The sequence below is a fragment of the Acidipropionibacterium thoenii DSM 20276 genome (genome assembly GCF_000423445.1).
Lineage (GTDB): Bacteria > Actinomycetota > Actinomycetes > Propionibacteriales > Propionibacteriaceae > Acidipropionibacterium > Acidipropionibacterium thoenii.
On record NZ_AUHZ01000010.1, the window covers coordinates 1 to 115343 of the forward strand.

83 protein-coding genes, 1 tRNA gene and 6 pseudogenes (1 of these 90 running past the window's edge) are annotated in these 115343 nt (G+C 68.4%); 45 read left to right on the top strand and 45 right to left on the bottom strand.

Annotated elements, in window-relative coordinates; translation table 11 throughout:
* A partial coding sequence (locus G554_RS0104195; protein ID WP_027586934.1) for an integrase core domain-containing protein occupies positions 1-279 on the top strand: 279 nt, incomplete at its 5' end.
* A 108-nt stretch (positions 280-387) separates the two neighbouring features.
* A pseudogene (locus tag G554_RS18635) lies at positions 388-762 on the top strand (recombinase family protein); the annotation flags it as partial.
* A gap of 604 nt (positions 763-1366) precedes the next feature.
* Here G554_RS18635 and G554_RS0104210 read toward each other — a convergent pair.
* The 3 genes and pseudogenes from G554_RS0104210 to G554_RS14580 all read right to left on the bottom strand — a co-directional run.
* A tRNA-Ala gene (locus tag G554_RS0104210) sits at positions 1367-1439 on the bottom strand.
* 119 nt (positions 1440-1558) lie between these two features.
* Positions 1559-2809 (bottom strand): M16 family metallopeptidase, encoded by a 1251-nt coding sequence (locus G554_RS0104215; RefSeq protein WP_027586936.1) that lies wholly within the window; start codon positions 2807-2809, stop codon positions 1559-1561.
* Positions 2810-3177: 368 nt separating this feature from the next.
* Positions 3178-4356, bottom strand: a pseudogene (locus tag G554_RS14580) (M16 family metallopeptidase); the annotation flags it as partial.
* Between the two features lie 316 nt (positions 4357-4672).
* On the opposite strand from G554_RS14580, the gene G554_RS0104225 reads away from it, so the two are divergent.
* The 5 genes from G554_RS0104225 to G554_RS14595 all read left to right on the top strand — a co-directional run bounded on the left by G554_RS0104225 (position 4673) and on the right by G554_RS14595 (position 11785).
* Positions 4673-5092, top strand: coding sequence for a DUF5318 family protein (locus tag G554_RS0104225; RefSeq protein ID WP_027586937.1), 420 nt, complete (start codon positions 4673-4675; stop codon positions 5090-5092).
* On the top strand, positions 5085-7451 hold the full coding sequence (locus G554_RS14585; protein ID WP_084648303.1) for a transglycosylase domain-containing protein: 2367 nt from the start codon (positions 5085-5087) through the stop codon (positions 7449-7451). Before G554_RS0104225 ends, G554_RS14585 begins: the two co-directional genes overlap by 8 nt.
* Positions 7452-7547: 96 nt before the next feature.
* Positions 7548-9026: a hypothetical protein gene (locus G554_RS14590; protein ID WP_051232406.1), complete on the top strand. Its 1479-nt coding sequence runs from the start codon at positions 7548-7550 to the stop codon at positions 9024-9026.
* Positions 9027-9085: 59 nt separating this feature from the next.
* Positions 9086-10231, top strand: a complete 1146-nt coding sequence (locus G554_RS0104240) for a mannosyltransferase family protein (protein WP_051232408.1) — start codon at positions 9086-9088, stop codon at positions 10229-10231.
* A 96-nt stretch (positions 10232-10327) separates the two neighbouring features.
* Positions 10328-11785 carry an O-antigen ligase family protein gene (locus G554_RS14595; protein ID WP_161626461.1) on the top strand — a complete coding sequence of 486 codons (1458 nt, stop codon included), beginning with the start codon at positions 10328-10330 and terminating at the stop codon, positions 11783-11785.
* Here G554_RS14595 and G554_RS0104250 read toward each other — a convergent pair.
* A complete protein-coding gene (locus G554_RS0104250) occupies positions 11734-13005 on the bottom strand; it encodes a glycosyltransferase (RefSeq protein WP_036924596.1) in 1272 nt (423 codons plus the stop codon). The genes G554_RS14595 and G554_RS0104250 overlap by 52 nt on opposite strands.
* A gap of 205 nt (positions 13006-13210) precedes the next feature.
* Between G554_RS0104250 and G554_RS0104255 the strand changes: the two genes are divergently transcribed.
* The gene (locus tag G554_RS0104255) at positions 13211-14377 is read left to right on the top strand and encodes a glycosyltransferase (RefSeq protein ID WP_027586940.1); all 1167 of its coding nucleotides are present in this window, start codon (positions 13211-13213) and stop codon (positions 14375-14377) included.
* 180 nt (positions 14378-14557) lie between these two features.
* Positions 14558-15820: an O-antigen ligase family protein gene (locus tag G554_RS14600; RefSeq protein WP_245569942.1), complete on the top strand. Its 1263-nt coding sequence runs from the start codon at positions 14558-14560 to the stop codon at positions 15818-15820.
* Here the strand turns inward: G554_RS14600 and G554_RS17555 are convergent.
* The gene (locus tag G554_RS17555; protein WP_154654169.1) at positions 15725-16450 is read right to left on the bottom strand and encodes a YveK family protein; all 726 of its coding nucleotides are present in this window, start codon (positions 16448-16450) and stop codon (positions 15725-15727) included. The two genes, G554_RS14600 and G554_RS17555, sit on opposite strands and share 96 nt — an antisense overlap.
* A 370-nt stretch (positions 16451-16820) precedes the next feature.
* On the opposite strand from G554_RS17555, the gene G554_RS0104265 reads away from it, so the two are divergent.
* The 4 genes from G554_RS0104265 (at position 16821) to G554_RS0104280 (ending at position 21282) form a co-directional block, all read left to right on the top strand.
* On the top strand, positions 16821-17432 hold the full coding sequence (locus tag G554_RS0104265; RefSeq protein WP_027586941.1) for an acyltransferase: 612 nt from the start codon (positions 16821-16823) through the stop codon (positions 17430-17432).
* A gap of 145 nt (positions 17433-17577) precedes the next feature.
* Complete coding sequence (locus G554_RS0104270; protein WP_027586942.1) at positions 17578-18690, top strand: DegT/DnrJ/EryC1/StrS family aminotransferase; 1113 nt, start codon at positions 17578-17580, stop codon at positions 18688-18690.
* Between the two features lies 1 nt (position 18691).
* Entirely contained in the window at positions 18692-19684 is a 993-nt protein-coding gene (locus G554_RS0104275; protein WP_027586943.1) for a Gfo/Idh/MocA family protein, read from the top strand.
* A gap of 176 nt (positions 19685-19860) precedes the next feature.
* On the top strand, positions 19861-21282 hold the full coding sequence (locus G554_RS0104280) for an O-antigen ligase family protein (protein WP_027586944.1): 1422 nt from the start codon (positions 19861-19863) through the stop codon (positions 21280-21282).
* 159 nt (positions 21283-21441) lie between these two features.
* Here G554_RS0104280 and G554_RS0104285 read toward each other — a convergent pair whose 3' ends face one another.
* Positions 21442-21699: an HPr family phosphocarrier protein gene (locus G554_RS0104285; protein WP_027586945.1), complete on the bottom strand. Its 258-nt coding sequence runs from the start codon at positions 21697-21699 to the stop codon at positions 21442-21444.
* Positions 21700-22019: 320 nt separating this feature from the next.
* Here G554_RS0104285 and G554_RS0104290 point away from each other — a divergent pair, with 320 nt between their 5' ends.
* The 10 genes from G554_RS0104290 (at position 22020) to G554_RS0104335 (ending at position 32923) form a co-directional block, all read left to right on the top strand.
* A complete protein-coding gene (locus G554_RS0104290; RefSeq protein WP_051232414.1) occupies positions 22020-22802 on the top strand; it encodes an amino acid ABC transporter ATP-binding protein in 783 nt (260 codons plus the stop codon).
* A gap of 109 nt (positions 22803-22911) precedes the next feature.
* Positions 22912-23760 (top strand): glutamate ABC transporter substrate-binding protein, encoded by an 849-nt coding sequence (locus G554_RS0104295; protein ID WP_027586947.1) that lies wholly within the window; start codon positions 22912-22914, stop codon positions 23758-23760.
* A 105-nt stretch (positions 23761-23865) separates the two neighbouring features.
* Positions 23866-24549 (top strand): amino acid ABC transporter permease, encoded by a 684-nt coding sequence (locus G554_RS0104300; protein WP_027586948.1) that lies wholly within the window; start codon positions 23866-23868, stop codon positions 24547-24549.
* The gene (locus G554_RS14605) at positions 24546-25496 is read left to right on the top strand and encodes an amino acid ABC transporter permease (RefSeq protein WP_051232416.1); all 951 of its coding nucleotides are present in this window, start codon (positions 24546-24548) and stop codon (positions 25494-25496) included. The genes G554_RS0104300 and G554_RS14605 overlap by 4 nt, the downstream gene beginning before the upstream one ends.
* 30 nt (positions 25497-25526) lie before the next feature.
* Entirely contained in the window at positions 25527-26669 is a 1143-nt protein-coding gene (locus G554_RS14610) for a 1-phosphofructokinase family hexose kinase (RefSeq protein ID WP_051232418.1), read from the top strand.
* A 115-nt stretch (positions 26670-26784) separates the two neighbouring features.
* Positions 26785-28083 (top strand): nucleotide sugar dehydrogenase, encoded by a 1299-nt coding sequence (locus G554_RS0104315; protein WP_027586949.1) that lies wholly within the window; start codon positions 26785-26787, stop codon positions 28081-28083.
* 21 nt (positions 28084-28104) lie between these two features.
* Complete coding sequence (locus tag G554_RS14615) at positions 28105-29430, top strand: O-antigen ligase family protein (RefSeq protein WP_051232420.1); 1326 nt, start codon at positions 28105-28107, stop codon at positions 29428-29430.
* A gap of 58 nt (positions 29431-29488) precedes the next feature.
* On the top strand, positions 29489-30598 hold the full coding sequence (locus G554_RS17120; protein WP_084648305.1) for a glycosyltransferase: 1110 nt from the start codon (positions 29489-29491) through the stop codon (positions 30596-30598).
* A gap of 123 nt (positions 30599-30721) precedes the next feature.
* The gene (gene wecB, locus G554_RS0104330) at positions 30722-31795 is read left to right on the top strand and encodes a non-hydrolyzing UDP-N-acetylglucosamine 2-epimerase (protein WP_027586951.1); all 1074 of its coding nucleotides are present in this window, start codon (positions 30722-30724) and stop codon (positions 31793-31795) included.
* Between the two features lie 9 nt (positions 31796-31804).
* Entirely contained in the window at positions 31805-32923 is a 1119-nt protein-coding gene (locus G554_RS0104335; RefSeq protein ID WP_425393336.1) for a glycosyltransferase, read from the top strand.
* 123 nt (positions 32924-33046) lie between these two features.
* Here the strand turns inward: G554_RS0104335 and G554_RS0104340 are convergent, their stop codons facing one another.
* The 3 genes from G554_RS0104340 to G554_RS14620 all read right to left on the bottom strand — a co-directional run bounded on the left by G554_RS0104340 (position 33047) and on the right by G554_RS14620 (position 36268).
* The gene (locus G554_RS0104340) at positions 33047-34117 is read right to left on the bottom strand and encodes an FG-GAP repeat domain-containing protein (RefSeq protein WP_154654170.1); all 1071 of its coding nucleotides are present in this window, start codon (positions 34115-34117) and stop codon (positions 33047-33049) included.
* 248 nt (positions 34118-34365) lie between these two features.
* Complete coding sequence (locus G554_RS0104345) at positions 34366-35847, bottom strand: hypothetical protein (RefSeq protein WP_036924568.1); 1482 nt, start codon at positions 35845-35847, stop codon at positions 34366-34368.
* Between the two features lie 166 nt (positions 35848-36013).
* A complete protein-coding gene (locus tag G554_RS14620) occupies positions 36014-36268 on the bottom strand; it encodes a hypothetical protein (RefSeq protein WP_051232422.1) in 255 nt (84 codons plus the stop codon).
* An 83-nt stretch (positions 36269-36351) separates the two neighbouring features.
* Here G554_RS14620 and G554_RS0104355 point away from each other — a divergent pair, with 83 nt between their 5' ends.
* Positions 36352-37185, top strand: coding sequence for a sulfurtransferase (locus G554_RS0104355; protein WP_027586955.1), 834 nt, complete (start codon positions 36352-36354; stop codon positions 37183-37185).
* A 158-nt stretch (positions 37186-37343) separates the two neighbouring features.
* On the opposite strand, the gene G554_RS0104360 is transcribed toward G554_RS0104355, so the two are convergent.
* Complete coding sequence (locus G554_RS0104360; RefSeq protein WP_027586956.1) at positions 37344-38723, bottom strand: FAD-dependent oxidoreductase; 1380 nt, start codon at positions 38721-38723, stop codon at positions 37344-37346.
* A gap of 349 nt (positions 38724-39072) precedes the next feature.
* On the opposite strand from G554_RS0104360, the gene G554_RS0104365 reads away from it, so the two are divergent.
* The 3 genes from G554_RS0104365 (at position 39073) to G554_RS0104375 (ending at position 43880) form a co-directional block, all read left to right on the top strand.
* A complete protein-coding gene (locus G554_RS0104365) occupies positions 39073-39687 on the top strand; it encodes an NUDIX hydrolase (RefSeq protein WP_036924571.1) in 615 nt (204 codons plus the stop codon).
* A 109-nt stretch (positions 39688-39796) separates the two neighbouring features.
* Positions 39797-42631: an ATP-dependent RNA helicase gene (locus G554_RS0104370; protein ID WP_084648306.1), complete on the top strand. Its 2835-nt coding sequence runs from the start codon at positions 39797-39799 to the stop codon at positions 42629-42631.
* A gap of 73 nt (positions 42632-42704) precedes the next feature.
* Positions 42705-43880, top strand: coding sequence for a glycosyltransferase family 4 protein (locus G554_RS0104375; RefSeq protein ID WP_027586959.1), 1176 nt, complete (start codon positions 42705-42707; stop codon positions 43878-43880).
* A 585-nt stretch (positions 43881-44465) separates the two neighbouring features.
* On the opposite strand, the pseudogene G554_RS18575 reads toward G554_RS0104375, so the two are convergent.
* Positions 44466-44906, bottom strand: a pseudogene (locus G554_RS18575) (DNA-3-methyladenine glycosylase); the annotation flags it as partial.
* Positions 44907-45017: 111 nt separating this feature from the next.
* Between G554_RS18575 and thpR the strand changes: the two are divergent.
* Positions 45018-45611: an RNA 2',3'-cyclic phosphodiesterase gene (gene thpR / locus G554_RS16635; protein ID WP_161626462.1), complete on the top strand. Its 594-nt coding sequence runs from the start codon at positions 45018-45020 to the stop codon at positions 45609-45611.
* On the opposite strand, the gene G554_RS0104390 is transcribed toward thpR, so the two are convergent.
* Together G554_RS0104390 and G554_RS0104395 are read right to left on the bottom strand one after the other, a co-directional pair.
* On the bottom strand, positions 45590-45919 hold the full coding sequence (locus G554_RS0104390) for a hypothetical protein (RefSeq protein ID WP_036924574.1): 330 nt from the start codon (positions 45917-45919) through the stop codon (positions 45590-45592). The genes thpR and G554_RS0104390 overlap by 22 nt on opposite strands.
* 92 nt (positions 45920-46011) lie before the next feature.
* Positions 46012-47019: a zinc-binding alcohol dehydrogenase family protein gene (locus G554_RS0104395; protein WP_027586962.1), complete on the bottom strand. Its 1008-nt coding sequence runs from the start codon at positions 47017-47019 to the stop codon at positions 46012-46014.
* Positions 47020-47202: 183 nt separating this feature from the next.
* On the opposite strand from G554_RS0104395, the pseudogene trxB reads away from it, so the two are divergent.
* Both trxB and trxA read left to right on the top strand, forming a co-directional pair.
* Positions 47203-48120: pseudogene (trxB, locus tag G554_RS14630) on the top strand (thioredoxin-disulfide reductase); the annotation flags it as partial.
* A gap of 233 nt (positions 48121-48353) precedes the next feature.
* Positions 48354-48674 (top strand): thioredoxin, encoded by a 321-nt coding sequence (gene trxA / locus G554_RS0104405; RefSeq protein WP_027586963.1) that lies wholly within the window; start codon positions 48354-48356, stop codon positions 48672-48674.
* Positions 48675-48890: 216 nt separating this feature from the next.
* On the opposite strand, the gene nhaA is transcribed toward trxA, so the two are convergent.
* Positions 48891-50723 carry a Na+/H+ antiporter NhaA gene (nhaA, locus tag G554_RS14635; RefSeq protein WP_036924579.1) on the bottom strand — a complete coding sequence of 611 codons (1833 nt, stop codon included), beginning with the start codon at positions 50721-50723 and terminating at the stop codon, positions 48891-48893.
* A gap of 89 nt (positions 50724-50812) precedes the next feature.
* Complete coding sequence (gene dnaB, locus G554_RS14640; protein ID WP_245569940.1) at positions 50813-52255, bottom strand: replicative DNA helicase; 1443 nt, start codon at positions 52253-52255, stop codon at positions 50813-50815.
* 509 nt (positions 52256-52764) lie between these two features.
* Here dnaB and G554_RS18730 point away from each other — a divergent pair.
* The 4 genes and pseudogenes from G554_RS18730 (at position 52765) to G554_RS0104440 (ending at position 57841) form a co-directional block, all read left to right on the top strand.
* On the top strand, positions 52765-53211 hold the full coding sequence (locus tag G554_RS18730) for a metal-sensitive transcriptional regulator (protein WP_483756906.1): 447 nt from the start codon (positions 52765-52767) through the stop codon (positions 53209-53211).
* Between the two features lie 70 nt (positions 53212-53281).
* Positions 53282-53746, top strand: a pseudogene (locus tag G554_RS14645) (heavy-metal-associated domain-containing protein); the annotation flags it as partial.
* A 417-nt stretch (positions 53747-54163) separates the two neighbouring features.
* Positions 54164-56458 (top strand): heavy metal translocating P-type ATPase, encoded by a 2295-nt coding sequence (locus G554_RS0104435; protein WP_027586965.1) that lies wholly within the window; start codon positions 54164-54166, stop codon positions 56456-56458.
* Between the two features lie 177 nt (positions 56459-56635).
* Positions 56636-57841 (top strand): septal ring lytic transglycosylase RlpA family protein, encoded by a 1206-nt coding sequence (locus G554_RS0104440; RefSeq protein WP_027586966.1) that lies wholly within the window; start codon positions 56636-56638, stop codon positions 57839-57841.
* 305 nt (positions 57842-58146) lie between these two features.
* On the opposite strand, the gene G554_RS0104445 is transcribed toward G554_RS0104440, so the two are convergent.
* The 4 genes from G554_RS0104445 to G554_RS0104460 form a co-directional block, all read right to left on the bottom strand.
* Positions 58147-59157, bottom strand: coding sequence for a dihydroorotate dehydrogenase-like protein (locus tag G554_RS0104445; protein ID WP_027586967.1), 1011 nt, complete (start codon positions 59155-59157; stop codon positions 58147-58149).
* Between the two features lie 43 nt (positions 59158-59200).
* Positions 59201-62800, bottom strand: coding sequence for a pyruvate:ferredoxin (flavodoxin) oxidoreductase (gene nifJ, locus G554_RS0104450; RefSeq protein WP_027586968.1), 3600 nt, complete (start codon positions 62798-62800; stop codon positions 59201-59203).
* Positions 62801-62817: 17 nt separating this feature from the next.
* Positions 62818-64647 (bottom strand): NAD(P)-binding protein, encoded by a 1830-nt coding sequence (locus G554_RS0104455; protein ID WP_027586969.1) that lies wholly within the window; start codon positions 64645-64647, stop codon positions 62818-62820.
* 596 nt (positions 64648-65243) lie between these two features.
* On the bottom strand, positions 65244-66140 hold the full coding sequence (locus tag G554_RS0104460) for an FCD domain-containing protein (RefSeq protein WP_084648308.1): 897 nt from the start codon (positions 66138-66140) through the stop codon (positions 65244-65246).
* Between the two features lie 257 nt (positions 66141-66397).
* On the opposite strand from G554_RS0104460, the gene G554_RS0104465 reads away from it, so the two are divergent.
* Genes G554_RS0104465 through G554_RS0104480 form a run of 4 tightly spaced genes read left to right on the top strand, consistent with a single transcriptional unit; the run spans position 66398 to position 71140 of the window.
* A complete protein-coding gene (locus tag G554_RS0104465; RefSeq protein WP_027586971.1) occupies positions 66398-68086 on the top strand; it encodes an L-lactate permease in 1689 nt (562 codons plus the stop codon).
* A gap of 30 nt (positions 68087-68116) precedes the next feature.
* A complete protein-coding gene (locus G554_RS0104470; protein ID WP_027586972.1) occupies positions 68117-68911 on the top strand; it encodes a (Fe-S)-binding protein in 795 nt (264 codons plus the stop codon).
* A 4-nt stretch (positions 68912-68915) separates the two neighbouring features.
* Entirely contained in the window at positions 68916-70451 is a 1536-nt protein-coding gene (locus tag G554_RS0104475) for a LutB/LldF family L-lactate oxidation iron-sulfur protein (RefSeq protein ID WP_027586973.1), read from the top strand.
* 14 nt (positions 70452-70465) lie between these two features.
* Positions 70466-71140, top strand: a complete 675-nt coding sequence (locus G554_RS0104480) for a LutC/YkgG family protein (RefSeq protein WP_027586974.1) — start codon at positions 70466-70468, stop codon at positions 71138-71140.
* Between the two features lie 180 nt (positions 71141-71320).
* Here the strand turns inward: G554_RS0104480 and cydC are convergent, their stop codons facing one another.
* The 4 genes from cydC to G554_RS0104500 form a co-directional block, all read right to left on the bottom strand.
* The gene (cydC, locus tag G554_RS0104485) at positions 71321-72958 is read right to left on the bottom strand and encodes a thiol reductant ABC exporter subunit CydC (RefSeq protein ID WP_027586975.1); all 1638 of its coding nucleotides are present in this window, start codon (positions 72956-72958) and stop codon (positions 71321-71323) included.
* On the bottom strand, positions 72955-74673 hold the full coding sequence (locus G554_RS0104490) for a glutathione/L-cysteine transport system ATP-binding/permease protein CydD (RefSeq protein WP_051232447.1): 1719 nt from the start codon (positions 74671-74673) through the stop codon (positions 72955-72957). The genes cydC and G554_RS0104490 overlap by 4 nt, the downstream gene beginning before the upstream one ends.
* Positions 74674-74759: 86 nt before the next feature.
* On the bottom strand, positions 74760-75839 hold the full coding sequence (gene cydB / locus G554_RS0104495; RefSeq protein ID WP_027586977.1) for a cytochrome d ubiquinol oxidase subunit II: 1080 nt from the start codon (positions 75837-75839) through the stop codon (positions 74760-74762).
* A 15-nt stretch (positions 75840-75854) separates the two neighbouring features.
* Positions 75855-77375 carry a cytochrome ubiquinol oxidase subunit I gene (locus tag G554_RS0104500; RefSeq protein WP_027586978.1) on the bottom strand — a complete coding sequence of 507 codons (1521 nt, stop codon included), beginning with the start codon at positions 77373-77375 and terminating at the stop codon, positions 75855-75857.
* Positions 77376-77579: 204 nt separating this feature from the next.
* On the opposite strand from G554_RS0104500, the gene G554_RS14655 reads away from it, so the two are divergent.
* A complete protein-coding gene (locus tag G554_RS14655; protein ID WP_071162151.1) occupies positions 77580-78014 on the top strand; it encodes a BlaI/MecI/CopY family transcriptional regulator in 435 nt (144 codons plus the stop codon).
* Positions 78015-78178: 164 nt separating this feature from the next.
* Here G554_RS14655 and G554_RS0104510 read toward each other — a convergent pair whose 3' ends face one another.
* A complete protein-coding gene (locus tag G554_RS0104510; RefSeq protein WP_027586979.1) occupies positions 78179-78682 on the bottom strand; it encodes a flavin reductase in 504 nt (167 codons plus the stop codon).
* Positions 78683-78898: 216 nt separating this feature from the next.
* Positions 78899-80068 carry a TDT family transporter gene (locus G554_RS14660; RefSeq protein ID WP_051232427.1) on the bottom strand — a complete coding sequence of 390 codons (1170 nt, stop codon included), beginning with the start codon at positions 80066-80068 and terminating at the stop codon, positions 78899-78901.
* Between the two features lie 71 nt (positions 80069-80139).
* Between G554_RS14660 and G554_RS0104520 the strand changes: the two genes are divergently transcribed.
* The gene (locus tag G554_RS0104520) at positions 80140-81060 is read left to right on the top strand and encodes a LysR family transcriptional regulator (protein ID WP_027586980.1); all 921 of its coding nucleotides are present in this window, start codon (positions 80140-80142) and stop codon (positions 81058-81060) included.
* Positions 81061-81258: 198 nt separating this feature from the next.
* Positions 81259-82401, top strand: a complete 1143-nt coding sequence (locus tag G554_RS0104525) for an iron-containing alcohol dehydrogenase (protein ID WP_027586981.1) — start codon at positions 81259-81261, stop codon at positions 82399-82401.
* Positions 82402-82461: 60 nt separating this feature from the next.
* On the opposite strand, the gene G554_RS0104530 is transcribed toward G554_RS0104525, so the two are convergent.
* The 6 genes from G554_RS0104530 to G554_RS0104555 all read right to left on the bottom strand — a co-directional run bounded on the left by G554_RS0104530 (position 82462) and on the right by G554_RS0104555 (position 90970).
* Positions 82462-84420, bottom strand: a complete 1959-nt coding sequence (locus tag G554_RS0104530) for a beta-galactosidase (protein ID WP_027586982.1) — start codon at positions 84418-84420, stop codon at positions 82462-82464.
* Between the two features lie 256 nt (positions 84421-84676).
* On the bottom strand, positions 84677-86731 hold the full coding sequence (locus G554_RS14665) for an ABC transporter ATP-binding protein (RefSeq protein ID WP_051232429.1): 2055 nt from the start codon (positions 86729-86731) through the stop codon (positions 84677-84679).
* Positions 86728-88491, bottom strand: a complete 1764-nt coding sequence (locus G554_RS0104540; protein WP_027586983.1) for an ABC transporter ATP-binding protein — start codon at positions 88489-88491, stop codon at positions 86728-86730. Before G554_RS0104540 ends, G554_RS14665 begins: the two co-directional genes overlap by 4 nt.
* Positions 88482-89426 carry a TetR/AcrR family transcriptional regulator gene (locus tag G554_RS18500; protein WP_051232431.1) on the bottom strand — a complete coding sequence of 315 codons (945 nt, stop codon included), beginning with the start codon at positions 89424-89426 and terminating at the stop codon, positions 88482-88484. The genes G554_RS0104540 and G554_RS18500 overlap by 10 nt, the downstream gene beginning before the upstream one ends.
* A 172-nt stretch (positions 89427-89598) precedes the next feature.
* The gene (locus tag G554_RS14675; protein ID WP_245569941.1) at positions 89599-90477 is read right to left on the bottom strand and encodes an amino acid kinase family protein; all 879 of its coding nucleotides are present in this window, start codon (positions 90475-90477) and stop codon (positions 89599-89601) included.
* A 100-nt stretch (positions 90478-90577) separates the two neighbouring features.
* Positions 90578-90970: a heavy metal-binding domain-containing protein gene (locus G554_RS0104555; RefSeq protein WP_084648310.1), complete on the bottom strand. Its 393-nt coding sequence runs from the start codon at positions 90968-90970 to the stop codon at positions 90578-90580.
* Between the two features lie 350 nt (positions 90971-91320).
* Here G554_RS0104555 and lysS point away from each other — a divergent pair, with 350 nt between their 5' ends.
* The gene (lysS, locus tag G554_RS0104560; protein WP_027586985.1) at positions 91321-92808 is read left to right on the top strand and encodes a lysine--tRNA ligase; all 1488 of its coding nucleotides are present in this window, start codon (positions 91321-91323) and stop codon (positions 92806-92808) included.
* Positions 92809-93312: 504 nt separating this feature from the next.
* Here the strand turns inward: lysS and G554_RS18640 are convergent.
* Entirely contained in the window at positions 93313-93693 is a 381-nt protein-coding gene (locus G554_RS18640; protein ID WP_027586986.1) for a cell division protein CrgA, read from the bottom strand.
* Between the two features lie 496 nt (positions 93694-94189).
* On the opposite strand from G554_RS18640, the gene G554_RS0104570 reads away from it, so the two are divergent.
* Together G554_RS0104570 and G554_RS0104575 are read left to right on the top strand one after the other, a co-directional pair.
* Positions 94190-94876 (top strand): DUF881 domain-containing protein, encoded by a 687-nt coding sequence (locus G554_RS0104570; protein WP_036924634.1) that lies wholly within the window; start codon positions 94190-94192, stop codon positions 94874-94876.
* Between the two features lie 301 nt (positions 94877-95177).
* The gene (locus tag G554_RS0104575) at positions 95178-95816 is read left to right on the top strand and encodes an anthranilate synthase component II (protein WP_027586988.1); all 639 of its coding nucleotides are present in this window, start codon (positions 95178-95180) and stop codon (positions 95814-95816) included.
* A gap of 242 nt (positions 95817-96058) precedes the next feature.
* Here G554_RS0104575 and pknB read toward each other — a convergent pair whose 3' ends face one another.
* From pknB to rfbB, 8 genes and pseudogenes are all read right to left on the bottom strand, one after another.
* Positions 96059-97873: a Stk1 family PASTA domain-containing Ser/Thr kinase gene (pknB, locus tag G554_RS17125; RefSeq protein ID WP_051232433.1), complete on the bottom strand. Its 1815-nt coding sequence runs from the start codon at positions 97871-97873 to the stop codon at positions 96059-96061.
* Between the two features lie 115 nt (positions 97874-97988).
* Positions 97989-99419 carry a peptidoglycan D,D-transpeptidase FtsI family protein gene (locus G554_RS0104585; RefSeq protein ID WP_027586989.1) on the bottom strand — a complete coding sequence of 477 codons (1431 nt, stop codon included), beginning with the start codon at positions 99417-99419 and terminating at the stop codon, positions 97989-97991.
* A 170-nt stretch (positions 99420-99589) separates the two neighbouring features.
* A pseudogene (locus G554_RS14685) lies at positions 99590-100981 on the bottom strand (FtsW/RodA/SpoVE family cell cycle protein); the annotation flags it as partial.
* Positions 100982-100992: 11 nt separating this feature from the next.
* A complete protein-coding gene (locus G554_RS0104595; protein WP_027586990.1) occupies positions 100993-102573 on the bottom strand; it encodes a protein phosphatase 2C domain-containing protein in 1581 nt (526 codons plus the stop codon).
* A 2-nt stretch (positions 102574-102575) separates the two neighbouring features.
* A complete protein-coding gene (locus tag G554_RS0104600; RefSeq protein WP_027586991.1) occupies positions 102576-103076 on the bottom strand; it encodes an FHA domain-containing protein FhaB/FipA in 501 nt (166 codons plus the stop codon).
* Position 103077: 1 nt separating this feature from the next.
* On the bottom strand, positions 103078-103776 hold the full coding sequence (locus G554_RS0104605; protein WP_027586992.1) for an FHA domain-containing protein: 699 nt from the start codon (positions 103774-103776) through the stop codon (positions 103078-103080).
* Positions 103777-103940: 164 nt separating this feature from the next.
* Positions 103941-105401 carry a sugar nucleotide-binding protein gene (locus G554_RS0104610; RefSeq protein WP_051232449.1) on the bottom strand — a complete coding sequence of 487 codons (1461 nt, stop codon included), beginning with the start codon at positions 105399-105401 and terminating at the stop codon, positions 103941-103943.
* 2 nt (positions 105402-105403) lie between these two features.
* Entirely contained in the window at positions 105404-106402 is a 999-nt protein-coding gene (rfbB, locus tag G554_RS0104615) for a dTDP-glucose 4,6-dehydratase (RefSeq protein ID WP_027586994.1), read from the bottom strand.
* A gap of 103 nt (positions 106403-106505) precedes the next feature.
* Between rfbB and rfbA the strand changes: the two genes are divergently transcribed.
* Entirely contained in the window at positions 106506-107378 is an 873-nt protein-coding gene (gene rfbA, locus G554_RS0104620) for a glucose-1-phosphate thymidylyltransferase RfbA (protein ID WP_027586995.1), read from the top strand.
* Positions 107379-107789: 411 nt separating this feature from the next.
* Here rfbA and G554_RS0104625 read toward each other — a convergent pair whose 3' ends face one another.
* The 5 genes from G554_RS0104625 to G554_RS0104645 all read right to left on the bottom strand — a co-directional run.
* Positions 107790-109412 (bottom strand): HNH endonuclease, encoded by a 1623-nt coding sequence (locus tag G554_RS0104625; protein WP_027586996.1) that lies wholly within the window; start codon positions 109410-109412, stop codon positions 107790-107792.
* A 692-nt stretch (positions 109413-110104) separates the two neighbouring features.
* Entirely contained in the window at positions 110105-111124 is a 1020-nt protein-coding gene (locus G554_RS18645; protein WP_154654171.1) for a GmrSD restriction endonuclease domain-containing protein, read from the bottom strand.
* 500 nt (positions 111125-111624) lie between these two features.
* Entirely contained in the window at positions 111625-113928 is a 2304-nt protein-coding gene (locus tag G554_RS14690; protein ID WP_051232435.1) for a family 78 glycoside hydrolase catalytic domain, read from the bottom strand.
* A gap of 75 nt (positions 113929-114003) precedes the next feature.
* A complete protein-coding gene (locus G554_RS0104640; protein ID WP_027586998.1) occupies positions 114004-114942 on the bottom strand; it encodes an alcohol dehydrogenase catalytic domain-containing protein in 939 nt (312 codons plus the stop codon).
* 128 nt (positions 114943-115070) lie between these two features.
* Positions 115071-115343 carry the end of a sugar transferase gene (locus G554_RS0104645; protein ID WP_051232437.1) on the bottom strand. Its footprint extends 1260 nt past the window's final position, so the window shows 273 of its 1533 coding nt (coding positions 1261-1533); its start codon lies off the right edge, out of view; its stop codon occupies positions 115071-115073.

Genomic DNA, 115343 nt, shown 5'->3' on the forward strand with positions numbered 1-115343 from the left:
TCGAAGGAATTCACCGAGCTGCTCGAGTCCTATGATATCAGACTGTCCGTGGGGAGGACGGGACTGTGCTGGGATAATGCGTGGGCGGAGTCGTTCAATGCGACGTTGAAGAACGAGAGGGTGCACCGGGTAATCTATCGGACCAAGGATGAGGCGGTCCGGGATATTGTGCGGTGGATCGAGCTCAGGTATAATCAGAAACGTCTTCACTCGTCGTTGGGGTATCGGACCCCTAATGAGATTGAGGCGGAGTACAGGGAATCACGTCAGGTGGCCTGAAACCAAGTGTTTGGGCGTGTCCGAGAAACGGCAAGCAGTCCAGTCGACCCCGAGCGTGCGCCGCTGATCCGGTGGGCGTTCGAGCATTATGCCGAGGGTGAGACCTCGGTGACCGGGCTGCTGCGCGACCTCACCGCACGCGGCTTGGTCACGGTGCCGACGCCGAAGCGCCCGAGCAAGCCGCTGGGGAAGAACACGCTCTACAAGCTGCTGACGAACCCGTACTACGCCGGGCTGATCCGGTACAAGGGCGCCCTGTATCCCGGTGCGCACGAGCCCATCGTGGAAGCGGCGCTGTTCGATCAGGTGCAGTCGCTACTGAAAGCGCGGACCGCGAAGCAGACCCGGCATGTGCAGCACGCCCATCACCTCAAAGGCCTGTTGTACTGCGGCACCTGCGGGTCGCGGATGCTCCTCGACTTCGCCACCAACCCGCGCGGCACCACCTACGCCTACTTCGTCTGCTCCGGCCGCGCCGCCAAGAAGACGAGCTGCACGAGGCGGGCGGTTCCGGTCGCGGTCGCGGAACGTCTCGTCGCGGACTCCTACGCCTCCATCACGATCAGCGACGACACCTACCGCGACCTCGCCAAGCGGGTGGACGCGGCGTTCGACAAGCGCATGGCGGGCCGCGACCAGGAGATCGCCGACCTCATGGCGAACCGGGCCAAGTTGGAGTCGGAGAGCGACAAGCTGCTGGCCGCGCACTTCGCCGACGCGATTGACCTGCCGACCTTGAAGCGGCATCAAGACCGCATCCGGGCGGGCCTGTCCGACGTGAACCAGCGCCTTGCCGAGCACGATGAGCACCACACCGGCGGACGCGCGTTCCTGCACGACTCGCTGCGGCTGCTCACCGACGCGCACCGTGCCTACGCTCGTTCAGGTGATGCCGACCGGCGGCTGGCGAACCAGGCGTTCTACACCCGCCTCGACATCACCGATGACGAGCAACTACGTCCGCGCCTGGCCGAGCCGTTCGCCACCATCATCCGCGAGAGCAAGACCCCCAGCGACGAGGGAGAGGAACCCTTACGGGAACACACCACATCTTTCGATGTCGCGTGTTCCCGTAAGACACTTTGGGTGGAGCATAGGGGATTCGAACCCCTGACCTACTGCTTGCAAAGCAGCCGCGCTACCAACTGCGCCAATGCCCCTCATAGGCCGAACGGACGTGCTGGCATCTCAGCCGACGAACGAATCGACCATGACAGTGTACGCGAACCGGGCCGGCTCAGGGAAAACAGGCCGGTCGGCGGTCCTGCGGGGTCGGCGATCAGCCCAGCAGTTCCGACGGTGAGATGACCTCCACCATGAATCCGGCCTCCTCGAGGGCCGGTCCCAGCGTCGCGGCGGGCCCGGCGATCCCCACTCGCCATGCCGAGGCCGGCAGCAGTTCGTGCCATGCCCGGTTCGCCCGGTCGACGGTCACTGCCGCGGTGTCGGCCATCAACTGGTCGACCCATTCCCCGGTCAGGCCAGCCATCTCCAGGGTGGTCACCTGGCTGGCGACCGCGCCGGCGGTGTCGTACTGCAACGGTGCCACCCCTACCGCATGGTTGCGGGCATCGCGCGCCTCCGCCTCCTCCAGAGGCGCCGATGCGGGGTCCACCAGGTCCAGGGCCGTCCGCACGGCCTGTGCCGCGACCTCGGCGCGAAACGCCCCGCCGACCGTCACCAGTCCGCCGTCGCGCAGCGCGCGGGCCGTCGCCGAGACACCGTAGGACCAGCCCTTCTGCTCCCGCAGCACCGTGTTGAGACGTGAACCGAAGGTGCCGCCAAGGACCAGGCAGGCCACTTTGAGCGCGGCCCATCTCGGGTCCTGGCGGCCGGGCACCCGGGTCTGGATCCGGACATCGGCCTGAACCGCGTCCGGCCGGTCGACCAGCAGCACCCCGGTCGGACCGTCGGTGCCGAGCTGGTCCCACCGCACCTTCCCCGCCTCGCCCGCGCGAGCACCGGTCCACCGCGAGAAGGCGCCGAGATCCACCTGGTCGACGCCGTCACCGGCCAGTACGATGACGCCGCCGACGGGCAGCCAGGTGGCGTCACGGAAGGCCCGCACGTCGTCGGGGGTGATGGCGTCCAGGGTGGTGGCGGTGCCGCCGATCGGCCGCGACGCGCGGGCACCCAGCGGCCAGACCTCGCGGGAGACCGCCAGTCCCGCCAGGCTCGGACCGTTCTGGGCCGCCTGGGCCAGCTGCGCCCTCGCCTGGGCCATCTGGCGCAGCACATCGGCATCTGCCAGGGCCGATGAGGTGATGATCTCGGCGAGCAGCTCCAGTGCCTGATCCAGGTGCCGGCGCGGGACCTCGATGCTGACACTGCTGGAGGTCAGGCCGCAGGCCCCGTCGTAGCTGGCGCCGATGGACTCGATGGCCTCCGCCAGCTCGGCCCCCGGATGCTTTTGGGTGCCCTCGTCGCTGCTGGTGAGGACCAGACTCGCCACCCCCAGTTGGGTCGGTTCCTCGGCCGTCAGGGGCACATCGAGCCCCAGTTCGACAGTGACCACCTGCTGGCCGGGGATCGGCACCCGCACCACCCGAAGCCCGGAGTCCAGCTGCTCGTGGTGGGAGTCGGGGAAGGTCCACGGCGAGGCGGCCGAGACCTCCGGGCGCGGGTTCAACGGCGCAGTCTTCTCACTCATCGCGACTCCTTGCTCAGCTCAGCGGCCCCATCGGTGCTCTGGTCGACGTCGATCTCCTGCTCCAGCTCCGCCCCGGGATCGTTCCCCGGAACCCTGACGACGCCTTGCTCGCCGGATCCCGCGCCGTCCTCGAGCCGTCGGTAGACCAGAACCGAGGCGCTGTCGGGGTCCAGCCACCTGGCGGCTGCCCGCGTCACCTCGTCGGCCCCCACCCGGGCGATCCGGTCCAGGTAGCTGTTGACCTGGTCCGCCGACCCCATGATCGTCTCGTAGTAGTTGATCGCGTCCGCCCGGTCGTCGGCGGTGGCCAGCTCCAGCAGCCAGTCGCGTTCGGCCTGGGCGTGGATCCGCGCCATCTCGGTGGCGGTCGGGCCCTCGGCGGCCAGCTTCCGCAGGGCATCCGAGATCTCCTCGATGACCCGGTCCTCGGAGGCCCCCGGCTTCAGTTGGGCGACCACCGCCCCGGCCGATCGCCCCCTCGACAGCCCCAGGTCGTAGCCGGAGACCCCCTCGGTCAGTTCGAGATCGCGCACCAGACGACGGATCAGCCGGGAGGCCATCCCGGTCTGGAGCACCGACATGGCGTCCTCCAGGCTCAGCTCCTCCGGATCGGTGGCCGCCGGGGTGGGCCAGGTCATCGTGATCGTGGTGCGCGGCACGTCGCGCTCCAGCACCAGATGTGAGGAGGCCGGAATCCCGAGGTTCGACGGCCTCCGGTCGGTCGGCGGGAGGGGTCCCTCACCGGCCGGAACCGCCCCCAGATACCGGTCGGCCAGCATCAGCGCCTGATCGGCGTCCACGCATCCGGCGATCACCAGGCAGGCGTTGCCCGGCCGGTACCACTGGCGGTGGAAGGACACGACGTCGTCCAGGGATGCGGCGTCCAGGTCGGGAACCGACCCGATCGTGGTGTGGGCATAGGGGTGGGCGCCGGGCAGATCCGATGGCCCGAACTGCTGGCTGAGCAGCTGGGCGAGCATGTCGCCGTAGGGAACGTTGTCGTAGCGCTGACGCTTCTCCTCCTTGACCACCTCGCGCTGGATGTCCAGGTTCTCGGCAGTCACCGCCAGGTGGGCCAACCTCTCGGACTCCAGCCACAGAGCCAGGTCCAGGGCGCCGGCCGGGACCGTCTCGAAGAAGTTGGTGCGGTCGAAGCTGGTCGTGGCATTGGCGGTACCGCCCACCGACTCGACGGTGGCCAGGTGCTCGCCGGAGGCGATGCCGCTGGTCGTGCCGGAGAACATCAGGTGCTCGAAGAGGTGGGCGAAGCCGAAATGGCCCGCCGTCTCGTCGGCCGAGCCGACCCGGAACCAGATGTTGACCGCCACTGCCGGGCAGGTCATGTCGGAGTTGACGACCACCCGCATCCCATTGTCGAGGGTCCTCGCTGTCAACGTGATGGGCGCGCTCTCCAGGTCTGCAGGCATGAGGCCGAGGGTAGCGGGTGGGCGCAGGACGGCGCTGGACTGTACGGCGGGACTGTTCTGCGGAGCGGCCGGGTGACCCGCAGGGTGGGCTCCGGGGGTCGTCCGCGTCGTCCAGCTGGTGGGTCCAGCCTCCGCTCTTCCCACGTTCGTCCTCAAATATGGCGTTCGTCCTGGAATTCCAGGACGAACGCCATATTTGAGGACGAACGTCGATGGGGAGGGGGCAAGGGGGCCGGAAGGTGGCCAGTGGAGGTGTTAAAGGGGGCCGGGGAAGCGTTTCGGGACGCCGTTCGCCGGGCGCCGTAGTCTGGACGCCATGAAAACGCAGCGAGAAGTGGTCTCCCACGCGCTGCAGCGCCGTCGGGCACTGGAGGCGCTGCGCCGTCCGCAGGTCGACCTCAATGCACCGGCCAGTTGCGACGCCGACCCGATGCTGGTGCGTGCCGCTCTGCACCACGGCGAGGAGATGGACACCCCCTGCCCGGTCTGCGAGTCCCCCCGGCTGACCCTGCTGCGCTACACCTATGGCGGCCAACTGGGCCAGTTCTCCGGGCGCATCCGCAGCGCCGAGGAGCTCGAGGAGATGGAGAGTCAGTTCGGCGAGTTCCGGGTCTACGAGGTCGAGGTCTGCCCCGACTGCCTGTGGAATCACATCCTGACCCACTACATTCTGGGGGACGGACGCCGACGCCGGCGGCCGCGCCACCAAGAGACCGTGGAGGACATATATGGCTGAGCCGCACCGCAAGGGCAAGGCCGGCACACCGCGCCACGCGGCCGCCTCGGAGAGCGGATCGGGGCGCCACGGTTCCGGCCACAGCTCTGGCAGGCACGGCTCATCCAAGGGTCGCTCGGGAAAGCAGCACTCCCGGGTCAGGACCTTCTTCAAGCGGTTCTTCTTCACCCTGCTGGTGATCTTCCTGGTGCTGGTCCTGGTGGTCGGCGTGGCCGTCATCATCTTCTACAACAGGACGAGCCTTCCCGATCCCAACAAGGATTTCCAGACCAACACCTCCTTCGTCTACTTCAACGACTCCAAGACGAAGATGGGCTCCTTCTCGATCCAGAACCGTCAGACGATCTCCTTCAACCAGATGCCCACCTCCATCAAGGACGCCGTCATCTCCGCGGAGAACCGGACCTTCTGGGAGGACGGCGGGATCTCGGTCCCGGGCATCGCCAGGGCGATCATCTCCATCTCGAACGGCGGTGAGATCCAGGGCGGGTCGACCATCACCCAGCAGTACATCAAGGTGCTCTACCTCACCCAGGATCGCACCATGCAGCGCAAGTTCCGAGAGCTGGTGCTGGCGGTGAAGATGGGCAAGGAGGTGTCCAAGCAGGACATCCTGGCCGGCTATCTCAACACCATCTACTTCGGCCGTGGCGCCTACGGCATCCAGGCCGCGTCGAAGGCGTACTTCAACGTCGACGCCGGGCAGCTCACCATCCAGCAGTCGGCGGTGCTGGCCTCGGTCATCAACAACCCCAGCCTCTTCGACCCCTCCAATGGGGTTTCCAGCCGGAACCGGCTGCTGGACCGGTACCGCTACGTGCTGGACGGCATGCTGGAGGCCGGAAACATCACCCAGGCCCAGCACGACGAGTACTCCCGGGCGCTGCCGACCTTCCCCGATGTCCCCATCAACAATCGCTGGGGAGGCACCAACGGCTACCTGCTGAAGATGGTCGAGCAGGAGCTGCTGGACCAGGGCTTCACCGAGTCCCAGATCAATGGCGGTGGACTGAAGATCACCACCACCTTCGACCCGACCGCCCAGCGGGCCGCCGTCCAGACCGGCCAGCGCTTCCAGATGACCGCCGGAGCCAATGCCGGCCAGACCAAGGCCAAGCAGCTGCATGCCGCGATCGCCTCGGTCGACGCCACCACCGGCGGTGTCATCGCCTTGTACGGCGGCAACAACGACTACGTCGAGAACACCCGCAACTGGGCGACGACGGCCCGCCCGGCGGCGTCCACCTTCAAGACCTATGCTGCGATCGCCGGGATGCGCGACGGGTTCAGCCTGCGCTCCAGCCTCGACGGCGACACCTTCACCCCCAAGGGTGACAAGGTGCCGATCCACAACGAGTTCAGCGAGGAGTACGGCACCGTCACCCTCCAGAAGGCCATCGAGGACTCCATCAACACCGCCTTCGTCGACATGGTCTCCCAGATGGACGACGGCCCCTCCCAGGTGGTCAAGGCTGCCAATGACGCCGGGGTCCCCAAGGGTCAGGGATGGGATCTCAACAATCGCATCCCGCTCGGCGTCGCCGAGGTCAGTCCGCTGCAGCAGGCGGCCGGCTACGCCACCCTGGCCAACGAGGGCAAGGAGGCGAGCCCGCATGTCGTCGCCAAGGTGACCGATCTGTCCGGAAAGACCATCTACACCGCCAAGACGCCGACCAAGCAGGCGATCGAGAAGGACATCTCCCACGACGTCACCTACGCCCTGGAGAATGTGGTCACCCAGGGCACCGGCACCGCCGTCTCTGATCTGGGCTTCCCGGTGGCCGGCAAGACCGGTACCAATGGCGTCGGCGACAACATCACCTCGGCCTGGTTCGTCGCCTTCACCCGGCAGATCTCCACCGCCGTGATGTTCGTGGCCGGGGCTACCGGCAATGAGGACCTCGACCCCTACGCGGCTGCGGGGGACGCCACCTTCTTCGGCGGCACCTACCCGGCCCAGACCTGGGCGGCGTACATGAGTGTGGCGATGTCGGGCAAGACGGCCCAGGACTTCCCCGAGCCGGACTGGGTCAACCTGTCGGGCCACCACTACGGCTCCGGCGGGCGCCAGACCGTCTCCCAGCCGACGACGACCTCCAGTTCCTACCGGCCGCCGGCGACCTCCTCGAGTGCGGCGCCCGCCAGCACCGCGCCGACCCAGCCGACCTCCACCGCGCCGGCGAGTCCCACCACGACCCGTCCGACCAGCGAGCAGACGACCACCCGCCCCACCAGGACCACCCAACCCGAGCCCACCCGCACCTCCACCGAGGCCGGCAGGGAACAGACCGGCGGCCAGGGTGAGGGCGAGGGTGGTGCCACCCGCGAGCCGAGCGGCGAGTCCAGCGGCGGCAGGTAGCCTGTGCCCGTGAGCCTTCCCCCCCGCGTCGCAGTACCCGAGCGTCACCGCTCGCTGGTCTCCCGGTGGGGTCTCGACCGCCGGATCGGTGGACCGATGGGACGCCACGCCTGGCCGCGCGGGCGGTTCTTCGACCCCGCTTCCTGGGCGGTCCTCACCGCCACGGTGGTCTGGCTGCTGGCCATCTACCGGATGACGCCGTGCGTCCAGCACGACGTCACCAAGGCCGTCGACCCCTATCAGCGACTGTGCTACTCCGACATCCCGGTGATCTTCCAGAGCTCGGGGATGGGCAGAGGGGGGTCCCTGCTGCGAGAGGTCGGGATCGAGCAGAGCCCGCTGGTGATCGCCGTGATGGCGCTGTGCCGCTGGGTGGTCAGGCTGTTCGGCGCCGATGTCGGGCCGACGGCGTCCCCCCAACAGGTTCTGGACACCGCGAATGCCTATTGGGGAGTCGCCCAGATCCTGCTCTTCGCGGCCTTCCTGGGGATCGTGGTCGCCACCATGCTGATGGGTCGCGGCTCCGATGCCGGGATCGCGGTGACGGCCTCGGGACGGCTGGACTCCCCCCAACGGCGCAGCTGGGATGTCTTCTGGGTGGCCGCCAGTCCCGGCATCTACCTGGCCGGTCTGGTCGACTTCACCCTGGTGCCGGTGTGCCTGGTGATGTTCTCGATGCTGGCCTGGACCAGGCGTCGTCCGGTGCTGGCCGGGGTCCTGATGGGGCTGGCCTGTGCCGGCAGCCTGCAGTCGGCTCTGGTGGCCTTCGCAGTGGTGGTGCTGTGTCTGCGCGCCACCAAGCTCACCGAGCTCGGACGGTATCTGATGGCGACGATCGGGGTGCTGGTGGCCTGCCACCTGGTGGTCCTCCTGATCAGCCCCACCAACTGGGGCCGGATGTTCCACACCGCATTCTGGGCCGGCACCGGGCTGGGCACCGTCTGGTACATCGTCAAGGACTCCACCGGCTCGATCGTGCCCTGGGTGGGGTGGATCGCCGCCGTGCTCACTGCGGCCGGTCTCATCGCGCTGGCATGGTTCTCGCTGTCGATCCCGCGGCGTCCCCGGGTCTCGCAGGTGGCCTGCCTGGCGGTGATCGTGTTCTTCCTCACCGCGAAGGTCTATTCCCCGCAGTTCGTGCTGCTGCTCATCCCGCTGTGCGTGCTGGCCCGGCCCGACTGGCGCGACTGGACCGTCATCACGGTCACCGAGTCGCTGTACTTCTGTGCGGTGTGGGCCCATCTGGGCGGCCTGTCGCTGCCCGGCGGATCTGAGGCCGACGTCGTCTACTGGGCGGCGATCGTGCTGCGGCTGGCAGGGCTGGCCTGGTTCGGCTGGGGAGTGATCGACGACATGAGACGGCCCTGGGTGGATGCCGTGAGGTCCGGGTTCACCGATGACCCGACCGGTGGGGTGCTCGACCATGCCCCCGACGGCCAGGATGAGGTGACGCCGTCGGGGCTGGCCGACGCCGACGATGCCCGGGTCGAGTCCGAGGACGCCGAGACCGAGTCCGAGTCCGACTTCGACGCCGCGGCCGACGACCGCCAGCCGCATCCCGGGACACCGAGGTGACTGCACGCGGTGCATCCCGCGCTGCCCGCTCGTCCCGCCGTGCGCAGATCCGCCCGACGATGCCGGCCGACGATCTTGGGCTGGTCCTCAGGACCTGGCTGGGCAGCCGGGCGCTGCTGGCCGGCGTCCTGGTCGTGGTGGCGCTGACCAGGTACGGGTTCACCGCGGCGATCTCGAACTGGGACGTCCAGCACTTCATGACCATTACCCGCAACGGCTACGCCGATTCGCTGGAGATGGCCTTCTTCCCGGGACTTCCGTTGGTGATGCGGGCCGGTGCCCTGGTGGGCATACCGATGCCGGTGACGGGTGCGGTGCTGGCGCTGATCTGCTCCCTGCTGGCGGCCCTGGCGTTGTACCGGATCGGTGGGACGGTGCCCGCCTGCCTGTGGCTGATCGCCCCGACCGCGGTGTTCACCACTGTCGGGTACACCGAGGCGCCGTTCTGCGCGGCGGCCTTCTGGGCCTGGGAGCGGGCCCGGGCGGGAAAGTGGTGGCCGGCCGCCGGGCTGGCTGCGTTGGCCTGCACCCTGCGGGTCTCGGGGCTGTTCCTGGTGGGGGCGCTGGCGGTGATGGCGGTGCTGGGGGATGGCCAGTGGCGAGACGGTCGGGCCGGAATGGCAACTCGGCCGGTCGACCGCAGGCCGGCGGCGATCGCCGCCCGGCTGGCCACCCTGGTGCTGCCGCTGGCGGTGCTGGCGGCCTATGTGACCTATCTGCATCGGCTGACCGGCTCGTGGACCGCCTGGTTCCAGGCCCAGGACAGGGGCTGGGGACGTGGCTTCAGCACCCCGTTGGAGTCCTGGCGCAATACCGTGCCCGCGACCCGGGCCGCCACCTGGCAGTCGGTCTACGGGGCCGACGCCGGCATCGTGGCGCTGGTCTTCCGGCTGGAGATCCTGGCCATCGCCGCCGGGTGCGCGGTGACGCTGTACTGCCTTGTCAGGAGGCGGTGGGCCTCGGCCTCCTGGGTGGGGATCCAGGTGCTCGCCTTCTCGATCGGGCACTGGTTCATGAGCGTCAACCGGGCTGTGCTGCTGTGGTTCCCGCTGTTCATCGCGATCGGGGAACTCACCCGTGGCCCGTCACGACCGGTGGGGCTCAAGCTCTTCTGGCGGTGGCTGGTGCTGATCGCGGTGGTCATCGACCTGGCTGTAATGGTGTGGTGGGGGTGGCTGTTCTACGCCGGGAAGTGGTCCAGCTGAGAGTCGGCTGGCGGTGCAGGCGAGAGGGGCTCGGCCGGTGGTGGACGCCCGTGCGGTGGCATGATCGGGGTGCCCGAGAAGAGGTGGTGGAGCGACATGGCGGCAGCAGATTCCGGCGGGGCCCGGGTCGAAGGTGACGAGGTGGATGTCGCCGACGGCCCTGCTGGGCTCGCTGATGCGGCGCTACCCGGGAGCGGGATCGTGCCCGCCGAGGAGCGTGGCAGAGGCCGACTCCAGCGGATCCGCGACACCGCCGCCGACTGGCGAGGCTGGCTCCCGGTGGCCGGTCTCACCGTCCTGCTGGTCATCGAGACCTTCTTCGATCTGAGGAGGGCACCCACCTCCAGCCCCTGGCTGTGGAACAGCTACCTCTTCGTCTACCTGGCAGGCGCCCTGATCTGCCTGGTGCTGTGGCCGCGTCCGGCCACAAGGCTCTCCAGATCCGGGATCGCCGTCGCCGGGGTCGGTGCGGCCCTGATGGCCTACGCCCTCATCTCGGCCGCCGTGACCCCCAGGCCCTACGTCTCCTACACCGTCATCCCCCGGGCCTACCTCACCGTCCCGATCCTCACCGCGATGGCCACGTTGCTGGCCGCCTGGGCCCTCATCCGCGTCCTGCCGCCGGCCCCCCTGCACCGGATCCTGTGGTGGCCGGCCGCCGCCACCATCGTCTGCAGCTTCCTGCAGTGGCCCCGCTCGGCAGCCGTCCACGAGTCGGCCCGGCTGGCAACCGGGATGGGCGGCTCGGCGGTCATCCATGTCCCCCTTCTGCTGGCCGCCGGAGTCACCCTGTCGGCTGCGCTGGCCGGCTGGCGGCGCTGGTGGAGTCTCGGACTCACCGCCCTCGGCGCCCTGGCGGTGGTGCTCACCGGTTCCCGGGCCGGAGTGATCTGCCTGCTGCTGGCCGGAGTCGTCATCGCCCTTCAGTGGCTGCGCAGCCGCAGGGCCTGGATCGGGGCTGCCGCCGTCCTCGTCATCGCGGCGATCCTGGTCATTGCCGTGCCGGTTCTGCACCGGCTGTTCAACCCCACCGACGAGTTGCGCGCCAAGAACCTCGACACCGCCCTGAAGTTCTGGTCGAGCGCCCCCACGCACATCCTCATCGGTGTCGGTTCGGGTCGGCTGTGGCCGTGGTACGCCTTCGACTCCCATCTACTGTGGACGCCGTGGCGGGGGATGGTGACCAGTCACTGGGGCCCGGCCCTCAACAGCGCCCACTCGACCTTCCTCCAGGTTCTGGTCGAGCTCGGGCTGGCTGGCTGCCTGCTGCTGGCGCCGGTGGTCATCATCCCGGTGGTGGTGCTGATCCGGCGGCTCGGCGCGGCGCGCCGACAGGCTCAACCCGATCCCGACGATGTCTGCCTCATCGTCCTGGTCGCCACCATCGGCGCCTTCCTGCTGGACACCTACCTGCTCAAGAACTACGGCGCGAGCCTGTGGTGGTGGCTGGTCGCGCTGGGTGCTCTCAGACGTCGGCCCACGTCCTCCGACCGGTCCGAGACTCAGTCCTGCGACTCCTCAGCTCCCAGCACCTCGGCGCAGAACGCCGGGTAGACCTTCGCCTGGTCGAAGCCGGCCGCCCAGACCTGGCGGGACGCCGCGCAGGCGGCCTGGAAGGCATCCGCATCGAGTCCGGCCAGCCAGGCCAGGGCATCGACCGCCTGGGCGTCGGTGAATTCCGCCGGCAGGAGTTTCCCATTCACGCCGTCGTGGACGATCTCGGCGACCCCACCGACGTCGGTCGCCAGAATCGGGATCCCCAGGGCGGCAACCTCCATCATTGAGACCGGCAGGCCCTCGGAGCTCGACAGGTTGATGAAGCAGGACGGGTTCAGTGCTCGCTCGACATCGAGCACCTCGGTGTTGGGGACATGCCCGCGCAGATCGGTCCACTCCCCGACCCCGGCCCGCTCGACGGCCTCGCGAACCGCGTCCATCTGCGGGCCGTCGCCCAGATGGGTCCACACGACGTCGATCCCCCGGCTGCGCAGCCCGGCAAGGATCACCGGCAGTCTGTCCACTCGCTTGACGGGCACCAGATTCGAGCAGCTGACCAGATGGAACGGGCTCCTCGCGCAGACCGCCTGCTCGCCGGGGTCGACCGTGCCCAGATGGCGGGTGTGGATCTTGTCCGCGAAGGCCGGCCACCGCCGTCTCAGCTCGCGGCTGCCCTGCTCGGAGACCGGGTAGACGCCGTCCAGGGCCCCCAGCAGGAGCTTGCGCTCGGGGATGTGGCCGTACTTCGTCTCGCCCTCGTAGAGGTCGTACCGGTGAGCCCGCGACACGATCCGGTCGACGACGACCCCGCGACTGCGCAGGTCGGCGGCCAGCAGCATCGCCAACCGCGCCTGGACGTGAAACCAAAAGGAGTAGATGACGGCGTGCGATCCGGGTGCCAGGCGCAGCCCAGGGAGCTCCGCGGCCAGTGCGTCGGCGATACGGTGGGCATGATTCTCAAACATCGCATCCAGAGCGAGTATCCGGGGGTTCCTGGCCGCGTCGCCACTCAACGCCTCGCGCGGCAGCTGCGAGAGGCCGGGAAGAACCTCCTTCAGCGCGGCGAGGCCGGAAGGAAGAGCACCCCCGGCGGCGATCACCTCGACATTGCTCGGCACTGCTCGGGTTATGACATCCGTCGGACTCGTCTGTGTGGCCACGACGATCACACGGTCGAATGCGTGGGCGAGGTGTCCGATCTCGTTCTCGATGAACTCCTCGCCTGTCGACAGCGGATAGAAGCTGGTGAGGAGGAACAGACTCGTTGCGCTGGGCATGACCACAGACTACTGAGGGCATTGCAGCGAGCTCCCAGGATGTGCCTGTTTACCGATTCGGAGCCGGCCGGACTCGTCCTCAGACGACTGATCAGGGACACTCATGGAGTGGCCGCCCATCGCGCTGTGTCTTGTGGCAGCCATCGCCGGTGGGCGATGTGAGCCACTACGCTTGGCCTCGGATTCGCGGACTCAGAGGAGACCCATGCCTACCAGCAGCCCAGATCGCTCGGCCCAGGAGCATGACCGAGGAGGCAGGTGTATCTATCACCTTCCGTACCCGATCGACATGGCCTCCAAGTTCGGTGGCCAGGTGCGCCCTGCGCGCATGATGGAGGCCCTCAGTCAGTGGGGAGAGGTGTGGTTGGTCGCGGGCACCGCAGCACAGCGGCGTCGGCAGATGCGCCTCGTCAGCGAGGCCATCCGGAGAGGCACGCACTTCGACTTCTGCTATTCCGAGTCCTCGACGATGCCGACTGCGCTCACCGAGCGGCATCACCTACCGACTCATCCTTTCGAGGACTTCGCCTTCCTCGCGCGGGTGCGCAAGGCTGGAATTCCGGTGGGACTGTTCTACCGAGATATTCATTGGAGGTTCCCGCTCTATGGCAAGGGGCTCTCGCCTCTTCGGCGCAAGGCCGCCATCGCGATGTACCGATATGACGTGATGGCCTATGGCCACTGCTTGGACGTCATATTCCTGCCGTCGTTGAAGATGGCGGACTATGTGGATCTGCCCTCCAATGTCCAGCTGGCCGAGTTGCCGCCCGGTCACAACATCGTCGAGGAGCCGAAAGAGGCTCCCGCTCACCCGCTGTCGCTGTTCTATGTTGGAGGATTCGGTGACATATACCGCCTTGACCGCCTTTTCGAGGCGGTGAACCGGGTTCCCGAGGTGCACATGACGGTGTGCACCCGACCCGAGGAGTGGGCTGCCGCAGAGCCACGGCTCAGGCAGTGGGTGGGGGAGAATGTTGAGATTGTGCACGCACTGGGGGCGGAGCAGCTGGCCCCCTATTTTGCTCGATGCAACGTTGCCACTCTTGCCGTCGAGCCGCAGCCGTACTGGACCTTCGCGGCTCCGTTGAAGCTCTACGAGTACATCGGAAACGGCAAGCCCATGCTCGCCTCCGAGGGCACCCTTGCCGGGCAGCGAGTGGCTGATGGTGGTCTGGGGTGGACGGTGCCGTGCACCACCGATGCCCTGGCAGGGAAACTGAAGGAGCTCTCCGACCATCCGGAAGAGGTGGGTCGAGCCCGGAAGACGGTGATGGAGGTACGGGACTCTCACAGCTGGAGGGGACGGGTGAGGCAGCTTGCCCAGGTTCTGGCCGATGTTGACCGGCGCCAGGGGTCGCACACTGGGAACTAGTCTGGGGGCGCGGGACCGCCCGCGGTTCATGACGACGGGAGTGCAATGGGGACCCTTGCAGGATCCACTGGGCAGAGCACGGCAAAGCGTGCTTCGGCCCCCTCAGCGGTGGGGAGCGGCGTCCGACCGGTTCCGGATCGAAGCTGGGCACCTGGCATGGTCTTGGCCGTCGTGGCCGCCATGCTGGTGATGCGGTTGCCCCTGAGCTTCATTCTGCTGCTGGTGGTGCCATGGTTCATGGTGTTCGTGGGCGTGGCCCGGAGCCGTTCAGGGCCAACCTGCCCACCGGTGGTCATTCTCCTGTCGTGGTGCCTGATCGGGTCCGCGTTGAGCGTGTTGCTCCTGCATCGGGACTCGTTGATCAGCACAAGCAACAATGCCGCCATCACGGTTGCCGTGATCGGCTTTGCCTGGGTGATGTATCGGTGTCAACGTCCTGAGCTGGCGGCACGGCGCACCCTGGAAGGGCTGTACTGGGGCGCGTTTGCAGTGTGGCTGATGGGCATCGGAGAGATGGTCACGGGCATCAAGCTGCTGCCCATCCTGTATCCGGGCGCCAACACGGTCGGCGCCGTCTCCACCAGCCGATTTGTGGTGAGCGCCACCTATCCGAACTACAACGACTTCTGTGTGGTCCTCGCCATGCTGTTCACCGGTGTGCTGGCCCGGATCTGGTTCCAGCCGGTGCGGGGGGTGCGCAACGCTGGCCGCTGGTTCGTGCTGCTCACCACTGCGTTCATGGTGACCTACATGGGATCGCGGGGAGCGCTGCTCGGCTGTGTGGCAGCCTTCGCGCTGCTCGCAATCCTCAATATCCGTCGGCTGCACCGTGCTGCGTTGGGAGTAAGGGCTGCGGTGCTGGGTGGATCGCTCTGCGTCGTGTCGGTAGTGGCGCTGCTCAGCAGCTCCTACATTCAGGACAACTCGACTGCGAAGCGCGGCGTCATCCTCGGGAACGCGCTCGCGATGTTGATGGGAAGTCCCGGGAACGCCCTGCTCGGTTACGGGTCATTGGTCGACTATCAAGAAGCGGCAGCCAGCGCCTACGGAGGCATCCTGATGGATCCGCACAACGTGTTGCTCGAGTTCTGGTTGCGGTACGGCATTCTCGCCCTGGTGTTGTTCATCGCGATGTGGTTGTGGGTGTTGGTCCGCGGCTATCTTCCCCGCTCTCCCATGGTGAACTGGCAGACAGCCTTTGGCTTGGTGGTCGTGGTCCTTGTACCTGTTCTGGGGGTGGTTCCGTCATCGACGCTGCGATATCACGTCACTTGGCTTTATCTGTTGGCGGTCGGGCTCCTGGTCGAGGTTGGCCAGCACCGGAGACGCCAGTCACCACCGTTCAGCTCAACTGGACTGTCGACGGCGGGAGTTCCGCAGCTCGAGGGCGGCCATTGTGAGCAGGCCGACGACGATCCCAGCGATCCCGGCGACAGCCGGTGACTTCAACAGCTTTCCATCTGTGCTGCGAGCGACTCCGGTGGGCGATGGGTTCGCCGGCGACGGAAATGCGGGCTGGACGACTGTGAAGGTGGGCCTGCCGGCGCCGGAGACCACCGGTGGCAGGAGCCGGCCAGAGTCGTTCACGAACGCCGCTGCGTAGGCGTTGGCCCGCTGTTCGGCCTGCTTCTGATCGGTACCGAGAGCGTAGAAGGCGATGATCTGGCCGCCGCCCCAGTACATCGAGAGCGCGTTGGAAAGCGTCTCGGTGGTGGTTCCGTCGTTGAGGATCTTTGCTGTGTCGGCCAACAGTGTGGCTGAGCTCTCAACAGCCACGTAGCTGTTGATCAGGCGGTCCGACGAAGCAGCCAGCAACTGCGCCTGAGCCTCGTTCGTCGGCGCTGGCATGGTGACCATCACATGAGTTCGCGCCCACACCGAGCCCACTGAGTCCGAACCGCTGGCAAGGCCTGCACCGAACAGGGCACCTGCGACGACGACCGCCGTGATGATGCCCGCCAGCCAGTGATGCGCGAGCCTCTTGAGGTATCCCAGCAGATCAACGGGTTCGGGCTCACCAGAGACATCGGTCTGGGCGGTCACAGGGTCTTCGGACGGAGTCGGGTTGCTCACGATCCTGAATGCTACACAGCGGCGTCGCGGTGGACGCCGCGCGTGGGCTCGGTTGTCCGCCCGCTCCGAGTGCGCCACATGGTCCCCTCGATGCAGGAGCCTGACGCCGCCGGCGTCGGCGCATCGCCGGGCCACCCGGGGCGGTCCGGTGCGCACGCGCGGTACCACGTCGCCCGCGGGCCCACACAGCCCCCGGGAACCTCTCGCAACCGGAATGCGGGGGTGTTGTTGGCCTCGGCGTCCGGCCGGGGACCGCACTGATGGCCTGCCGATGGCCCGCCGAATGACAGACGCGCGCCCTGCTGAGATGAAACGGGGGTCGTAATGAGTAGGCTGAGCACGTGACTCAGCACTCCAGAAGGGTGGATTCATGACGAAACCGCGGATCATTCCCACCGCCGATCTTGACGATGGTGTGACGATCGGCGACGGTTCGTCGATCTGGCACCTCTCCCAGGTGCGCTCCGGCGCGGTACTCGGCGAGAACGTCGTCGTCGGACGTGGCGCCTACATCGGCGAGGGGGTGCATGTCGGCGACAACTGCAAGATCCAGAACTACGCGCTGGTCTACGAACCCGCGTACCTGGAGGACGGCGTCTTCATCGGGCCTGCCGTGGTCCTCACCAATGACCACTTCCCGCGGGCCTGCAACCCCGACGGCAGCGTCAAGAGTGCCGACGACTGGGAGCCGGTCGGCGTCACCCTCAAGCACGGCTGCTCGGTCGGTGCCCGCAGCGTCTGCGTCGCCCCGGTGACGATCGGGGAGTGGGCCACGGTGGCGGCCGGTTCGGTGGTCGTCAAGGACGTCCAGCCCTATGCCCTGGTGGCCGGCGTCCCGGCCCGCCGGATCAAGTGGGTCGGTCGCTCCGGATTCCCGCTGGATCCCGAGGGTGATCACAACTGGGTCGACACCCGCACCGGCGACCATTTCGTCGAGGACCCCGCCACCGACACCCTCAGCCTGGTGTCCGAAGGTCGATGACCTCACGGGGCCGCCGACGGTTCCTGGTCGACTCAGAGCGACTGCCACCGCTGGCGCAGCACCCCGCACAACTCAATCCGAGCGCAGGCCCAGGCCACCGCGCAGGACGTCATTTCACACAGCGTCATTCACACAAGGAGCTCACGTGAGCAACGAATTCATTCCCCCGGCCAAGCCGATCATCGGCGAGGATGAGCGCAAGGCCGTCGATGCCGTGCTGGCCTCCGGGCAGGTCGCCCAGGGACCGCAGGTGCACGCCTTCGAGGAGGAGTTCTCCGCCCAGGTCGTCGACGGCGTCCACGCAGTGGCCGTCAACTCCGGCACCTCGGCCCTGCACATCGGGCTGCTGGCCTCCGGCGTCGGCCCCGGCGACGAGGTCATCGTGCCCTCCTTCACCTTTGCCGCCACCGGCAACTCGGTGGCCCTGGCCAATGCCAGGCCGGTCTTCGCCGACGTCGACCCGGCCACCTTCACCCTCGACCCGGCCTCGGTGGAGGCCTCGATCACCGAGCACACCGTCGGCATCCTGCCGGTGCACCTGTACGGTCTGCCGGCCAACATGCCGGCCCTCAAGAAGATCGCCGACAAGCACGGTCTGGTGCTCTTCGAGGACTGTGCCCAGGCCCACGCCGCCGCCATCGACGGCAAGCACGTCGGCACCTTCGGTACTTTCGGCGCCTTCTCCTTCTACCCGACCAAGAACATGACCGCCGGCGAGGGCGGCATGATCACCACCTCGGATCCCGAGGTCGCCCGCAAGGCCGCGATGATCCGCAACCAGGGCATGGAGAAGCGCTACGCCAACGAGCTCATCGGGCTCAACAACCGGCTCACCGACATCAACGCGGCCATCGGCCGGGTGCAGCTCACCAAGCTGGCCGGCTGGACCAGGACCCGCCAGGCCAACGCGGCCTTCCTGAGCGCCAACATCACCGAGGCCGTCACCCCCTTCGTCCCCGAGGGTTACACCCACGTGTACCACCAGTACACGATCCGTCTGGAGGGGGCCACCGGCGAGCAGCGCGACCGCTTCACCCAGGCCCTCAAGGACGAGTACAACGTCGGATCGGGCGTCTACTACCCGATCCCGAACCACCGCCTGCCCTCGCTGGCGCCCTTCGCCCCCGGCCTCGATCTGCCGAACACCGAGAAGGTCGCCTCCGAGTGCGTCTCCCTGCCGGTCCACCCCTCGCTGTCCCAGGCCGACCTGGAGCGCATCGTCGAGGCTGTGAACTCCGCGGCGAAGGCCGGGGCCTGAGATGGCGAACCTGCGCGCCGGCATGGTCGGCATCGGCTCGATGGGCAAGAACCACGTCCGTAACCTGCGGGCCATCGACGGGGTCGACCTGGTCGCGATCGCCGATGCCGCCGGCAAGGATCCCTACGGCGTCGCCGGAGACCTTCCGGTGCTGCCCGATGTGGAGGACGTCATCAAGGCCGGCGTCGACTACTGTGTGGTCGCCGCCCCCACCAAGTTCCACGAGGAGATCGGCCTGAAGCTGGCCGAGGCCGGCGTCAGCGCTCTTATTGAGAAGCCCCTGGCATACGACACCGCTGCGGCGAGGCGTCTGGCCGATGCCTTCAGCAGCCGGGGGCTGGTGGGTGCCGTCGGTCATATCGAGCGTTACAACCCGGCCCTCCAGTCGCTGCGCAAGCGCCTGGAGAACGGCGACCTGGGAGATCTGTACCAGATCGCCACCCGCCGTCAGGGCCCTTTCCCGGCCCGGATCGCCGACGTCGGTGTGGTGAAGGATCTTGCCAGCCACGACATCGACCTCACCAGCTGGGTCACCCAGCGGGACTTCGAATGGGTCGCGGCCCGCACCATGTTCAAGACCGGACGTCAGTACGAGGACATGGTCTCGGCCACCTGCTCGCTGTCGGGCGGGCTGATGAGCAACCACCTGGTCAACTGGCTGACGCCGACCAAGGAGCGCCGCACCTACGTCACCGGTGAGAAGGGGATGTTCGTGGCCGACACCCTGACCGCCGACCTCACCTTCTACGCCAACGCCAATGTGGCCACCGTGTGGGACGACATCGCGAACTTCCGCGGGGTCGCCGAGGGTGATGTCACCCGGTTCGCGATCCCCAAGCCGGAGCCGCTGCGCACCGAGCACGAGAACTTCCGGGACGCCGTGCTGGGCAAGCCCTCCGACATCGTGACGATGGAGCAGGGCGCCAAGGTGGTGCAGGTCTGCGAGGCGATGATCCACTCGGCGGCCACCAACGAGTTCGTCAGGATCGACTGAGTCCTGAGTCTGTTCCAGTGGTGCTCGGGAGCCACCGTGAGGGGGCTCCCGAGCACCACTGCATGAGGGTGCCGGCGAGTCGGTCCCGCTAGGATGGGGCCATCACGAACTCTCAGCGATCAGGGCATCCGGAGGCAGTAGTGCGCTCTGGGAGCCTCCGGCGACTCGCCACATGGATGTGGGCCGAATTTCTGGGCCACCCGGTCAGCTGGCTGGCCGAGCTGGTGCTGGCGGTCCTCATCGTCACCTGCACCTTCGTCACCACTGAACGAGGGATGGCCGGGGATCGGCGCTACCCGATCATGCTGGGGCTGCTGATCGGCGCGGTCGTCGTCTGCCTGATGCTGTGGCTGCTGGACTGGTGGCTGCACCGGCTGCTGCCGGCGCCCGCCCAGCCCGGGGATCCGTCCCGCCCGGGGACGGGCAGCAGTCCCGATTCGGGCGGCGACCCGGTCGACTCGAGGAGCCGGATGGGTGGCGTCGGCTCCGACCGAGCCGCGCTGCGGGCCGCACTCATCGTGGCCGTGCCCTTCCTCGCAATGCTGGTGTGGGCGGCGTGCACGATCGGCTGGCATGAGCACTATGTGCTGGCCGGACGGGTCGCCTCCAGGATGACCCGCGTCGACGTGCCCACCCCGGCCCTGGTCGTGCCATTGGTCGAGGCGGCCCTGGCGCTGCTGACCGCCACCTTGCTGGTGCTGCTGATCGGGCGCCCCAGGTTGGCCGACGCACTGTGGCGCGCGTGTCTGGTGTTCGCCGTCGTCACACCCGTCGACCTGGTTCGAGAGTTCCTGTGGGAACCGAAGGTGGGATGGCGTCTGGCCACCCGATTCGGGGGCGCGGCGATCTATCACACGGCGCTCATCCTGGGGATCGGGATCGCCGCGGACGGGATCCGCCGGGGATTCCACAAGGTGCTGTCCTGGTTGATCGTGGCCAGTTGTGTCGTGGCCCTGGTCGTCAGCGGATCACGGGCCGGGTTCATCGACATCGGCCTGCTCTGTGTGGCGCTGCTGATCTGGGGCCGGCCGGCCCGGATCGAGACGCGGTTCAGACACCTGCTGAAGGGAGTCATCGGCTTCCTGGTGGCCGCCGTGGCCGTGGTGTGGATGGGCCAGCTGCGCGGCGTCGGCCTGGTCGATCACGGCAGGACACAGACCTGGCAGGTGGCCTGGCAGAGCATCGCCGACAGCCCGGCCAGCATCCTGTTCGGCAAGGGCTACGGAGTGATGTGGCCGTGGTTCGCCACCGAGAGCGGCCAGGTGCCGGGGGCCTCGCACGCCCTGCGGGTCACCGGGTACGGGGTGAGCCTGCCGCATGCCCACAACACTGTGGTGCAGATCGGCGCTGAGCTGGGGCTGGTCGGCACCGTCCTGGCGCTGGCCAGTCTGGTGGCGGTGGTGGTCTACTGCCTGCACGGTATCGGCGGAGTTCACGGTGCGATGAGCCTGGCCGTGCTGGTGACCTTCCCCGGCCTGGTGCTGGACACCTATCTGGTCAAGAACTTCCCCACCAGCCTGATGTGGTGGACGGTGGCGATATCGGTGGCCGTGCTGATGAGCCGGGAGGAGCCTCCCAGCCCTCCGCCCTCGAGTTGATCCAGTGACTCCTGGTCCTTCCTCGCGTTGATCCAGTAACTCCTCGTTGATCCCGCTACATGAGGATCAACGAGGAGTTACTGGATCAACGCGAGGGGCGGGGACGGGGAAGGTCAGACCAGCGGGACCGCGGGAATGTCAGAGGAGCGGGACCGCGGGTCAGGCGTCCAGGTCCTTGGCGACCAGGGCGGCGATGGTCTCGACGTCCTCCTCCTTGTCACCCTCGACGGTGACATAGTCCCCGGAACCGGCGCCCAGGGTCATGATGAGCAGCACGGAGCGGGCATCGACGGGCGTGTTGCCCTCGGTGGCCAGCGTGACTGTGGAGCCGAGTTTGGCCGCCGCCTGGGAGATGGTGGCGGCAGGGCGGGCATGCAGTCCGACTGAGGAGCCGACTGCGACGATCTTCTTGGCCATGGTGAACCTCTTCTGGTGGTGTGTGGAGTCCGTGGCGACGCCCTCGACGATATCCAACCTCAAGAGTTCCTGACAGCGAGATGCGCCGGCCGGACTGCGCGGCCGCCACACGCCGGCCGGGGGACCGGCACACCGCGCTGTGCACGCCGGCGTCGTGCCCGGGGCAGTCACCTGATGGGCAGAGCCGGCCGGTGGCCGCGGGCAGAGTGACGGCGGTGCGGTGTTACGGCTGCATGACAATGGTCACAGTTGAGTAAGGATCGGCTCACTTCTCGCTCGTTTTCGCGCATCGGCGGCACCGCTCCCATTACCCTCCCACCATGGCAGCATTCCCTCGCGAGGACACCGGGCCTCTGGTGCACGACATCGGCGACACCATTCTCGAGCTCTCCCACGTGGAGAAACACTTCGGAGATCTGCATGTCCTCCAGGACATCAATCTCACCGTCGCCCGGGGCGAGGTGGTGGTGGTGCTGGGCCCCTCCGGATCCGGCAAGTCGACCCTGTGCCGCACCATCAACCGGCTCGAGACGATCGACTCGGGCACCATCACCATCGACGGCACCGAGCTTCCCACCGAGGGGAAGGCGCTGGCCAAGCTGCGCGCCGAGGTGGGCATGGTCTTCCAGTCGTTCAACCTGTTCGCCCACAAGACCATCCTCGAGAACGTCATGCTGGGCCCGGTCAAGGTCCGTCACCGCCCCAAGGCCGAGGCCGAGAGGAAGGCCCGCGAGTTGCTGGAGCGGGTGGGCGTGGCCAACCAGGCGAGCAAGTACCCGGCACAGCTGTCGGGCGGCCAGCAGCAACGTGTTGCGATCGCCCGGTCGCTGGCGATGGACCCCCAGATCATGCTCTTCGACGAGCCGACCTCCGCCCTGGACCCCGAGATGGTCCAGGAGGTGCTCGACGTGATGGTCTCGCTGGCGCGCGGCGGGATGACGATGATCGTCGTCACCCACGAGATGGGATTCGCCCGCAAGGCGGCCAACCGGGTCGTCTTCATGTCCGACGGGATGATCGTCGAGAAGTCCGACCCCGAGACCTTCTTCACCAACCCCACCAGTGACCGGGCCAAGGACTTCCTCGGCAAGATCCTGCACTGATCCCGTCACCGACGACCCCATGACCTCCGACGATCCCGGGGCGCACAACCACAGACGTGCATCTCGGCCGCCGGACTCCTCAACCGACACGACCAGGAAGAAGCACACGATGTCAATGAAGCCCACGCGCAAAGCAGCAGCGGTCGTCCTCGCCGCAGCCCTTGGACTCACCGCGCTCTCCGGCTGCGTCGCCGGCTCAGACAGCGGCTCGTCCACAGGCGACTCCTCAGCCGGAGGCACCGTCAATATCGGCATCAAGTACGACCAGCCCGGCCTGGGCATGAAGGACGGCTCCAGCTTCAAGGGATTCGACGTCGACGTCGCCAACTATGTCGCCAAGCAGCTCGGCTACGACAAGGTGAACTTCGTCGAGACGCCGTCCGCCCAGCGCGAGACGATGATCCAGTCGGGTCAGGTCTCGATGATCTTCGCCACCTACTCGATCACCGATGAGCGCAAGCAGAAGGTCTCCTTCGCCGGACCGTACTTCGTGGCCGGCCAGGATCTGCTGGTCCAGAACAGCAACACCGACATCACCGGACCGGACTCCCTCAACGGCAAGAAGCTCTGCTCGGTGACCGGATCGACCTCGGCCAAGAAGATCCAGGACACCTACGCCTCCAAGGTCGACCTGCAGGAGTACGACACCTATTCCAAGTGTGTCGCCGCGCTGTCGGCCGGCACCATCGACGCGGTGACCACCGATGACATCATCCTCGCCGGATTCGCCAGCCAGCCGCAGTACAAGGGCAAGCTGAAGGTCGTCGGCAAGCCCTTCACCACCGAGAAGTACGGCGTCGGCATCAAGAAGGGCGACACCGCCCTGGCCACCAAGATCAACACGGCCATCCAGAAGATGATCGATGACGGCGCCTGGGAGAAGGCCCTCAAGGACAACGTTCCTGAGTTCTCCTACAACAAGCAGACCAACCCGCCCAAGCCCACCGAAGGTGCGTGACGGCGTCTCGCAGACACAGTCGAGCGCCGCTGAAACCGGCATAACCCGCCCCGCCCGGAGCCATCACGGCCCGGGCGGGGCCACCCGAACACCTGGAGGTGATTCATGTCAGATCTTGCCCAGTTGATGCGCGACTACGACGTGCTGGGCGGCTTCTGGATGACGATCAAACTGACCGTCGTCTCCGCGCTGGGATCCTTGGTCCTCGGCGTGATCGTCGCCATCATGCGCGTCAGCCCCGTCAAGGCCTTTCAGATCTTCGGCAAGGGGTATGTCAACATCATCCGCAACACCCCGCTGACGGTGATCGTCACCTTCTGCGCCCTGGCCTTCTACAACGTGCTGGCATGGAAACTGGCCGGGCCCGATGCCCGGTCCTCGGTGCAGCTGTTCTGGTGGGGAGTCGTGGCGCTGTCGGTCTACCACTCGACATTCGTCGCCGAGGGGATCCGCTCGGGGATCAACACGGTGCCCTCCGGGCAGGCCGAGGCCGCCCGGTCGATCGGGTTGACCTTCGGGCAGACCCTGGGCGAGGTGATCTTCCCGCAGGCCATCCGCGCGGCCGTCACACCACTGGGCAATACCCTCATCTCGCTGACCAAGAACACCACCGTGGTCTCGGCGATCGGTGTCGCCGAGGCCTCCTATGTGATGAAGAACATGATCGAGTTCTCGCCACAGTTCATCTACGCGATCTTCATCCTGATGGCGCTCGGATTCGTCATCCTCACGCTGCCCATCGGGATGCTGGTCTCCTGGGGCTCGACGAAGTTGGCGGTGCAGCGATGAGCAACTCCACCACCTCCGTGCTCTTCGACATCCCCGGGCCCAGGGCGCTGCGGCGTCACCGGATCATCGGGGTCGTCGGCGTCATCCTGTTGGCTGTGCTGGCCGCCCTGCTGATCTGGGGGTTGCGCTCCCAGCTGGGGGCCGACGCCTGGTCGGCGATCTTCACCGGGGAGGCCTGGGCCGACTACCTCATCCCTGGCATCATCAACACCCTTCAGGCTGCTGCCGCCGCGCTGATCCTGGCCTCCATCCTCGGCTTCCTGCTGGCGATGGGGAGGATGAGTTTCGTCCGGCCGTTGCGCTGGCTGTGCTCGGTGCTCGTCGAGTTCTTCCGGGCCGTGCCGGTGCTGATGGCGATGCTGTTCTTCTACTACCTGATGGTCTTCGCGGCCCCCTTCAACACCGTGGTGCCGCCGGGGCTGAAGGGTCTGGTCGGGGTGGTCGCCGGACTGACCTTCTACAACGGCGCAGTGATGGCCGAGCTGCTGCGTGCCGGGGTCAACTCGCTGCCCCGTGGCCAGACCGAGGCGGGCCTGTCGATCGGGCTGTCGCTGAGCCAGACCCGCCGCTCGATCCTGCTGCCCCAGGCGGTCACCGCGATGATGCCGGCTCTGGTGAGCCAGCTCGTCATCATCGTCAAGGACACCGCGCTGGGCTACATCATCACCTATCCGGAGCTGCTGCGCTCGGCGACGAATCTGTCCAGCGGGGGCACCAATATCATCCCGGTCTTCCTGGTCGCCGCAGTGCTGTTCATCCTCATCAACTACTCGTTGACGAAGTTCGCCGAGAACCTCCGGGAACGGCTGGGGCGCAGCCGGGGTGGCCACGTCGTCACCTTGGAGGAGGCCCACCAGGAGTCCTTCCTGCATGACGAGGGGGCTCTTGAGGAGGCCGTCGACCAGGCCGGGATCCGGGAGGAGAGACGACCCCCCGATGAGCAGTGAGGCGGGCGGCTCAGTGAGATCCTGGACGCCGTGATCCTCACTGTCACCATCAATCCCAGCCTGGACCGCACCGTCGGACTGCCCGGGCCGCTGGTCCCCGGCAAGGTGCACCGGTTGACCGGGGCCTGCACGGTGGCCGCCGGCAAGGGGGTCAACATCTCCGGGGTGCTGATGCTGGCCGGGGCCGACACCCTGGCGGCGGTGCCGGCCGGCCCCGGCGACCCGCTCGTCACCGGGCTGGAGGTGCTGGGCGTGCCGCACCTGGCGGTGCCGATCGCCTCGCCGGTGCGCACCAATCTGACGGTGACCGACCCGCACGGGGTCACCACCAAACTCAACGAGCTCGGCGCTCACCTCAGTGCGGCCGAGCAGCGGGATTTCGAGGACGCCGTGATGGCGGCCTGTCGGCGGGAAGCCGCTGGACAGCCCGGCTGCCGTGACGCCCTGCCATCAGAAGAGGCCACCGGGCCCGGCGACTGGGTGGTGCTCACCGGCTCCCTTCCTCCCGGGGTGCCGCCCGACTGGTACGCCCGGATGGTGCTCAGGATCCGGGTCGAGCTCGGCCAGAAGGCTCCACGGATCGCCGTCGACACCTCCGATGCACCGCTGTCGGCCCTGATGACCGGATTGCCGGAGTCGGCCCCGGATCTCATCGCCCCCAACTCGGTGGAACTCGCTCAGCTGTGTGTGGGGCAGCGGGCCGGTGGCGCAGCAGGCCGGGGCACCACAGTCGCCGGCAGCACACCTGATGGTCAGGCATCCGATGGCCGAGCCGAGGAGTTGGCTCGTCAGATGGAGTCCAGCGCCGCCGAGGGGAACCCGGCGGCCGCCATCGGTGCCGCCAGGGTGCTCTTCGACCAAGGTGTGCCGCAGGTGCTTGTCACCCTGGGCGCGGCCGGGGCCGTGCTGGTGAGCGAGGACGCCGCCAGGCATGCGGTCGCCGATCCGGTGACGGTCCGCTCGACGGTCGGTGCCGGGGACTGCTGCCTGGCCGGGTTCCTGCTGGCCCGCAGCCGGGGGGCCGATGACTCCGAGGCGCTGGCGACCGGGGTGGCCTACGGATCGGCGGCGGTCTCGATGTCCGGCACCGGATGGCCCACCCCGGAGCAGGCCGCGTCGATCCCGGTGCGCATGTCACTGACGACGGGGCGGTCCACGGCTCGCGGGACCTGAGATGTGCCCACAGGCCCCGCGATCCGCGGATCTGCCGGGGGTTCGCAGGGGCCGGGCCGCTCTCCTCCACTAGACTGACGGCCGTTACTCAACTGCTGTGTTCGAGGAGTCCTGAATGAAGATCGCCGTCGTCGCCATGGGCAAGATCGGCCTGCCACTGGCTGTGCAGTTCGCGGAGAAGGGACACGACGTGATCGGCGTCGACGTCCAGCAGAGGGTTGTCGACGAGATCAACAAGGGCAACGAGCCCTTCCCGGGCGAGGCCTTCCTCGACGAGAAGCTGAAGAAGCTGGTCCCGGCCGGCAAGCTGCACGCCACCACCGACTACGCCGAGGCGATCCCCGGCGCCGACGCGATCGTGCTGGTCGTCCCGCTGTTCGTCAACGATGAGACCTGGGAGCCCGACTTCGGCTGGATGGACGACGCCACCAAGTCGCTGGCCGAGCACCTCACCCCCGACACGATCATCTCCTACGAGACCACCCTGCCGGTGGGCACCACCCGCACCCGCTGGAAGCCGATGATCGAGGAGATCTCCGGGCTGAAAGAGGGCCAGGACTTCACCCTGGTGTTCTCTCCCGAGCGGGTCCTCACCGGTCGGGTCTTCGCCGATCTGCGTCGCTACCCCAAGCTGGTCGGCGGGCTGTCACCGGAGGGCACCGCCAAGGGCATCGCCCTCTACCAGCAGCTGCTCGACTTCGACGAGCGCACCGACCTGCCCCGCCCCAACGGCGTCTGGACGATGGGAACCGCCGAGGCCGCCGAGATGGCCAAGCTCGCCGAGACCACCTACCGCGACGTCAACATCGGGCTGGCCAACCAGTTCGGCAAGTTCGCCGCCAAGCACGGCATCGACGTCTACAAGGTCATCGATGCCTGCAACTCCCAGCCCTACTCGCACATCCACCGCCCCGGCATCGCCGTCGGCGGCCACTGCATCCCGGTCTACCCGCGGCTCTACCTGTGGACCGACCCGGACGCCACCATCGTGCGCACCGCCCGCCAGGCCAATATGACGATGCCGCAGTACTGCGTCGACGAGGCCGCCGCGGTGCTCGGTGATCTCAAGGGCAAGAAGATCGTCGTGCTGGGTGCCTCCTACCGCGGCAAGGTCAAGGAGACCGCCTTCTCCGGCGTCTTCCCGACCGTCAAGGACCTGGCGGACGCCGGGGCCGAGGTCACCGTCCACGACCCGATGTTCACCGACGCCGAGCTGGCCAAGTTCGGTTTCACCGCCTACCACATCGGCGAGCCGGTCGACGGCGCCCTGCTGCAGGCCGACCATCCCGAGTACAAGGACCTCACCCCGGCCGACCTGCCCGGCATCAAGGTGCTGGTCGACGGTCGTCACGTCGTCGACCCCGCCAACTGGGACGGCGTCAAGGTCATCGTGATCGGCGACGGAGAGGCCTGATCCGAACTGATTCGGCTCTCGATGGCTGATCAGGAACCACCGCGGCGGTCGGCTGTCGATGACAGCACGGCCGCCGCGGCGCATCTGTCAGGACGCCGGCGCGGGGCACTGGTCGCCTGGTGCGTCGGCGCCTTGCCGGTCGCGGCCCTGCTGGGGCCGTCGGCCGGGGCGGGACCGCTGTTCGGCTACCGGGTGCTGGTGGGCATCATCGCCGTCATCGCGGTGGTCCTCGGACGCCGCAGCCGGGCCAGCCTGGCGGTCCTGGGACTGGCCGTGCTGTGGCTCGGTATGGTCGCCGCCACGGTGCTGACCGGAGGGATCGGCCGGCAGTGGAGTGAGCTGGCCGCGATCGCTCTGGGACTGGCCGGCGTCTGGTCGATGACCAGGCTGCGCCGCTTCGACCTGGTGCGCTGGCTGGCGCGAGGCTGGACGGTGGCGATCGGCATCAGCCTGCCGGTGGCGGCCTGGGAGGTGGCCACCGCACGCCACCTGAGCAGCTATCTCAACGGGGTGTGGCGCGGCCATCCCGGCGTCTACCGGGCCCCCGCCACCTGGCTGACCAACCCCAATCTGTACGCGGTGCTCACCGCGATCGCCGTTCCCCTGCTGGCCGTCCGGTGTCGACGGGAGCGCGGTCCGTGGCGGTGGGCGATGGTCGCCGGCGCAGCAGTTTCCGCGGTCCTGCTGGTGCTCACCTCGGGCCGTTCGGCGATGCTCGCGCTGGCCTGTGCGGCTGCGGTGCGGGTGCTGGCTTCGCGCCGGTGGCGGTGGCTGCTGATTGCCTGCACGGTGGTCGCGATGGGCGTCCTGGTCGCGCTGCGCGGCGACCCCCTGGCCCGGGCATGGCACCGGGTGGTCGGCGTCGTGATGCACCACTCCAACGAGGGCCCGTCCTCCCTGTCGGTGCGATCCGCCCTGGTGGCGGTGGGGCTGAGACTGGTGAGACAGCACCCGTGGCTGGGCACCGGGCCCGGCGGATACGAGGCCTCGGTGCGCGCAGGAGGGCTGCCGTGGACCCTCCACGGCAAGGTGAACCCGCACTGCGGGGTGCTGGAGATCGCCTCCCAGTACGGCCTAGTGGTGATGGCGGCCCTAGTGGCGATGGCGGTGCTGGCGGCCGTCGTGGTGGTGCGCTGCGGCAGGGGCGGCAGCGAACGGTGGTGGGTCGTCGGCCTGCTGGTTGCCCTGCCGATCCTGTCCTTCGCCAACAGCACTTACCTGGTGCAGTCGGTCACCCAGCTGACCTGGCTGCTGGCCGCGGGGGTCATCAGCTGTGAGCCGGAGGAACCCGTCGGCCAGCTGGCGGGGCCAGTGCGTGTCGGTCAGAGTGACGGCGGATCCCGATAGGCTGAGACCCCTAATGCAAGCCTTGCCAGACGCGGGCCCTGACAGAAGGTGCGGAACTATGCGAGTTCTCCTGGTGGGAGCGGCTCCTTCGATTCATATGGTCCGGTGGGCCAATGGGTTGGCTGAGCGCGGACATGATGTGCATCTGGCCACGGCTCACCGGCCCGGTCGACACGCATTCAGTCGGGACGTTCACCTGCATCTTGCACCGGATCTGTGTGCCGGCCGCTATCTCACTGACGCATGGTGGTTGCGGCGGTTGGCGGACTCGGTTGACCCGGACATCGTCAACGTGCACTTCGCCACCGGGTACGGACTGATGGCCCGCCTCGCACACATTCGGCAGCCGACCTTGTTGTCGGTGTGGGGGGCCGACATCTACGACACGCCACGGCGCAACGCGGCGGCCGCCCGAATCGTGAGGGACAACCTCGCTGCGGCCACCCGGCTGGCCTCCACCAGCCTGTGCATGGCGGACGTCATCCGTCACTACGCCGGTCGGCGGCCGATATCGATCACCCCATTCGGTGTCGACACCGATGAGTTCGTGCCCAGCCCTCGTCCTGAGGATGGTGTGGTGCGTGTCGGGACGGTCAAGGCACTGTTCGCCAAGTACGGCATCGACGACCTCATCAGGGCTTTCGCGGTGGTGCGGGAGCAACGGGCCGACCAAGGTCTCGAGTTGCACCTCTATGGCGAAGGACCCGACGAAGGTGCACTGCGTGAGCTCGCGTCCGGTCTGGACCAGTCAGTCATCTTCCACGGCGCAGTGCCCCATGAGGAGGTGCCGAAGGCGTTGGCCGGACTGGACGTCTTCGCAGCGCTGTCGACTCTCGACTCGGAGAGTTTTGGAGTGGCGATTCTGGAGGCAGGGGCATGTGGGCTTCCGGTGGTCGTCACCGACACGGACGGACCGGCAGAGGTTGTGGAGCAGGGCCGCACCGGCCTCATCGTCCCCCGGCGGGACGTTGGTGCTGCAGCAGCGGCGCTCGAGCGCCTCGTGGATTCCTCGGACCTCAGGCGGCGAATGGGCCAGGCCGGACGCCACCACGTTCTCGCCCACTACTCGTGGAAGTTGAGTCTTGAACTGATGGAACAGGCCTACCGTGACACCATCCAAGATGCCTCACGTTCATCTGAGCGGCGCGGGCGGCACTGCGGCTCGTAGCTCGGCAGAGTCTAGAGTCTGAGGGGCTTGGTCCGAATGACCTGAGTAAGGCGGAGACTCGGAGCGGGTCCCTGGGGCGGACGTCTGATGGCGATCCCGGTAGTTCAACTGAGAGGAACAGATTTGCGAGTCGTCAGCATCGTCGGCGCCAGACCGCAGTTCGTGAAGCTGGCCCCGGTGGCCAAGGCCTTCGCGGGGGCCGGGATCGACCACAAGATCATCCACACCGGACAGCACTATGACGTGAACATGTCGGACTCCTTCTTCATCGAGTTGGGCATCCCGGCCCCTGATCTCCACCTGGGTGTGGGCGGGGGCTCGCACGGTGTGATGACCGGCCGGATGCTCGAACAGCTCGACCCGGTTCTGGAGGAGATGGATCCGGACTGGGTGCTGGTCTACGGGGACACCAACTCCACCATCGCCGGGACCCTGTCCGCGGTGAAGATGCACCTTCCGGTGGCCCACCTGGAGGCCGGCCTGCGCTCCTTCAACCGGCGAATGCCCGAGGAGCACAACCGGGTGCTCACCGACCACGCCGCCGATCTGTGTCTGGCTCCCACCCAGGTGGCCATGAAGCACCTGGCCGACGAGGGACTGGCCTCGCGCTCGGTCCTGGTGGGCGACGTCATGACCGACGTCTGCATGCAGGTGCGCGACTCCGTGCTGGCGAAGCCGCGCCCGGTGCCCGGGGTCGCCGAGGGTGAGAAGTACATCCTCGCCACCATCCACCGTGCCGACAACACCGACGAGCAGGACCGGCTCGAGCACATCCTCGACGCCCTGGGATCTCTGGACCGCAAGGTGGTCCTGCCGGTCCACCCCAGGCTCCGGGTGCGGGCGAAGACCGACGGCATCACGATCGCTCGCGGAAATCTGGAGACCATCAACCCGCTGGCCTACCCCGACATGGTCAACGCGGTGATGCACGCGGACGGCGTCATCACCGACTCCGGCGGCCTTCAGAAGGAGGCCTTCCTGCTGCGGACGGTGTGCACCACGGTGCGCACCGAGACCGAGTGGACCGAGACCGTCGACAACGGCTGGAACATCCTCGACCCCGATGCCGAGCACCTGGCCGCCACCGCGGTGCGCCCGGCACCGGTGGCAGATCCCGGTCATCCCTACGGCGACGGCCATGCCGCGGCGAAGGTGGCCGAGGTGCTGCTGGCCGCGAAGACCCCCGACCGGGACTGAGTGGCTGGAGTGAGTCAGGTTTCACCGAGGGTCGTCCACCTGTCGACCGTCCACAACGGCCACGACAATCGCGTCTTCAACAAGGAGGCGCGCGCGGTGGCCGCCGCTGGCTATGACTTCCACCTGGTCATCAGCGCCGAGCGCGACGGGCTCGACGACGGCGTCCCAGTGGTCGCGCTGCATCGCACCGGGGGGCGGGTGCTGCGGATGCTGGCGGGCCAGCCGGAGGCCTGGCGGGCGCTGAGCAGGCTGCGTCCCCAGCTGTTGCAGATCCACGACCCGGAGCTCATCCCGATGGCCCTGCTGTGGGGCCGAAGCCACCGCTGCAAGGTGATCTACGACGCCCATGAGGACCTGGTCGGTCAGGTCGCCACCAAGCCCTACCTCAACCCCCTCACTCGACCTCTCGTCCGGTGCGCCGCCCGCATCCTGGTCGGACTGGCCGACCGCGGCGCCGACGGCATCGTGGCAGCCACCGAGACGGTCGCCGCCGGGTTCGGTAACAGCCGCACGGTGGTGGTGCACAACTACCCCTGGCTGGCGAACTTCACCGTCGATCCCGCCCCGGTGGCCGGACGTCTGGTCTACGCCGGGGACCTCAGCCAGGAGCGCCGGCTCTCCTTCATGATCGACGTCGTCCGGGCCCTGCGCGAGAGGGTCCCGAACGCACACCTGGTGCTGGCCGGACGTACACTAAAGGGCTGCGAGCCAATGGTCGAGGCAGCGGTGGCCGAGGGTCTGGTGGACCATCTCGGCCTGGTGGCGCCGACCAGGGTGCCCGCCGTGCTCGCCAGTGCCCAGGTGGGGCTGGTGTTCCTGGAGCCGCTGCCCAACTATGTCCACTCACTGCCCACCAAGCTGTTCGAGTACATGGCTGCCCAGGTGCCGTTCTGCGCCTCCGACTTCCCGGCCTGGCGACAGATGTTCTCCGGATACCACGCCGGAAGGTTCGCCGACTCGGAGTCGGTGCAGGCCGCCGTTCAGGTGCTCGCCGAGATGCTGGAGGACCCCCCGGGCTGCGCCCGGATGGGCGCGGCGGGCAGGGCCGCCGTCGACCAGGGCCTCACCTTCGAGGCCCAGGCACAGGTGCTGCTGGACCTCACCACTCAGCTGGTGGGGCGGCCCTGAGGCCCGGGGTGCCGCAGGGAGGGAGAGTACTGGTCTTCGTCGACGAGTTCGGGGGGGGTGACGCCCACGCTGGCCCTCTCCCCGGCTTCGCGGAGTCGAGGGAGCTGGTCAAGAGACTGCGGATCACCCGAGGACGTTGTACTGGTAGAAGTCGTAGCCGATCATGTGCTTGGGGCCCCATCGGCCGTTTCCAAGATTCTCGTAGAGGTAGAGCGGCCCGCGGTCAGTTGGGTTCCCGCTGTTTCCCTCCTGCGGGACATACATGTTCGTGGGATGGTTCAGGTTCTGCAGCCCAACCAGGTCCCACAGCCCATCTCCAGTCATGTCCCCGGGTACAAGAGCGATCTGGAATCCGTTCCATCCTCTTCCACACTGCCCGGCATTGCTCAGTTTGCCGAGACCGGCTCCGCGGTAGCAGAACAGTCCGCCGTTGTTGTCGATCGCCATGAGGTCGTACTTGTTGTCTCCGACCAACTGGCCGGGAGCGAGGACGAACCTGACACCGCCCCAGTTCTTCCCGATCTGGCCGACGTTACTCAGTGCCCCGTCGACTCCCATTGTGTAGCCGTACAGGTTCCCGTCCGACTTGCTCCTGGCCACCACGTACTGCACACCATCCCCGTTGAGCTGGCCAGCAAAGATGATCTGGTCCATGCCACCCCAGTTCTTACCGACCTGCGGTCCTTTGACGAGGTAGCCACTGCCCTGGTTGTAGTAGGCATACATCTGGCCATCCTGGATCGCCAGGAAGTCGCACCACTTGTCGCCGTTCAGGTCAACCGTGGGCATGAGGGATGTGACGTTGTGCATGTGGTACCCGATATCACCCGGATACTTCATGATGTCGATGTGGCGCTGCTGATGATACATATACGGAGGCACGGCAGAGAAGAATGAAGCGATGCCGTTGGCCTTGTTCATCTTTGACCATCGACCGTCCCACTGAATTCCCCAGATATCTGCGTACTTGTCACCTGTGCTGTCACCGAACACGTTGTTCCCCGTGGACCCAGTCGTGTGGGGCGCGGGGTTCTCAAGTTCCCAGTCCTGACCTGAGGGTGTCCCGGGGACGATCAACGGTTGATATGGCGTCGCGTAGTCGGCGTGGGCGACGCTGGCGGTGCACAGCGAGCCCAGCAGGGTCGCTCCGACGGCGATGGCGGTGACGAGACGGCGTGCAAGGCGTTTTGGCATGAGGATGGGCCTTCGACGGAGGGTTCGACCTTTAATCAGGGGACACGATATTCCCCTCGGGCGCGTTTACGCCAGCCGGTTTTGTCCCGATATTGGGGACGGCAGGGAGTTCGATGGTTTTCCCTTGTGTGCCCTTGTGGCAGCGCACACATCGGGTTCGCGTCGCCGGGCCGGCCTCCATGAGGCCTCAGGCCAGGGTCAGGCCTGACCGGCCGGACGGGAATGACGTGACTGGGTGCTTCGAAGCGCTACTTCGCCCTGGCCGTGCAGTACATCGCCAGAATTCCGGTGATCGCGACCGGACGACATTGGGACGGACTTGCCGCGTTGATCATGATCTGGGTGTTGCTGTCGGTGTCGGCCTGCGGGCTCAGATACATCAGCCACAGGGTGTCGTGGTCGGTGAGTCGGACACCGGAGGGGAATGTCAGTCGGCTGACATAGCGGTCAGGGGTGAGGGCTGCGACGGTGCGCGGGTCATTCGGGTGCGAGGTCGTCCCCACGGCCCACTGCGGATCGAGATTGCCGGCGATGCGCACCTCTGGATAGGTCTGGCGAGTGGTCATCGCGAGTCGGACGGCCGCTCTGAAGTCGGTCTTCCACGGACTGCGGTTGGCGGAGACGACGGTGGCCAGACCGGCTGTCAGCACGATCACAAGAGCACTGCTGAGGAGGCTCTGGACAGCAGGTCGGCCGGGCACCGAGACGATGACGAGGGCAAGGGCGATCCGGATCACCGGGTCCACGAGGATGAGATTGCGAGGGGTCCACAGCGGAGTGATCTGGGAGACCAGCCAGCTTGAGGCCATGATCAGCACGGCCAGTAGAGCCAGGCTGGTCGCGGCCGAGACGGCCGGCAGGGAGAGTGTGCCGCGGGACGACGCCGAGCGTCTCCAGTAGCGGTTCAGCGCCACCGTGAAGACCACGATGACCAGGGCAAGTCCCGCAGGGGTATGCCACACGAACCCGCCATTTGTCATCGACGGGACACCCCAACTGAAGACGCTCTGGAGCAGGAGCGTGATTGCCGAGAGGTCGGGTCTGGTGTTCCAGGAGGTGCCGGCGGCGAACCCCGGCACCATGAGCCGGCCATGGATGATCCAGATGGCTTCGGGGAGGCAGACCACCGCGAGAAAGAAGAGGCCGCGCAGCGGACGTATCCTGCCACGAGCGACCAGCACGACGAGGCTGCAGCCGGCGAGTACCAGACCGAACAGGTGGGCGAGGGAGGCCAACACCCCGAGGCCCAGATGGACGGCTTGACGCCGTGCGGTTGGCCTGCCCGTGCGGGGCTCCAACTCGAGTCGGAGATGACTGACGGTCAGTGCGACCGCCAGTGCCCATAGCAGACCGTAGGGTCGAATCTCCTGCCCATACACGAATCCCAGTCCGCTGGTGGCCACCGCGGCGGTGAGCAGCCAGCGGGTCGGCGCGGGTATCGGGGTCCGCCTGAGCATGAGCGGCACACAGGCGATGCCGAGGGTGGTCACCAGTGCCGAGAATGCCCGGGCGCGCACGGCGCCCACGGACACGATGTGATTCCACAACCACACCAGGGTGGCGAAGAATGGCGTGTGAATCTCGGTGTGTCCCCGGTCCAGCAGCCGGGTCAGACCGCCGCCGGTCTGACTGAGAGTGAACTGCTCATCGGACCAGACGCTCTGGGCGCCGAGCTGGGTCCACCGGGGAATGACGGCCAGAACGATGGCCCCACCGATGAGGACCGCCATGACAACGGTCTGGTGTCGCGCCAGCCAGTCACGAGCCCCAGTCGAGGGAGTCGGGTGGTCGTCACCTCGCATGGTGCCGATGGAGGGCGACGACATGTGCATGGCCGCAGCCTAGACTGCGGACCGAGCTGGGGCAGTCGGTGGCGGTGTCGACCTTCGACAGCTTTCAGGCCTTGAAGTAGGCCGGTGCGGTCCTCACGCGGCCCTGGCCGCCGGCCGGGGTGGCGTGACCGTCGGCCAGCGGGGAGTTCCGATGCCCGCGGCCTCGCCGACGGCTGGCCTTCTCCAGGTCGCGCAGCTCGCCGTTGATGCTGCCGGGGGCGAGGTCCTGGGAGTCGTGGCGACCCCGGCGGCGCAGCGCGACGACGAGGCCACCGACGACGGCAGCACCTGCGATGATGAGGATCGTGTTCCTGTCCATGCGCCGAGGCTAGTGCGCCCGGGTCCGGGAATCACGGGGTCTTCGCCACCAGATGACGCCGACCGGGGTGGGATGATCACTCCATGACCTCGCTGCTGCCCACCCCCGTCGTCACCGTCGAGGAGCTCGCCACCGCCCTGGCCGGCCCCGACGCCGGCCGCATCCTTGTCCTCGATGCCTCGATGGGCGCCGCGCCCACCGCCCCGCACATCCCCGGGGCGCTGCGCTTCGATCTGGACGGCCCGATGAGCGACCAGACCACCGGCCTGCCCCACACCATGCCCTCAGCCGAGTCCTTCCAGGCCTCGCTGCAGGCCCTGGGCGTGCGGACCGACTGCCATCTCGTGGTCACCGAGACCGACTTCCTGTTCGTCGCCGCCCGCCCCTGGTGGATGCTGCGCTCGATGGGGATCGACGAGGTCTCGATCCTGGACGGCGGCAACCCTGCCTGGGCGCGGGCGGGCCACCGGCTCACCACCTCACCGACGCCGCAACCGCCGGCCGGCGACGTCGTCGTGCATCCGCGCAGCGGGCTCATCGTCGACGAGCAGGACGTCCTGGCGGCGCTGGCATCCGATCGCCAGACGGTCGTCGACGCCCGATCCCGGGCCCGTTTCACCGGCGAGCAGCAGGAGCCGCGGCCGGGGCTCCGGGCCGGTCACATGGCCGGCGCGGTCAACCTGCCCTACACCGAGCTGCAGGAGGCCGGTGCGCTCATCCCGGCCGAACGGATGGCGGCCCGGGTGGACGACGTCTGCCCGCGTCCTGGAGTGGTCGCCAGCTGCGGCTCGGGGGTCACCGCCTGTGTGGTGGCGCTGGCCGCCGTGCTGGCCGGCCGCGAGGATGTCAGGGTCTACGACGGATCGTGGAGCGAGTGGGGCCGGCCCGATGGGCCGCAGGTCGTCACCGGGCCCTGAGGCCGGGGTGTGGGATGGCGGCCCGCCGGTGGCTGTCCGGCCCGATCTGACGGGGTTCTCCGGTTCTGAGGGTGACCTGCGCCGGACGGCGTCCCTGAGTACAGCAGCGGCCTGCCAGGCATCCCTGGCAGGCCGCTGCTGAGCTGAGGGTCGGCGGATCAGGCCTTGTCGGTGTCCTTGTCGGAGGACTCCATCTCCTCGGCGATCGCCTTGCGGAAGGACTCCGAGTCACCCTTGCCGGGGATGGCATCGGCGGTGAGCACATCGCCGACGATCGCTCCGGCCTCCCGGTTGAAGGTGATGTAGCGCGAGCCCAGGTTGACCATCGCCTGGATGCGGTTGCGGCCACCCAGCAGGGAGTAGATGTGCACCGTCACCCACACCAGCCAGGCCACGAAGCCGGTGAGCTTGGGGCCGTTGGCCAGCTGGACGACGGCGGCATTGCGCCCGATGGTGGCCATCGTGCCCTTGTCGACGTACTGGAAGGTCTCCAGCGGCTCGCCCTTCTCCAGATGGACGACCTGACGGGCCAGCAGCTCGCCGCCCTGAATGGCCGGCTGGGCCAGCTGGGGAAGCGGGTTGTCATCGATGATGGCCCCGTCGCCGACCGCGAAGATGTTGTCGTGGCCGTGCACCCGGAGGGTGGAGTCGGTGACGATCCGCCCGCCCCGGCCGGTCTCGAAACCCCAGTCCATGGCGACCTTGTGGGCGCCGATACCGGCCGCCCAGATGACCATGTCGGCGGGCAGCTCGTGACCGTCCTTGAGCAGTACCGAGTCCTCGCGGACCTCGGCGATCGCGGTGTCGGTGCGCACGTCGACGCCACGCCTCTGCAGCTGGCGGCGGGTGTAGTGGCGCAGGCTGGAGTCGAAGGGCGCCAGCAGGTGGGATCCCATCTCGACCAGGGCGACGTGCACCCGGTCGATGGAGACGTCGGGGAAGATCGCCGGGACGCCGATCGACTTCATCTCGGCCAGCGTGCCGGCCATCTCGACGCCGGTCGGGCCGCCGCCGACGATGACCACGTCGAAGGTCTTGGACTTGTCGGTGTCCAGGGACTCCAGATTGGAGAAGATGGCGTCGCGGGCGGTCAGCGAGGAGCCACGGGTGTAGATCGTGAAGGAGTGCTCGGCGGCCCCCGGCGTCCCGAAGAAGTTGGCGCCGACGCCCTGTGCCAGGACCAGGTAGTCGTACTCGATGGGCTCGCCGTTGTCGACGTGGACCAGCTTCTTCTCGGTGTCGATGTTGGTCACCGAGCCCAGTCGGAAGCGGGCGTGGGAACCGAGCTTGGCGGCGAAGCTGCGCAGCCGGTAGGTGATGTCGCCGGGGTTCAGACCGCCGGTGGCCACCTGGTAGAGCAGCGGCTGGAAGGTCGTGTAGGGATGCCGATCGATGAGGTCGACGTGGCAGCCCTGGGCCGCCAGGGCTTTCGCGGCGGCCATTCCGCCGAATCCCCCTCCGACCACGGTCACCTTGGGGTGGCGCTTGGTGAACGCCGGCTCCTTGCCGAGTGTGGGGAACAGTTGAGAGAGCTGCATCAAGACCTCCGGGGTGTTGCGGGCAGGATTCGACGACGCAAAGTGGTTGACACTACGCGCCTCAGATTAGTAGCTGATGCTGTCAGAGTGCGATTTTTCACTTTTTGGCGGACGCCGGGAGTGCGGGCCCGGGTTCGGGGGTGTGGTGGTGGTTGGTGCGGGGGCCGATGTCGGGAGAACCGGCCCCTTCCCCCCACCGCAGCCGGGCCGAGAGCTTCGTCCTGTGGCCCCTTCTTCCCCCCTACCGACGTTCGTCCTCGAATCCGACGTTCGTCCTGGAATTCCAGGACGAACGCCAGATCTGAGGACGAACGTGGATCGGGACGGCAGCTGGCCTACCCTGAGCCACGTGCACCTGAACACCGAGCCCCACGGCCACGACATCACCATCAGCGCCTGGATCTTCCGGCAGTTCGACGGGGTCTGGCGGGCACTGGTGCACAAGCACCGCAAGATGGGGATCTGGCTGCAGCCCGGGGGCCACATCGAGCACACCGAGAACCCCTGGCAGGCGCTGATCCACGAGATGCGCGAGGAGACCGGCTACGAGGTCGACCAGCTCACCGTGCTGCAGCCGCTGCCCCAGATGCCTGACGGGGTGCACGACGTGATGCATCCGGTTCCGGCCGTGATGAACACCCACTCGCCCTACCGCGGCCACTTCCACTCCGATCTGATCATGGTGCTCACCACTGACCAGGACCCGGCCCATGATCCGCGCCCGGGGGAGTCGCGAGAGCTGGCCTGGCTCACCCCGGCCGAGTACTCCGCGCACGTCGATGCCGAGCCGGACGCGGTGGCGATCATGACGATGCTGGCCGAGAAGGTGGTGGGGTCCTGGTACCAGATCCCGGCCACCAGTTGGAGCCTGCGCGACGCCGAGCCGGATCCGCTGACCGACCGGACCGCTGAGCAGGCCAACGCGCCGGATCCGCAGGACGCCAGGGAGACCTCCTTTGGCTGAGCAGGGGTCACGACCGCCCCGGGAGCCGCACGGGCCCCGGGCGCCGCAAGGACACCGAGGGACCCGCGGGCTCGACGATCGGCGCGACCGCCAGGGGGCCGGGGACCTGTTGGCGCGGATCGGTGAGGGGCTGCCGGTCGCGGCCCGTGCCGACGAGCTTCGTGCCGGGCTGGCCACCGGAAGACTGGTGGTCCAGGCGCCGCCGGGCACCGGGAAGACGACCTTCGTGCCGCCGCTGGCCGCTGCGGTGGTGGCCGAGACGTCCGGCAGCGACCAGGTGGCCGACGCGGCCCGCAGGGCCCACCGGACCGCAGCCGGCAGGCCGGGCCGAGTCGTCGTCACCCAGCCCCGGCGGATCGCCGCGCGAGCCGCCGCCCGGCGTCTCGCCTCGCTCACCGGGACCCGGCTGGGGGAGTACGCGGGTCACACGGTGCGAGGGGAGTCCAGCACCACCGGATCCACCCGGGTCGAGTTCGTCACCACCGGGGTGCTGCTGTCGCGACTGCTGCGCGATCCCGAGCTGGCCGGCGTCTCCACCGTGATCCTGGACGAGGTGCACGAGCGGCACCTGGATTCCGATCTGGTGCTGGCGATGGTCCACGATCTGGCAGAGCTGCGCGAAGACCTCACCGTGGTGGCGATGTCGGCGACCCTGGATGCCGACCTCTGGGCCGGCCTGCTGGGATCCGGCTCGCAGGCCGGGTCCGGCCCGGCGTCCGACGGCCGGGCGGCGGTGGTCGAGATCCCCGCGGTGCTCCATCCCCTGGAGATCCGGTGGGCCCCGGCCGCCGGATCGCCCACCGACGCCCGTGGGGTGACCAGGGCCTTCCTGGCCCATCTGGTCGATGTCACCGCCACGGCGATGACCGAACTCGCCGCGGCTGGGCGGCCGCCGGCAGATCGACCGACAGCATCCGCCGACGCTGCGGATCGGCCTGCCGGAGCTGCCTCGGCTCTGGTCTTCGTCCCCGGGTCCCGCGAGGTGGACGCGGTGGTCAACGGCCTTCGGACCCGCCCCGACCTGGCCGGCGTCGACGTGATGGGGTTGTCCGGGCAGATGGACTCCCGCGATCAGGATCGCGCCCTGAACCCCTCCGCGGGACCGCGGATCGTGGTCTCCACCTCGGTGGCCGAGTCCTCCCTCACGGTTCCCGGGGTGCGCCTGGTGGTCGACTCCGGGCTGTCGCGCGAACCGCGTCTGGACCGTGGCCGGGGGATGACCGGGCTGGTGACCGTCCGCGAGTCGAAGGCCTCGGCCACCCAGCGCGCCGGCCGCGCCGCACGGCTGGGCCCCGGTCTGGCGATCCGCTGCCTGCGCGCCGCCGACTGGGCCGGGATGGACGACCAGACGCCGCCCGAGGTGCGCCACGCCGATCTTCTCGGGCCGCTGCTGGCGCTGGCCTGCTGGGGATCGCCGCGGGGGGTGGGAATGGCCCTGCCGGATCCCCTGCCCGCCGATCGGGTCGATGCTGCCGAGGCCGATCTGCGTGACCTCGGGGCACTGGACGAGACCGGTCGGGCCACCCCCTTCGGACGCCGACTGGCCGCCATCCCGGTCGAGCCACGGCTGGCCCGGGCCCTGTTGGTGGCCGCCGGGACCGTCGGCGGGCGCAATGCCGCCGAGGCGGTGGCGATGCTGTCCTCGGATGCTCGGGCCGAGGAGGGTGACCTGGTCGCGCTGCTGAGGTCGTTGCGATCGGGACGCCATCCCGCCTCGAGATCATGGCGTCATCAGGCCGATCGGCTCCAGGGGATGCTCGGCCGGGCCGATCGTGCAGGCGGATCTGGAGGTTCGCGCAGCAGCGATGCGGATCCCCATCGGGGGGAGGGGTCGGCGCAAGGGCGGCATCCGGAGGGTTCCCAGCCCCTGGACGTGATCGTCGGCAGCGTGGTCGCCCTGGCCCACCCCGGCTGGATCGCACGCCAACGAGGCGAGGGTTCTGCCAGCTACCTGCTGGCATCCGGCACCGGGGTCGACCTTCCTCGGGGTTCCCGACTGCTCGGCTCGAAGTGGTTGGCGGTGGCCGAGACCACCCGGGTGGCCGGCGGGGTCGGTTCCGGGGGTTCGGGATCGGGGGGTCGGACAGGTTCGCGGCACAGTGCCGGATCCGGGGCCCTGATCCGCGCCGCGGTGCCGATCGACGAGGGGCTGGCGAGGTCTGCTGCAGCTGCTCTGGAACACGTCGCCGATCATGCGATCTGGGGTGCCGGGAAGGTCGTCGGGCGTCGCGAGCACCGGCTCGGCGCGATCGTGCTCAGCTCCACCCCGATCAGGCCCGGGCGTCAACAGGCCAGGCAGGCGGTCATCGAGGCGCTGCGCAGCGAGGCTCCGAACGAGGGCCTGGGGGTCGACCCGAACCGGGGCACCGGCGTCTTCACCTGGAGTCGCAACGCCATGGAGCTGCGCAATCGTCTGGGTCTGCTGCACCGGGTGATGGGTGACCCCTGGCCGGCGATGGAGGAGCAGAGCCTGGTCGAGAGGGCCGAGGAGTGGCTGGGCCCCGAGATCGATGCGCTGGCGAGGGGTGGGTCGGCGTCGGGCCAGTCGATGGCCCAGGCGCTGCGGCGTCTGCTGCCCTGGCCGGCCGCCGGGCGACTCGACGAGCTGGCCCCCGAGACGGTGCCGGTGCCGAGTGGGTCCCACATCCGGCTGGAGTACCCGGAGGTGGGTTCGGACCAGGCCCCGGTGCTGGCGGTCAAACTCCAGGAGTGCTTCGGCTGGTCGCACGGCCCCAAGGTGTGCGACGGCCGGGTGCCGGTGGTGCTGCACCTGCTGTCCCCGGCCCGCAGGCCGCTGGCGGTCACCGATGACCTGGCCAGTTTCTGGGTCAACGCCTATCCACAGGTGCGTGCCGAGAATCGCGGCCGCTACATCAAGCACCCCTGGCCCGAGGACCCGCTGACCGCCCCGCCTCGTCGAGGCACGACCAGATCGGGCCGGTAGCGTCAGCCCTCCCGAACCCCTGAATCCGCGGCTTTCGTTAGGCTGGGAGCCACGCCGTCATGCAGGAGGACAGATGCCCAACCGTCGGGTCACCGTCATCAACCACTACGCCTTTCCCCCGGGCTCCGGCGGCATCACCCGCAACTTCGACATGTTCTCCCGGCTGAGGAACTGGACCCCGCACTTCTACGCCGCCAACATCAATCACACCTCCGGCCAGAAGATGACGGTCGATGACCCCCGCTACACCCTGGTCCCGATCCCCGAGTACTCCGGCAACGGTGCCAAGCGGGTGCTCGGCTGGGTGGCCTTCGCGGTCGGCGCCGGAGCCCGCGCGCTGGTCCGCCCGGCCGACGTGATCTTCGCCTCCTCCCCGCAGATCCTCGCCCCGGCCGCCGCGATGGTGGTCGCCAAGCTGCGTCGCAAGCCATTCGTGGTGGAGATCCGAGACCTGTGGCCCGACTCCCTGGTCTCCGGCGGGGCGGTCAAGGAGGGATCCCTGCTGCACAGGGTCCTGGTCGGTCTGGAGCGCACCATCTATGCCAACGCCCGCCAGATCGTCGTGGTCCCCACGGGCTGGGAGGAGCACTTCGAGGAGCTCGGGATCAACACCGACAAACTCACCGTCGTCCCCAATGGCGCCGACCTGGCCGAGTACGAGGTGGCCGAGTCCAAGGAGGAGCTGCGCTCCCAGTACGGGATCACCGGGTTCACAGCGGTGTTCTCCGGCACCCATGCCAATTACGTCGGCCTGGACCTCATCGTCGACGCCGCCCAGGAACTGCCCGACGTGAACTTCCTGCTGGTCGGCGGCGGAGCCCGCAAGCAGTGGGCGATCGACGAGGTGGCCGCTCGCGGGCTCACCAATGTCACCTTCCACGACCAGGTCCCCAAGTCCGAGCTGGTGCGGATCCTCAAGGCCTGCGACGTCGGCCTGCACACCGTCACCCCCCAGCAGGTCTTCAACAAGGGGATGAGCCCCAACAAGCTCTACGACTACATGGCCGCCGGGCTGGCGGTGGTGAGCAATGCCAAGCTGCCGCTGCGCGACGTCATCGTCGATGACGAGGTCGGCGCGGTCGTCGAGCCCTTCGACCTGGTCGAGGGGATCTCCCGGGTGCGCGACGCCGATCAGGCCACCATGGATCGTTGGCACGCCCGTGGCCACGAACTGATGGCCGATCGGTTCAGTCTGCAGGCCAGCGTCGACAAGCTCGAGGCAGTGCTGGACAAGTCGCTGTACCGGTAGCGGCTGCCAGGTGGTGACGGCGGCTGCCAGGTGGTGACATCGGCTGTCCACGTTCTTCGTCGGAGCTGGTCGGCTTGGCGTTGGTTCCCTGATTCGGCCTGTCCGCAGTGGTTCCGGAGCTGGCTTGCTCCACGTTCGTCCTCAAAACCGACGTTCGTCCTGGAATTCCAGGACGAACGTCGGTTTTGAGGACGAACGTGGAAATGGGGGGTGTCCGGGGGCTTTGCCGGGGCGGATTCGGTGGGGTCGGGGGGGGGTGTGGGGGGGCTTCCTCGGCCTGGATCAGTGGCGTCGGCCGGAGACGGTCGGGTCGCCGGGGATGATGAACCGCCAGAGAGCATCGGCGTTCTTCGAGATCCCGATCCGAGTGGTGGTCTGCCAGCGGCCGGCAGTCCCGGCCGGTTCCAGGCACCAGTCCGAGGGAGCCGCAGGGAGCTGGTGCGCGACCGCATCGCCCGGGTCGGCACTGTGACCGATGGGCTGAGAGAGATCGCCGGGTCGGGCACGCTGGTGTCGAACCTGACAGCGGTGCTCGCTGAGGTCTTCACGGCCGCGGGCCTCGATCTGGTGTGGTCGAGCCTGTCCGGAGGAGACCGCAGGTCCAGGGCCGAGGGCCAGCACCGCGCCGGTGTCGCCCAGCACGGCCGCCAGAGCCTGACCGAGGTTTCCCGGACCGCTGGCCAGCTTGCGGTCCGCGATCCGGGCACCCCGGCGGGTGCGGGCGAGATCGTGACCTCCGACCACCTCACCGGCTCGCAGCAGCACCGCCGACGCCACCCCATCGGGGGAGCAGACCACATTGACGCAGTGGTGGATTCCGTAGGACAGGTACACATAGATCCGCCCCGGCGGCCCGAACATCACATCCGCCCGGCCGCCCGGCCCGCGGAAGGCGTGGGAGGCCGGGTCGGCCGGACCGAGATATGCCTCCACCTCGGTGATCCGCACCCCGACCCCGGCATGCCAGATGACGGCCCCGAGCAGCATCGGCGCCACCTCGGTAGCCGGAAGTGAGAGGTCGAGCACCCCTTGAGGATAGGGCGCGGGCCGGCGGAGATGATCCGTTCGCACTGCCGGGCTCCGCCGGAACTGGCCGTATCCCTTGAGATCGGGGTCACTATCGCCGAGGATCGAGCCATGGGCAGTCGCATGTACCTGGCACTGGTGCCACCGGCCGAGGTCATCGAGGCCGTCGACGACATCATCGATGAGTTCAGCCGCCGCCAGCACCCCCATGATCCGCGTAAGACGCGGTGGGCCCGCCACGGTGGCGCCCACATCACGTTGGCCTTCATGGCATCGGTGCGCGACCCCGAGGCTCTGCTCGACGCCGTCAGCGACGAGCTCGCCCGGGTGCCTCCGCTGACCCTCGGGCTGTCGGGGGCAGGGGCCTTCCCCGACCCGGTGTCCGGCCGGCTGCTGTGGTTGGGGGTCGACGATCCCAGGTCGGTGCTGCCGGATCTGGCCCGCACGATCAGGTCAGCGGCCCGCGACGCCGGCGCCCACCCGGAGGGCGGAACCTTCAGCCCCCACGTGACCCTGGCGAGATGTCATCGAGGCGATCTCACCGGTGAGGTGGATGCCCTGTCGACTTTCCGGACCGACACCTGGCTGGCACGCACGGTGAGCCTCATCGAGTCGGTGGCGGACAGTACGGGATTCCACGCCCAGGTGGTCGGTGAGGCCGTCCTCAACGGGCTGGACTGGGATCAGATCCGGTCGCCGAAGTAGTGCGAGGCTCCGGCTGCGGCGGCGGTGACGACCAGCACCGAGGGCCAGGCCCCGATCCGCTTGGCCAGCGGGTGGGACAGCCCGAAGGCGGCCAGGTACCCGGCGCTCAAGGCCGCGGTGGCGACCGGCCCCTTGCGGGCCAGCCAGCTCCGCCCGGCCAGTGCCCCGGCGGCTGCCAGCACCACCCCACCGATGGGCCGGACGCCGGTTGCCCGGGCGATCTGCCAGCCTCCGATCAGGCCCGCGGCCAGTATCGGGGCGGTGGGCAGTGAGCCGGCATCGGGCAGATGGCGCAATGGATTGATCATGGCTCCAGCTTAGGTACGCCGACGACGCCGCCACGAAGCCCTGCCAGGCGTCGGCCTCGACGGGGCTCACCAGGCGTCGGCCTCGACAGTGTTCACCAGGCGTCGGCCTCGACGACGACCTTCCCGATCATGTGCCCCGACTCCACCATCTCGGTGGCCTTGCGCAGGGTCGCCGCGTTGATCCCCTTGAGCCGCTCGGTCATCGTCGACCGGATCCTGCCGGACTCCACCAGCTCGGCCACCCGGGCCAGGATCCGGCCCTGCTCGGCGATATCGGAGGTGTGGAACTGGGTGCGGGTGAACATCGACTCGGCGACCACTGCAAGAGACTTCGGTTTGAGCGCGTTGGTGTTGAGATTCGGCATCGCGTCGATCACCACCAGGGTCCCGAAAGGCGCCATGATCTCGGCGAAATCGCCCTCACGTCCGGCCGAGTAGGCCGACAGGACGCCGTTGAACCCCTCGACGCCGAGCTCCTGAACCTGGTCGGCGAGCGGTCGATGGTGGTCGATGGTGGCATCGGCGCCGAGGTTTCGGCACCACTCGTCGGACTCGGGGCGAGAGGCAGTCGCGATCACCGGACCGGTGGTCAGCGTCCGGGCGATCTGGATGGCCATCGACCCCACTCCGCCGGCCCCGCCCACCATCAGGAAGGCGTCGTCGTCGGACAGCCCGATGTGCTCACGGATCGCCTCGGATGCTGTGATCGCGGTCAGCGGAAGAGCAGCAGCCGCGGCTGTCGGCAGTGTTCCGGGACGCCGTGAGGCCACCCGCTGGTCGATCAGGGTGTAGCGGGCATAGCAGCCGGGGCGGGTGCGGTCCCCGGCGAACCACACCTCATCGCCGACCTTGAGCTCCTCGACCGCCTCACCGACGGCCCTCACCTGGCCGGCGCCGTCGAAGCCCAGCACCAGCGGTTCGGCTGGCTTGCCGGCTCCCTGACGGATCTTGACGTCAACGGGATTGACCGAGACCGCCCGCACCTCGACGAGCAAGTCATTGGGTCCCGGCGTCGGCACCGGCAGCTTGACATCGACCAGGCTGTGCGGGTTCGTGATGGGCAAGGACTCGGTGACGGCTACCGCGGGCATCGTGGGCATGGTTCCACGCTAACCGCTTTCGGCTCGTCGGGGGGGGCACCGATCAGATGGCCGGGTGCCATGGCGCCCAGCGATGGTCCGTGACGTGATGGCGAGGGCCGGCCTCGGGATGATTCCGGCCCTCGAATGGGTTGACTGAGCAGTGCCGTAATCTGGGGCACCGGCACGCTTCGAAAGGACGATATGCGCGACGTCATCATCATCGGGTCCGGCCCGGCCGGGTTCACCGCGGCGATCTACGCCGCCCGGGCGAATCTGAAACCGCTGCTGATCGCCTCCTCGGTCGAGGTCGGCGGAGAGCTGATGCAGACCACCGAGGTGGAGAACTTCCCAGGATTCCCCGAGGGGATCATGGGCCCCGACCTGATGGATCGGATGCAGAAGCAGGCCGAGAAGTTCGGCACCGAGGTCGTCTACGACGACGTCACCGCCCTCGACATCACCGGCGAGGCCAAGAGGGTCACCACCGGGGAGGGACAGACCTTCGAGGCGCGCAGCCTCATCTACGCCACCGGCTCGGCCTACCGCAAGCTGGGCTGCGACCGGGAGACGGAGCTGTCGGGCCGCGGGATCTCGTGGTGCGCCACCTGCGACGGCGCCTTCTTCCGCAACCGCCACGTCGCGGTGGTCGGCGGTGGCGACTCGGCGATGGAGGAGGCCACCTTCCTGTCGCGGTTCGCCTCGAAGGTCACCGTGATCCATCGGCGGGACGCCCTTCGGGCCTCGGCGGCGATGGTCGAGAGGGCCGAGAATGATCCGAAGATCGACTTCCGCTGGAACTCCACGGTGGTCGGCTTCGAGGGTGACCAGAAGGTCACCGGCATGATCCTGCGCGACACCGTCACCGGAGCCGACTCGCAGATGCCGATCGACGGCGTCTTCGAGGCCATCGGTTCGGACCCGCGCACCCACCTGGTGCACGGCCTGCTCGACCTCACCGAGGCCGGCACCATCGCGGTCGATGGCCGCAGCTCCCGCACCTCGGTGCCCGGTGTCTTCGCCGCCGGCGACGTCATCGACCCGATCTACAAGCAGGCCGCCACCGCGGCCGGCTCCGGGGTGGTCGCCGCCCTGGACGCCCAGGCCTATCTGGCCGAGCTGGATGACGCTGCCACCGCACAGATCGGCGAGGCCGATCAGCCCGACGAGATCGAGAGGACCGGCGAGGTCGGGAACAGTCAGGACGCCGGCGACGTTGAGACGGCGAATGCCACGGCAACTCAGCTGGACCCGGCCGATGCGGCCGCCGCCCACGTCTGACTGCCGACGGCTGCACATCCAGTGGGACTACCCACGCACAACTTTCAGACAGCACACCTCAGGAGGTAACTGATATGGCCATCGAGGTCACTGACGCCAGTTTCGATGCTGACGTCCTCAAGTCCGACAAGCCCGTTCTGGTCGATTTCTGGGCCAGCTGGTGCGGCCCGTGCCGCCAGGTCGGCCCGATTCTCGAGAAGATCGCCGACGAGCACGCCGAGGCCATCACCTTGGCCAAGGTCGATGTCGACGCCAACCCGGCCACTGCCCAGCAGTACGGCATCACCTCGATCCCGGCGATGTTCGTGTTCAAGAACGGCGAGGTCGTCAAGAGCTTCGTGGGCGCCCAGCCCAAGCCTGCGCTGGAGCGTGCGCTGGCCGAGTTCATCGGCTGAGCCGACTTCTCACAACGCCGAAGGGCCCCGGTGGATCGATCCACCGGGGCCCTTCGGCGTGCTGCGGACCGGCCCCACGCCGTGGCGGCGTCCACCGGGCCGTGTCGTCCACCGGGGCCGTGGTGGCCGGCGGGCCTGCAGAGAGCTGCTCCCGGTGGGCACACCATCCCCGGTGAGGGGGAGCGGTCGGCGTCCTCGATTCGGGTTCTCAGGCGCTCACAGCGCGGCCCGGACCCGGGCCACCAACTCCATCGAGTGCAACGGGCCGTCCACCCTGGTGCCGTTGAGGTAGATCAGCGTCTTCTCCTCGGTCTCGGCGTTCTCCATGTCCAGGTTGTCGTTCTCCACCCGCTCCCAGTCCTCCTGATGGCTGATCCGGGTCTCGAACCTCTCGACGTCCAACCCGATCCGCTCGGCGATCGAGCGCACGCAGTCGGTGTCCAGGGCGTTTCGCTCGGCGATCAGGGCGTCGTGCATCTCCCAGAACCGGCCCTGCTCGGCAGCGGCCTCCAGAGCCAGCGCACCGGTGATCTCGGCCCCCTCGACGGCGTGATGACGGAAGACGATCCGAACCGAGTCGCCCATCGCGTTGCGGGTCTGTCGCAGTGCCACCGCGGTCCGACGCCGGTAGTCGTAGCCGATCGGGGAGTAGACGACCAGGGTGACCGGCGCATCCTCACGACCCCGGATGTGATCGTCCTCGGGGTCGACGGGCCGCTCCAGCTTCTCCCCGGCCGGGCGCGGCAGCGGCATGAGACGTCGACTCACCCGGAAGATCGCCCAGGACAGCGCCAGGGCCAGCATCGAGGCGGCGATGACGCCGACTCGTGCCTGGTCGGCGGCCATCGGGTCGTCGATCGCCATCCCGACCACCAGCAGGGAGATCGTGAATCCCATCCCCGACAGGGCTCCGACGCCGGCCAGCCGGGGTCCGTCCAGGCCGGGCAACCGGGAGCCGGGGGACAGCTTGAGCACCACCATGGAGGCTCCCGCGATGCCGAGCGTCTTGCCGACCACCAGGCCGGCAATGATGCCCCAGGTCAGAGTGGAGGCGAATGCCGCCGCCAGGGTGCTCCCCGACAGCACCACCCCGGCATTGGCCAGCGCGAACAGTGGCACGACGAGGTAATTGACATAGGGCGCGATGGCCGTGGACAGTCGCTGGTTCATCGGCACCGAGAAGGTCACCGCCTCGCGGGCCCGCTGGGCCATGTCGGGCTGGGGAGCCTGGCGGAACTGGTCGAAGATCTGCGAGGCGAACTGAAGATCCTTGCGCCGCGGCGGGTAGACCGGCATCAGCAGGCCGATCAGGACCCCGGCCAGGGTGGCGTGCACCCCCGAGACGTAGAAGCATCCCCAGGTGTAGATCGCCAGCAGCAGATAGGGCCCCACCCGCCAGACGTTGAGCCTCTCCAGTCCCCACACGCCGAGCAGCCCGATCCCTGCCAGCAGCAGGGCGATGAGGTTGAGGTTGCTGGTGTAGAACACGGCGATCACCGTCAGCGCTGCGATGTCGTCGATGACGGCCAGGGCGAGCAGGAAGGAGCGCAGTCGCGGGGCGTTGCGCGGTGCCACCACGGCCAGCATCCCGACCGCGAAGGCGGTGTCGGTGGAGATCACGGTGCCCCAGGCCGCAGCATGCTCGGAGCCCCCGGCGATCGCCAGGAAGAGCACTGCCGGCAGCACCAGCCCGCCCAGGGCGGCGGCCACCGGGAGGATGGCGCGGCGTCTCGACCTCAGCTCCCCCAGGGTGAGGTCGCGACGGACATCCAGGCCGACCATGAAGAAGAACAGCGCCATCACGCCCTCGTCGACCCAGTGGTAGATGCTGAGCTCGAAGTCGGCGCCACCGAGGATGAAGCCGAGGTGCACGTCCCAGAAGGACTGGTAGCTGTGGCCGATATTGGCCCACACCAGAGCGGCGATGGTGGCCGCCGCCAGCGCGATCGCGGCATAGGTGTCGTTGTTGAGCCACCGATGGAATCTCATCGAGGGGCGCATGGTCGGCAGGGTTCCGGTGGTCATCGCGTCTTCTGGGTGATGGTCCATCTACTCTCCTTCATGGTGGCGGCCTCAGGTCCGGATCCCGTCGACCCGGGTCGGACGGCGTCACCCCCCATGATCGGGTATCCGCAAATTCACTTGTGCAGGTCGACGAATCGCGAGTAATGGCCCTGGAAGACCGTCTGGATGGTGGCTGTCGGGCCGTTGCGGTGCTTGGCGACGATGAAGTCGGCCTCCCCGGCGCGCTTGGACTCGCGGTCGTAGACGTCCTCGCGGTGCAACAGGATGACGATATCGGCGTCCTGCTCCAGGGAGCCGGACTCGCGCAGGTCGCTGACCATCGGGCGCTTGTCGGTGCGCTGCTCGGGGCCGCGGTTGAGCTGGGACAGCGCGATCACCGGGATGGCGAGCTCCTTGGCCAGCAGCTTGATCTGGCGGGAGAACTCGGAGACCTCGATCTGGCGGGACTCGACCTTCTTGCCAGAGGTCATCAGCTGCATGTAGTCGATCACCACCAGCTTCAGATCATGCTGCTCCTTGAGACGCCGGGCCTTGGCCCGGATCTCCATCATGGTGAGGTTGGGGGAGTCGTCGATGAACAGCGGGGCCGAGGAGATCTGGGTGGTCTTGGCGACCAGCTTCTGCCAGTCCTCCTCGTTGAGCTTGCCGCCGCGGATCCGCGACAGCTCGACCCCCGCCTCGGCCGACAGCAGCTTCATGACGATCTCGGAGTGGCCCATCTCCAAGGAGAAGATCGCCGTGGTGAGGCCGTGCTTGATGGCCGCCGCGCGGGCGAAGTCCAGCGCCAGGGTGGACTTTCCCATGGCCGGGCGGGCCGCCACGATGATCATCTGGCCGGCCTGGAAGCCGTTGGTGAGGTCGTCCAGATCGGCGAAACCGGTCGGGATGCCCGACATCGAGTCTCCCCGGGCCTCGATGGCCTCCATCTCGTCGAAGGTGGACTCGAAGAGTTCCGAGAGCGGGTGGTAGTCCTCGGCGATCTTGCCGTCGGTGACCTCGTAGAGGGTCTGCTGGGCGGCGTCGACGATGTCGGGGACATCCCCCTGGGCCTGATATCCCATCTGTGAGATCTTCAGGGAGGCCTCCACCAGGCGCCGGAGCACCGCCTTGTCACGCACGATCGCCGCGTAGTAGGAGGCATTGGCCGCCACCGAGACACTGGAGAGCAGGTCGGCGAGGTAGACGTGGCCGCCCGCCTGCTCCAGCTGGCCGTGTCGCGACAGCTCGTCGGCGACGGTGACCGGATCGGCCGGTTCGCCGCGTCCGTAGAGGTCCAGGATGGCGTTGAACACCAGCTCATTGGCGGGACGGTAGAAGTCGCGCGGTTTGAGGGCCTCGACGGCGTCGGCGATGGCCTCCTTGCTCATCAGCATCGCGCCCAGCACGCTCTGCTCGGCCTCCAGATCCTGGGGAGGGGTGCGGTCGAGACTGGGGCCCGGGTTGGCGGGTCCGGAGTATCCCTGGCCGGGATAGCCACGATCGACAGGGCCCCGATCGGCGCGGTCCGGGCGTGCGGCGCTGCCGGATGTCGGGCCTGGGCCGGTGGTCTGGGACATCCGGGCTCCTCTCCCTGGGCATCACGTCGTACCGGAAGATGCACACGATACAGCCGCCAATTGTCGCACGCCCACCGTCCTACGGCATCTCGAGCGCCCGGCGCCTTGACGCAGTGGTCGCTGCTGGGATACGGCGGACCCGGGTGCTCTGACGGGGGAGTTATCCACAGGCCCTGTGGATTGCCGGTGGACATCTGCCATCAGCCTGGGGATGGCGGGCCGACAGCGGGGCACAACTCACCTGTCGCTGCCCGGCCGCAGCTGTCGCCATTGCTCTGACAAGGGGAGATGTAGAGGTGTGGGGGAGTCGGCGAGGTACTCCGCCGTCCCCGCAACTGGGACGTCGAGCGGGTTTCATGATGCCCCTCGGGGTGGTATGGTCCCGCCTCTCCCGCGGACACCGGAGCGTTGTCCACAGCTGTGGGACGCCCTTGACGGGCTTCGGATGGCCATCTGGCCGCCTTGAAGGAGATACCCCCTGCGGGTATAGTTCAGCGTGGAGGTGGGCGATGAACGAGACTGTCAAGGACACCGACAGCTGCTGCGCAGCCGATGCGGCGGGTCAACGGCGCACGGATGTGATTCATGCGGCGGAGGGCCAGGCCGTGGTGGAGCACCTCGCGGCCGGTCATGCCGACGATGCCTGCGGGTCCGGGGATGACTGCGGGCATCCGCAGCACGGCTACCTGGAGCACAAGGCGGCGCACCTGAGACGGTTGCACCGGATCGAGGGGCAGGTTCGCGGCCTGGAGCGGATGGTCGATGAGGAGAAGTACTGCATCGACATCCTCACCCAGATCGCGGCGGTCAACTCCGCCCTCAAGTCGGTCTCCCTGGAGCTTCTGTCCGAGCACATGGACCACTGCGTGGTCCGGGCTGCGCGGGCCGGCGGCAAGGAGTCCGAGGCCAAGATCGCCGAGGCCAACCACGCCATCGCGCGGCTGGTCAGATCCTGAGCCGGCCGACCCGCACCCACCGGACATCCTCACCTCTCACAGCTTGAGACAACACCCCAGGAGGGCACCCATGCAGAAGACGTACACCATCAACGGAATGACCTGTGAGCACTGTGTCAAGGCCATCACCGAGGAGGTCTCGGCCATCGACGGCGTCAGCGATGTGCAGGTCTCGCTGGCCTCGGGCTCGATGGACGTCAGCTCCGAGTCGCCGATCGAGTTCGCCAGAATCGAGGCGGCCGTCGACGAGGCCGGCGACTACACAGTGGGTCAGGCCACCAGCCTGGACACCGCCGGGCATCCTGGTGGTGAGTGCGGCTGCGGGGGCCACGGACACCATGGCGAGAGCCAGGACGCCGCCGAGTCCGGTTGCGGATGCGGCTGCGGGGGCCATCAGGAGACGGCCGACGCCGCCGGGGCCGAGTCCGGTTGTGGGTGCGGAGGTCATGAGGGTCACCACCACAGCGGCGAGGCCGCTGAGAAGCATGCCTCCCACGCCGAGGGCGAGTCCTGCGGTTGCGGGAGCCACCAGGCCGAGTCCGGTTGTGGGTGCGGAGACCATGAGGGTCACCACCACAGCGGCGAGGCCGCTGAGAAGCATGCCTCCCACGCCGAGGGCGAGTCCTGCGGTTGCGGTGGGCATCACCACCACCAGACGGGCGAGGCGAACTCCCACGTCTTCGCCGCCGACGGCACCCAGGACGCCGACGCCGAGCATGTCGAGCACAAGGGCTTCCTGGGTCGGCTGCTGCACCACTGAGTCCGATCCGCACGGGTCCTCAGGCGGCGGCGCCGTCGCCCGACGACGCAGCGATGCCGCCGGGCCCGTCCCGGCGGGCACCGCTGAATCGCCCCCTACGGCGTCATCCCCACATCTGAACACCTATCTCCCGCACGCCCCCGGCGCGAGCCGAGCGGGCAGGCGCCGGGAGGGATTCCGGAAGGAATCGACATGACCGTCACGAGCACTGACGGGCGGACCGCTGACCAGCACTCCTCCCGCCGGTCCATCGACCTCGACATCCAGGGCATGAGCTGCGCCTCCTGCGCCGCCCGCATCACCAAGAAGCTCAACAAGATCGACGGGGTCGATGCCACCGTCAACTACGCCACCTCCAGGGCTCACGCGCTGGTGCCGGCCGGCACCACCGAGCAGGACCTCATCGATGTCGTGGAGCGCACCGGCTACGGCGCGAGCATCCCGACCCCCGACTCCCAGGCCCCCGACCGGGCAGCCGACCTGCGTCGGCGTCTGATCATCGCGGTGATCCTGTCGGTGCCGGTGATGGTGATCTCGATGGTCCCGGCCCTCCAGTTCGACGCCTGGCAGTGGGTCTGCCTGGCCCTCACCCTGCCGGTGGTGATCTGGTGCGCGCTGCCCTTCCACCGGGCCACCTGGGCCAACCTCAGACACGGCGCCACCAGCATGGACACCCTCATCTCGATGGGCTCGCTGGCCGCTCTGGGGTGGTCGCTGTGGGCGATGGTCCTCGGGCATGCCGGGATGATCGGTATGAAACACACCGCCAGTCTCACCTTGACCCGCGGTGGCGCCGGAGGGGCGATCTACCTGGAGGCCGCCTGCGGGCTGGTCACCTTCATCCTGGCCGGTCGCTACATCGAGGCGCGCAGTCGCCGGGAGGCGGGCTCCGCCCTCGCGGCGCTGATGGCGATGGGGGCCAAATCGGTGCGGGTGCTGGGTGACGACGGCGTCGAGTCCGAGGTGCCGATCTCCGCCCTGACGGTCGGCCGGCGGTTCGTGGTGCGCCCCGGTGAGAAGGTCGCCGCCGATGGCGTCGTCGTCTCGGGATCCTCGGCCGTCGACGCCTCCCTGGTGACCGGCGAGTCGATGCCGATGGAGGTCGGCCCCGGGGACCGGGTGATCGGGGCCACCGTCAACGCCAACGGGCACCTGGTGGTGCAGGCCACCGCGGTCGGCTCGGACACCCAGCTGTCCCAGATCGCGCGGCTGGTCGAGCAGGCCCAGGTCGGCCGTTCGGCCACCCAGGATCTGGCCGACAGGATCTCGGCGGTCTTCGTTCCGACCGTCATCGGCCTGGCTGTCGTCGTGCTGGCGATCTGGCTGCTGGTCGGCGAGGGGCCGACCGCCGCCTTCGGGGCCGCGGTGGCGGTGCTGATCATCGCCTGCCCGTGCGCCCTCGGACTGGCGACGCCGACCGCGCTGCTGGCCGGTACCGGGCGGGGGGCACGGATGGGGATCGTGATCCGCGGCCCGGAGGCCCTGGAGCGAGCCCACCGGATCGACACCGTGGTGATGGACAAGACCGGCACGGTCACCAGCGGGACGATGAGTGTCGTGGGGCTGCTGGGGCCGGATGGCGCTGCTCTGGCTGCCGACCGCCCCGATGCCGCACCGACCGGGCCCGCGGCCCGGCTGCGTGCCGTCGCTGCGGCCCTGGAGTCGGGCTCGGAGCATCCGATCGCCCGTGCCGTGGTGGCCGAGGCGGGGCGCGACCAGGCCGGCTCCGGCCCCTCGGTGAGCCAGTTCACCGCCCTGTCCGGCTCCGGGGTGCGCGCCCTCGTCGATGGACAGGTCGCTCTGGCCGGACGGCCCGGGCTGCTGCGCGAGGCGGGTGTCGCGCTGCCGGACGGGCTCGTCAGCGCCGTCGATGAGGCGGCCTGCCAGGGACGGACAGTGGTCGTGGTGTCCCAGGGCGGTGACCTGCTCGGCGCCATCCTGGTCGCCGACACCATCCGCGAGACCTCTGCGGCGGCGATCGCGCGACTGCACCGCGACGGGGTGCGCACCGTGCTGCTGACCGGTGACAACGCGGGGGCGGCCGGCTATGTGGCCGATCAGGTGGGCATCGATGAGGTGCGCGCCGACGTCACACCAGCCGGAAAGCTGGACGCCGTCGAGGAGCTGCGCGGCCAGGGGCGCAAGGTCGCCATGATCGGCGACGGCGTCAACGACGCCGCGGCGCTGGCCGGAGCCGATCTGGGGATCTCGATGGGCACCGGCACCGATGTCGCCATCGCTGCCAGCGACATCACCTTGACCCGAGGGGACCTGGGCCTGGCGGTCGACTCCCTCAAGCTGTCGAGGGCGACCCTGCGGACCATCCACCAGAACCTGTTCTGGGCCTTCGCCTACAACGTCATCGCCATCCCGGTGGCCGCACTGGGGTATCTCAACCCGATGGTGGCCGCCGCGGCGATGGCCTTCTCCTCGGTCTTCGTGGTGACCAACAGCCTGCGGCTCACCAGGTTCCGGATCCGGCACTGAGTCCACGAGCGACCTGGCATCCACCAGCTCGGCGCGCCGTTTACTTAACTTTCTCAGCGAATATTTGGGTTTCTTCGGGTTCTCCTATAGTCTGAGGCAGTCGGTGGCCGAGAGGCCGTCGTACAAGTTCCCAGATAGCGCGGGCGGATCACCGTCCCACCGAATCGAAGAAGTTGCATGTCAAAAGTTGTTGCCGCTGCCGTTGCAGGAGCCATCACGCTCACCACAGCTGGTGGTCTGACCGTCGCCAAGGTCCTCGACCGTGAAGACGTCACCATCTCCTTGGACGGGGTGTCCCAGCAGGTCAAGGTCAAGCCCGGCACCGTCGGGCAGGCCCTGGCAGCCCAGGGGATCACGATCGGATCCCACGACTCGGTCCAGCCCGGGGTCTCCACCATGGTCACCGACGGCACCCTGATCGCCGTCAACTACGGCCGCAAGGTCAACCTCGACATCGACGGAAAGCCCACCACCCGGTGGACCACTGCCCGGACGGTCGCCGATGTGCTCCAGCAGCTGGATCTCGACAACCCCAAGAACATCGTCTCGATGAGCCGCTCGGCCGGGATCTCCCGCCAGGGCCTGAATCTGGACGTCGCCACCGCCAAGAACGTCACCGTCAAGGCTCAGGGCAAGACCTACAAGGTCACCACCCCCGGGACCGTGGCGGAGGCCCTCAAGGCGGCCGGCATCGACTACGACTCCAACGACATCTCCAGCCCGGGGCTGGGCAGCGCGCTCACCGACGGGATGGCGATCGACTGGACCAAGGTCGACTCCAAGAGCACCGTCAAGAAGGTTGCGGTCGGCTTCGACAAGAAGTCGGTCAAGACCAACAGCCTCACCAAGGGCGACACCAAGGTCACCACCAAGGGCGTCAACGGCGTCAAGGAGGAGACCTGGGTGATGACCTACCACGACAGCAAGCTGGTCTCCAGCAAGATGACCGCCAGCAAGCAGGTCAAGGCCCCGGTGACCGAGGTGACCCAGGTCGGCACCAAGGCTCCTGCCGTCACCAGCTCCAGCAGCTCCAAGAGCTCGAGCAGCTCGTCCAGCAGCTCCAGCTCGGGCAGCGCCTCCAGCTCCAACCCGGTCAGCGGGGGCACCACCTGCCAGGCCTCGACCTACGGCGCCGGTGACGGCACCGCCGGTGGCCCCACCGCCTCCGGAGAGACCTTCGACCCCTCGAGGATGACCGCGGCCTCCAAGACCCTGCCGCTCGGCTCGACCATCCGGGTCACCAATGTCTCCAACGGCCGCACCGTCACGGTGCGGATCAATGACCGCGGCCCCTACGTGGGCGGCCGCTGCCTGGACCTGTCCACCGCTGCGATGAATGCCATCGCCCCGGGTGAGGGTCTCATCATGGTCCGCTACGCCTGAGCCCTGCGCCTGAGCCTGCCAGTCGTAGGTTCCCAGCATCGCGCACAGCGCCCACAACGGCGTCCCACGGAGATCCGTGGGACGCCGTTGACGTGTGCGGCCGACCTGCCGGGCTGACCAGGTGGGCACGCCGCTGACCGGGTGGGTCATGGATGAAGGGTGGCCCACACCGCTGAACGAGTGGCACCGCTGACCGCCTCGCGCACCGCCCGCGTCGATGGCTGCGGGCAGGCACAGGGGGCGTGGGCCCAGCGGCCCACGCCCCCTCGTCCGACCCTCAGGCCGACACCCTCAGGCCCAGATCCTCAGGCCCCGTAGGTGGCCTTGGCCTTCTCCAGGGCGGCCACATAACCATTGCGCTCGTACTCGGAGCTGGAGGCATCGGAGGGCACCGCGAGCAGGCCGCGGGCCTGCTCCAAGGTCAACCCCTTGCGTTCCAGCCACTCGGAGACCCCCGAGAGCAACGACGCCGCATAGGAGGCACCATGACGCACCAACGCGGAGGTCGTCATCACGACATCGGCGCCGGCCAGCAGGTACTTCAGGACGTCATCGGCGGTCTCCACACCGGAGGTCGCGGCCAGTGAGGCCTTGACCCGGCCCGACAGGGTCGCGATCCAGGTCAGCGGAACGCGGGCATCGGTGGGAGTGCTCAGCCACACCCCGGGAACCACCTCGAGCTTCTCGGGGTCGATGTCGGGCTGCAGGAAGCGGTTGAACAGCACCAGGCCGTCCGCCCCGGCAGAATCCAGCCGGGCGATCATATTGCCCGGCGCCGAGAAGAACGGTGAGAGCTTCACCGAGACCGGGATGTCCACGGCCTCGCGCATCGCACTGACGATCTCGACGTGGCGCTCCTCCACCTCGGCGCCGGTGGTGGCCAGGTCACCGGGGACCATGTAGATATTGCACTCGATACCGGCGGCGCCGGCGTCCTGCATGCGATGGGCGGTCTCCACCCAGCCGCCGTTGGTCGCCCCGTTCAGTGAGGCGATCACCGGGATGTCGACGGCCTTGACGGAGGCCTCCAGATGGGCGAGGTACTCGGCGGTGATGCCACCCTCGTTGGACTGGACGGTCGGGAAGAAGGACAGCGACTCGGCGAAGGAGTCCATGTACTCCAGCTCGAGCTCGGCCTGGCGGGCCTCCTCGTGACGCACCTGCTCCTCGAACAAGGAGTACATCACGATGGCCCCCACGCCCGAGTCGGCCAGCGCGCGGACGCCGTCGAGGTTCTGCTGGATCGGGCCGGCCGAGGCGACCAGCGGTGACCGCAGGTCGAGGCCGAGGTACTTCGTCGACAGATCGACGCTCATTGACATGCCTCTCGTAGTTCAGGAAATGGGTACCGGCAGGGACTCAGGAGCGCGAAGACCCGGCGGCGAACTCGGAGGTCCGGGCATCGAAGGTGAACCGGTCGGCCGACCGGGTCGCCATCTCCTCATACTCGGTCCAGCGGCGTTCCACGGTCCGCTGATCCAGGTCGAGGAACTTCTCGGCGGCCTCCGGGTTGGACTTGGCCAGCATCTTGTAGCGCAGCTCGAGCTTGGTGTACTCGCGCCAGCTGATGTCGGGGCGCGGGGAGTCGAGCAGGAAGGGGTTGAGCCCCTCCTCGGCCAGCACCGGATTGAACCGCATCAGCGGCCAGTGCCCGCAGTGCACCGCCTTGTACTGCTGGTCCAGGCCGTTCTTGAGGTCGTAGCCGTGGGCGATGCAGTGGCTGTAGGCGATGATGATCGAGGGGCCGGGGTAGGCCTCGGCCTCCCGGAAGGCCCGCAGGGTCTGCTGGGGATCGGCGCCGAAGGCCACCCGGGCCACGTACACCGAGCCGTAGGCGATGGCCTGCATGGCCAGATCCTTCTTGGCGGTCGGCTTTCCGGAGGTGGCGAACTTGGCCACCGCCCCCATCGGGGTCGACTTGGAGGCCTGGCCGCCGGTGTTGGAGTACACCTCGGTGTCCAGCACCAGGACGTTGACATCGCGTCCGGAGGCCAGCACATGGTCGACGCCGCCCGAGCCGATGTCGTAGGCCCAACCGTCGCCGCCGATGATCCACACCGAACGGCGCAGCAGGTGATCGGCCACACTGGCCAGATCCCGGACCTGCGGCGTCTGCTCCATATCGGCGAGGATCGCCTGGAGGGTGTGCACCCGCTCCTGCTGGGACTGCAGGTCGTGCTCGGTGAGCTGGGGGGCGTTGAGCAGGCCGTCGACCAGTTCCGGATTGAGACCCTCCGACAGCTGTCCCAGCCGGACCTTCGCCAGCTTGGTCTGGACATCGGCGGCGAGCCGCATCCCCAGTCCGAACTCGGCATTGTCCTCGAACAGCGAGTTGGACCAGGCCGGGCCGCGGCCATCGGCGTTCTTGCCCCAGGGGGTGGTCGGCAGGTTGCCGCCGTAGATCGAGGAGCAGCCGGTGGCGTTGGCCACCTCGGCGCGGTCGCCGAACAGCTGGCTGACCAGCTTGACGTAGGGCGTCTCACCGCAGCCGGCGCAGGCACCGGAGAACTCGAACAGCGGCTGGAGGAACTGGGTGCCGCGCACCGAGGCGAAGTCCACCCGGGAGCGGTCGTTGACCGGCAGGGTCTCGAAGAAGGCCTCGTTCCTGCGCTGGGCGGTCTTGTCGAGATGCTCGACCAGGTTGATCGCCTTGCGGTCGGGGTGGGCGGTGGGCCGCACCGGGCAGGTCTCCACGCACAGCCCGCAACCGGTGCACTGATCGGGCACCACCTGCAGGGTGTAGTTGGACTCCGGCAGGCCGGCGGCATTGAGGGTGGCGGTCGGGAACCCGGCAGGCGCCCCCTCCAGGGCCGACTGCGGGTAGTACTTCGCCCGGATGACGCCGTGCGGGCAGACGAACGCGCAGTTGCCGCACTGGATGCACTCGCTGGGATCCCACTCGGCGATGAGGTCCGACAGCGTCCGCTGCTCGAACTTGGTGGTGCCGGCCGGGTAGGTGCCGTCGTCGGGAACCGCCGAGACCGGCAGGGTGTTGCCCAGTCCCTCGATCATCTTGGAGGTGACGTCGCGCACGAACTGCGGGGCGTCGGCGGTGACCGGCGGGATCAGCCCGTGGGTCGAGGTGACCTGGTCGGGGACGGTGACCTGCTGGAGGTGCTCCAGGGAGGCGTCGACCGCGGCATGGTTCATCTCCACGATCTTCTGGGACTTCTTGCCATAGGTCTTCTGGATCGAGTCCTTGATCCGCTTGATCGCCTCGTCACGCGGCAGCACCCCGGAGATCGCGAAGAAGCAGGTCTGCAGAATGGTGTTGGTGCGGTTGCGCAGCCCCACCTTGCGGGCCACCGGCAGGGCGTCGATGGTCCACAGGTTGATCTTCTTGTCGATGATCTGACGCTGCATGGAGTCGGGCAGGTGATCCCACAGCTCGGTGGCGTCATAGGGGGCGTTGATGAGGACGGTGGTGCCCTCGTGGGCCATCGTCAGGACGTCGATCGACTCCAGGATGTTGAAGTTGTGGACGCCGATGAACTCGGCCTGGCTGACCAGGTAGGGGGACTCGATGGGGTGCGGCCCGAACCTCAGGTGGGAGGTGGTCCGCGACCCGGACTTGCGCGAGTCGTACTCGAAGTAGCCCTGGGCGTAGGTGCCGGGATCGGATCCGAGGATCTTGATGGTGTTCTTGTTGGCGCCCACGGTGCCGTCCGAACCCATTCCGAAGAAGACTGCGCGCAGCGTCTCGGGATCCTCGATGTCCAGATCGGAGAAGGGCAGCGACAGGTGGGTGACGTCGTCGTCGATTCCGATGGTGAAGTGCGGACGCGGCTGGTCCAGCTCCAGCTCGGCGACGATGCCGGCCACCATCCCGGCGGTGAACTCCTTGGAGGAGATGCCGTAACGGCCACCGGAGATGATCGGCATCCGACTGCGGGTGCCACGGGAGACCGCCTGGGAGAGTGCGCTCATCACATCGAGGAAGAGCGGCTCGCCCTCCGAACCGGGCTCCTTGGTGCGGTCCAGGACAGCCACCGTGCGGGCAGTCTCGGGAATCGCCGCCACGATCTCGGCGGCCGGGAAGGGACGGTACAGCCGGACGATGACGACGCCGAGCTTGTGACCCTGCTTGTTGAGGTGGTCGATGGTGTGCTGGACGGTCTTGGCGCCCGAACCCATGCAGACGATCACCGACTCGGCCTGCGGATCGCCGTAGTAGTCGACCAGGTGGTACTGGCGTCCGGTCAGTTCGGCGAACTGGTCGAACAGCGACTGGACGACGCCGGGCACCTTCTCGTAGTACTGGTTGGCGGCCTCGCGGGCCTGGAAGTGGATGTCGGGGTTCTGCGCGGTGCCGCGGATGAACGGGTGGGCCGGCGACAGGGCGCGCTCGCGGTGGGCGTGCACCAGGTCGTCGGTGATGAACTGGCGGATGTCGTCATCGGAGACGGTCTCCAGCACGTTGAGTTCATGGGAGGTGCGGAAGCCCTCGAAGAAGTGCATGAAGGGGACCCGTGACTGCAGGGTCGCCGCGTGGGAGACCAGAGCCAGGTCGTGGCACTCCTGGACGGTGGCCGAGCACAGCATCGCGAACCCGGTCTGGCGACAGGCCATCACGTCCTGGTGATCACCGAAGATCGACAGACCCTGGGCGGCCAGCGACCGGGCCGCCACGTGGAAGACCGTGCTGGTGAGCTCACCGGCGATCTTGTACATATTCGGAATCATCAGCAGCAGGCCCTGGGAGGCCGTGAAGGTGGTCGTCAGCGCGCCACCCTGGAGGGCGCCGTGGAGGGCCCCGGCGGCACCTCCCTCGGACTGCATCTCGATGACGGTGGGGATGTCTCCCCAGATGTTGTGGCGCTTGGCGGTGGCCCACTCGTCGGCCGTCTCGGCCATCGGGGAGGACGGCGTGATCGGGTAGATCGAGCAGAGCTCGCTGCAGCGGTAGGCGACGGAGGCGGCGGCCGTGTTGCCGTCAGCGATGATCCTGGTGCGTTCCATGACTTTCTCTTCTCCGCTCAGTTCTCAGGGGTGACGGTCGGCGCGGATCCGGCGGTTGCGGCGTCCAACTTGGCAGGGACGACGCCGGTGCGGGCCTCCGGTCCGAAGACCGCCGGGCTCGGTTCGGGGCGGACCGCCCAGCCGGGAGTCGGGTTGCCGGCTCCGGGGATGGACTCGATCGGGGTGGCCTCGGGGACCATCTCGATGGCGTGCACCGGGCACTGGTCGAAGCAGGTGGCGCAGCCGGTGCACTTGTCGTAGTCGAACTCATAACGGTGCCCGGGGCCGAGCTTGATGATGGCGTCCTCGGGGCAGGCCCCGTAGCAGCCGTCGCACTCGAAGCAGTTGCCGCAGGACAGGCAACGGCCGGCCTCGAAATGGGCCTGACGCTCGTCCAGGCCGCCGACCACCTCGTCGAAGTTGACGCGCTGGGTCGGGTCGAGCTCGGGCTGGTGGCGGCGCAGGTGGTCGCCGAAGTACCAGACGTGCAGGTCATTGAACTCGGCGATGCCCTCCCGGGGGGTGGCCTGGGGCTCGTCGCGGCGCAGCCACCGGTCGATCTGGCGGGCGGCCCGCTTGCCGTGGCCGGTGCCCACCGTGACGGTGCGCTCGGAGGGCACCGTGTCGCCACCGGCGAAGACGCCGGGGACATCGGTCATCAGGGTGGCGGGGTTGACGTCGACGACGTCGTTCTTGAACCGCATTCCGGGCAGCTTGTGCAGGAAGCCGGTGTCGGCCTCCTGTCCGACGGCCAGGATGACGGTGTCGGCCTCCAGCTTCTCGAACCGGCCGGTGCCGTGCGGCTTGCCGTTCTCGTCGAGCTCCATCACCTCGACGGTGAGGTCGTCGGAGACGTCGGTGATGGTGCGCAGCCAGTTCATCTGGACGCCCTCGCGCTCGGCCTCCTCGCGCTCCTCGGCGTGCGCCGGCATCTGGTCGGCGGTGCGCCGGTAGACCACGATGGACTCCTCGGCGCCCAGTCGCTTGGCGACCCGGGCAGCGTCCATCGCGGTGTTGCCGCCGCCGTAGACGGCCACCCGGCGTCCGATCATCGGCTTCTCGCCGGAGCCGACCTGGTGCAGGAAACTCACCGCGTCCAGCATCCGGGAGGCGTCGGTGGTGGGGATGTCGACCCGCTTGGACAGGTGCGCGCCGATCGCCACGAAGACGGCGTCGAAGCGGCCCTGGGCCTTCTCCTCGGCCAGGTCGGTGACGTTGTGGTTCAGGACGATCCTGACCCCCAGGTCGGTGAGACGGCCGATCTCGGCGTCCAGCACCTCGCGGGGCAGGCGGTACTCGGGGATGCCGTAGCGCATCATGCCGCCGGCGGCGTCGCCCCCGTCGTGGATCTCGACCTCGTGACCCATCATCGCCAGGTGGTAGGCGGCCGACAGTCCGGCCGGGCCGGCGCCGATCACCAGCACCCGGTGCCCGGAGCGGACGGTGGGCTGATGGAAGGACCAGCCCTTCTCGATGGCCAGGTCGCCGAGGTAGCGCTCCACCGAGTGGATCGAGACCGACCCGTCCAGGTCGGCGCGGTTACAGGCCACCTCGCAGGGGTGGTAGCAGACCCGCCCGTGGATGGCGGGGAAGGGGTTGTCGGCGGTCAGCTGACGCCAGGCCTTCTCCTCCTCGTGGGCCTTGATGAGACGCAGCCACTCCTGGATGTTCTCGCCGGCCGGGCAGCCGGCGTTGCAGGGGGGCAGCATGTCCAGATAGACGGGACGACGTGTCCGGACCGGGGCTACCCGGCCGGTGGTGGTGGCCAGGTCGGGCCTGGTGGTGAGGTCCTGGTGATCCACAGGGGGGATCTCACCCTGAGGGCTGTACGGGGTGACCGTGCTCATTCCTGACTTCTCCCTTTTGGTGCCGAGTCGCTCGGTGAGGAACCGTTGATGCCTGGCGGTGTGGTGCGGTCTGCGGGCCCCGGAGGTGGGCACGTCACATCTCATCGTCAACTTCATCGGCGATGCTAAACCCCGTTGCGCGTTTGTTCAGCACCGGGGGTGCCTATTGCGATTATGTTCACGATGTGTTGCGAAATTGGTGTGAGGAATGACACAGGACAGCGCTTTCCCGGGGCCGGGCAGTGGAGTGTAATTGAAAACGGGCGGCATTCGTTATTGGTGAGGAATGCGCTTTCCGAAGGGTCGATGTTGCTCGGGTCGGCTCCACCGGGGGTCGCGGACGGTGCGGATCGGTGCCTGGGCCAGCCCGGTGGTCGCTCCCTGGACCTTGGACTGCCACGTTCGTCCTCACATCTGGCGTTCGTCCTGGAATTCCAGGACGAACGCCAGATGTGAGGACGAACGTGGGGAGGGGGTGGTGGCGTCCAGGGCGGACAGGTGTCCAGGCCAGGCCGACTGCCGAGGGGATGGTGGTGTCCGGGTCCTGAGCGGCGTCAGGGGCACGCGATACGTCCTGGCCAGCACCCAGGCCCGGCTCAGTTGAACAGCAGTCGGTAGGCCCTGCGGATGTGGTTCTCGGAGAGCCGGGCGGCCTTGTGGGGGTCGCCCTCGATGATGGCGCCCAGTATCGCGTCGTGGTGGGCGACCAGTTCCGAGCGGAACTGCTGCCAGTCGGTCAGGGCGTGCTCGGCTCTGCTGATCGGGTCGTGGACGGCCCGTCGGATGGCCACTGTGAGATCGCTCATCAGGCGGTTGGCCCCAGCCTCGGCGAGGGCGACATGGAACTGGGTGTCCAGTTCGTTGAAGGGATCTGGCTCGAGCTCGGCACGCATCCGGTCCTGCAGCGCCTTGGCCCGGGCCAGCGGTTCGGGCTCACGGCGCACCGCAGCTGCCGAGCAGGCGGCGCACTCCAGGGCCACCCGGGAGTCGGTGAGATCGGCGAAGGAGACCAGGTCCAGGGCGAGCTGGAGCCTCAGGATCCGGCCCATCGCATTGGTCGGGATGGCCTGCACCCGGGTGCCGGCGCCCCGTCCGGTCCCAGAGACCAGGATCCCTTGGGCCTGCAGCACCCGGATCGCCTCGCGGACGGCACCCCGGCTGACCCCCAGCTGGGCGGCCAGCTCGCGCTCGGCCGGCAGCCGGGTGCCGTTGGTGTAGCGGCCGGCCAGGATCTCGGCGTCCAGATGGCCCAGCGCCACCTCGAAACCGCCCTGGGACTCCAAGCCCGAGGCAGGTTGCTGGGTGGCACGGCTGGTCTGCGAGGTGGGGCTGATTGCGGCCTCGGCGACCTCGCCGAGGGGTACGTCGGCAGGGCTGGTCTCGCTGCTGCCATCGGGCCCGAGACGGGGATCGACGCCGTCAGGAGCGGGGTCGGCAGGGTCTGAGCCGGGCAGACCGGTGGTGCCTGGGATGTGGTCATGAGGTGGGGTCATGGTGCGCCTGTCATCACGCTTCGAGTGGGTGGGTAGGGGTGTCGCAACAGAACGTCGGGACGGCGGCTCTCCAGCAGACTGCCCGGCCCGGGAACCATCCAACAACTCCCCGGTCAGTCGGCTCAAGATCCTTGACACTCTCTCTGGCTACGACCTACTGTAGTTCTTTGGTAGGACCAATGGCTGATTTTTGGCATAACGGTCCAGATCCATGACCTAAATAACTCAGCCAACTACGGCGGAACAACGGAGTTTCGATGGTTCTTCTTGAGGTATTCAGACCAGACACCAACCCCCTGGGACATCAGTGGCTCTCTGCCCTGGTGGCATTCCTTCCAGTGCTGGCGATGCTTGTCACCTTGGGCGCTTTGCGTTGGAAGGCGCACTGGGCCGGCATGTTCTCCTGGGCGGTCGCCCTGCTGATCGCGATCTTCGCGTTCAAGATGCCCTTCCTGATGGCGGTCTCCTCCAGCGCTGAGGGCTTCCTCTACGGTCTCTTCCCGATCGTGTGGATCCTCATCGCGGCGATCTGGATGTACCAGCTCACGGTGGTCTCGGGCAGGTTCGATGATCTGCGCAAGACCTTCTTCCTCATCAGCGACGACCCCCGGGTGCTCGGCATCCTGATCGCCTTCTGCTTCGGCGGTCTGCTGGAGGCGCTGGCCGGCTTCGGCGCCCCGGTGGCGATCGCGGCGGCGATGCTGATCGGCATCGGCTTCGGCAAGCTGCGCGCCGCCCTCACCGCACTGGCCGCCAACACCGTCCCGGTGGCCTTCGGCGCCGTCGGCCTGCCGGTGCTGCAGGCGGCCAAGGTCTCCGGCCTGGACGTCTCGGCGGTCGCCCCCGTCTCGGCCCGGATCTGTGCTCTGCTCGGTCTGGTGGTCCCCTTCCTGATGCTGTCGATCATGGACGGCAAGAAGGGCGTCAAGCAGGTCTGGCCCTTCGGCCTGTTCGTCGGCATCGTCTTCGGCGCCACCAAGTGGATCGTCGCCTCCACCGCGCTGTACAACCTCACCGAGGTCTTCGCGGCGATCATCACCGTCGCCCTGGGCATCGTCTTCCTCAAGATCTGGCACCCGAAGGGTGGCCAGGAGGCCGCCGAGCGGATCGGCATCCCGATCGATCCGGTGCTGGAGAAGGATCCGGTCTCCGCCGAGAAGATCGTCACCTCCGACCTCACCGGCAACCGCATCTTCATGGCCCTGGTGCCCTACATCCTGGTCATCGTCGTCTTCGCGATCGCCGCCATCCCGGCCATCAAGAAGGCCATGAGCTCCGCCGACCTGCCGATGACCTGGCCGGGGCTGGGTGGTCTCCAGACCTCTGGCGGAGATCCCTCCAAGCACCTCGTCTACACCTGGCCGTGGTTCTCCCAGCCCGGCTTCCTGCTGGCCATCGTGGCCATCCTGGTGGGTCTGATCTACCGGATGAAGATCGTCGACATCTTCAAGGAGCTGTGGGTCAACGTCAAGAAGATGAAGTTCTCCGCGTTGACCATCGGCATGGTGGTGGCTCTGGCCTATGTGATGGGCGACTCCGGCCAGACCCTGGCCCTGGGCCTGTTCATCGCCGGAGCCGGCGCGGTCTACCCCTTCCTGGCACCGCTGCTGGGCTACATCGGCACCTACGTGACCGGTTCGGACACCTCGGCCAATATCCTGTTCTCCAATCTGCAGTCCACGGTCGGACAGCAGATCGGACAGAACTCGGCACTGGGTGTCGAGGGGATGCGGGGCCTGCTGGTGGGCACCGGAGCCGCCGGTGGCGTCGTCGGCAAGATGATCTCCCCTCAGTCCCTGACGGTGGCCGCCACCGCCATCGGGCTGATCGGTGGCGAGTCCGTGATCCTGCGCAAGGTGTTCAAGTACTCGATCCTGCTCATCGTTCTCATGTGCATCCTGGCTGGGCTGATGTCCACCCCGGTGCTCTCCTGGATTCTTCCCTGATATCGGTCACAAGCTCGGAGGCCTCGTTCAATGACCACTATTCCTGCTGCCGAGAGCAGCACAGCCACGCTGGCAAAGCCCGGTGGCGGCATGACCGTCGGACTGTTCATCACCTGTATCAACGATGTGATGTTCCCGCAGACCGGTCAGGCCGTCGTCAAGATCCTCGAGCGGCTGGGATGCACCGTGGAGTTCCCACGGGCCCAGACCTGCTGCGGGCAGATGACCACCAACTCCGGATACTTCGAGGAGTCCATCCCCGCCGTCAAGCAGTACGTCAAGGCCTTCTCCGGCTATGACTACGTGGTGGCCCCGTCCGGCTCGTGCACCGGTGCGGTCCGCGACCAGCACCCGATGCTGGCCCGCGAGACCGGCGACCAGGGATTCATCCGCGAGGTCGACGACGTGAGCCAGAAGCTCTACGACCTGCCCGAGTTCCTCATCGACGTGCTGGGGGTGGAGGATCTGGGCGCCTACTTCCCGCACCGGGTCACCTACCACCCGTCCTGCCACGGACGCCGTTTCCTCAAGCTCGGCGACAAGCCGGCCCGGCTGCTGAGCCACGTCAAGGGAATGACCCTGGTGCCGCTGCCGATGGAGGAGCAGTGCTGCGGATTCGGTGGCACCTTCTGCGTCAAGAACCCCGACATGAGTGCCGCGATGGCCGCCGACAAGGCCCGCCACATCCGCGAGACCGACGCCGAGTACGTGGTGGCCGGCGACAACTCCTGCCTGATGAACATCGGTGGGGTGCTGTCGCGCCAGAACTCCGGGGTCAAGGCGATCCATCTGGCCGAGATCCTGGCCAACACCGAGGAGGACTGACGCCATGGGAACCGAACTGCGTCGCATCACCGAAGGCAATCACGGGGTCGCCCGGCTGACCCCGGCGCCCGACAACGGCGGCACCTTCCTGGGCATGCCGAAGTTCCAGAAGGCCGTCAAGACCGAACTGGAGCTGAGCGTCCAGCGCAAGAACATGCGCAACGCCACCACCACGATCCGCAACAAGCGGGCGCTGCGGGTCTCCGAGTCCCCCGACTGGGAGGACGTGCGGGAGGCCGCGGCCGAGATCAAGAATCGGGTCGCCCGGCACCTCGACCACTACCTGGAGGAGGCCGAGAAGAGTCTCACCGCTCGCGGCGTCCACGTCCACTGGGCCCGTGACGGCCAGGAGGCCAACCAGATCGTCGCCGAGATCGCCAAGGCCAAGGGGGTCGACGAAGTCGTCAAGATCAAGTCGATCACCACCCAGGAGACCGATCTCAACGAGTACCTGGAGGAGCAGGGGATCGCGGCCTGGGAGACCGACCTGGCTGAGCTGATCGTTCAGCTCGGGCACGACCGCCCCTCCCACATCGTGGTTCCGGCGATCCATCGCAATCGTGCCGAGGTCCGCGAGATCTTCCTTCGCGAGATGAAGAACTACGGACGTCCGGCCCCCGAGGACGTCTCGGAGAACCCGCCGGAGCTGGCCAATGCGGCCCGCCTGCACCTGCGCGAGAAGTTCCTGCGCGCCAAGGTGGCGGTCTCCGGTGGCAACTTCGTGCTGGCCGACACCGGCTCCCTGGTGATCGTGGAGTCCGAGGGCAATGGCCGGATGTGCCTGACCCTTCCCGACACCCTCATCTCGATGGTGGGCATCGAGAAGATCCTGCCGAGCATCGACGACCTCGAGGTCTTCCTCAAGCTGCTGCCCCGTTCGGCGACCGGTGAGCGGATGAACCCGTACAACTCGGTGTGGAGCGGCGTCACCGAGGGGGACGGCCCCCAGGAGCAGCACGTCATCTTCATGGACAACGGGCGGACCAATGTGCTGGCCGACCCGGTGGGCCGCGAGGTGCTGCGGTGCATCCGGTGCGCCTCCTGTATCAACACCTGCCCGGTCTACGAGCGGGCCGGCGGGCACGCCTACGGCTCGGTCTACCCCGGCCCGATCGGGATCTCGCTGACCCCGCAGCTGCGCGGCGTCGACGATCCGGTCGACCGCGCGATGCCCTACGCCTGCTCGCTGTGCGGGGCCTGCAATGAGGTGTGCCCGGTCAAGATCCCGTTGACCGACATCATCCTGCACCTGCGCCACCGGGTGGCCCAGGCCGAGAAGGCGGACCGCTTCGGGGAGGACGCCGAGGGCACCGTCGAGCGCAATCTCATGAAGACCGCCGGTTGGGTGCTGGGCGATGCCAAGCACTTCGAGGCGGTCCAGGCGGCCACCCGCAGCGCCGGTTGGGCGTTGAAGGGCAAGCCGCTGGGACCGATCCCGGTCCCGATCGCCGAGCGCTGGCTGAAGTACCGCGACGTCCAGGCGCCGCCGACCCAGACCTTCCGCGCCTGGTGGAAGAAGAACCAGAAGGAGGGCAAGTGATGACTGCCCAGACCATGACCGAGCGCGACGCCGAGGCGCGCGCCGAGATCCTCGCCCGGGTGCGTCAGGCGACCACCGACATCACCGACAAGAACCTGGAGTCCGACACCCCGATCAAGTGGGAGTACGGCCGCGGGATCGAGATGGACGACGTGGTGGGGACCTTCGTCCAGAAGGTCATCGACTACTCGGCCACGGTCGTGCGGGTCGCTCCGCAGGATGTGCCGGCGGCAGTCGTCGATGGCCTGAAGGCCACCGGTGCCGATGCCTCAGCGGTGGTCCCGGCCGGGCTGGACGCCGCCTGGGTCGATGCGATCCGCGCGGCGGGGATCGAGGTCCGGGTCGATGATCCGGCGCTGAGCAAGGAGGTCCTCAACGACACCCAGGCGGTCGTGACGGCTGCGGCCTGCGGGGTGGCCGACACCGGCACCATCGTGCTGGACCACCTGGCGGATCAGGGACGCCGTGCGATCACCCTGGTGCCCGACCGCCACGTGTGCGTGGTACTGGCATCCCAGGTGGTCTCCGATGTCCCCGAGGCCGTCCAGATCGTCAAGCCGGCCGTGCTGGAGGGCCATCCGCTGACCTGGATCTCCGGTGGGTCGGCGACCAGCGACATCGAGTTGTCGCGGGTCGATGGTGTGCACGGGCCCCGTCAGCTGTACGTCGTGGTGATCGACGACATCTGAGGATCCGCTGGCTGAGCCACGGGTGGATCCGATCACCGGTGGCCGACAGCATCTGATGCCCAGGGGCGTCGTTCCGGTTCAGGCCGGGGCGGCGCCCCTGTCGCGTCTCCGAGCGGCTGCGGGCGTCGGTTCCGGGGACCGGCCGGGCGAGGAGGCGCCGGGCCCGGGCGCAACGGGCCGTCAGCCGATCCGCCAGATCCGGTCGCAGCGGGCCATCACCTCAGGGTCATGGGTGATGACGAGCATCGCCGAGCCGGCGGCCGAGGCCCACAGGTTGTCCATCAGCTGGGCCGAGGTCTCCGAGTCCAGGTGCTCGGTGGGCTCGTCGAGGATCAGCAGCGGCGGCTGCGGCTCGGGCAGGTCGGCCGGCAGGTGGTCGACCAGCACCCGGGCCAGCGCCAGGCGCTGAGCCTCCCCTCCGGACAGGGTGGCGCCGTCCTCCCCGACGATCCGGTCGGGGGACATCTCCAGTCCGGCGTGCAGCAGTGCCGAGACCACCTCGGGGTCGGTGGCGTCGCGGTCGCCGATCCTGACATTCTCGGCGATCGAGGTCGCGAAGACGTGGGCGTGCTGGGCCAGGTAGCGCACCCGCCCGGTGGTCTCGACGGTGCCGCCGACCGCCGGGATCAGCCCCATCACGGTGGCGGCCAGAGTCGTCTTGCCGATCCCCGAGGGTCCGACCACCGCGACCTTCTGGCCGGCGGCCAGGTCCAGGTCAAGGCCCGCCAGCACCGGCGGATGGCCGGGCCAGCCGACCGTCAGGTCGGCGAGATGGAGTCCCGGCGGATCGGCGGCCAGCACATGGACCCCGTCGACGTGGGCCTTCACGGAGTCCCCCGAGCCCACCGGCGGGGCGTCCAGCACCTCGACCACCCGATCCAGCGCGCCAGTGGCCCGGGTGAAGGTCTGCGCCGCCGAGGTGAACTCCGAGAAGACCTCGTGAAGGGCCAGCGGGGTGAGCACCAGGACCGCCAGGATCCGGCCGCCCATCTGACCCGAGGCCACCGCCTGACCGCCGATCAGCAGGGCTCCGATCACCGCGACGCCGGCCGCCAGTACCTGCCCGCCGGAGGCCAGCCCCCGCACCCGGGCGGCCCTGCGCTCGGCGGTCCGAAGCCGGGAGTCGACCTCCAGCACGCGGTGCAGGGCCGGACCCTCGGCCCCCAGTGCCACCAGGTCAGGGGCCATCATGGCCAGCTCCCGGGTGCGGTCGGCCAGCTCCCCCCGCAACGGCGTCATGGTGGCGTCGGCGGCCCGCGAGACCCGCTGGGTGAGCCAGGGGAGCACCACCCCGGCCAGCAGCGCCGAGCCCAGCAGCACCGCCGCCGAGCCGACCGAGAACCGTCCGAGGAGGACCGTCGTCCCGACGATCACCAGGGAGGCCGCGCAGGCCGGCACCACCACCCGGACCACCAGATCCAGCACCGCCTCGACGTCGGCGGTGACCCGCACCAGCAGGTCCCCGTGGCGGCGTCCCAGCAGGGTGGTGCCCGACAGCCGCCGGTACACCCGCATCCGCAGCGCGCTCTGCATCCGCAGCGCCAGGTCGTGGCTCACCAGCCGGTCGGCATAGCGGAAGACCCCGCGCGAGATGCCGAAGAACCGGACGCCGACCGCGGCGGCCTCCAGATAGAGCACCGGGGGCATCTCGGCGGCCCGCGACAGCAACCATCCGGCGACCCCCATCAGGGCCACCGAGGCTCCCGAGGCGCATCCCGACAGCAGCACCGACAGGGCCAGCAGGGCCCGTCCGCGGGGGACGTCGCCCAGCAGCATTCCCAGCAGCCGGGAGGCCGGGGATCTCTGCGGCCGGCTCATGAGGCCACCTGCGCGGACTCCAGGGTGATGACCCGGTCGGCATCCTGGAGCACCTGCGGCCGGTGACTCACCACCAGCACCGAGGCGCCCAGTGCGCGCACGGTGGCCAGCACGGTGGACTCGGTGGCATCGTCCAGACCGGCGGTGGGCTCGTCGAGGATCAGCATCCCGGCGCCGTCCTGCTCGACCCGCAGCAGCGCCCGGGCCAGCGCCACCCGGCGTCGCTCCCCGGCCGACAACCCCTCGGCATCGTCGTCGACCTCCTTGTCGAGGGCCAGCCGGGTGCCGCCGCAGCGGTCCAGGGCGTCTCGCAGCTGGGCGTCCGTGGCCGCCGGGTAGCCCAGCAGCAGGTTGTCGGCGACGCTGCCGCGCATCATCCCGGGGTTCTGCGGGACATAGGCCAGACGCCGCCGCCAGGCCGCCCAGCTGGCCGGTGGGGCGGCGGTGAGATCGACCCCGCCGACCTGGATCCGGCCGGATTCGGGGGTCAGGAAGCCGAGCAGGCAGTCCAGGGCGGTGGTCTTGCCCGAGCCGGAGTGCCCGGCCAGGGCGACGGTCTCGCCCGGGTCGACCCGCAGGCTGAGACCCGACAGCGCCGGCGGGGTGTGCGGGGATACCACGCGATCGGGGGAGGATGCGCCACCGGCGGCGGGTGTGCGACCTGCGGCGGGCGCGCCACCGGAGGCGGGCGTGCCACCGGGGGAGCGGCGGGCATCGGGGTAGCGGTAGGTCAGACCCTCGAGGAGCACGGGCGCCTCGCGAGGTGAGGGGACCTCGGTCGGCCGGGCGGCGGAGGAGGATCCGGCAGGCCCGCCGACCGGCGTCCGCCCCCTCTCGATCACCGCGAAGGCCGCCTCGGCAGCCGCCATGCCGTCCGCCGAGTCGTGGTAGCGGGCGCCGACCTCGCGGACCGGCAGGTAGACCTCGGGGGCCAGGATGAGGATGAACAGGGCGGTGCGCAGGTCCATCCCGCCGCCGGCCACCCGGAATCCGATGGTCACCGCCACCAGGGCCACCGACAGGGTGGCCAGCAGTTCCAGTGCGAAGGAGGACAGGAAGGACACCCGCAGGGTGCGCATCGTCTCGCTGCGATTGGCCCCCTCGGTGCGGCGCAGGCCCTCCAGCTGGGCGCGGGCCCGGCCGAACACCTGGAGGGTGACCAGTCCCGTCATCAGGTCGGCGAAGTGATTGGCCAACCGGGTCTGGACCCGGAATCGTCGGGCCATCGCGGCCTCGGTGCGCCAGCCGATCAGGGCCATGAAGACCGGGATCAGCGGAATGGTGACGGCGATGATGATGACGCTGGTGAGATCCTGCAGCCCGATCGCCACCGCCAGCACCACCGGCACGATGCAGGCCAGCACGAGCTGGGGGAGGTACTTGGCGTAGAACCCGTCGAGGGCGTCCAGGCCGGTGGTGATGAGGGTGATGAGGGTGCTGGAGGTCACCGTGGCATCGGTGGGATGGGACAGCCGGGCGCTCACCAGGTCACCGCGAAGCTGTGACTTCACCTGGGCGGCGGCGCGGTGGGAGAGCCATTCGGTGGCCCAGGAGGTCACCGCCCGGCCGGCGAAGACGGTCCCCAGCAGGAGGCACCAGCGGCCCAGCCCGTCGGTGCGATGGGTGGCGAAGACCGACGAGATCGCCCGGGCCAGCAACCAGGCCTGACACAGCACCAGGACGGCCGTGACCACTCCGGTGACGCACAGCGCCACCAGGAAGGGCACGGTCGCCCTGGCCCGGTGCAACAACCGGGGGTCGATGGGACCCGCCACAGGCACTCAGGCGGTCCGGGGGGCCATCAGTGAGCGCCCTGGGGAATGGACTCCCGTGAGATCCGCTTGCGGAACACCCAGTAGGACCATGCCTGGTAGGCGAGCACGATCGGTACCATCACACCGGCGCTGATCGTCATGATCTTGAGGGTGTAGGGGCTCGAGGAGGCGATCCACATGTCGAAGTCGACGCCGACCGGGCGGAATCCGATATTGCCCCACATCTTGATGAACATCGCGATCATCATCACCGCGATCGCCAGGCCGTTGAGCAGGAAGGCCCGACCGTCCTTCTCGGACCTGGAGAACAGCGTCGCACCGACCACCAGGAGCACCGCGAGGATCCCCAGGATCCAGGTGAGCAGATGGGCGGTGGCGTCGGCGGGGGCGTACATGGTGTTGAACATCACGGCCCAGACCGCCATCAGGGCCGCGGCCAGCCAGCCGAGCCGGGTGGCGAAACGGCCGGCCCGGTAGTGCATCCGGCCGGTGGTCTTCAGCGAGACGAAGCCGGCGCCGTGGGCGCAGAACAGGATCACGAAGAGCAGCCCGCCGACCAGGGCGAAGGGGGTGAACAGACCCCAGAAGGAGGTCGTCACCAGCGGCGCCGGCCCGTTGATGGTCTGATGGGGCCCCAGTTCCACGCCGCGCACGAAGTTCGCGAAGCCGACGCCGAGCACCAGACTCGGCAGCAGGGAGCCGATGGTGGCCATCCAGTCGAAGGTGTTGCGCCACTGCGAGGAGGGGTGCTTGGAGCGGTACTCGAAGGAGACGCCGCGGATGATCAGGCCGAACAGGACCAGCAGCAGGGGCAGGTAGAGCCCGGAGAACAGCGTCGCGTACCAGCCGGGGAAGGCTGCGAACATCGCGCCGCCGGCCGTGATGAGCCACACCTCGTTGGCGTCCCAGGTCGGGCCGATGGTGTTGACCATCACCCGCTTGTCGGTCTCGTCCTTGGCGAGGAAGGGCAGCAGCATGGCGACGCCGAAATCGAATCCCTCGAGGAAGAAGAATCCGACCCACAGCACCGCGATGAGGATGAACCACACCGGCGTCAGCGCGGAATGGGCAACCTCGAGAACGGACATCTCAAGAATGGGGAACATGAACTGCAACACCCCTCAGTACGCGAAGGACAAGGGGGCGTCCTCGTCCTGATGGTGGTCGGTGTCGATCGGCTCGACGTCGGGAAGGCCCTTGTGGATCTGCTTCCACAGCAGCCCCACCTCGACGACCGCCAGAACGCCGTAGACCAGGGTGTAGATGATCAATGAGGTCAGCACCGAACCGGCGGAGACCCCGGCGGAGACCCCCTCGGTGGAGGGCAGCACGCCGGCCACGATCCAGGGCTGGCGGCCCATCTCAGTGAAGATCCAGCCGAAGGAGTTGGCCAGCAGTGGTGCGATCGGCACCAGCACCAGGACCAGGGACAGCCACTTCATGTGCGCCGGGTTACGACCCTTGGCGATCCAGACCAGCATCACCAGGCCCGCCAGGATGGCCAGCATTCCCAGCGTGATCATGATCCGGAAGGTCCAGTAGGTGACCGGGATATTGGGTTGCAGCCTGATTCCGGAGGCCGCCACGTGCCTCTGCAGGACCTGCTGGTAGCTGGACTGCAGGGAGGTCTGCGAACCGTCCCGGCGGTGGTAGCTGTACTCGTTGAGGTCGACGTCCTTGAGCTCGTTGATGCCCTTGATCGGCTCCCCCCACTTGCCGGTGCCGAGGTATCCGAGCAGCCCGGGCACCTTGATCGCGAAGATCTCCTGGGAGCCGTCCAGCTTGCCGATGGTCAGCAGTGAGAAGTCGGCGGTGGAGTCGAAGGCGCCCTCGGCCGAGGCCATCTTCATCGGCTGGACGTCGGTCATCACCTTGCCCTGGTAGTCGGCCGAGATCACGGTGAAGACGCCGGCGACGATGAGGACCCAGGCGCCGAACTTCGTCGCCCAGCGCCAGGTGCGGGTCTCCTCGACCTCGCCGGCGTCGGTGATCGCGGTGGTGTGACGACCGTGGGCGACCCTGGACAGGTGGAAGAAGGCGACCGCGGCGATCAGCGCGCCGCCGACCACGAAGCAGGCCGACAGCTGGTGCATCAGGGTGGCCTTGAGGACCGGGTTGGTGAGCACGGCGCCGAAGTCGGTGAGCTCGGCGCGGTGGGTCTGCGGGTTGTAGGTGGCCCCGACCGGGTTCTGCATCCAGGAGTTGGCGGCCAGGATGAATACCGCCGAGAGCAGCGTCGCGATGGCGGTGAGGTAGATGGTGGCCAGATGGACCTTCTTGGGGAGGCGTCCCCAGCCGAAGATCCACAGCCCCACGAAGGTGGACTCCATGAAGAAGGCGATCAGTGCCTCCAGGGCCAGCGGGGCCCCGAAGATGTCGCCGACGAAGCGGGAGTACTCCGACCAGTTCATCCCGAACTGGAACTCCTGCACGATGCCGGTGACCACACCCAGGGCGAAGTTGATGAGGAAGAGGTTTCCGTAGAACTTCGTGAGCCTCAGGTAGCGGTCATTCTTGGTCTTGAGCCAGATCGTCTGCAGAACGGCGACCAGCATCGACAGCGAGATGGTGATCGGGACGAAGAAGAAGTGGTAGACCGTCGTGATCCCGAATTGCCATCGGGCGATCAGTTGGGCATCCATAGCGCTGAACCTACTACCAGCGGTCGTATCAGTCCACACGAGCCGGTGCCGGAATCCTACTGGTGAGCGGGTCGTTGCCGTCCACCGGGGTGGCCTTTTCGCTGCGGGGTGAACGGTGTATGGCCGGGCCGGGACGCCCCTGCCGGGCGCGCGGCTTACTACGAAGTGTCGTATCTGTGGCGTGTGGTGGCTACACTGTGGCGCATGGCCGTCCTGGGAGATCTGGAGCACCGCATCATGGAGGTGCTGTGGACCACCGATGAGCCGATGTCGGTCCGCGATGTCCACGAGGTGCTGCTGGGCGAGGGGAAGATCGCCTACACCACGGTGATGACGGTGCTCGACCGGCTGGCCAAGAAGGATGTCGTCTCCCGTCACCAGGAGTCGCGGGCGTGGATCTACCGGCCCGCCCGCTCCAAGGCCGAGTTCATGGCCGGGGAGCTGGGCCAGGTGCTCAATGAGGCCGGATCGGATCGGTGCGAGGTGCTGGCCGCCCTGGTGCCGACCCTGGATCCCAAGGACCTCGGGGCGCTGGCCAGTGCGTTGGACCGGGCGGCTCAGAGTTTCCGGTCGGCACAGGCCGCTGCGGCGCCGAGATCCTCGGAGGCCGCCGAGTCCGTCGAGTCTGTCGAGTCCTGAACCCGGGGGTCCGGTTCCCGGCCGTCTGTCAGCAGCCGCAGGCCTTGACTCCGAGATGTTCGGCTCTGGCCTGCGTCCGTTCTGTTCTGTTCGGCTCTGGCCTGGGCGCGTTCTGTTCTGTCTGGCTCTGGCCTGGGTCCGTTCTGCCGGGCTGAGTGGCGGCCTCACAGCGTGCGGTATCTGCCCCTGATGTGATGCAGCGGGGCCGGGTCCTCGGTGATCTCGATGTGCTGGAGGGTGCCGGTGACCTCCAGCAGCCAGCCCAGCGGGCGGGGCTGCTCGATCCCGATCCCGGCCCAACTGCGTTGTGCCAGTCTCGGACCCCACTCGGAGTCCTCCCAGTCCCCGCGGGCAAAGGGCCCTCTCAGCGAGGGCAGTGCCCCGGAGAAGGTCTCGGAGATCTCCTCGTCCGGGCCGTCCAGCAGGCTGATGGCGATCCTCGCGGTGTCGGCGGCGAGCTCGGCCAGGTCGGAGTCGACGTTGACCAGCCCGACCACCCGCCACGGGCTGCCGGGCACCACCATCATCGAGGAGACCGTCAGCCCCGCGGCGGCATCGTCCAGGGCACCGGCCGCCCAGATGGTGACCCGGGCCCCCAGCCGGCCGCGCAGCTGGCGGGCCGGCTCGTTGATGGGGTCGGCGAAGGGGTTGGTGGAGTGGATGGTCACGAGATCAGCCTATGAGAGGCCGTCCGGGAGGCGGAAGGGATCGTTGCCGGGGATGGGAGGGATGGCTGCCGGGGGTGGAAGGGATCGCTGCCGGGGACAGGGTGCGCAGATCACTCCGCAGAGCGGGGTTGCTGCACTCTCAGCTGCACGAACCCCCGTCTGCGGAGTGATCTGCGCACTCGCAGGCGACATCGTCTCGGATCGGTGCCCCGGAGGTCATGAGCCGGGCTGCTGGGAGGGGTTCGAGATGCCGGTGGGCTGCCGGCGGCTGCCGCCAGGGCGGCCGGCGGCCAGCTGGAGGACCAGCGGCCGGAGCGAGGCGATCACGCACAGTGTCCAGGTGCCCAGCAGGACGATCCAGGCGACCGTGCTGGCGATCGCGTAGCCGCTCAGATGGGATCCCTTGGCGAGGTTGAAGGCGCCCAGCGAGAGGGTCCCGATGGGGAAGGTGAGGGCCCACCAGCCCGGTGAGAAGGGCATTCCGTTGCGCATCCCGTGGACGGTGACGCTGATCGCCAGTGCCACCAGAGGAATGGCGATCGACAGCATCAGGTAGCCGTAGACGTCGGCGATGGTGTGGGCGGCCGGTGCGGCTGCCGGGAGGAGGAATCGCTCGCTCTGCCCCGCGATCGCCTGAGCTGCGGCGGTCGACTGGCCGACCACACCCAGCGGGATCCACGAGGAGATCGACAGCGGCACCGGGATGGGGTCGATGCGCAGATGGTGATGGTAGGCCGCCGTGAAGATGACGATCCCCAGGGTCAGCGAGCACACGAAGCAGGCGCCCAGGAAGGTCAGCAGCCCCAGCGCGGCCAGCGGGGAGGACAGCTGGGCCACGAAGGGGGCGCCGGAGGTGGCCGAGACCATCGGGGGCACGATCGCCAGCCCCCAGGCCGGTCGGGGCTCCGCCGGACGGTTCCGGAGCAGGGCCACGGCGAAACCGAAGGTGCTGAGGAAGCCGATCACCGTGCCGATCAGCCACAGCGTCCGGTCGGCACTCCAGGCGAGCTCGGTGAGGGCCGGGTTCCAGGCCGGCAGCACGGCGCCGGTCGCCGCCCCGACGGCGAGAATGCCCATCGCCACCATGCCCCAGGCCGAGGAGCCGACCCCGCTCACCGAGGCCCGCCAGACCTGCACTGACCGCGCGACCCGCACCATGAAGGTCGCGGCGAAGGACACCATCAGCAGCCAACCGGCGATCAGGAAGAAGCGGGCCAGCAGAGCCCCGGCGCCCCAGGCGCCGACGTGCAGCTGGGTGAGAGTGCCGAGGATCCCGGTCCCCATCACCGCCCCCCACCACGGCGGACCCATCGGTACCAGGGCGGGGGCGGGCAGAGCCTCGACGACCACGGATGGTGAGGAGCTCAGCTGTCGTGTGGTGACCATATCGAGCAGCCTGCTCGCGGCGGGCCCGCTGCGGTAGCCGTCATCTCCTCATGGGGGCATATCATGTGCGCATGTCCCGGTGGCCCGATCTGAGCGCCCTGGAGGTGCTGATCGCGGTCGTCGACCACGGCAGTCTGTCGGCGGCGGCCCGCAGCCTGCAGATGGCCCAGCCCAATGCGAGCCGCTCGGTGACCAGGCTGGAGCACAGCCTGGGTCTGCCGCTGCTGCGCCGCAGCACGACCGGGTCGGCGCCGACTCCCGAGGGGCTGCTGGTGGTCGAGTGGGCGAGGCCACTGCTCGCCTCGGCGCACGATCTGCTGTCGAACGCCCGGACCCTCAGCCACCAGGGTTCCGGCCATCTCGCCGTCTCGGCGAGCCAGACCATCTCCGAGCATCTGCTGCCGGGCTGGCTGGCGGCCCTGCGGGCGGTCAGCCCAGCCGTGCGGGTCAATGTCCGGGTCACCAACACCGCCGCGGTCCTGGATGACCTGCAGGGCGGCCAGTGCGACCTCGGGTTCATCGAGGGTCCGATCCCGCGGCGCTCGGCACACCTCGCCACGGTCGGACAGGACGAACTGGTGCTGGTGGTCGCCCCGGGCCATCCCTGGGCCCGCCGGGACCGTCCGATCCGTCCCGAGGACCTCCACGACGGCAGCCTGATCACCCGCGAGTCGGGATCGGGGACCCGCCGGGTCCTCGACGACGCGCTGGGCCGGCCCGTCACGCCGCGGCTCGAGCTCGGCAGCAATGCCGCGGTGCGGGTCGCCGTACTGTCGGGGGCCGGGCCGGCGGTGCTCAGCAGGCTGGCCGTCGCCGACGCGATCACCGCCGGGTCGCTGATCGCCCTGCAGATCCAAGGGGTCGGGCTGCGACGCCGGCTGTGCGCGGCGTGGACCGGACCACGGCCGTTGGGCGGGCCGGCCGGCGAGCTGGTGAGGATCGCCACCGGTGCGGCGACCCGGCACGCGGACCCCTCGGCCGGCACCGGCTGAGAAGCCGTCACGGCACCCGGTGGAGCGGCGATCACGGCACCGGTGGCAGGGCCATCACGGCACCCGGAGGAGTGGGTGGCCGGACCCCTCGCCCGCCCGGTACCGGGAGGTGTCAGCCGACCCGCGGGACGGGGCTGGCAGGATGGGGAGGCGGGCCGGGACGCCGCCCGGACATCGTCGTCACAGGAGGGCCACACGATGGATTTCAACTTCGCGACCGCCGGCAGGATCCTCTTCGGGCCGGGCCGATTCGCAGAACTCGGCCAGATCGTCGCGGGTTTCGGGCCCACGGTGATGATCGTGGCCGGTGGTCATGCCGCCGAGCTGCCAGGCCTGGACAGCCTCGGTGCCGAGCGCAACCTGGTGCGTACCGGCGGGGAGCCCACCATCCCCCAGGTGACCAAGGCCGTGGCGGCGGCCCGGGCGCTGAGGCCCGACGTCATCGTCGCGGTCGGTGGCGGCTCGGCCATCGACACCGCCAAGTCGGTCGGGATCCTGGCCCGCAACCAGGGCGACATCATGGATCACATCGAGGTGGTGGGTCGCGGGATCCCGTTGGAGCCGGTCTCCATCCCGGTGATCGCCTGCCCGACCACCTCGGGGGCCGGCGCCGAGGTGACGGCCAACTCCCCGATCATCTCCCCCGAGCACGGCGTCAAGGCCAGTCTCCGCTCCCCGGCGATGCTGCCGGCGGTGGCTCTGGTCGATCCGGAGCTGACCCTGTCCAGCCCTCCCTCGGTGACGGCGTCATCGGGATTCGACGCCCTGACCCAGTGCATCGAGCCCTACGTCTCGGGCAAGGCCAATGTGCTCACCGACCAGTTGGCCGCCGAGGGGATTCGGCGCGGCGCCACCGGTCTGAGGGCGGCCTGGACCGATGGTTCTGATCTGGCGGCGCGCACCGACATGAGCATCTGCTCACTGTTCGGCGGGCTCAGCCTGGCCAACGCGAAACTCGGCGCCGTGCACGGCCTGGCGGCCCCGGTCGGCGGGATGACCGGGGCCGCCCATGGGCAGGTGTGCGCGGCGATGCTGGCCGCGGCGACCCGGGTCAATGTCACAGCGATGACCGAGCGCCAGCCCGGCAATCCGGCGCTGGTCAAGTACCTTCAGGTGGCCCGGTTGCTCACCGGGGACCCCAGCGCCTCGGTGGCCGATGGCATTGAGTGGCTGGCCGGGATCGTGGCAGACCTCCAGGTCCCCGGCCTGGCGGCTCTGGGGCTGCGGGACAGCCAGGTAGACGAGGCGGCCGCGGGAGCGCTGAGGGCCTCCAGCATGAAGGGCAACCCCATCGTGCTGAGCCATCATGAGGTGGTCGAGATCATCGAGTCCTCGATGTGACCAGCGGGACCCGATCCGGCACCCGAGGATCCGGGGTCGGATCAGTCAGGACTCGACCGGTCAGGGCCGGATCGGTGAGTCCAGGATCGGCGCCAGCAGGGTGGCGATGGTCGCTCCCGGGCGCGGGTGGAGGTCCATCACGACGATCTCATTGACCGGCGCCTCAGGGTCTGCGCCCTCGGGGCCGGCGGCCCGGACGAGGGGAGCGGGGACGTAGAGGGTGCGCTGGGGCCCGCGGTCCCAGAATCGTCCCAGGCAGACGCCGTTGAACCAGACCAGCCCCTTGCCCCAGCCCTCGGTGTCGAGGAAGAGGTCCTGGCTGGTGGGGCAGCTCAGGGTTCCGCGGCGCAGCACGGGACGGCCGTGGTGGGCCGGCCGGGTGCTGGCCAGCCGGGAGAGGTTCGGGGGTACCGGCAGGTAGCGCCATCCGGTGAGCTCCACGGGCTCGGTGGCGGTGGGGTCGTCCGAACGACCCGCATCATCGAGGCCCTCGGATACCGGCGGCGTGCCGAGGGGGGAGTCGGTGTCGACGGCCGGTTCGTCGCCGGACTCGGCGGTCTCCCCGGACTCGCCGGTCTCAGCGGGACGCAGCAGGGCCGGGCCGATGAGCCCCTTGGGCTCGCCGATCCTGGCGGCGTAGTTGATCCGGCCCTGGTCCTCGACGAGCAGGGCGAGATCGTAGTGGCCGGCGGGCAGCGTCACCGAGGTCACCTCGTCCTGACGCGAGAGCACCCCGATCGGCACCCCGCCGGCGAAGACCACGGCGCGGTCGCGGACCTCGGCGAAGGACAACTCGGCGGGGGCCTCGAGGCCGACCCGGGTGCGGTAGAGGGCGAAGCCGCGGAACTGTCCCATCTGGTCCATGGTGGGCAGCTGGTCGGGAACCGCCCAGTCGGCGGTCGCCTCCACCGACTCGATGAGGTCGGTCTCCTGGCTGAACCGGTCGGTCAACGCCGGCGCGGTCGGCGACTGCCCGTGCGGCGGCTCCGCAGCCGGCTGCGGCTCCTCGGCGTACCGGCCGATCACCTCCCGGAAGGCCCAGTACTTGGCGCCGGGACGGCCCGCCTCGTCCAGGGGTGCGTTGTAGTCGTAACTGGTGACCGTGGGCCGGTAGCCGTCGTCCCAGTTGGCGCCATTGCCGAGGGCGAAGTTGGTCCCCCCGCAGAACATGTACAGATTGACCGAGGCCCCGGTCGACAGCAGGTCGTCCAGATCCGCCGCGGCGGCGGCCGCATCGGTGGCATGGTGCGGCACGCCCCAGTGGTCGAACCAGCCGTTCCAGTACTCCATCGCCATCAGCGGCCCGGTGGGCTGATGGCGTCGCAGGGTCTCCATCGCCTCCAGGGATCTCGAACCGAAGGACGCCGTGCGGTGCAGTCCGGGCACCGAGCCGTTGGCCTGCATGTCGTCCTCGGCCCCGTCGACGCTGGTCAGCGGGACCGTGATCCCGGCGTCCCGGGTGATCTGGACCAGCTTGCTCAGGTAGGACGGGTCGGCGCTGAAGGAGCCGTACTCGTTCTCGACCTGGACCAGGATCACCGGTCCGCCCCGGTCGATCTGGTGGGGCGCGATCACCTCGCCGACCCGCCTCAGGTAGCGCTCGACCTCGGCCATGAAGACCGGCTCGTCATGGCGGACGCCGGCCCTCCCGTCGGCGAACAGCCAGCCGGGCAGACCGCCGTTGTTCCACTCGGCACAGATATAGGGCCCGGGCCGCACGATGGCGTGCATCCCTTCGGCGGCCACCGTCTCCAGGAAGGCTGCCAGGTCCAACCCGCCCTCGAAGGACCCCGACCACGGTCCCGAGCCGCCCTGCCAGGACCACTGCCCTCTCACGGGCTCGTGGGCGTTCCAGGGGAGATAGGTCTCGATGGTGTTGAGCCCCATCAGTCTGGCCTGGTGAATCCGGTCGGCCCACTGATCCGGATGGATCCGGAAGTAGTGGAGGGCGCCTGACAGGATCCGGTACGGCTGGCCGTCGAGCAGAAAGTCGTGCTCGCCGATGGCGAAGGTGGTCAAGAGCTACTCCTCATCAGATGGTGCTCATCAGGTGGTCCTCGGCGGATGGTCCGAGGGAACGGACAGCCCCGGGCGCCGGGTGGGCGAGTATCCCGGGGTGGGTTGCGGGATGGCTGGGTTGCAGACTGGCTGCCTGCACGGCGGGCCGGGAAGCAGACTGGCTGACTGCACGGCGAGCCGGGTCGCAGGATGGCCCAGTTGCCCGGTTGCCCGGTTGCCCGGAGGGCCGCGCCACAGGGCGGGCCCTGCGCAGAGGCTACCGGCTCGGCACCGCACCGGCGTCGACGGCGTCATCCCCCTCGATAGCGGCGTTGAACTGGGACTGGTAGAGGTCGTAGTAGACCCCGCGCGCGGCCAGTAGCTCGGAGTGGGAGCCCTGCTCGACGATCGAGCCGTGCTCCATCACCAGGATGAGATCGGCGTCCCGGATGGTGGAGAGCCGGTGGGCGATGACGAAGCTGGTCCGCCCCGAGCGCAGGTTGTTCATCGCCTGCTGGACCAGCACCTCGGTGCGGGTGTCGACCGAACTGGTCGCCTCGTCGAGGATCAGCAGATCGGGGGCGGCCAGGAAGGCCCGGGCGATGGTGATGAGCTGCTTCTCGCCGACCGAGACGTTCGACCCCTCCTCGTCGATGACGGTGTCGTAGCCATCGGGCAGGGAGTGCACGAAACGGTCCACATAGGCCGCCTTGGCCGCCGCCACGATCTCGGCCTCGTCGGCATCGGGGCGTCCGTAGGCGATGTTGTCGCGGATCGTCCCGGAGAACAGCCAGGTGTCCTGGAGCACCATCGAGATCCGCGATCTCAGCTCGGCCCGCGGCACGTCGCGGATGTCGACACCGTCCAGGGTGATCCGCCCCGAGTCGATCTCGTAGAACCGCATCAGGAGGTTCACCAGGGTCGTCTTGCCGGCCCCGGTCGGCCCGACGATCGCCACCGTCTGGCCGGGTTCGGCGACCAGCGACAGGTCGGTGATGAGCGGGGAATCCGGGTCGTAGGAGAAGCCCACGTGCTCGAAGGCCACCCGTCCCGCGGTCGGGGGCAGGACGCCGTCGGACTCGGGGGACAGCTCCGAGGCGTCGAAGACCTCGAAGACCCGCTCGGCCGAGGCGACCCCGGACTGCAGCAGATTGGCCATCGAGGCGATCTGGGTGATCGGCTGGGTGAACATTCTCGAGTACTGGATGAAGGCCTGGACGTCGCCCAGCGGCAGCTGTCCGGCGGCCACCTTGAGGCAGCCCACCAGGACCACCACGGCGTAGTTGATATTGCCGATGAGGAACATCACCGGCTGGATCATCCCGGAGATGAACTGGGCCCTGAAGCTGGCCTGGTAGAGCTCCTCGTTGCGGTCGTGGAAGGACTCCGCGACGGCCTGCTGACGCCCGAAGACCTTGACCAGGGAATGGCCCGAGTAGGCCTCCTCGACCTCGGAGTTGAGTTCTCCGGTGGACTTCCAGACGTGGGCGAACTGCACCTGGGAGCGCTTGCCGATCACCCCGGCGACCACCCCGGCGACCGGGATGACGACGATGCTGATCACCGCGAGCAGCGGCGAGACCCAGAACATCATCACGACCACGCCGATCACCATCAGCGCCGAGTTGAGCAACTGCTGGAGGGTCTGCTGGAGGGTCTGGGAGATGTTGTCGATGTCATTGGACATCCGGCTCATCAGCTCACCGTGCGGCTGGCCGTCGAAATAGCTCAACGGCAGCCGGGCCAGCTTCGCGGAGAAGTTCTGGCGCAGCCGGTAGATGGCGTGCTGGACGGCGGTGTTGAGGAGGTATCCCTGCAGGAAGCCGAGGATCGCCGAGACCGCGTAGAGGGCCACCGCGAGCAGCACCACCAGGCCGAGTGCGTGGAAGTCGATCCCCCGGCCGGCGACGACGTCGCGGTACTGGTTGAGCACGTCGACGAATTTGGCCATCCCCTGGCCCGACTGGTCGCTGGAGCGCAGCAGGGAGATCAGCTGGTCGGCATTCATGCCATCGGCCTGGGGGATCCGCGAGCCGATCTGGCGTCCGATCACCCCGGTGAAGATGATGTCGGTGGCCCTGCCGAGGACCTTGGGGCCGATCACTGACAGGCCGACCGAGATCGCCGCGATGACCACCACGACGCTCAGCAGCACCTTCGAGATCCCCAGTTCCCGCAGCAGCCGCCGCAGCGAGGGGCCGAAGTTGACCGCCTTCTCTGCGACCCGGCCGCCGCCCATCGGGCCATGTCCGGCACCGCTGCGGGAGGACTCCCGGGCGATCTTGGCATGCTCCTGGGCCGAGAGGGTCTTGGTTCCGGTGTTCTCGCTCATGCCGCCTCCTCTGCTGACAGCTGCGAATTGACGATCTCGAGGTAGGTGGGGCAGCTGTCCAGGAGTTCCTGGTGGGTGCCGCGCCCGACCAGCCGGCCGCCCTCGATGACCAGGATCTGGTCGGCATTGCGGATGGTGGAGACGCGTTGGGCGACGATGAGCATCGCGCTGTCCCCGCCCCCTGCGGCGTCCTGCCCGCGACCCGACAGGGCCGCCGAGAGAGCGGCCCGCAGCCGGGCGTCGGTACCGACGTCCAGGGCCGAGAAGGAGTCATCGAAGACGTAGATGTCGGGCTTCTTGACCAGTGCCCGGGCGATCGACAGCCGCTGACGCTGGCCGCCGGAGACATTCGTGCCGCCCTGGGCGATCGGGGACTCCAGGCCCTCGGGCATCCGGGAGACGAAGTCGGCGGCCTGGGCGATCCTGAGGGCCTCCCACAGTTCCTCATCGGTGGCCTCGGGGCGGCCCTGGCGCAGATTGGAGGCCACCGTCCCGCTGAACAGATAGGACTTCTGCGGAACCAGCCCGATCGCCGACCAGAGGGTCTCGGGGTCGACCTGTGCGACGTCGACCCCGTCGACCAGCACCTGGCCGGCGGTGACGTCGACCAGCCGCGGAATGAGGTTCACCAGGGTGGTCTTGCCGGCTCCGGTCGATCCGATGATCGCCGTGGTGGTGCCCGGGTCCACCGAGAAGGAGATTCCCGAGAGCACCGGATCGTCGGCCCCCGGAAAGGCGAAGGAGACGTCGCGGAACTCCAGATGGCCACGCTGCGGCAGCCGGCGAACCGGGTCGGAGGGAGTCTTGACGCTGGAGCGGGTGGCCAGCACCTCGCTGATCCGGGTGGCGCAGACCGAGGCCCGCGGCCACATGATGATCATCATGGTGGCCATCATCACCGAGAACAGGATCTGGATGAGGTAGGTGGTGAAGGCCGTCAGGGAGCCGATCTGGAGGCGACCGTCGTCGATGCGCGGGGCGGCGAACCAGAAGACGCCGATCTGGGAGAGGTTCATCACCAGCATCACGATCGGGAACATCGCCGCCATCAACCGGCCGACCGCGACCTGGATCCTGAGCAGCTGGGAGTTGGTGGCGTCGAACCGGCGGGCCTCATAGGGCTCGCGGACGAAGGCGCGCACCACCCGGATGCCGGTGATCTGCTCGCGGGTGACGCGGTTGAGGTCGTCGATGCGCTTCTGGAGCCGGCCGAACAGTGGGCCCATGTTGGCCACGATGATGCCGATGCACACTCCCAGCAGCAGCACGGCGGCCACGATGATCCACGACAGCCAGACATTGGCGCGCAGCGCCATGATGATGCCGACCACCATCGTGATCGGGGCGCCCACGATGATCGCCAGGGTCATGAAGACCAGCATCTGCACCTGTTGGACGTCGTTGGTGGTGCGGGTGATGAGCGAGGGGGCGCCGAACTGGTTGACCTCGCGGGCGGAGAAGGACAGTGTCCGGCTGAACACCGCGTCGCGGATGTCGCGGCCCATTCCCATCGCGGTGAGGGCGGCGAAGTAGACCGCCACGACCTGGCAGATCGCCTGGCCTGCGGCGACCGCCAGCATCAGCGCCGAGCGCGACTTCACGTAGCCGGTGTCCAGGGCGACGACGCCGTTGTCGATGATGTCGGCGTTGATGGTCGGCAGCGTGAGGGCGGCGACCTGGGCGCCGGCCTGGAGGAGGAGGATGACGATCAGCTGGGGCCAGTATCGCCGAAGGTGGTGGCTGACGAGACTCACGAGCACGGCGACTCCTGGAGTGGGGTGGGGAGGGAGGATGGGGTTTCGGGCGTCGAGGACTGGGGGGACGCCGCAGGGCTGCTGCCCGGCGGCATCGGCCCGGTCGACTCGGTGGTCGGGGTCGACTCGGTGGTCGGGGCCGACTCGGCTGATTCAGTTGTCGGGGTCGACCCGGTGGTCGGGGCCGACTCGGCCGGCTCGGTGGCGATCCCGTTGAGCAGGATGTCGGTGAGCTCGGCGGGGGAGAACTGGTGGGCGGAGCCGGCGAACGGCCGGTTGGTGGTGGTCACCGCCGACACCAGCAGGGTGCAGGCCTGGTCGGTGGGGATCCGCAGCCGATCGGCGTAGGGCTCCAGAAGATCCTTGAGGCAGGCCGTCACGGCGGCGAACCAGGTGCGGATGCCGCTGCGCGGGTCCTCGGGATGGTGTCCCTGATGGCGGTCATGGCGGGGGCCGCCGAGATCACCCTCGGCTCCCGGGCCGGCGTCGGCCTCCGACAGGTCGTCGCGGCCCGCAGTGCCGGCCTGCGACCCAACCGCCCGGCGTCCACCATCGTCCGGGCCCCGGCGGGATCCGGCGTCGCGGCCGCCGGAGTGCAGATGGTGGGGATGGACGGCCGTCATCACTGCGGTGATGGTGCCCAGATCCGAGGCCATCAGCTCCAGGGCCCGCTCGACCCGCTGGGCCAGTTCGAGGTCGCCGGGCAGTGCCCTGATCCTGGCGCACAGGTCGGCCGGATCGAAGACGTCGTCGACGACGGCCCACAGCAGTTCGTCCTTGGAGTCGAAGTGCCGGAAGATCGTGCCCTCGGCGATGCCTGCCGCCTCGGCCACCTGGCGGATGGTGAAGGTGACCTTGGTGCTGATGAGCAGCTGCCGGGCCGCCGCGATGATGGAGGCCCGGCGCTGACCTGGGGGCATCGGCCGGGCGCGCGGAGACATGCCGAGAAGAATATGTGAGTGAGCACTCACTCACAAGTCGGCGTCTCCCCAGCCGGCGTCATCTCATCCTGCCTCATCTCACGATGGTGGTGCCCGCACTGCCGTCCAGCAGCCTCCCCAGGTCCGACAGTCGCCCGATGACCGCCCGGCCGTCGTGCTTGCGGACGTAGTCTCAGCCGGCCTTGACCTTGGGTCCCATCGACCCGGCCGCGAAGTCCATCCTCTCCAGCTCGGCGACGGTGGCCACTTCCAGCGGCCGGGCCCGGGGGGTGCCCCAGTCGACCATCACGGCGTCGGCGTCGGTGGCCAGCACCAGCACGTCGGCCCTGAGCTCGGAGGCGAACAGCGCCGAGCTGGCGTCCTTGTCGAGGACCGCCTCCACCCCGATGTAGCTGCCCCGGGCGTCCCGGGCGATCGGGATGCCTCCGCCGCCGGTGCAGATGACGATGTGGCCGGCGGCCAGCAGCTGCTTGGTGGAGTCCACCTGGATGATCCTTCGCGGCTGCGGGCTGGGGACCACCCGCCGCGGCGAGCCACCGTCATCGGCGAAGGTCCAGCCGTGCTCGGCGGCCAGCTTCGCGGCCTCCTGAGGGGTGTAGATCGGCCCGACGAACTTGGTCGGGTGCTGGAAGGCCGGGTCCTCCAGGGAGACCTCGGCCAGGGTGAGGACGGTGGTGACCAGCCGTTGCCCGGCTCCGCTGCGGACCGGCACCCCTGCGCGGCGGGCCTGGGCCCGCTGCTGCTTGGTCAGCGACCTCGCCCGCCGGGTCATCTCGTTGCGCAACTCGGTCTCGATGAGGTAGCCGATCATTCCCTGGGTCTCGGCGCCCAGCACGTCCAGCGGCAACGGCTGATGGCCCTCAGGGCCGCGCTGCAGGGCGAGCATCCCGACCTGGGGACCGTTGCCGTGCGTGATGACCAGCTGATGGTCGACCGCGGCGTCCAGCAGCGGCCCGCAGGCCTTGCGGATCTCGGCGCGCTGGTCGGCGACGGTGTTGGGCCGCCCGCGCGGGGCGATGGCGTTGCCGCCGACGCCAAAGACGATTCTCATCGGTGATCTCCCTGGCCGGTGGTGTTGTGGAAAGGAGGGGTCGGACGCCGCGGAGCCTGACTTCCCCGGCGTCAGGCAGGCCCGGGCCGCGGGCCTGCCCTCAGCTCAGGGTGACCGCCGTCCCGTAGGCGCACACCTCGGAGGCGCCGTCGCTGATCGCCGAGGTGTCGAACCTCAGCCCCAGGACGGCGTCGGCGCCGGCCTGCTGGGCCAGCCCCACCATCGCGTCGACGGCGTCCTGCCGTGTCACCGCGAGGATGTCGGACAGATCAGCGCGAGGGCTGAGCTCCCGAGACCGGGTGACGCAGCCCGACACGGCACCCAGTACCGTGCCGATGGTCCGGCCCGGGAAGGCCTCCAGGGTGAGCACGGGAATGCCGTGGTGCGGGAAACCGGCGGTGATGCGAGGGGGCTCGGGAAGGGGGATCGGCGGCACCGGTGCTGGCGGAGGACGCCAGCCGGGCGGCGGCCCAACAGGTGGGGATGACGTCATGGCCCGATGCTAGTTCGGCCGCGTCCTGCCTGAGGCGAGCTGCGTCTCGACCTCCCGGTATCCCGCCGGAATCTCGCCGCCAGACCCTCGACAGCTGTCGGACCCTTGACCGGCCACCCCGCCCGGACCCCGGACACCCAGACGCCGACACCACCCAGCCCCGCGAACTGCGGGCCCCGACAGCTGCCAGCCCCCGAGATCCGAGCGGCCCCCGATAGACTGGGCCGGTGAGTCAGCATCGAAACGAAGGCCGTCAGCCCCTCCCCACCACTGGATCCCAGACCCAGGGCGCCACGGCCCAGGCCAAGCCCGGCGATCCCGAGGACCAGGCCCCTGACGTCTCCGAGCAGATGCAGGTCCGGCTCGCCAAGCGCTCCCGGATCCTGGCCGACGGCGGCCAGCCCTACCCGGTCGACCTGACCCGCGACCACACCGTCCCCCAGATCAAGGCCGCCTACACCGGCCCCGATGGCGAGCCCACCCTGGAGCCCGGCCAGGAGACGGAGGACGTCGTCACCATCGGTGGCCGCGTCGTCTTCGTCCGCAACACCGGCAAGCTGTGCTTCGCCTCCCTCCAGGACGGCTTCACCGAGACCTCCAACGGCGAGCGTCTCCAGGTGATGGTGTCCAAGGCCGAGGTCGGTGCCGAGGCCCTCGCACAGTGGAAGGCCGACGTCGACCTGGGCGACTTCGTCTGGATCCGCGGCCGTGTGGTCCGCTCCCGCCGTGGCGAGCTGAGCGTGATGGCCTCCCAGTGGCGAATGGCGTCCAAGGCCCTTCGTCCGCTGCCCAACCTTCACACCGAGCTGTCGGAGGAGTCCCGGGTGCGGCGCCGCTACGCCGACCTGGTCGTCCGCGAGGAGTCCCGCACCATGGTGCGCACCCGCGCCGCGATCACCCGCGCGATCCGCACCGCCCTGGACTCCGACGGCTTCCTCGAGGTCGAGACGCCGACTCTCCAGTTGGTGCACGGCGGGGCGGCGGCCCGGCCCTTCAACACCCATCTCAACGCCTTCGACATCGACATGAGCCTTCGGATCGCCCTGGAGCTCTACCTCAAGCGGGCGATGGTCGGCGGGGTCGACCGCGTCTACGAGATGGGGCGGGTGTTCCGCAATGAGGGCATCGACTCCTCCCACTCGGCGGAGTTCTCGATGCTGGAGGCCTACATGAGCTGGGGCAACCAGTTCACCATCGCCGAGGTGATCAAGAAGATCATCCTCACCGCCGCCGATGCGGTCGGCATCCATCAGATCGAGACGCCGTCGGGGGTCATCGACCTGGACGGGCAGTGGCGCTGGGTCAAGGTCTATCCCGGCCTGAGTGAGGCTCTGGGTGAGGAGATCACCTTGGAGACGCCGGTCGAGCGGCTCCGTGAGATCGCTGCGGATCGCGGGGTGGCCATCGACCCCAAGTTCGAGGCCGGCAAGATCGTCATGGAGCTGTTCGGGGAGATCGTCGAGCCGACCCTGCTGCAGCCCACATTCGTCTGCGACTACCCGGCGATCGCCCAGCCGCTGGCCCGGCCGCACCGTGACGACCCGCGGATGGTGGAGGCCTGGGACCTCATCATCGGCGGGATGGAGCGCGGCACCGGATTCTCCGAACTGGTCGACCCGGTGATCCAGCGTCGGGTGCTCACCGAGCAGTCGCTGGCCGCAGCTGCCGGCGATCCCGAGGCGATGCAGCTCGACGAGGACTTCCTGGAGGCCCTGGAGTTCGGTTGCCCGCCGATGGGCGGTCTGGGTCTGGGAGTCGACCGACTGGTGATGCTGTTCACCAATGCAGGGATTCGCGAGACGATCCTCTTCCCGTTGCTCAAGCCCGAACAGCGTTAGGCCTTTCCCGCTGGGGAGGTCTGAGCGGCGTGGTCTCGGTCGTTGGTGGCTGGTGACGCCTCGGCGGCGCTGGTTTCTGGGGGCGGGTGACGCTCCGGTGACGCTGGTTTCTGGCTCGGCGCTGGGGCGTGGGTGGCGCTGACTTCTGGCTCGGCGCTGACGCCCGGGTGACGCTGGCTTCTGGCTCGGCGCTGGGGCGTGGGCGACGGTGGTGTCTGGTCGCTGGGGGATTGGGCCGCGATCGGGCCCCCAGCCTTCTTGCTCGGCCACTCCCCACCCACGTTCGTCCTCAAATCCGACGTTCGTCCTGGAATTCCAGGACGAACGTCGGATTTGAGGACGAACGTGGACTGCGGTCTTCGTGCGGGTCACGCATCCCATCTGGAGGTGACTGCTTCCAGGGGTGTGGCGGCGAAGGCCCGGCCATGCATCCCGTCTGGACGCGGCTGCTTCCAGAGGGTGGCCGCGGCGAACGGGCCGGCAGTGCATCCCGTCTGGGGGCGACTACTTCCAGAGGGTGGCCACGGCGAAGGCCCCGGCCATGCATCCCATCCCGATGAGGATGTTCCAGTCGCCCAGTGCCGCCATGAAGGGGATGTTCATCCCGGCGATGTAGTAGACCACCAGCCACAGGACGCCGATCACCAGCAGTGGCACGAAGACCCACGGCACCCAGGACCGGTCGACGGCCAGACGACGGTGACGCTCGGCCTTCGCCTCGGCCTTTCGGGCCGCTTCGATGCCCTCTGGGGTGTCGGCCTCGGCCTTCAGCTTCTCCGTCTCGAGCTTCTCGGCTTCGACCTTCTTGACCGCCGGAGCCTTCTTGGCGGGCTTACCCGACGCCTTCTTGGCCTTGGCGGGCTTGCGAACCTTGGACTCGGGCACGATGAACAACTCCTGGGGACGGTGATTGCTGGGACTGGTTGGGGAACCGACGGGACTATCAGATTACCCGGGTAGCCTAGATGAAGCTGTGAGCGGGCTCATACTGGAAGGCCCGCGGACGACTGGGGAGGCGAGGATGGCCGACGAGGACTCTGCATTCCGGCGTCCTGTCGATCCCTCGGACGACTCCCTCAAGACGCCGTCCTCCGGCCAGTCCGGCAGGGAGCGGGATTCAGACAGCGAGCCGGATCCAGGCGACAAGTCCGATCCCAACAGGACGTCGGATTCAGGCAGCAAGCCCGATCCCGACACGAGGCCGGATCCAGGCAGCAAGCCCGAGCAGGACGCAGAGTCGGACTCCGGGGCCGAGCAGATCTCCCGAGTCGACGATTCCGAGGACCTTCTCAGCACGCCCGGCCTCAGAGGGCCGCGACCACGCACCGGGAAGCGCTCCGGGCTGAGGACCAGACTTCGCAAGAGACTCGGCCCCAATCTGATGACGGCAGGCATCCTCGTGCTCTGCGGGTTCATGGTCTCCTGGGCTGCACTGGCCTCCCACGGCTCGGACTTCCGCCCCGAGACCGACGACATGTCCGGTCTGGTCCGCGATCAGGCCAGCCACAACGCCGACCAGGCCAAGCAGGTCGCCGAGCTGCGTGCCAAGGTCGATCAGCTCTCCAAGACCCAGGTCTCCGATCCGACGGTCGCCCGGTCCATCGACGCGCTGTCTCCCCGGGCCGGTCTCACCGCCGTCTCCGGCAATGCCGTGCGGGTCACCCTGGACGACGCCCCGTTGGACGTCAAGGCCGACGGCATCGACGAGAACCTGCTGGTGGTGCACCAGCAGGACATCCAGATGGTCGCCAATGTGCTGTGGGCCGGGGGCGCCGAGGCGATGACCATCCAGGGCCAGCGGATCACCTCGGCCACCGGCATCAAGTGCGTGGGCAACACCGTGGTGCTGCACGGCGTCCCCTACGCCCCGCCCTACCGGATCGAGGCGATCGGCGACGTCGACGCCCTCAACTCGGCCCTGGCCGAGTCCGAGTCGGTGAGGATCTACCGGGAGTACGTCACCGCCTACCGGCTCGGCTGGAAGGTCGAGAACCTCGGCACCGTCACGATGCCGGCCTTCAAGGGCAGCCTCAGCCTCACCCATGCGACGCCGGTCGCCCCGAAGTAGCGGAACCACCGGCGGGTTCGGTCCCTCCGGCCTCTCCTGCCGGCGGGTCCCCTGACGGGCACGAGGACGTTGCTCTGACCGTCACGAGGACGTTGCCCTGACCGTCGCGAGGGCGCTGCCCTGACGGGCACGATGGCGTTCCCGCTGACCGGCGCGATGGCGCTCCGCTGACCGTCGCGATGACGCTGCCCTGACAGGCACGATGACGGTGCACCGCCAGCCGCCAGGACACCACCCAGACCGTCCGGTCCCGGCGGTCCACCATCAGGAACTCCCGGCGTCGCATCCTAGACTGGAGCCCATGTCAGCCCGTCGGATCCTGGTCATCGACAACTACGACTCGTTCGTGTGGAACATCGTCTCCTACCTCGGCCAGATCGGCGCCGAGGTCGACGTGCTGCGCAACGACGACCCGGCCTTCGCGACCCCCGGCTGGCACCGGCGCTACGACGGCGTGCTGCTCTCGCCGGGGCCCGGTCACCCCGATGACGCCGGGGTGTGCATCGATGTGCTGCGCAACCTGTCGGACACCCTTCCCATCTTCGGGGTCTGCCTGGGGATGCAGGCGATGGCGGTGGCCTGGGGAGGACGGGTCGGGCGGGCCCCCGAGCAGCTCCACGGAAAGGTGTCGGTGGTCCGCCACAACGGCACCGGCGTCTTCACCGGGGTGCCCTCACCGCTGACGGTGACCCGTTACCACTCGCTGGCCGCCGACACCCCCTCGCTGCCCGGATGCCTGGAGGTCACCGCGTGGAGCGAGTCGGGCCTCATCATGGCGTTGCGGCACCGCGAGCTGCCGGTCGAGGCGGTCCAGTTCCACCCCGAGTCGGTGCTCAGCGAGCACGGCTTCCAGATCTTCGGCAACTGGCTCGCGATCTGCGGGGATCCGGATGCCCGGGACCGGGCGGCGGGGTTGTCGCCACTGATGTCTGCCAGCTGACAGACGCCGCGAACCCCGACACCGGCCCGCACTGCGCCACGGTTAGGGGCCGGGCTCACGCCCTGTTGCCCCCGCCACTGCGGCACACGGGACGGCACGGTTCGGGGTCGGGCTCACGCCCTGTTGCCGCCGCCGTGCCCGGCCCCAGCTCCGTGTCCGGCACCGGCTCCGCCACCGGTGCCAACCCCACCGGCGCCGGTCGTCGATGTACCGTCGGCCGGACCGCTGGGCTGATCATCTCTTCAAGACGGTGAGTCGGAGCTCGTCCCGGTCTCGGTGCTGGACGAGGTCGGCTGCTCAGTGCTCGTGCTGTCGGTGGGCCCTGACCCGCCGCCGGTAGTGGTCTCGGTGTTGGTGGGCTGCTGAGGCTGGGTGGTCCTGGTGACAGTGGTGGTGGGGGCGGCCGGGACCGCCTGGGCCACCACGATGGTCACGGTGTCCCCGTCGGAGGCCTGCTGGCCCGGGCTCGGGGAGGAGGAGATCACGGTTCCCTCGTCGGAATTGTCGGTCTGCTGGTAGGTGACGTTGATGTCGGTGTCGGCGAAGCCGGCACTCACCAGCGCCTTCCTGGCCTCGGCCTCGGTCATACCGATCAGGTCGGAGGGCACGGTGATCTTCTTGGGACCGTCATTGACGGTGATGGTCACCGTGCTGCCGACCGCCACCGAACGACCGTCAGTGGGATTCTGCGAGATCACCTGGCCGGCCGTGTCGGTGCCCTGACGGACGTGGCTGACCTTGGCCTGCAGACCGGCATTGCGCAGGATCGAACGGGCGCCCTGCTCACTCATCCCGGTCACCGCCGGAACCTGGACCATCGCCGTGGTTCTGGAGGGGGACGGGCTGGGAGCGGGCGAGGAACCGCCCAGGAACTGGTAGGCGAGGTAGCCTCCGGTGCCCAGCGCGGCGATGATGAGCACCACCAGCACCACGATCGGCCAGCGCTTGTGCTTGGGGGCGGCCTCCTCGTCCTCATCGGCTGTGGTCGTCACGGCCCCGCCTGTCACCGGCTGCACACCGGTCACCGGTCGCACCCCGGTCCCGGAGGTCTGGAAGGCGCCGTAGGGATCCACGCCGGTGGAGTCGGCGCCGATCGGGCGGACGACGGTGGGCGCCGTGGCGGCCGCGCCCGTCGGGGAGATCACCTGGGTGGCGGCGTTCGACTCGGTGTCGGCGGAGGCCCCGCCGGGCATCGGGGCCAGCGGGGGCACCCCGGCCAGCACCCGTTCGATGTCGGCGTGCATCTGCATGGCCGTCTGGTAGCGGTCGGCGGGGGCCTTGGCCAGCGCCTTGAGGGTGACGGCGTCCATCGCCGGGGTGATCTCGGGATCCAGCCGCGACGGCGGGGCCGGGATCTCTCGGACATGCTGGTAGGCCACCGAGACGGGGGAGTCGCCGACGAACGGCGGACGCCCGACCAGCAGCTCGTAGAGCAGGCAGCCGGTGGAGTAGATGTCGGCACGGTTGTCGACCTTCTCACCGCGGGCCTGTTCGGGAGACAGGTACTGGGCGGTGCCGATCACCGCCGCGGTCTGGGTCATCGTGGCCGAGGTGTCGGCGACCGCCCGGGCGATGCCGAAGTCCATCACCTTGACCTGGCCGGTATCGGTGAGCATGACATTGGCCGGCTTGATGTCGCGGTGCACGATGCCGGCGGCGTGGGAGTAGCTCAGTGCGTCCAGCACCCCCTCGGTGAACTCGAGGGCCCGTTCCGGAAGGATCTTGCGGTCGTCGCGCAGCACGTCGCGCAGCGTGTGGCCCTCCACCAGCTCCATCACGATGTAGGGCACCGACAGCCCATTGCCGGGGTCCATCGCCTCGCCGGTGTCGTAGACGGCAACGATATTGGGATGGTTCAGCCCGGCCGCGGACTGCGCCTCGCGCTGGAATCGCGCCTGGAAGGTGTCGTCGGAGGCCAGATCGGCGCGCAGCCGCTTGATCGCGACGTCGCGGCCCAGCCGGTGGTCGCGGGCCTTCCAGACCTCGGCCATCCCGCCGCGTCCAATGACACTCAGCAGCTCGTAACGCCCTCCGAGCCAGGTTCCGGCTTCGGTCATCGGGGACCTCCTTCGTCAAAGTCAGTAAGGACGGTGGCCGGGCCGGCCGGCCCGGGCCGGCTTCCAGCAGGGGAATGAATGGGGGAGACGCCGCCGGTCCCGCGTCGCGCGATGTTCATCTCATGGCCTCGATCACGGCCTTGGCGACCGGGCCGGCCAGCGTGCCACCGGCGATCTCGCTGCGGTCGGTGTTGGAGGACTCGATGAACACCGCCACCGCCACATGGGGGTTCTCGGAGAATCCGACGAACCAGGCGTAGGGGGAGGCGTTCTTGGTGGTCTGGGCGGTGCCGGTCTTGCCTCCGACAGTCACCCCGTTGATCTGGGCCGGCGTGCCGGTGCCGTTCTGGACCACCGAGATCATCATCTTCTTGAGGTCCTGGGCGGTCGAGCGGCTGGTGGCCTGGGACAGTGAGGCGTTGTGGTGCTTCCACACCGTCTGCAGGTTGGAGGCGCGCACCGACTGGGTGAGATACGGCGTCATCAACGTGCCATCATTGGCGATCGCCGAGGCGACCATCGCCATCTGCAGGGGGGAGGCCGCCACGTCGTACTGCCCGATCGACGACAGCGCCACCTGGGCCTGGTTCATGTCCCCGGGGAAACGGGATGCGACCACCGGCACATCGGAGTCGAAGGTGCTGTCGAAGCCGAACTTCTTGGCCTGGTCGCGCAACTTGTCCTGGCCCAGCGACATCCCGATCTTGGCGAATGCGGTGTTGCACGAGTTCTCCAGGGCCTTGGTGAGGCTGACGGTGGAGTTGCCGCAGTCGACCTCGTTGCCGAGCCGGTTGGTGGTCTGCGGCAGCACGATCGAGCTCGGCGTGGAGACTTGGCCATCGGGGGTGTAGCGCCCCGACTCCAGGGCGGCCGCGGCGGTCACCAGTTTGAAGGTCGACCCGGGCGGGTAGATCTCCTTGGAGGCCCGGTTGGACATCGGCTGGTTCGAGTTGGCATTGAGCGATTTCCAGGCCTGCTGGGTGGCCGGCAGATCGTGGCTGGCCAGCAGGTTCGGGTTGTAGGAGGGGGAGGTCGCCATCGCCAGGATCGCCCCGGTGGTGTAGTCGATGGCGACCACTCCGCCCTTCTTGCCGGCCAGCCCGTTCCAGGCGGCGTTCTGGGCCTTGGCGTTGACGGTGGTGATCACCGACCCACCCTGGGGCTTGCGGCCCGACAGGGTCCCGGTGACCCGCTGCAGGAACTGGGAGTCGGAGTTGCCGGTGAGCTGGGCGTTCTGGGAGTACTCCAGGGCGGTGCGACCGAAGTAGTACGAGTAGTAACCGGTGATCGGGGCGTACTCGGCCCCCTGCGGGTAGCTCCTCAGGTACTTGAAGTGCCCGTCGGTGGCGGTCGTGCGCGCCACCGCGGTCGATCCGACCAGAATGTCGCCGCGGTTCTGGGAGTACTCGGCGTCACGGACCCGGGTGTTGTGCGGGTCGTTGTTGAGCCCGGGCTGGCGGAACACCGCCGAGTAGGTGAGGTTGAGCAGCAGGGCGAAGGTCATCAGTGCAGCGAACACCGAGACGAATCGGATCGGGCGGTTCATCGTCGATCACCTTCCCCGGCGCTCTCGTCGAGATGGGAGACGCCGTCAGGCCGGCTCTGCACGGCGGTCTGGTTCCCGCTGGCAGAGCCGGGTGATCCGGCAGACCCGGCGGAGCGCGGCGAGGCTCCAGACCCCGCGGATCGTGAGGATCCGGGGATCCCCATCGCATGGCGGGCCGATCCGGTCTCGGACTCCATCAGCGGCGGGTCGCCCCCCTGGTTGGCGGCCAGCTCATCGGCGGGGCGCCGTGCCTGGTGGCTGACCAGCATGAGGATGGCCACCAGCGCCCAGTTCGCCACCTCGGAGGAGCCGCCCTGGCTCATGAACGGCGTCGTCAGTCCGGTCAGCGGCAGCAGCCGGGTGACCCCGCCGATGATCGCGAAGACCTGCAACCCGAAGACGAAGGCCAGCCCGGCGGCCAGCAGTTTGCCGAAGGAGTCCCGGCAGCTCAGCGCGGTGCGCATCCCGCGGGCCACCAGCAGTGCGTAGAGCAGGATGACGGCCATCAGCCCGGTGACCCCGAGCTCCTCGCCGATGCTGGCCGAGATGTAGTCGGAGAACGCCAGCGGAGTGAGGTTGGGCCGGCCCAGCCCCCAGCCGCGCCCCGACAGCCCGCCCCAGGCCATCCCGTACTGGCCGATGATGAGCTGGTAGTTGGTGGCGTAGTCGCCGAACGGGTCCAGCCAGCCGGAGACCCGGTTCTGGACATGGCCGAACAACTTGAAGGCGGCCACTGCGGCCACCCCGAAGAGCACCGCGCCGACCACCACCCAGCCGACTCTCTCGGTGGCGATGTAGAGCATCGCGACGAACAGCCCGAAGAACAGCAGTGCAGTGCCCAGGTCGTTCTGCCACACGATGATCGCCATCGCGGCCCCCCACATCACCAGCAGCGGGCCCAGATCGCGGGCCCGGGGCAGGGTGAGCGGGCCGATCCGGTGGCCGGCCAGTGACAGTACGTCGCGCTTGTCGACCAGATAGGAGCCGAAGGCCAGCACCAGGAGCACCTTGGCCAGTTCGGCGGGCTGGAAGCTGAACGGTCCGACGCCGATCCACAGCCGGGCGCCGTTGATCGAGCGGCCGATGCCGGGCAGCAGGGGCATCAGCATGAGGATCAGTCCGGCCAGGAACAGGATGTAGGGGAAGCGTTGCAGCTTGCGGTGGTCCTTCAGGCCGATGACGATGACGGCCCACAGCACCACTCCGCCCAGGGTCCAGATCGCCTGGCCGGCCATCCGGTGGGCCATCGGGGTGGATCCCAGGTCGATCCGGTGGATCATCGCCAGCCCCAGCCCGTTGAGGGCGAAGACGATCGGCAGCATCATCGGGTCGGCATAGGGGATGAAGATCCGCACGATGATGTGGCAGGCCAGGATCAGGCCGAGCCAGCTGCCGCCGATCACCTTCCAGTCCGGCGGGATCGCACCGGTGGTGTTGATGCCGGTGAGCAGATATCCCGAGTAGCCCAGCCCCCAGGCCAGGATGAGCAGGAAGAGCTCGGCCCAGCGGCGTTTGGAGTGGACGACGATCGTGCCGGGGTTGCCCCCACCGGATACGGCCAGTTCGGAGGCGCTCATGAGCAGTCCTCCTCACTGACCTTGGGCAGCGAGGCGCCCGAGGTCGCAGTGGGGACGGGAGTGGCCGGGGAGGCCGATTCCGAAGCGGTGACTCCGGGGGTCGGCGAGCCGGCGGGGCTCGTCGACGCGCTGGCAGAGCCGGACGGTACGGCCCCGGGACTCGGGGTCGGTGAGGCCGAGGCCGAGGCCCCGGGGGTCGGGCTCGCGGATCCTCCCGGCGTCCCGGTGCTGGGCCGGGCACGCAGCGCGATGCAGCGGTTGGCCCCGCTGCGCAGTTCGGCGACGGTGGCCCGGGCCGAGTCCAGCGAGTCGACCTGGATGGAGCTGTCAACCGCGCTGCGGTAGATGGTGGGCAGGTCGTCGACGCTGATGTTGGTGGCCTCCTGGACCGAGGACAGCTTGACCCACGCCAGGGAGTCGGGGACCCCGCGGAAGATCGCCACCGAGCCGGCCTGCTCCCCGACGTAGAACTGGCGGTCCAGATAGGCCCGCACCGCGAACACCCCGGCGGTGATGGCCACCACCACGATCGCCACGGTGATCACCAGGCCGCGCCAGCGATGCCGCGACTCCGGGTCGATCGGTGCGTAGCGGGCCGACTCCTCGGCCTCGGAGTCGAAGACCAGCGGAGCGTCGTCGTCCAGGCTGGCATGACGCGGCGCTCCTGCCCGGCCGGCGGTCCAGGCGCCGGCCCCGCTGGCCGCCCGAGTGGCTCCGCCGGGGGCCCCGGTCGGGCCGGCCTCGGCGTCGGCCAGGTCCCTGGAGCTGATCGGCAGCGGGGCGGTGACGTCGTGCTCGGGGATGGCGGTGATCGCCGCGGCGCCGATGATCTTGGGCGTCAGGTGCGCCAGCTCCTCGGAGTACTCGACGACCTCGGCGAGCAGCACGGTGACATTGTCGGGGGCGCCGGCGGCATGGGCCTCGGCGATCAGCAGCTCCAGGGCGGTGTCCAGGTCGTTGTCGCGCACGATCTTGCGGATCATCGGGTCGGAGACGAAGCCGCACAGCCCGTCGGAGCAGAACAGGATCCGGTCGCCGAGTTCCACGTCGACCAGCTGGGTGTCGGGGGTGTGCTGGGGCTGGCCGTTGAGCACCTTGAGCAGCAGTGAGCGGTGCGGGTGGACCGCGGCCTGCTCCTCGGTGATCCGGCCCTCGTCGACCAGGGACTGGACCCAGGAGTCGTCGTGGGTCATCCGGCGCAGCTTCCCCGAGCGCATCAGATAGCCCCGGGAGTCGCCGATGTGGACCAGGCCGAGCTGGGCGCCGTCGAACATCGCCCCGCAGAAGGTGGTGCCCATCCCCTCCAGGGAGTGGTCCCAGACGCACAGGTCGGCCAGCTCGTCATTGGCCTCGGAGACCGCCCCGGCCAGCAGGGTGAGCATCTCCTCGCCGGTTCGCGGCGAGTCGACCCGGGCGACCTGCTTGACGGCGACCGTGGAGGCCAGGTCACCGGCCGCGGCACCGCCCATCCCATCGGCCACCACCAGCATGGTGGGGGAGACGTAGCCCGAGTCCTGATTGTTCTTGCGGACCAGACCGATCTCGGAGTGGCTGCGGATGTCCAGTGAGAAGGCCATCGTCACCTCCGGCCGGCGGCCTCGACCGCCATCGTGGTGCGGCCGATCCTCACTTCATCGCCGATGGCCAGCTGGGTGAGCTCCTCGATCCGCTCGCCGTTGACGTAGGTGCCGTTGGTGGACCGCAGGTCCTCGACGAACCAGGCGCCGTCGATCCCCTGGGCGAACTCGGCGTGGTGGGTCGAGGCGTAGTCGTCGTCGATGGGCAGGTTGGAGTCGCCGCCGCGCCCGACCAGGATCCGGTCGGACAGCGGGATGATCTGGCCGGCCCGCGATCCGGAGAGGATGTGCAGCTGGCCGGGAAGCGGCTCGCGCCGGGAACGCTTGCGCCTGCGCCTGCTCGGCGCGGCGTCCCCGGCTCTGACCAGGGAGGCCGGGGTGGCCGTGCGGGGTACCCGGTGACCGAAGATGTCGGTGCGCACCGTGGAGGCGATGAACAGGATGAAGACCCACAGCAACGCCAGGTAGGCGATGCGCAGGACAGCTACCAGAAGTTCGCTCACGTCACATCCCCGCAGGCGAGTGGACGAGCATGCGGGTGGATCCGATCTCGATGCGGGATCCGTCGCGCAGCTCGGTGGTGGTGACCTTGCGGCCGTCGACGGTGACGCCGTTGGTGGAGCCGAGGTCCTCGATGGAGACGCCGACTCCCTCGCCCTTGGGCCAGACGTGGATCTGGGCGTGACGCCGTGAGATGCCCGGATCGTTGATCCGCAGATCCGCCTCGGTTCCTCTGCCGATCACCAGGCCCGGCGGCAGCAGCGGATGGCGGACGCCGTTGACCTCCAGGACCAACGGGGTGCGTCGGATCGCGGTGCGCTCGGACTCCTCGCCGGTCAGTGATCCGCTCTGCACGGTGAATCGGCCGGTGGGGAGGGTGTCGTCGAGTTCGTAGCGGATGTGGATGGGGCCGTTGAAGACGTAGCGGCGCTCGGTGGCGTGGTCGCGCAGGGCCGGGACGATCTCGGCGTTGAGGGTCTTGGTGTAGGGCACCAGGTGCTCGTAGTCGTGGGATGACAGGCCGACCGTGAAGTCGTTGGGGACCAGCTTCTTGTCGCGAGTGAGAATCTGGGCCTCGGAGTCCAGTTCGCGTTGCAGCCGCCCGGCGATCTCGACCGGCTCGACCTCACCGCGGAAGGCCTTCGCGAATACGCCGTTGACGGCTCCCTCGATCGACTTCTCGAACTTGTCGAGTATTCCCACGAGTGCGCCTCCTCTCGACTGCTGCCCGAGAACCCGTTCCTATTACCGCAGGGAGTCTACCGAGCTGGCCTGCGCGGGCCCACAATCACCCCATCGGTGGTGATCACGCGGTTGAGGGTTGGGGGTCTGGTGCCGGTCGGCCGGGCGTTCTCCGGGGCCCCAACCTACAACGTGGCCAGGTATGCCTTCAGTCGTTGGTCCCCGTCGGCGGGCTGGAAGCCGGTCTGCGTGATCCTGGTGAGATCCAGCGTCGAGTGGGTCGGGCGGGGTGCGACGGGCCTTCCGGGGGCCCCGTGTCCGGCCTGCTGGGCGAGGTACTGCGCGGTCGATACCGGGCAGACCGATCCGGCCGCACCGGTCAGCTCGAAGACCCGGGTGGCGATGTCGTACCAGGAGACCGTCGGCCCCTCGCTGGAGATGTTGTAGCTGCCGAACGGGGCGCCGGTCGCCAGCAGGTGGCTGATCGCCGCGGCGATGTCGTCGGAGAAGGTGAGTCTGCCGAACTGGTCGTCCACGACGGTCGGCGAGATCCCGCGGGAGGCCAGCTCGGCCATCGTGGCGACGAAGTTGTGGCCGTGGCCGACCACCCAGGAGGTGCGCAGGATGTAGTGCCTGTCCCAGCTGGAGACCAGCTCGTCGGCGGCGGCCTTGGTGGTGCCGTAGACCCCCATCGGGGAGAACTCCTCGTCCTCGGTGTGGACCTCGCGGGTGCCGTCGAAGACGTAGTCGGAGGAGATGTGCACCAGGGTGATCCGGTGGCGGCGGGCCACCTCGACCAGGTGTCGCACCGCCGTGACATTGACCGCCCAGGCGGTGGCCCGGTTCTCGGGCGCCTCGGCGGCGTCGACGGCGGTGAAGGCGGCGGCATTGATGAGGGTGTCGACGCCGTCCCAGTCGTAGCCGTCGATGGTCTCGGGGCGGGTCAGGTCGATGGTGTCGCGGCCGAGGAACTCGGCGTTGCCGGTGGTGGTGGCCAGCAGCGCCTCCAGGGACTGACCGAGCTGGCCGGAGGCCCCCAGGACGACGGTCCGGGCCGGCTTGAACGGCGTCACCTCGGCCAGCAGCGGATGGTGCAGGTCGGCCTCGGAGCGCTCGGCTCGTGCCAGCGGAATCGGCCAGTCGACGCCGATCTCCGGGTCGGCGAGATTGGCGAAGGTGTAGGAGGACTTGGCCGCCGGCGACCAGTGCTCGTTGACCAGGTAGGTGTAGGTGGTGCCGTCCTCCAGGGCCTGGTAGCCGTTGCCGACCCCGCGTGGCACGAAGACCGCGGTCTGCGGTCCCATCTCCACGGTGACGACCCGCCCGAAGGAGTCCCCCTCGCGCAGGTCGACCCAGGCTCCCAGGATCCTGCCGCAGGCCACCGAGACCAGCTTGTCCCAGGGTTCGGCGTGGAACCCCCGGGTGGCACCGGCCGAGGCATTGAAGGACATGTTGTTCTGCACCGGGGCGAAGTCCGGCAGGCCCAGGGCCACCATCTTGGCGCGCTGCCAGTTCTCCTTGAACCAGCCCCGGTTGTCGCGGTGCAGCGGCAGGTGGAGGACCAGCAGACCGGGGATCGGCGTCTCCTCGATGGAGAGTTCGTCGGGCCGGCTGGACGTCGCGGCGTCTGTCCCCCGGGTGCTCACGATCACTGGCCTTTCACCGCGTACTTGGCCTCGGTGGCCTGTTTTATCGGGCGCCACCAGGACTCGTGGCCCCGGTACCAGTCGATGGTGTGGGCCAGACCGTCGTGGAAGTTCGTGAACCGCGGCTCCCAGCCGAGCTCGGTGCGCAGCTTGGTGGAGTCGATGGCGTAGCGCAGGTCGTGGCCGGGGCGGTCGTTGACGTGGTCGTAGGCGTCGGCGGGCTGGCCCATCAGCTCCAGGATCAGCTCGATGACGTCCTTGTTGTTCTTCTCCCCGTCGGCACCGATCAGATAGGTCTGGCCGGGGCGGCCGGACTCGAGGATGGTCCAGACCGCGGAGTTGTGGTCGTCGACGTGGATCCAGTCGCGGACGTTGAGACCGGCGCCGTAGAGCTTGGGGCGGATGCCGTCGATGACATTGGTGATCTGGCGGGGGATGAACTTCTCGACGTGCTGACGCGGCCCGTAGTTGTTGGAGCAGTTGGAGATCGTCGCCTCCACCCCGAAGGACCGGACCCAGGCGCGGACCAGCATGTCGGAGGCCGCCTTGGAGGAGGAGTACGGCGAGGACGGGTTGTAACGGGTGGTGGGAGTGAACTTCGCCGGGTCGTCGAGTTCCAGGTCCCCGTAGACCTCGTCGGTGGAGATGTGATGCAGTCGGGTGTGATGGCGCCGCACCGCTTGGAGGAGGGTGTAGGTGCCGACGATATTGGTGTCGATGAAGGGGGAGGGATCCTCCAGCGAGTTGTCGTTGTGCGACTCGGCAGCGAAATGCACGACGGCATCGCAGCGGGCCACCAGTTCGTCGACCAGATCGGCGTCGCAGACCGAGCCGCGGACCAGCTGGAATCGGTCCCCCGGAAGGCCCTCCAGGGAGGACTCGTTGGCGGCGTAGGTCATGGCGTCGAGGACGGTGACGCTGGCATCGGTGTGGTCGATCACCCAATGGGTGAAGTTGCTTCCGATGAATCCGGCGCCGCCAGTGACGAGAAGTGTGGACACGTCGGGCAGTTTAGGGGATTGTCGTGCAATGGGGGCGGCCGGTTCACCGGTATTGCGCGCCTCCGCGGTGGGAAGGGCATTGCAACTCTGCCATGATGTCCCCATGCGAGGCATCATTCTGGCCGGCGGAACGGGTTCACGGCTGCATCCGATCACCTTGGGCACCAGTAAGCAGCTGGTTCCGGTCTACGACAAGCCGATGATTTATTACCCCTTGACGACGCTGATCTTTGCCGGCGTCCAGGACGTTCTGGTGATCACCACGCCGCATGAGGCCGAGGCTTTCCATCGGTTGCTGGGCGATGGTTCGCAGTTCGGGATTCGCATCGAGTTCGCAGTGCAGGCCGAGCCGAAGGGTCTGGCCCAGGCCTTCACCATCGGGGCGGACTTCGTCGGGGAGGGCCCTAGCTGTCTGGTGCTGGGCGACAACATCTTCTCCGGGCCGGGCCTTGGCGCGAAGTTGGCCGGGACCGTCGAGGGTTTGGACGGCGCTCTGGTCTTCGGATACCAGGTGGCCGATCCACGGTCCTACGGCGTCGTGGAGGTGGACGACGACGGGCTTGCGGTCTCGATCGAGGAGAAGCCGACCGAACCGAAATCACACTGGGCGGTGCCCGGGTTGTACTTCTACGACTCCGACGTGGTGGCGATCGCCAAGGATCTCAAGCCGTCGGCGCGTGGCGAGTACGAGATCACCGACGTCAACCGGGTCTACATGGAGCAGCACCGGCTGCATGTCTCGCTGCTGCCGCGCGGCACGGCATGGCTGGACACCGGAACCTTCGACTCCCTCAACGACGCCAGCGACTACGTGCGGACCATTCAGGCCAGGCAGGGTCTTCAGGTCGGCTGCCCGGAGGAGGCCGCCTGGCGGCGTGGGTTCCTCAGCGACGACGAGCTGCTGGAGCGGGCGGTGCGGTTCCAGAAGTCCGGTTACGGCGCCTACCTCAAGGCTCTGGTGACGACTTTGGGGTGAGCGGGCGGTGTGGTCGCGGGAGTCGGGTTGCGGTGCCTGTCTTGAGCCTCTGGTGACGACTTTGGGGTGAGCGGGCGGTGTGGTCGCGGGAGTCGGGTTACGGCGCCTGTCTCGAGGCGCTGCTGACCACTCTGGGGTGGACTGGCGGCCGGTCGGATGGGCCGTGCGGTTGCGGTGTGGTGCTGGTCGGTTCTGGTGGGGTTTTGCTGGTGCTCGCGTCCCGCCTTCGTTCTGGTCTGGTTCGGCGGGGTCTGGACTTCGGCTCGACGGAGACGGGTGGCTCGCCGGATCGGGACCTGCTGCTTGGCCTCCATTGGCTGGGTCTGGTGTGCGGTTCGGCGCGGACGGGTGGCTCGCCGGATCGGAACCTGCCGGTTGGCTTCCTTTAGCTGGGGGTCTGGTGCGCGGCCCTCACACCAGTGCCTCCTGCCGCTGGTCGGCGTCCTCGGACCGGTGGTCGAGGCTGTCTGGTGGTCGGGGAGGACTGGGCAGCGGGCTCAGGTGGGCGGAGCTCTCCCGTGGATCCGGGTCACCCGCTCTGGTGGGGTGGGCGGAGCTCTCCTGGTGATCTGGATCATCGGTTCTCGGCCGGGCTCCGGCGGTGAGCAGGGCGGAGTTCTCCCCAGGATCCGGGTTCCCGACTCTGTTGTCGTGTTGAGCGCTGGCGCGATAGACCCTCGACCGGTCGGGCTCGACGACTCGGGGACGTCCGGTGTCGGGATCGAAGACGACCCTGGGCTGATCTCGATCGCGATACCTACCGGGTTCGACAATGGCGTGATGATGTCGGCACACCAGAACCAGATTGCTCAGCTGTGTGCTGCCACCGGCCCACCAGGGGAGTACGTGATGGGCTTGGCACAGGGCTGCAGGGACGGTGCAGCCCTCGTAGATGCATCCTCCGTCCCGGTGCTCCAGGGCCCGCCGGATGGCCGCGGTGACGAGGCGTTCGGAGCGGCCGACGTCCATGATCTGTGAGTCCGAGCCGAGCACGATGGGCAGGATCTCGGCATCGCAGCACATTCTGCGCAGTGTTCCGGCATCGACCGGAACCTCGCCCTCGAAGGTCCCGGCATCGATGAGTCCCTGCAGGGACTCGCGCATGTCCTCGTAGCCGATGGTGACGACGATCCTCGGCGGTTGGCCGCCGGCGGAGGGAATCAGATCAGTACTGGCCAGCAGGTTCGTGGAGTCGACCAGGGCGTCCGCCATCCGTTGAGCGGTGGTTCGGGCACCTCTGGCATCGGCCTCTTTTCGCAGCGTGAGGTATCGAGCGGTGGTGATGATCCCCCGGTTCCGCTGAACCTTCAGGGCATCCAACTCGGCGCGTTCGGCCTGGCGACCCTTCTCGGCGAACGCCTGCAACGCGCCAATGATCGTTCGGCCCTCCAGCTCGGGAACCTTCCCGGAGAACCAGATGGATCCGTGGTCGTCGCTGCCCCAGCAGAACTTCCGTTCGGCCTCCGCCTGCCTGCGGAGAGCTGCTGCCCTCGCCGCCCGGTCGGCTGCCGAGGGTGCCAGCCGGGGTGCTGCGGCCTCCAGAACCGAGGCAGTCCTGCGGGACAACTGGCCCGGCGCCGTGGTGCGCGCCGCATCGATGAACTTCCCGGCTGCAGCATCCTTCTCGTCGGCAGACATCTCGTCGAGAGGCAGTTGGCGCAGCTGCTGCCCGATCGCGACGGCATGGTCAGGGGTGATCGTCCCGGCCAGTGCGGCGTCACGCACAGTGCCATTGGCAGTGATCGCCGAGGCTCGATGGACTTCGCCGATGCCCTGGCTTGAGGACCGGCCCTCCTCCTTCGCCAGGAAGCCCGACAGGGCCAGGCCGGTGGCGCGCTCGGTGGCGCAGGACTTGGCGACGGCGTCGGTGACGACCCGTGCCGAGGTGTCCAGTCTGCGAGCCAGGGTGCGCAGGCAGGTCATCGCCTGGACCTTCTCGGTATCGGGCATGGTGCTGAGCGCGGTGTGATCCAGGCCGTCGAGGGCCTGTGAGATCACCCGGGTCGCAGCCCAGAAATCCGATACCGGTTCCATGGACTAATCATAAGTGGACGGCGTCCACCATGCAAGAGATGAACTGAACTATTATTGAGTTAATCCGAACCATTCCGCGGCATCTCAGCGGGCATCTGGTGAGCCTTCCCGTGTGCAATGAAAGCAGCACGAGAGACCTCAACTAATCAACGCTAGCAGATGGCACTGACAGTTCTTCGAGAGCACACTAATAGCAAGAAATTGCTCAACATTCCAATGCTAGCAGGCAGGTCTGACAGTTCTTGGAGGCGCAGAGGGAGCACAGGCAACCTTCCCAGAAAGGCCTGGCGTCGTCCAGGTTCAGCACAGGTTCTGATGTCGCGATGGGCTGGAGGTTGTGCGGTCAGAGGGTGCGGGGGCATCCCTCGCGTGGCGGGTGACGGACCGTCGGGGACGGCGACCTGACCGGTGGCGACGGGACATTCTCCGCGTGGCGGATGACAGGACCCTTCTGGACGCAATCCACGACCAGAACGAGGGGCATCCCCCGCGTGGCGGATGACGGCGCCAGAGGCCGAGATTTCGGGGAGTGGGGGTACCGGGATGGTGTCGTGCGGGCGAGCGCAAGTGGCTGTGTGCCACGGCGGCAGGGAGAACCGACGGATGCAGGGAAATTCCAGTGCATCCGTCAGGTTTCCCTGCCGCCGTGGATAGGAAAGGGGAATCAGCCCCCGAGTCTCAGCCCTGAGGCCTCAGTGCCACTCGCAGGCGATACCGTCGTTGTCGCGGTCCAAGGCGGGCCGATATCCGGGATGGCCACGGTAGAGCGGTGCAGCTCCGGCCTTCTTCGCAGCGGCACAGTTCTTGTAGTAGACAGCGCTCTTCTTCGCGGTCGACTTTGCCGGTACCTTCTTCTTGGCCGTGGTCTTCTTGGCCACGGTCTTCTTCGCCACGGTCTTCTTGGCCACGGTCTTCTTCTTGGCCGGTGCCTTCGCCGCAGCCTTCTTGGCAGTGGTCTTCTTCGCCACTGCAGCCTTTTTCGCCGGCGCCTTCACCACAGTCTTCTTCGCAGCAGCAGTCTTCGCTGATCCGCTCGCCTTCCACACCACCACCGGCGCCCCGGCTCCCGGCAGCTTCTGACCCTTGCACCCCGACAGCACCCGGTAGATCGCATCGTGCTCAGCCGGCGTCACCCAGAGCTTGTAGCGCACCTTCACCGCGACCTGACGCGCCACGTACTGGCAGCGGAAGGACTTGTTGGCCGGGAGCCAGGTGGCGGCGTCGCCATCACCCTTCTTCTCGTTGGTCGGTCCGTCGACCGCCAGCAGTTCCAGCGGGTCATTGGCCAGTTGACGTCGCTGGGTGGAGCTGAGCTTCTGCGCCCCGGTCTGCCAGGCGTCCGACAGGGCGACGACGTGGTCGATCTGGACGGCTGTCGACGTCCCGTTCCCGCGAGTGAAATGGATGTACTTGGCCGTGTAGGGGTCGTTGAGCACCCCAGAGGCGATGACGCAGCCGTGCGTCCCGGCCTTGACGGTCCTCGACGTGAGGTCGCGGGCCAGGATGTCGTTGCGGGTGTCGCAGCCGTTGCGGTTGACATCGGCCCAGGCCTGTCCGAACTGCGCCCTGCTGTACCCGGTCTTGGGCGCCCGGCCCTTCACCGGCACCTTCGCCAGCGCTGCCAGTGCGGTTCCCTGGGCGGCCGACTTGGCAGGGGCGTTCGTCGCAGCGGCCTTGGCGGGCAACGCCGATATCCCGGCCTGGCGCGACATGTCGGCAGAGGTCCCGCCGGCAGCGGAGGCCGTGCTGGATCCAGGGGCACCAGCAGGGGAGACGCCGCTCGACCGTGAGGCCGACGACACTCCTGCCTGCGCCACGGCCGGCCCGCCGGAAACCCCGGCAGAAGCTCCAGCAGAGGCCCGGGCGGGGGTCGCAGCAGTCACCGCCGACTCCGTGGTGCCACCGCAACCCGTCATGGCCAGGGCAGCGGCCACCACGACGACTCCGGTCCCGGCGCGGAACAGGAGGTCGGGGTGTCGATGGCTATGGCCAGACTGGCTATGACCAGAGAGGGGCAGGGGTTGCAGATCACGGTGGCGGCTTTCGCTGGAGGGTGGACAGGTCAGACGGCACTGGCCCCGAGGCGATTGCGGCGTCTCGAACCAGGCAGCAGTAGTTCTACCTGTCGCCACCGACAACTCTGACGGGAGGCAGCACCACCAGCCTGACAGACTAGTCACAGCCACGGTGGGCGTGACCCCGGCCCCCGCATTCAGGCGGGCAGCAGCTCCCAGATGCTCTCCCCGGGCCCCACCTCGATCACCCCGGCCCCGACATCGCCGGCCGGATCCTCCCCGCCCCCGGCGCCCAGTTCCACCCGGCACACCATCTCCTCGGGCACCACCAGATGAAGCTTGCGGGTGCTCAGATCCCATTCGACGGTCAACCTGCCACGCGAGGTCAGCCGGCTCGACCGGCACTGGGAGACGCCGTCCACCAGCCCGGGACGGATCCGCACCTCGGCCCAGTCCGGGGCCACCCGTTGGACCCCGGCGACCCGGGTGAGGATCCAGTCGGCCACGGTCCCCTGGAAGAAGTGGTCGCGGCTGCGCGCCCCGGCGTCCCACCTCTCCCACATCGTGGTCGCGCCCTGGTCGATCCAGTACCCCCACGACGGGCAGCTGCGCTGGGTCGCGATGAGGAAGGCGTCGGCGCCGAAGCCGGCGTCGGTGAGCACGTTGAGCAGCAGGCTGGTGCCGATGTGGCCGGTGTTGAGGTGGTGGTGGCGGCCGTGGACGTCGTCCACCAGGCTCTCCAGCACCGCCTGCCGGCTGGCCTGCGGCACGATCCCGAAGGCCAGCGGCATGAGGTTCGAGGTCTGCCGGTACTCGCCGTCGCGAGCGGGTGAGGCGGAGGGGTCGAGGGAGGTGGCGTAGCAGCACCGCACGGGATCCAGGAAGACGCCGTTGATCCTCTCGGCGAGGGTCCTGGCGGCGTCCGAGAACTCGTCAGGCCGGTGGAGACGCCCGGCCAGCTCGGCCGCCTGCCGCAGCCCTCGGTACAGGAAGCAGGATGCCGACAGCCGGGTGTCCTCGGGAGGGGGCCCGTCGATGTAACCGGGGGAGAGGTAGTCGCCGAGTTCAGAGCGGGCCAAGCCGTCGTCGTCCAGTCGCGACAGCTCCCAGCGCAGGTATCTGCCAAGGCACTCCCAGTGGCGTCCCGCCGGTTCCAGATCCCCGTAGACATCGGCCAGATGCATCAGCATCCCGGGCAGGATGCAGGACCACTCGGGGGCCGGGGCGCACTCGCCGGGCAGATATCCCCAGCCCGGACTCGGCGCGATGACGGACAGCTGTCCGGAGGGGAGCTGGGTGGCGGCGACGTCGTCCAGCCATTTCGTGAAGAGCTCTCGCAGGTCGAACAGCCCTGACATCGAGTCCATCGCGACCAGCACGTCGCCGGTCCAGCCGTTCTTCTCGAAGATGGGCGTGTCGGTGGGGATGTGGTGCAGGTTGTTGAGGACGGTGGTCGACATCATCGTGACGAGGCGGTTGAGGATCGGTACGTCGCAGTGGAAGTCGACCGCCGGGCGGACCTGCTGGACCAGGGGGATGGCGGTGATCTCGCCGGGGTCGGGGCAGCGCTCCAGCCCCTCGACGCACAGGTAGCGGAAGCCCTTGTAACTGAACTCGGGCTGCCAGTACAGCCGCCGACCGGCGCCGATGAGCAGGTCGGTCTGGAAGCGCGGGGTGTGGACGTGCTCGTTGGCGCAGGTCAGGTTGCCCTCGCGATCGAGCTTCTCGCCGAACCGGACGCGCAGCTGTCGGCCCTCGGCCAGCGGGAGGTCGTAGCGGGCGACGCCGGCGATCATCTGGCCGAGGTCGCCGATCCAGCCGGCGGCCGATCCTCGCCAGCTGGGTCGGATCGGGGTGCCGGGGACCACGGGCTCATGAGGGCGCTCGACGAGTCGACCGCCGGGGCCCTGGACCACCGCCACCGGTGACCAGTCGCCTGGAGTGCAGCGGTCGTCGTAGGTCTCGCCCTCATACATCGAGTCGAAGCGGATCGGGCCCTCGCCGCAGATCCAGGACTGGTCGCTCACCAGCAGGATGTCCTCAGTGTCATCCCGTGTCAGCGCGCAGATGAGCCTCGGATCGGCCCGCCATGGGGCCTTCTCCCAGCGCCAGGCGTTCGGGGTGGCCATGTTGAAGAAGCCGCGCCCCAGCGTCACCTCAAGGGTGTTGCGGCCCGGTCGGAGCAGGGAGGAGACGTCGTGGCGGGAGTAGTAGATGACCCGCCGGGGATCGCTGATCGCCGGCTCCAGGGCTCCGACCCCGACAGGCACTCCGTTGACCCGGATGGCATGGACGCCGAGCCCGGCGATCCTCAGGACGATGCTGCCGCCAGCGGCACGATCCGGTTCGGGAGCGGCGTCCAGGCTGAAAGCCCGCCGGAACACCGGGGCCGCCGCATCGCCGCTGGCATCGGCGCTGGCCACCTTGCCCCTGGGACTCGACGGCCGGGAGATCCAGCTCGCCAGGTGGAGTGGATCGGAGGCAGGCTCGGTATGTTCCATGGCAGGACGCTACGCCGATCCGCCAGTGGAGGCGCGAGCCGAGCTGGCCAGCAACCCACAGCCAGTCGGCACCAACTACATCAGCCCCGCTGCATTCCTCACATCTGCGGTGCTCAGCAGGATCTTGCCGCGCAGATGCCCAGCGGCCAGACGCCGGTACGCGGCTTGGGCGGAATCCAGCGAGTACACCGAGTCGATCGGCAGCATGATGTCCCCGACAGCCAGAGCTCTCGCCAGCCGATCCAGGTCATCAGGAAGCGCGGCAGCAGATCCGTCGGTGTGGACCCCGAGCTCTCCGGCGGTGGAGCCGGCGGCCACTGCATTGATCCGGGAGGCGGACACCCCGAAATTCAGCAGGCCTTTGACCTCATCGATTCCACGGGTCGAGTAAGCGGCACTGATCCCAGCCGGTGCCAGTTCCCGCAGCCGATCCCACATGCCCCCGTCGTAGTCCACCGGGATCACTCCGAGAGCGCGCAGGAAGTCGAAGTTGGCCGGGCTCGCGCTCCCGATCACTCTCGCCCCACAGGCGCGGGAGAGCTGCGCGGCGAGCACCCCGACGCCACCGGCTGCACCGCTGACGAAAACCGTCTCGTCCTCAGACGGAGCAATCGCCCGCACCCCCGCGACAGCGGTCGTCCCGGCGATCTGAAGACCGCCGGCCACGTCGAGGCCCAGCCCGGCGGGCAGCAGATGCAGATCCCGAGGAGAGGCCAACAGGTAGTCGGCGGCAGCGGCCAGACGACGCCCACCGAACACCAGGTCCCCCACGGCCAACCCCGCGACCCCAGCGCCCACTCCGGCCACCACGCCGGAGAAGTCATTGCCGCACCCTGAAGGCAGATCGGGGACGATGAAGAAGGTGCCGGCCATGATTCGCAAGTCGGAGGGGTTCAGCCCGGCATAGACCACCCGGACCAGCACCTGGCCGGGCCCGGCAACAAGTTCAGGGGCAGGCTCGACACACAGATTCTCGATCCCACCGAACTCATGGAAGACGATTCGACGCGGCATCCCGACCCCTGTCCTCGGCCCATACAAGCTGGCCCGAACGGCCAGCGATGCTGTGCAGGCTAGTACCTACCAGGGCTCAACCGTCGGATCAGGATCAGTCAGCGACTGTCCCACTCCTGCATGGCGAATCAGTACGCCCCCGAGGACCCCACCACGGCCTTCGCGGTCCTGCCCAGGATCGCGACATCCTGGAGCATCGACCAGTTGTCCACGTAGTACAGATCCAGTCGGACGGTGTCCTCCCAGGACAGATCCGAGCGCCCGGACACCTGCCACAGCCCGGTCAGACCGGGGCGAACATCCAGACGCCGCAGCACCTGAGGCTGATACCGCGCCACCTCGGCCTCCAGGGCCGGACGTGGCCCCACCAAGGACATCTCACCCCTGAGCACATTGAGGAA

Excerpts from the sequence above, each read along its gene's own strand:
- G554_RS0104225 (WP_027586937.1), top strand. The coding sequence starts at position 4,673 with ATGAAAACGCAGCGAGAAGTGGTCTCCCACGCGCTGCAGCGCCGTCGG.
- G554_RS14585 (WP_084648303.1), top strand. The coding sequence starts at position 5,085 with ATGGCTGAGCCGCACCGCAAGGGCAAGGCCGGCACACCGCGCCACGCG.
- G554_RS14590 (WP_051232406.1), top strand. The coding sequence starts at position 7,548 with ATGGGACGCCACGCCTGGCCGCGCGGGCGGTTCTTCGACCCCGCTTCC.
- G554_RS0104240 (WP_051232408.1), top strand. The coding sequence starts at position 9,086 with ATGCCGGCCGACGATCTTGGGCTGGTCCTCAGGACCTGGCTGGGCAGC.
- G554_RS14595 (WP_161626461.1), top strand. The coding sequence starts at position 10,328 with ATGGCGGCAGCAGATTCCGGCGGGGCCCGGGTCGAAGGTGACGAGGTG.
- G554_RS0104250 (WP_036924596.1), bottom strand. The coding sequence starts at position 13,005 with ATGCCCAGCGCAACGAGTCTGTTCCTCCTCACCAGCTTCTATCCGCTG.
- G554_RS0104255 (WP_027586940.1), top strand. The coding sequence starts at position 13,211 with ATGCCTACCAGCAGCCCAGATCGCTCGGCCCAGGAGCATGACCGAGGA.
- G554_RS14600 (WP_245569942.1), top strand. The coding sequence starts at position 14,558 with ATGCTGGTGATGCGGTTGCCCCTGAGCTTCATTCTGCTGCTGGTGGTG.
- G554_RS0104265 (WP_027586941.1), top strand. The coding sequence starts at position 16,821 with ATGACGAAACCGCGGATCATTCCCACCGCCGATCTTGACGATGGTGTG.
- G554_RS0104275 (WP_027586943.1), top strand. The coding sequence starts at position 18,692 with ATGGCGAACCTGCGCGCCGGCATGGTCGGCATCGGCTCGATGGGCAAG.
- G554_RS0104280 (WP_027586944.1), top strand. The coding sequence starts at position 19,861 with ATGTGGGCCGAATTTCTGGGCCACCCGGTCAGCTGGCTGGCCGAGCTG.
- G554_RS0104285 (WP_027586945.1), bottom strand. The coding sequence starts at position 21,699 with ATGGCCAAGAAGATCGTCGCAGTCGGCTCCTCAGTCGGACTGCATGCC.
- G554_RS0104290 (WP_051232414.1), top strand. The coding sequence starts at position 22,020 with ATGGCAGCATTCCCTCGCGAGGACACCGGGCCTCTGGTGCACGACATC.
- G554_RS0104295 (WP_027586947.1), top strand. The coding sequence starts at position 22,912 with ATGTCAATGAAGCCCACGCGCAAAGCAGCAGCGGTCGTCCTCGCCGCA.
- G554_RS0104300 (WP_027586948.1), top strand. The coding sequence starts at position 23,866 with ATGTCAGATCTTGCCCAGTTGATGCGCGACTACGACGTGCTGGGCGGC.
- G554_RS14605 (WP_051232416.1), top strand. The coding sequence starts at position 24,546 with ATGAGCAACTCCACCACCTCCGTGCTCTTCGACATCCCCGGGCCCAGG.
- G554_RS0104315 (WP_027586949.1), top strand. The coding sequence starts at position 26,785 with ATGAAGATCGCCGTCGTCGCCATGGGCAAGATCGGCCTGCCACTGGCT.
- G554_RS14615 (WP_051232420.1), top strand. The coding sequence starts at position 28,105 with ATGGCTGATCAGGAACCACCGCGGCGGTCGGCTGTCGATGACAGCACG.
- G554_RS17120 (WP_084648305.1), top strand. The coding sequence starts at position 29,489 with ATGCGAGTTCTCCTGGTGGGAGCGGCTCCTTCGATTCATATGGTCCGG.
- G554_RS0104340 (WP_154654170.1), bottom strand. The coding sequence starts at position 34,117 with ATGCCAAAACGCCTTGCACGCCGTCTCGTCACCGCCATCGCCGTCGGA.
- G554_RS0104345 (WP_036924568.1), bottom strand. The coding sequence starts at position 35,847 with ATGGCGGTCCTCATCGGTGGGGCCATCGTTCTGGCCGTCATTCCCCGG.
- G554_RS14620 (WP_051232422.1), bottom strand. The coding sequence starts at position 36,268 with ATGGACAGGAACACGATCCTCATCATCGCAGGTGCTGCCGTCGTCGGT.
- G554_RS0104355 (WP_027586955.1), top strand. The coding sequence starts at position 36,352 with ATGACCTCGCTGCTGCCCACCCCCGTCGTCACCGTCGAGGAGCTCGCC.
- G554_RS0104360 (WP_027586956.1), bottom strand. The coding sequence starts at position 38,723 with ATGCAGCTCTCTCAACTGTTCCCCACACTCGGCAAGGAGCCGGCGTTC.
- G554_RS0104375 (WP_027586959.1), top strand. The coding sequence starts at position 42,705 with ATGCCCAACCGTCGGGTCACCGTCATCAACCACTACGCCTTTCCCCCG.
- thpR (WP_161626462.1), top strand. The coding sequence starts at position 45,018 with ATGGGCAGTCGCATGTACCTGGCACTGGTGCCACCGGCCGAGGTCATC.
- G554_RS0104390 (WP_036924574.1), bottom strand. The coding sequence starts at position 45,919 with ATGATCAATCCATTGCGCCATCTGCCCGATGCCGGCTCACTGCCCACC.
- G554_RS0104395 (WP_027586962.1), bottom strand. The coding sequence starts at position 47,019 with ATGCCCACGATGCCCGCGGTAGCCGTCACCGAGTCCTTGCCCATCACG.
- trxA (WP_027586963.1), top strand. The coding sequence starts at position 48,354 with ATGGCCATCGAGGTCACTGACGCCAGTTTCGATGCTGACGTCCTCAAG.
- nhaA (WP_036924579.1), bottom strand. The coding sequence starts at position 50,723 with ATGGACCATCACCCAGAAGACGCGATGACCACCGGAACCCTGCCGACC.
- dnaB (WP_245569940.1), bottom strand. The coding sequence starts at position 52,255 with ATGTCCCAGACCACCGGCCCAGGCCCGACATCCGGCAGCGCCGCACGC.
- G554_RS18730 (WP_483756906.1), top strand. The coding sequence starts at position 52,765 with ATGAACGAGACTGTCAAGGACACCGACAGCTGCTGCGCAGCCGATGCG.
- G554_RS0104435 (WP_027586965.1), top strand. The coding sequence starts at position 54,164 with ATGACCGTCACGAGCACTGACGGGCGGACCGCTGACCAGCACTCCTCC.
- G554_RS0104440 (WP_027586966.1), top strand. The coding sequence starts at position 56,636 with ATGTCAAAAGTTGTTGCCGCTGCCGTTGCAGGAGCCATCACGCTCACC.
- G554_RS0104445 (WP_027586967.1), bottom strand. The coding sequence starts at position 59,157 with ATGAGCGTCGATCTGTCGACGAAGTACCTCGGCCTCGACCTGCGGTCA.
- nifJ (WP_027586968.1), bottom strand. The coding sequence starts at position 62,800 with ATGGAACGCACCAGGATCATCGCTGACGGCAACACGGCCGCCGCCTCC.
- G554_RS0104455 (WP_027586969.1), bottom strand. The coding sequence starts at position 64,647 with ATGAGCACGGTCACCCCGTACAGCCCTCAGGGTGAGATCCCCCCTGTG.
- G554_RS0104460 (WP_084648308.1), bottom strand. The coding sequence starts at position 66,140 with ATGACCCCACCTCATGACCACATCCCAGGCACCACCGGTCTGCCCGGC.
- G554_RS0104465 (WP_027586971.1), top strand. The coding sequence starts at position 66,398 with ATGGTTCTTCTTGAGGTATTCAGACCAGACACCAACCCCCTGGGACAT.
- G554_RS0104470 (WP_027586972.1), top strand. The coding sequence starts at position 68,117 with ATGACCACTATTCCTGCTGCCGAGAGCAGCACAGCCACGCTGGCAAAG.
- G554_RS0104475 (WP_027586973.1), top strand. The coding sequence starts at position 68,916 with ATGGGAACCGAACTGCGTCGCATCACCGAAGGCAATCACGGGGTCGCC.
- G554_RS0104480 (WP_027586974.1), top strand. The coding sequence starts at position 70,466 with ATGACCGAGCGCGACGCCGAGGCGCGCGCCGAGATCCTCGCCCGGGTG.
- cydC (WP_027586975.1), bottom strand. The coding sequence starts at position 72,958 with ATGAGCCGGCCGCAGAGATCCCCGGCCTCCCGGCTGCTGGGAATGCTG.
- cydB (WP_027586977.1), bottom strand. The coding sequence starts at position 75,839 with ATGTTCCCCATTCTTGAGATGTCCGTTCTCGAGGTTGCCCATTCCGCG.
- G554_RS0104500 (WP_027586978.1), bottom strand. The coding sequence starts at position 77,375 with ATGGATGCCCAACTGATCGCCCGATGGCAATTCGGGATCACGACGGTC.
- G554_RS14655 (WP_071162151.1), top strand. The coding sequence starts at position 77,580 with ATGGCCGTCCTGGGAGATCTGGAGCACCGCATCATGGAGGTGCTGTGG.
- G554_RS14660 (WP_051232427.1), bottom strand. The coding sequence starts at position 80,068 with ATGGTCACCACACGACAGCTGAGCTCCTCACCATCCGTGGTCGTCGAG.
- G554_RS0104520 (WP_027586980.1), top strand. The coding sequence starts at position 80,140 with ATGTCCCGGTGGCCCGATCTGAGCGCCCTGGAGGTGCTGATCGCGGTC.
- G554_RS0104525 (WP_027586981.1), top strand. The coding sequence starts at position 81,259 with ATGGATTTCAACTTCGCGACCGCCGGCAGGATCCTCTTCGGGCCGGGC.
- G554_RS14665 (WP_051232429.1), bottom strand. The coding sequence starts at position 86,731 with ATGAGCGAGAACACCGGAACCAAGACCCTCTCGGCCCAGGAGCATGCC.
- G554_RS18500 (WP_051232431.1), bottom strand. The coding sequence starts at position 89,426 with ATGTCTCCGCGCGCCCGGCCGATGCCCCCAGGTCAGCGCCGGGCCTCC.
- G554_RS14675 (WP_245569941.1), bottom strand. The coding sequence starts at position 90,477 with ATGAGAATCGTCTTTGGCGTCGGCGGCAACGCCATCGCCCCGCGCGGG.
- G554_RS0104555 (WP_084648310.1), bottom strand. The coding sequence starts at position 90,970 with ATGACGTCATCCCCACCTGTTGGGCCGCCGCCCGGCTGGCGTCCTCCG.
- lysS (WP_027586985.1), top strand. The coding sequence starts at position 91,321 with ATGCAGGTCCGGCTCGCCAAGCGCTCCCGGATCCTGGCCGACGGCGGC.
- G554_RS0104570 (WP_036924634.1), top strand. The coding sequence starts at position 94,190 with ATGACGGCAGGCATCCTCGTGCTCTGCGGGTTCATGGTCTCCTGGGCT.
- G554_RS0104575 (WP_027586988.1), top strand. The coding sequence starts at position 95,178 with ATGTCAGCCCGTCGGATCCTGGTCATCGACAACTACGACTCGTTCGTG.
- pknB (WP_051232433.1), bottom strand. The coding sequence starts at position 97,873 with ATGACCGAAGCCGGAACCTGGCTCGGAGGGCGTTACGAGCTGCTGAGT.
- G554_RS0104585 (WP_027586989.1), bottom strand. The coding sequence starts at position 99,419 with ATGAACCGCCCGATCCGATTCGTCTCGGTGTTCGCTGCACTGATGACC.
- G554_RS0104595 (WP_027586990.1), bottom strand. The coding sequence starts at position 102,573 with ATGGCCTTCTCACTGGACATCCGCAGCCACTCCGAGATCGGTCTGGTC.
- rfbA (WP_027586995.1), top strand. The coding sequence starts at position 106,506 with ATGCGAGGCATCATTCTGGCCGGCGGAACGGGTTCACGGCTGCATCCG.
- G554_RS0104625 (WP_027586996.1), bottom strand. The coding sequence starts at position 109,412 with ATGGAACCGGTATCGGATTTCTGGGCTGCGACCCGGGTGATCTCACAG.
- G554_RS18645 (WP_154654171.1), bottom strand. The coding sequence starts at position 111,124 with ATGTCGCGCCAGGCCGGGATATCGGCGTTGCCCGCCAAGGCCGCTGCG.
- G554_RS14690 (WP_051232435.1), bottom strand. The coding sequence starts at position 113,928 with ATGGAACATACCGAGCCTGCCTCCGATCCACTCCACCTGGCGAGCTGG.
- G554_RS0104640 (WP_027586998.1), bottom strand. The coding sequence starts at position 114,942 with ATGCCGCGTCGAATCGTCTTCCATGAGTTCGGTGGGATCGAGAATCTG.